The sequence below is a fragment of the Altericroceibacterium spongiae genome (assembly GCF_003610805.1).
Lineage (GTDB): Bacteria > Pseudomonadota > Alphaproteobacteria > Sphingomonadales > Sphingomonadaceae > Altericroceibacterium > Altericroceibacterium spongiae.
In genome coordinates this window covers 170,812-286,154 of sequence record NZ_RAPF01000006.1, presented here as the reverse complement: position 1 = coordinate 286,154, position 115,343 = coordinate 170,812, and the positions used below count along the sequence as shown (strand labels likewise).

The window sequence follows — 115,343 nt, the reverse complement described above, 5'->3', positions numbered from 1 at the left end:
AATGTCGGACAAACGCTGAGCGATATCGTGCCGCTTCTTCACCGTAGCGGCAATATTCGCCTGTCGCCGCTTCACATTCTCGGCCAGCGCACGTAACTTATTATAGGAAATAAACAGCCAGACCGCGATGGCGATCAAAAGTATAAGAAACAGCGTCATAACAGCTCCCGGATATTCAGGAGCCAGCTATAGCGTGGGAAATTTCATCAGAAAACCCGGCGACATACCGATTTCTTCACCAGAATAGTCAGCAACACTATATCGCTCTGTCAGAGCTCCATACTTCAAACATTTCCTGCCAGACTGGTATTTCTTCGAATATCCCAAACTGGTGCAAGGCCAGTTTGCAGGCAGCTCCACAAGACATGAAGCCGCCTGCAAATTTATATATATCAGCAACTTACTTGTTGTTGCGAGGGCTCTTGTCGTAGACGGGGAAGAAGTTTGCTTCGCCATAATCTTCGATCGGTGCGAAGTTTTTCAACACGTCCATATCCGAATCGCTGATCGTGAAGTCCACTGCAATATTGCTTTCCAGATGCTTCGGCGTAGCCGTTTTCGGCAAGGGCAGCAGGCCGAGCTGGAGACAATAACGGATGCACAATTGTGCAACACCGACCCCATATGTCTCGGCCATAGCCGAAAGATCTTTGTTCTTCAGAATTTCACCGTGACCGACCGGAGAATACGCTTCGACCAGAATATCCTTACTCTTGGTATAGTCGATCAGTTCGAAAGGCGTGTTGCTGACATGAGCGAGGATCTGATTGACCGCCGGCTTTACCGAGCCGTTATCGATAATATTATCGAGATCGATCTTTTCGAAGTTGGAAACGCCGATTGCACGGAGTTTCCCGGCCTTATGCGCCTCTTCCAGCGCGCGCCATGCTTCGAGATTGCCTTCGAAGAAGTGTTCACCTTCACGAAATTCCGTCCAGGGTTGCGGGCTGTGAATAATCATCATGTCGATAGTATCGAGGCCCAGTGTCTGCAATGAACCGTCAATCGCAGCCCTGGCGTCTGCGAAGTTCTTGATCCCTGCATCGAGCTTGGTTGTCAGGAACAACTCATCGCGGGCCACGCCACAATTGCGCAGGCCTTCGCCCACGCCGCGCTCATTCTCATAAGCCTGCGCCGTATCGAAATGACGGTAACCGAGTTTGACGGCTTCCTGCACCAGCTGTGCAACCTTGTCATCTTCAATCATCCATGTGCCGAGACCAAGCTTCGGAATTTTTACCCCGTTGGACAGAGTATAGGTTTCATCAGAAATCATGCGTTTCACCTTTCAAATCTGGATCTTTTCCGCGATACGGAGCGGATCGGTGCGCTACTGGTCGAGAAAACTATCTTATGCCCAACGATCCGGCAGATGATGTTTTCCCGACAAGAAACGATCAGTGCTGACGGTCGATTGGAAACCGCTATTCAAAAAGAATGCCCATCGACCTGTTTCTTCATACAAGTTCCCGATCCGGACCTGCGCTATACTCTATGTACGCTCTTGCGATCCGCAGGATAAGGCACCTCACAGGCAATAGAATGATGAGCTGCATTCAACAACCTTGGATTATCAAACCAGCCCCTGCACTTCAGCACCTTGGCCATATGAGGCCGATCTTTTTCGGACCGCCACATTGCTTGCGCCCTGCACTCCCGCCCGTGCAGCACACCACGGCCTCACTTCGCAGATTCACCTTCCGGACATGGCTTCGGTCTGCTCCGAATATCTTGCGCCTTGAACTGACAGTTTATCCGCAGCAGACGTAATCTCTTCCATGTCCGAAGCTGACAGTTGCAAATCGGCCGCGGCCAGATTTTCTGTCAGACGAGACAATTTTGTGGTGCCGGGAATTGGCACGATCCATGGTTTCTGCTGCAAAACCCAGGCCAGCGCCACCTGCCCCGGCGTGGCCTCCAGACGGGCCGCGACATGCTCAAGCAACATCACAAAAGTGTGATTGGCCTTGCGTGCTTCCGGTTGCATACGAGGAGTTGTGGTGCGCATGTCCCCTTCTTCGAACTGCGTGGTCTCATCGATTTTACCCGTGAGATAGCCTTTCCCAAGCGGACTATAAGCCACAAGGCCGATACCCAGCTCTTCGAGCAGCGGAAACAATTCATCTTCAGGCTTTCGGTACCAGACCGAATATTCATTCTGGATCGCAGCAAGCGGCTGAACTGCATGGGCTTTGCGGATTGATCCGATGCCGGCTTCGGACATCCCGAAATATTTAACCTTACCTTCCTCGATAAGGGCTTTAACTGTGCCGGCCACATCCTCGACCGGGACATCCGGATCGACGCGGTGCTGATAGAAAAGATCGATCCTGTCCGTTTTCAGACGGCGCAGAGATTGCTCGGCCACTTCACGAATGCGTTCGGGCCGGCTGTCCAGACCGTCACCCGGTCGCCCGTTTCGAAAACCGAACTTGGTTGCAATGACGACCTGATCGCGGATCGGGGCGAATGCTTCACCCAGCAATTCCTCATTGGTGAAAGGCCCGTAAGCCTCGGCCGTATCGAAGAATGTTTCGCCACGATCCACCGCATCGCGGAGCAGCCGGATCATATCGCTCTTTTCAGGGGGAGCGCCATAAGCGAAGCTCATTCCCATACAGCCAAGGCCAATCGAAGAAACCTCCAGTCCGCTCTTGCCAAGTCTACGCGTTTTCATGCTAAATTCTCTCTATAATGCCCGACAACGAACCGCCCCTCCGCCCTTAAAGGCGGTCAGGGCAGAAAAATCATTTTCGCTACATTACACCTCAAAGGAAGGCGCCGTTATCGACGGTGATGACCTGTCCCGTTACGGCTTTGCCCATTTCACTGGCAAGATAGAGGGCAGCATAGGCCTGATCGATCGGTTCGGTGGAAGCTACGCTGGTGTTGACGTATTTATCCGAAAATTCGAGCATCGTATCCCCGCCTTCCTGCTCTCCGGCAGCCCAGGCTCGGGCGGCATCGGTATCGGTAATGCCCGGCGCAATGGCATTGCAGCGTATGTTGGTACCTGACAACCGAATGGCGATGTTTTTAGTCATGATGTTCAGGCCGCCCTTGGTCGACGTGTAGGCCACACCACAAATCGGCAAAGTGCCATTTACCGACGAAATATTGATAATGCGCCCTTCATTGCGCGGCATGAAATGCTTCACAGCCTCGCGGCAGAAGCGAAAAGGCCCGACAAGGTTCAGTTCCATAATATCGGCGAAGTGCTCATCGCTTGCCTCTTCAATAGCGACCATATCGCCAGAGCCGGCATTATTGACCATAATATCGACCTGCCCGAAGGCTTCAATCGCCTCGGCGAAGACTTTTGCCGGTACCGCCGGATCGCTCGAATCCGCAATGATACCTCTGGCCACTCCACCTTCGCTAACAATAGTTTCGACAGCCTTATCGAGTGTCTCTTTACCTCGGGCCGTCATCACGACATTAGCGCCTTCCTCGGCAAATAATTGCGCTATCGCCAGACCGATACCTTTGCTGGCCCCGGTGACAATCGCGGTCTTACCTTCAAGCAATTTACGCATCGCATTCCCTTTCATCGCTAACAAAATTGAACCGCACAGAAACGGTGCGCTGCTGAAGAGCACCGTGGCTTTCTTCCTTCGCTTCAGCTTTACGAAACGCGCGGCAAAACCCTGACCGTGGCCGCACGGGCCCGCTTCGATATCATCGATCCAAGATAGTTGCTGGACGCATATTTCTCTCGATAGGCTTCATCGATACGATCATTGATATCGCCTTCCGCGCCCTCGAAAGACACTTCATAATTCTCGCCCGCCAGAAATATCCGCCCCGCCTTTTGAGAGAGGGCCGCCTGGTACCAGCTGGAATCGCGCCCATTATAGGCGCGCACATAGAGCGACCCCTCCGCCACGACAGACCAGATGAAAGTGGGCGTGCCGTAAGTTTCACAATCCTCTCGGAAAGGGGAAATGCGGCAATCATCCGCATCGGCAAACTGGCTGAGTTGCTCTGCTGTCCACATATTTCTGCACTCTCTCTTATTAGCCGAGGCGGGCGAGACCAGCCCCGCCCTTATTCACTCAGCCAAGGTAAGAGTTTCATGCAAAAGAATTACCCCCGGCACAGTCCACATTCCGGTGAGTGAAATTCACGGAACGAATGCGCGCTTCCAGCTCTGTATGGTAATGACACATCATTGGCATAATGTAAGATATCGTCGACTTTAGTCATAAGAACTGGACTTGTGACGGATTTGCGCCGGTGTAATGGGCTTTGAAACAGAGACCACTATTCAGCCGGTTTACGGTCTGATGATCGATGGCTCCCTGAGCTATATCGACTTCGAATATAAGAAAATTGCCGATGCTGCCGATGAACCCGCAGGTGTTCGCCTGAATGACGTTGCTCCCCTTTACCAGCAAATGGAAATGGAGCATCGGTGCTCAATATGAAGCCGAGCGCCCTGACGGTACCACTCTCACGCTGCGTATCGATGTTTCCTGCCTGTCTGGCTTCTGCACAGCGGCACGAAATGAACCGGCTAATTATGTCCCCTCTTATACATCGGCCAATGGCAATCGGACAAACCCGGCAGACCGCGTGAATGGGCCGTATTGGTCAGCAAGCGCTTCTGAATGCCTTCACTCACTTTACAGAAAACGAGCCGAGCTATTGGCGTGATCGGGGCAACAGATCAGGCCAGAGCCTTTTCCATATAAATAGCACTTTCGCCATAATTGGCCAGTTTGCGCTGCATCTCTTCGTCCATTTCCGGTTCGAAGCCCTGTCGCAACCAGAACGTGTCTGCATCGCCCACAGCCACCAGTGCCATACGGTGATAATGCGCTTTCACAGCCAGCTTTTCAGCTTCGCGGATTATATGTCCGGCCGCCCCATGCCCTCTTGCAGCTGGCGCAAGTGCGAGATCGTGAAGATAGAAAATATCCGGCTGTGCCGGTAACGCGCCGAGCTTGCGATTGAGCGGTGGCGGATTTTTCCGTAGCCAGGGATGGCTGATGAAATAACCCAGCGCTGTACCTGCATGGTCAAATATGAAACAGCCTGCGGGATAGAGCGTGAACTTTTCCGCAAAGACTTCTGCTTCTTCCGGATAATCGACATGAATGGCATCGGCCAGTTCGCTGACAGCAGGCAAATCGGCAGCGCTCATCGCACGCCAGCTTACTGGCCCGACATTATTCATTTCTATTCTCCACGCTTGTTCGCAGGCTTTGCCACATACATTAGCCTATCTTCATCATGGGCAAGGATTCGCTATATAAACAGGCGGGTCTCATACGTTGTCCGGTGTCTTTGTTACACCATGCACAGACGAGACAAAACGACCTGACTTCAGGTCGGTCCGCTTACCCGTTTTGCGTTTGCATCCAAAATGGTGCAGGATAATCGCTCCTCTCATTCTGGATCTTCCCTATATTCGATGGACAGTGAACCTTTCGGCCTCCTTCCCGATCGCAAGGCTATTCCACCATTTGCCGCTCTGCGCGCCTTCGATGCAGCGGCCCGCCTCGGCGGTGTTCGTAAAGCCGCACGCGCATTGCAACTCGATCATACCGTGGTGAGCCGCCATATCCGATCGCTGGAAAGCTGGACCAATCTTGTGCTTGTAGACCGGTCTCACTCGCGGCTGACACTAACCCGCGAAGGGCATGAATATCACCGGCGTATCGCACAGGGCATAGACATTCTCGCCGAAGCGACACTCGATCTCATGAAACAGCATGACAATCGGGAATTGACCATCTGGTGTACCCCCGGTTTTGCATCGAAATGGCTTTTGCCGCGGCTTGGCGATGTCGAAAACGCTTTACCCGGCCTGGCAGTGGACGTCCGGCCAGCCGACCAGCAGCCGGATTTCAATCGGCATGAAGGCGATATCGATATACGGTACTCTCCGACTTATGGCGAACCGCTGACTGTGCCCGCCAATGTACGCCATTTCGAATTTTCCTCCCCCGCCGTCATCCCGGTTGCATCGCCCGCCTATCTGGAACAGGCCCCTCCCATCCACAGGGCAAGCGACTTTGTCGATCATCCGCTCATCCATGAAGAAAGCTTCGAAAACTGGCAGACTTGGCTCGCCAGCCATGGAGCTGAAGAACTGGAGGTCAGCGGCCCGAAATTATGGCATGCTCATCTGACCATCGATGCCGCCATTCAGGGCCGCGGGATCGCGCTCGCCAATCATTTTCTGGCAGCCGATGCGCTGGCACAGGGTGATCTGGTTGAAATCAAGGGCAGCGATGAGGATTTTGAGCGTATCTCACTCGGCTCCTATCTGCTGATGGCCCGTTCGGATCGCTGGACCGCCTTGCCCATCGCCCGGTTTCGCGACTGGCTCAATGCAGCCGTTACGGCATCGCTCAATCGCAATATTTAGAAATGGTGGGGCCAGAACACCACCCAAGGCCCCGTTGGCATCTTATCGCAAGCGCCATAAGCTGAAAATGTCCCCCCTGTCATTCGTAAAAAGGGGGTACAATTGTCCCGGAATTCTGATCTCCAGTCCCGTCGTCTTGCTGCTGTCCCGCGCGGTGTCGCCAATGCGACCGATCGCTTTGTTCAAAAAGCGCGCAATGCGGAGATATGGGATGTGGAAGGACGACGCTATATCGACTTTGCAGCCGGTATTGCCGTGCTCAATACGGGCCATTGCCATCCGCGCATTATCGATGCGGTGAAGGAACAGCTGGATCGCTTCACCCACACGGCCTTTCAGGTCATGCCATATGAACCATATGTGGAACTGGCCGAAAAGCTGAACGCCATCGCGCCCTTTTCCGATTCGGCACAGACAATTTTCTTCTCCACTGGCGCCGAAGCTGTCGAAAACGCGGTCAAAATCGCCCGCCGTCACACCGGCCGTTCGGATGTAATCGCCTTTACCGGTGCCTTTCATGGTCGCACATTGCTGGCATCCACCCTGACCGGCAAAGTTACCCCCTATAAAGCCGGCTTCGGCAACCTGCCTGCGGGCGTTCATCACGTTCCCTTCCCTTCAGGCGATATCTCTGTGGAAGAGAGTCTGAGAGCCCTCGACCTGATGCTGACATCCAGTGTCGACCCGGCGCAGGTGGCAGCTATCATCATCGAGCCCGTTCAGGGAGAAGGCGGATTTTACCCAACACCGCACACCTTGCTGAAAGCCCTGCGTGACATCTGCGACCGGCACGGGATTATGTTGATCGTAGACGAAGTGCAGACAGGTTTTGCCCGTACCGGAACCATGTTCGCCATCGAACAAAGCGGTGTCGAGCCTGATATCGTTTCGGTTGCCAAAGCGCTGGGCGGCGGTTTTCCGATTGCCGGAGTCATCGCCCGTCAGCATATCGTGGATTCGGTACCGCCCGGCGGCCTGGGCACGACCTATGGCGGTTCTCCTCTTGCCTGCATCGCTGCGTTGCAGGTGCTCGATATCATAGAGGACGAAAAACTCGCCGAACGCGCAACGTTCATCGGTGCTAAACTGCAGGACGCAATCGGCGCCTTCGCAAAACGCAACGATCTTGTCCGTATTTCCGAACCGCGCGGCCTCGGCGCCATGGTGGCATTCGATGTGCTCGACTCCTCCGGTAATTTCAATCCAGCAGAAGCCAAGGCGGTTGTCGGCCGGGCGCTGGAGGAAGGGCTCTCCATACTTACCTGCGGTGCGATGGGCCAGGCCATCCGTATCCTCGTCCCGCTGACCATTCCCTACGAACAGCTCGATGAAGGAATTGCCATGCTGGAACGCGCTCTTAAGGGGGGCACAGCATGACCGGATTTACGGCCTTGGATCGAAGTGATCTTGTCCGTGAGGCGGCTTATATCGACGGGGTCTGGAAGCAGGCAGATGCCACTGTTGCGGTCAGCAATCCGGCCAATGGCGCGTTGCTTGGCACCGTCCCCGACATGGGAACCAGGGCTACGCAGGATGCAGTGGCCGCGGCCTATAAGGCGCTTCCCGCCTGGCAGGCAAAACCGCCCCGTGAACGCGGCGCCATTTTGCGCCGCTGGTCGGAACTGGTGCGTGACAATCAGGAAGATCTGGCCCGTATTCTGACTCAGGAACAGGGCAAGCCGCTGGCTGAAGCAAGAGGTGAAATAGGCTCCAGTGCGGCCTATCTCGAATGGTTTTCGGAAGAAGCGCGCCGCGCCTATGGTTCGATCATTCCGGCTAATCAGACGGATAAGCGCATGCTGGTGACGCGCCAGCCGGTCGGTGTCGTGGCGGCTATCACACCCTGGAATTTTCCTTCTTCGATGATACCACGCAAAGCAGGCCCGGCTCTGGCCGTGGGCTGCACCATGGTTCTCAAACCCTCTGAATTGACGCCCTATTCCGCTCTCGCCCTTGCCGCTCTGGCAGAAGAAGCCGGCATACCGGCAGGCGTTTTCAATGTCGTCACCGGCGCACCGGAACCGATTGGCGATGTGCTAGTGGAAGATGACCGTATCGCCAAATTCACCTTCACCGGTTCGACAGCGGTGGGCAAGGCTCTGGCGGCACGCTGCATGGGCACTGCGAAGCGGGTTTCGCTCGAACTGGGCGGAAACGCTCCTTTCATTGTCTTTGCCGACGCCGATATCGATGCAGCCGTCGAAGGCGCGCTTTTATCGAAGTTTCGCAATGCCGGGCAAACCTGCATTTGCACCAATCGTTTTCTGGTCGAAGATGCGATTTACAATGATTTCACTCTTCGTCTGGCTGAAAAAGCCAGAGCACTGCTCCCGGGCAATGGTCTTGAGCAAGGCGTGACGCAGGGGCCGCTTATCAATGCAGCCGCCCGGCAGAAAGTCGAACGCCATCTGGAAGATGCAATGGCGCGCGGAGCACGACTTCTGTCTGGCGGCCCTCCCGATGACAGTTCAGGAACTTTCTTTCCGGCCACTGTCCTTGCCGATGTGGATCGTGCCTCTCTTCTATGCCGTGAAGAAACCTTCGGGCCTCTGGCCGCTATCATCCGTTTCGATGGGGAAGATGACGCCATCGCTCTGGCCAATCACAATCGAGCCGGCCTCGCAGCCTATGCCTATACACGCGATCTTGCGCGAGCCCATCGGATGAGCGAGAAACTCGCATACGGGATGGTCGGCATCAATACAGGGCTTGTCAGTTCCGAAGTTTCCCCTTTTGGCGGTATCAAGGAATCAGGCTTTGGCCGGGAAGGCGGGCGTGAAGGGCTTAACGATTATCTCTCCACAAAACTCACCGTTCTCGATATTCCGGCATCATGAGCGACACCATACCCGCACCAACCCAATTTGCGCCCGAGGCATACCGCGCCGACAATCCGGCTGCGATTGTTCGTGCCTATCCCTTTGCGACGCTTACCACAGCGACCGAACAAGGCATTTACGCGACACAAACACCGATCTTCTTTGAACATGACCAGGATGAAACAACGCTGATCGGGCATCTGGCCAGACGCAATCCGCATGCCGCGGCTCTGACAGATGGCCAACATGCTCTCATACTATTCACCGGCCCGCATGCCTATGTTTCGGGCCGCTGGTATAAAGAGAAACCGCAGGTTCCGACCTGGGCTTATGTCTCTGCGCAGGCGCGCGGCACGCTCGAGGTAATAGATGACGAAGCCGACAAACTGACCGTGTTACGCCGGAGCACGGAAATGATGGAGCCGCAGGACGGCACAGGCTGGACACTTGAATCCGCTCCCGCCGGTCGGATCGAAACGCTGCTGCCCATGATCCGCGCCTTCCGTATCCGTCTCGACAAACTGGAAGGGGTGACCAAACTCACCCAGACTCACCCCCGCCCCTATCAGCTACGTGTGGCAGCTGAAATGGAAAAATGTCTGGAGACCCGCCCCATGGCTCGCATGATAAAAGACCTGCCGGATACGGTGTGAGGATTACTGTCCAACTGAAATAAAAAGGGCCCGGCCATTGCGACCGGGCCCTTTTTCATAATACCTATCGGCCATATGGGGATTGTCCCCTCCCTCCTGAGGGAGAGAGGAAGGGGACAATAGTTCAGTAACGATAGGCTGCGGTGATCCCGAAAGTTCGGGGCCGCAATGTCGAATTGGTCAGGAGCGGAGAACCGTAAAACAAGCGATATCGTCCCAGTCGCGGATGACTATCCGTCACATTGTTCACAAAGACCGACACATCTACCGGACCGTGCTTCACACCTGCCCGCAAATTGAGAACATTGGTTTCATCCGCATTGGTAATCATCGGATCGTAATCATAAGTGTTCGGATTGGGCTTGGGAGCTTTTGCTCCATATGAATAATCGAAGCGCGCATAGCCATCCCGATCCGGGCTCAGAAGCGGAAATGCATATTCACCCGATAAAGTGAAGGTCCAGCGTGGCCCGTTATAAACATATTGCCCGTCTTCCACGATGATCGTGTTGTCGCTGACGGTTATGTCCTGATCGAATTTGGCATCGACAAAACCAACCACGGCTCCAAGCGTCAGACCTTCCACCGGACGCCCTTGCAGGGACAGATCGAACCCATTGCTGCTTGCCTTGCCAGTATTGGCGATAAAGCTCGAACCGCAACTGGGGAGATATAGCGAGGTCTGGATGTCTTCCCATTTGATATGGAAGGCGCTGGCCTCCATCGTAAGCTTGTTGCCGAAAAGGGCACTTTTTGCACCGGCTTCATATGACCAGACACTGTCTGAGTCATACGTGTCGGGCGATTGGTCGTAACCCAGATTCTGGACATCCACATCGCATAGAGAGGGCACCTGTGTCTGCGCCCCGCCGGGACGGAAGCCCTTGGCGATCGTGGTGTAAAGCATTGTATCGGGTGCGGCCTGCCATTTGATTCCGAAACGCGGTGTCACAGCGGTTTCACTGGCGCTACCCTCTGTATCGATCACACCACCGCCGAAGGGGCCTTCCGCATATTGGTCATGTGTGACCTTGATGTCCGCCACTCGCACACCGGCCAGCACTGTCACATTATCGGTCAGCTCATAATTGATTTCACCGAAACCGGCGACCTGCCGGGTCCGGGTAAAGGTCGTGCTGTCATAGATATAATAATCGTCCAGATAACCGGTCCCGAAGAAGGTTTCGATGCCAAAACCATAAGCATTCTGGATCAGCGTATCGATATATTCATCGCGATTGCGCTGATAGGCCGTCTGGCGTTCAGTGCTGTAGAAACCGCCGATTACGACATTGAACGGGCCGCCATTGTCGAATTGTGCGCGCAATTCCTGCGTAAAATTGCGTTGACGATCACCAAAAAAGCCCGTCGCAATCTGTCCATCAAGCGTAGGATAGGGGTTGCCCGGAACCACCAGTTCGGCATCGAAATTGGTATAGTCCCGTGTCTCATCCTGATTTCGGTTGAACCAGGATGTCGTGGAGACGAGCTGCACCGGTCCGATGTCCCATTCGACATTCAATGAAGGCAGATAGAAACGGTCTTTCTGCGGCTGTGCCTGCCGGTAGCCATTACGGAATTCGCCACCCTCGCGATCGGTGAGCTCTTCCCAATAACCGCTCGTATCGTCGATTTCCTGCCTCTGATAAAATAGTGACGGTGTGATGCGCAAATTTTCGGCCGGTTCCCAGGCAAGTGCCGCGCGCAGCACGAGCGTATCCTGCGAATTGGCATTTTTATCGAGAATAGTGCCGCTATCGCGGTCCATCCTGTCTACCCAGCCGCCATCCTTGCGATACCATGCACTGGCCCGAAAACCGAGTTTGCCCCTGGCGATCGGCCCACCAAGCGCTGCACCAGCTTCGTAGCTCGTCGCACCGCCTCTTGTCGTGGCAATCTCGGATCGGCCATAAGCCGAATAATCCTCAAGGCCCGGCTGCGGTGTGATGAACCGCACAGCGCCGCCTTCAGCACCCGCTCCGAACAGAGTACCTTGCGGCCCGCGCAGCACCTCAACGCGTTCGAGATCGAACACTTTGGGGTAGGTGTTCGCCGAAGAAAAACCCACAGCGCGAGACTGGATCGGTACATCGTCGATATAGATCCCCGTCGTCGCGGCACCGTCGGTAGACTGAATGCCGCGGATCGAAATGTTCGTATTCGAGCCGGAAAACCGGCTCTCCCGTCGAAAATTCAATCCAGGTGTCAGACGGGTAATATCTTCCACCGAACGAACGCCCTGATCGTCCATCTTTTCCCGTGAATAGGCGGCAATACTGGCGGGAACGTCACTGACCCGTTCCGCCCGGCGCGTAGCGGTGACAACAATGGTGCCGTCCGCCGGTGCATTATCGGCTCCTGCCTGTCCGGCAGGAGTATCCTGTGCCTGGGCTGCCGCGCACCACCAAGGTGATGCAAGCATCGTCGCCGCTACGGCCGTCGCTTTAAATGTATCCCTAAACCGTTTCATCCTAGCCCCTTTGTCTGAAGGAAGGCCCGGCAGCCATCTGTGTCATGTGGCTGTATTTCTACTGCTTTATCCGAGCGATTATGGTTGCTCCTGCGAGACCGTGATGATCGGCAAAAATGCCTCATTCGTAAGTTGTCAACGACGCGGCAAATGGTGTTTTGCATACACCATCACAGCGATGTCACTCCCGCTTCCCGCAAAGCAGGTTCACAAGCATCAAGCGATTCCCGAACAATCATGGCGATCCGGTCAATTTCGTCATGCGTGATGACAAGGGGTGGACTCATAACCAGCGTGTCCTTGACCGCACGCAACATCAGCCCGCGTTCAATGCAGGCATCGCGGATCATCGCTCCGGCAAGGCCGGGTTTGTTTCCGAAGCGACTGGATGTTCCTTTCTCGGACACGATCTCGATTGCTCCAAGTAGACCCAAAGAACGCACTTCACCGACCAGCGGATGATCGGCGAGACTTTGCAACGCCTTCGCGAGATAAGGCCCGGTATCGTTCTTTGTACGGTCAACCAGCCCCTCACGCTCGATAATATCGATATTAGCAAGCGCGACTGCAGCCGATGTCGGATGACCCGAATAGGTATAACCATGCACGAAAGGGGCGTTGGCTTCGCGAATGGTTTCTACCACGTGATCTGCCATGGCAGTCGCAGAAATCGGCAGATAGCCCGAAGAAAGCCCCTTCGCCATCGAAACCAGATCCGGTTTTACACCGAAATGCTGAAAACCAAACCATTCACCCAGCCGGCCATAGCCGCAAATCACTTCATCGCAGCCCAGCAATACGCCATATTTGCGGGCGATTTCTTCAACCCGGGACCAATAGCCGCGCGGCGGGATAATAACGCCGCCTGCACCCTGCACCGGCTCGCCAAAAATCATCGCAACTCGTTCCGGGCCGACTTCGAGAAGCTTATCTTCAATCGCGCGTGCCGCGCGTTCGGCAAACATATCCTCATCTTCATCGGGGCGTTGTTCTTCAAAAGAATAAGGCTGCATCACATGCTCATGATCGGGCACCCACGGCCCGCCCTGATTATGCATGGAAACCATGCCCCCCATGCTCACACCACCGATAGTCGAACCGTGATAGCCGTTCTTACGCCCAATAATGACTGAACGCTGCGGTTCTCCGCGTGCCTGCCAGTAATAGCGGGCCGTGCGCACCAGCGTGTCCACCGCTTCGGACCCCGAATTGTTGAAAAACACATGCTGAAGCGATCCGCCAAGCAAACCCGCGATCCGGCTGGCGAGAGCGATGGTCGGCGGTGCAGCGGTGCGGAAAAAAGAATTATAGAACGGCAATTCGCTCATCTGGGCGAATGCAGCCTCAGCCATTTCGCGCCGGCCATAGCCAACCTGCACACACCACAGACCCGCCATGGCATCGAGAATGGCATTGCCTTCCGCATCCCAGATGGTCGAATCCTCACCTTTAACGATGATCCGGCTGCCGCCCGAATTCTTCTGTAAAGCCCAGTCCTGCTGTGGCGGAAGATGATGCGCCACATCGAGACGGCGCAGATCGGCATTATCGTAGGAAGGTGCAGAACGCATAATCGGTCCTTTCTTGAAAATCGGAAAAGTCAGGCTTGCGTCGCATTCAGCCCCATGGCTTTGCGCAGTGGCCTGTTGAGGAGGAAAATCGCCAGCCCGCCCATGCCGACAATGGCGGCATGAACTGCCCAAAATGTCTCAGGGGGAAGAACGGCATAGAACCGACCCATCCACCCGCTCGCAATCGAGCCGAAGAAAATGGCGATATAAAAAACCGACATCATCAGTGCGTTGATTGCTGCGGGTGCCACACGTGCGAACAGGGCAAGGCCGATCGGAACCACGAAGAGATAACCCGATGCACAGATGAAGTGGAAGGCAATCGGCCAGATAATCGGCACCTGTCCGCTACCAGCCATAAACTGGCCCAGAGCAAGCGCCAGGCAGGCACCACCGAACAGAAAACACCCAGTCATCAGCTTGCCGAGATCGCCCGGTTCACTGTCGCGCGCAGCTTGCCGGCGCCAGAGATACATAACCGCCGGAGCGAGCAGCAAAACCGCCAGCGCATCGATGGACTGAAACCAGGTGATCGGCACAGTAAGGCCAAATACGCTGCGATCGACATGATCTCTCACCCACAACGGATAGCTGTTCCAGACCTGTGTCTGCGCTGTCCAGAACAAGGTCAGGATGACCAGCATCACCAGAAGCGAAACTATCGCCTTACCATCGCCGGGCTGGAGCTGCGGGCGCTCATTTCCGTGACCTTTGGGCTCTGGAGGGAGTAAGTGCCGGCCGGATAAATAAGCGATCAGGCCCAGGGTCATACCGACACCGGCGGCCCCGAAACCATAATGCCAGCCATATAACTCGCCCAGCGTTCCACAGATCAGCGGGGCAATGAAAGCCCCGAGATTGACCCCGACATAATAGATCGAGAAAGCCCGGTCGCGGCGCTGATCGTCGGGCGCATAAAGCATTCCCACCTGTGCGGCGAGATTCCCTTTCAACAGACCACACCCCAGCACGATGCAGAACAGTGCCAGCAGAAAAGCGAATTCAAAAGCCATGAGGAAATGGCCGAGCACCATCACGCCCGCGCCAAGGCTGACAGAGCGCGTCCGGCCCAGCCAGCGGTCCCCCAGCAAACCTCCGAAAACGGGCATGAGATAGACGAGACCGCCATAGATTCCAAAAATCTGAGTAGCCAGCGCCTGAGTAGAAAGCGGCCCGAAAACCGCTTCGACAATGCTGCGAAACATCGCAAAGCCGGCAACATTTTCCACGGTGCCCGGATGGAGCAAATAACCGGTCATATACAGGACCAGCAGAGCCTGCATTCCGTAAAAGGAAAAACGCTCCCACGCCTCGGTAAACACGATATAGACAAGGCCGCGCGGATGGCCGAACAGGTCCTTGCCGGATACGGGCCGGTTGGCCGGATTGCCTGCGATTGCCGTCATTGCAGAACCTCCACCACAGCGTTGAAGAAATCGTCATCCGCAATGGCTTCGGCGCCCATGGCCTTGGACCTTGCGCTCCACACCGCAATCACGACGTTCCGGGCCGGATTGACGTAAAGATACTGGCCGAAGATACCGCCTGCGCGGAATGCACCGTCGCGATAACTTCCATCGGCATCAGCGACCGGCCACCACATATATCCATAATGGCCCCGCCCCGGTGCTTCGATGGCGCAACCGCCAGCCTCGCGTACCCAGCCTTCGGGCAACACACGCTGCCCGTCGATCATGCCGTCATTCGCCATGAACAACCCCAGCCTGCCATAGTCGCGCAAAGTGGCACTCAGCCCGCTGCCGGCCACTTCCAGCCCGCCCGGCGCTTCCAGCCACCATGTCGCATGGCTATCCATGCCGAGACGCGACCAGAGCGAAGCGGAACAATAATCCGACAGGAAGCGCCCGGTTGCAGCCTGCACCAGCGCACCGGCAATATGGGTTTCGCCTGTGCTGTAATTCCACTGGCTACCGGGTTCGGCCACACGGGGAAGCCCGGCCATATAACGCATGATTGCCCCCGGCTCCTGCGCCAGTTGCAAATCGAGCATGACCCGACGATCCGAAGCCGGATCGTTGTAATCCTCGCTCCAGCGTACGCCGGACGACATGCACAGCAACTGCCGGACGTTCACTCCGTCATAAGCACTGCCGCACAAATCGGGCAGATAATCGGTCAGCTTGTCTTCCAGACCGCCTATATGCCCATCCTGAATGGCGATCCCGGCAAGCGTGGATGTGAGAGATTTGGCCATGGACATGGACATCCAGCGGGAATGCATATCATGACCGAATTCGTGATTTTCAAAACGGATCTGTCCGTTCTTCAGGACCAGCAGTCCGACCCCGCGATTGCGCGAGATATAGTCGTAAATGTCGCATATTTTGTCGTTCGAGCGGAACTGGAAATAAGGCAGCTTTTCGCCAGACACCGGCAACGACAACGGCCTTTCACCACGGCGCACAATTCGCGTCGGAAAGGCGTGGCGTATATCCCGAAAAGCTTCGATCTGCTCACCCGGCAGCGTTCGCCCGCCATAGGTGGCATGGAGTCTTTCCGCACTAAAAGGGCGAGCCGGCTGTTCGTTCAGTGCCCCGATTCCGGCCAGCACCGCATCGGTATCCGCACCCAGATCAGGCGGCGGACGACGATAGCTGACCGGTGTTGCGGAAAACTCTATCGGGCAGGCTACACCAGGTAGTTCGCCATGTTTGCGCGAACAAAAGGTAATGGCTCGTCCACGCTCGCGGATCTGAGGTTCTTCAAATAATTCCCTGATCGAATTGACGGGGCCGCTGGGTATTCCGGCTTTGAGCAATTCCGTAAGCCAGTGCTCGGCCTGCCGCGTGACCAGCCGTTCAGTCAGTTTCTCCCGCAAGGTCCCGCGATTGGCCACACGCTGGCTATTGGTACGGAAGCGCTTGTCCCGTGCCAGTGCGGCGACACCCAGCACTTCGCACAAGCGGCCGAACTGGGCATCGTTACCGACGGCCAGAACGATATCACGTCCAGCCGTGGGGAAAACATCATATGGCGCAATGCTGGGATGCATATTACCCAGACGACGCGGATTTTCTCCCGATACCAGATAGGACAGGGCCTGATTGGCGAGAGATGCCGTCATCGTATCGAGCAGCGACACGGCAACACGCTGTCCTCGCCCGGATTTTTCCTTTTCGCGCAAGGCGGCCAGAATACCGTTGGCTGCATAGAGCCCGGTTAGTACGTCCACCAGCGCGACCCCGACTTTGACAGGACCTGCACCGCGCTCTCCATCCGGCTTTCCGGTAATGCTCATCAGGCCCGACATGCCCTGAATCAACAAGTCGTAGCCGGGCCTTTCGGCAGACGGGCCGTCCTGCCCAAAACCGGAAATAGAACAATAAACCAGACCGGGATTTTCCGCAGACAGCGCTTCATAATCGAGGCCATAGCGAGCGAGTCCACCCAGTTTGAAATTCTCCACCACCACATCTGCGGTGCGGGCAAGTGCTTTCACCTGTGCCACACCGGCCGGATCGGTGAAATCGATGCAGACCGATTTCTTGTTACGGTTGGCGCTCAGGAAATAGGCGGAAAGATCCTCCGTTCCTTTTGCTTTCGCCTTGGCGAAAGGTGGCCCCCAATGGCGCGTATCGTCGCCTTTGCCAGGCCGCTCTACCTTGATGATCTCGGCCCCCATATCGCCCAGCAACTGGGTCGCCCAGGGTCCGGCCAGAACGCGGCTGAGATCGAGGATGCGAATGCCCTGAAGCGGTCCACTCATGCGAAAGCTGCAATCCCCGTCTGCGCGCGGCCAAGGATCAGCGCATGAATATCATGCGTGCCTTCATAGGTGTTCACCGCTTCCAGATTGCACATATGGCGCATGACATGGAATTCATCGGCAATGCCGTTGCCTCCGTGCATGTCTCGCGCGACGCGGGCGATATCGAGCGCCTTGCCGGCTGAATTGCGCTTGAGCAGCGAGATCACTTCGGGCGCGCATGTGCCTTCATCGAGCAATCGACCTGCCCGCAGGCATCCTTGGAGACCCAGCGCGATCTCGACCTGCATATCCACCAGTTTGCGCTGAACAAGCTGATTGGCAGCCAGCGGACGGCCGAACTGCTTACGCTCCATCACATAGGTTCTTGCGCGGTGCCAGCAATCACGGGCGGCGCCGAGAGCTCCCCAGCTAATGCCGTAACGCGCTTTGTTGAGGCAACCGAACGGTCCGCCGAGACCCGATGCATGAGGCAACAGATTTTCCTCGGGAACGAGTACATTATCCATCACGATCTCACCCGTGGCAGAAGCACGCAAAGACAGTTTTCCATGCAGTTCGGGCGTGGAAAAACCTTCCATACCGCGTTCCACGATAAAGCCGCGGATCACCCCGTCGAGCTTGGCCCAGACCACCGCTATATCGGCGATGGGGGAATTGGTGATCCAGGTTTTCGTACCGTTGAGACGATAGCCGCCAGCGACCTTTTCGGCACGCGACGCCATACTGCCCGGATCGGAACCATGATCGGGTTCTGTCAGGCCGAAACAGCCGATCATTTCGCCCGTTGCGAGGCCGGGCAGCCAGCGCTCCTTTTGCTCGGGCGTGCCATAGGCATTGATCGGATGCATGACGAGTGAGGACTGGACGCTAAGTGCCGAGCGGTAACCGGAATCGACCGCTTCCACCTCATGCGCCACGAGACCATAGACCACATGCCCCGCATCGAGCCCGCCAAAATCGGCCGGAATGGTCACCCCCAACAGACCCAGCTCACCCATTTCGCGCATGATGGCCCGGTCGAACCGGCCTTCGCGATTGGCTGCGAGAATGCGCGGTGCAAGTTGTTTTTGCGCATAGGCCCGCGCCGTATCGCGCACCATCCGCTCTTCATCGCTCAGCATTTCGTCAAAATGTAGCGGATCTTCCCAATCAAAAGGCGTTCTGGCCATCATTCAGTTTCCTTGCGAAGCATTGCGCATGGCCCGCTGTTCCCAGGGGCCGGGATTGATTACGAGCGTTCCATCGGAGGCAAAAGTTAGCCGCATCGGATAGCGGCCCGGCACAACAAAGCCTCTGGCATCGGGCACCAGCTCCCGCTTTTCACCTGCCGGTATCGCGAAGATCGCGCGGCGGTCGGTGGCTTCGCCATATAACTTGCCCCCCTCCTCGCTGATCCGCAGGCTGGCGATGGGACTGAAGCGATATTCCCCTGCCAGCGCCTTGAGATCGGCGGTGGAAAGTTTGCGCGGTTTGCCTTCGACAGCCTGATTGAAAGGCTGTTCCGGGACCGAGCTGAGGATCGCATCCCACATGGCTTCTCCGGCAATGGTCGCAATATCGACCGATGCGAAACCGGGCTCCAGTGGATCGACTTCAGCAGTGGAAACGGCCCACAGAACATCGCCGTCAAACGCGGTGGAAAAGGGCTGAATTCCGCGGGCCATGGAGGTGTGAACCTGTACCGCCAGCCGTTTCAGTTCCGCCGGAGTCATCTTCACATTGGTCACAACAAGACTGACAGTGGTGTTCTTGCGCATGCCGTTCTTATCGACACCGGTCCATCCCGGCTTACGGCTGCCGGGAAGACCGTTGACGAGATCAGTCGCTTTGAGCGCTTCGGGCCAGCCCGAATCCTTGTTGCAGGCGACTACCTGGCCATCGCGGTCAACTACCACACCCAGCGCGTTAACGATTGTAAAAGCGGCAATTTTTACATCGCCCACCTGACGGAACGCCCCGCCCTGCCCCGAATGCGCGTTGCAGCCGAACAGGCCGCCAGTCTGGGCGGAACTGCCGGCACCATGCGGGCCAAGCGGGAAAAGACCCGGCTGCGCTGCGCGAACAGCGGCCTGTGCCAGTTTCTTATCGGGATAGATTTCATTCAGGCGACGATCGCCGAAATCGTAAATGATCGAGCCGACTGAAAGGCCGATATTGTTCCAGTATCCGCTCCGTTCCCCGTCATCCTTGAGGGCGCTGTCAACGGCCGTGACACTTTCGAGCCCGTACCAGGACCCGCCCGAAAGAACGACGGCATCGAGATCGGGTGTCTGATAGCCGAGATTGAGAAAATCGCTGTTTACCGTGCCTGGCGCGCCTCCGCGAACATCCACTGCACCGGCCACTTTGCGCCCGAAACGGAAGACGGTGACGCCGGTTGGCCCTTCCTCATATTCACCCGTACCGATTTTCAGCATGGGCCAGTCGAAATTCAGTTCCCGTTCGCCCTTCACATTGATCCGGGGAGTGAGAGTGGACTGGTCGATCGTGGGTTGCGGCGCCGGACTGGCACTTTCCTGTGCCTCGAGCGGGGCCATAAAAGCACCGAAGAGGGCCAGAGGAGCGGCGAAAGGGGCCACAGACGCTCTGAGAGTGAGCCGAATTTTCGCTGGCATTCAATTCTCCCTGTTTTGGAGACGGACCGTCAATTTTCGTACCATGCGGCAAGCTACCGACAGGAGGAAAGGAGACAATCATGTGATAATTGGTGTGTTGTATACACCATTCTGCCATTATGGCCCTCTCGGCAACATGCTACAATGTCGAGACAGGCGAGACGCAAAACGGCCCGCATCACGAAAGGATGCGGACCGTTCTCGCGCTCCGGTCGATACCGTTTTCCGGCTGAATTTTTTGCTGCTGTTTAAGAGGTGCCAGCCACCGCCAGAACCGCCAGCGTCAGCGCTTCGGTTCCCGCCTTGATCGAACCGCGCGGATCGGGTGCGAAAAGCGGCGAGTGATTGACCGGCAAAGCTTTGCCCTCTTCCTTATAGCGGGCAATCGTCTCCGGTGCATAACCGCCCACGCTCATGAAGACCGACGGCACGCCAGCCTCGACAAATTCGGAATAATCCTCGCTCGCCGGGCCGGGATCGGCATATTCGGGCTCCAGCACCGCCTGATCGCCCAGCGCCGGGCGGATCACCGCAGCGACCTTATCGGTCAGGGAAACATCGTTGCGCACCGCTGCCGTCCCATACATATAATCGATTTCCGGTTCGGGTGCCCCCGCCATCAGGGCCACGGCCCTGGCGGTTTTGTCCACGCCGTCGAGCAATTGCTGACGCACTGCGGGATCGTGCGAACGCAAAGTAAGCTGGAGCACCGAATCATCGGGAATGATGTTGGGTGCCGAACCGGCATGGAAACTGCCCACCGTAATCACCCCGAATTTGGTCGGATCGACTTCGCGGGCGCGGATCGTCTGAACATCGGAAACGAAATGGCTGCCCATCACGATGGGATCGATACTTTCAGCGGGCATGGAACCATGGGCACCCTTGCCATGGAAAGTGATCCGCAACTGATCCGAAGCGGAGGAAACCGTGCCTTCCTTCATCGTGACCTGCCCCAGAGGCCCGGGAAAGACATGGGCGGCAAAACCGTAATCGGGTTTGGGAAAACGTTCGAACAGACCATCGTCAAGCATGGCTCTGGCGCCGCCAACAGTCTCTTCGGCAGGCTGACCGATAAACATCAGCGTGCCGTGCCATTTGTCTTTCATCGCCAGCAGCGCATCGGCCGTGCCGACCCACCAGCCCATATGCACATCATGCCCGCAGGCATGCATAGTGGGCGTTACCTCGCCATCGATGTCCTGCGTATACTGGCTGGCATAAGGCAGCCCGGTTCTTTCGGCCATCGGCAAAGCGTCGAGTTCTGTGCGGACCATCACGGTCGGCCCTTCGCCATTATGATAGATCGCGACAATCCCGGTGCCGCCGACTTTCTCCGTCACCGTAAAACCGCGTTCGCGCATCTTTCCTGCCAGCAGCGCCGCTGTGCGCGTTTCATGAAAGCCGATTTCGGGATGTTCGTGAATATCCCGATACATCGCTTCGAGCTGTGGATAGTCCTGTTCGAACACTTTATCGATCGCGGCCAGATCGGCTGCGGGATCGGTCGCGGCGGAAGCCGGGCTTGCAGTCAGAGCGGAGGTCGCACAAAGGCAGGCCAGAAGCGGGGCGAGATAGGTTGTCTTGGTCATTGGCTGGTCCTCCCGTCACCATATGGAAACCAGCGCCCGATATCGGTCGTCCGGCCGATAGGGCAGGCGCAGGAACCATCATGCACGGACTTGGATATAAAGCGAAGCCCCTTCCCAAGGCTTTGTATCCAATCGCTTCAAAAAAGCGTTTCCTGCGCCCCCTTAAGAGTGGCATGTCGCACGCTTGCGTCAGGCCCTTATTCTTTGACCGGCCGCCGCGCGATGGCGGCAATCAGAACAGCGGCAAGCAGCACCGCCCCCAGATTATACAGCATTGCCCCGGAAAAAGCGGCAGCGTAACGCTCTGCCCGATCGATCCCTGCCGCATTTTCTCCATCCAGAATCGTCACAAAGAAAATGCCGACAATGGACACACCAAAGGCACCGCCCACCTGCTGCATCGTGGAAATGATCCCGGCGGCCATTCCGGCATGACGTTCTTCGACATAGCCGATCACCAGATTGAGCAGCGGTGTCATGGAGAGGCCCTGCCCGAATCCGAACAGGATCAGCGAGGGCAACAGGGCAAGCGCATCGGACCGGCCCGTCAGGCCCGCCGCTGTCCAGATCATCCAGCCGATTCCGGCAGCATAGACGAGCGCTCCGCCCGCTATACCGATCCGGCCCAGCCGCCTGACCAGACGCGGCGCCAGGAGAGAGGCAACCACGAAACCGACACTGGCAGGCGCGAAGAGCGTTCCCGCTTCGAACGGTGTAAGACCGAGGCCGGACTGCACCAGCAGCGCGAAACACAAGAATAGCGATGTCGCGGTGGAATAGATCAGCAGCACCACCAGCGCCCCTGCCGAAAAGCCGCTGCTGCGAAACAATGTAAGGTCTATTGCCGGATCGCCGCCGCGCTTCGCCACCGCGCGCTCCCACCGCATAAAGGCTAGCAGGCAAAGCGCAGAAGCGGCTATGCTTGCCCCGGTCCAGAGCGGCCATCCGGCATTCGGACCTTCGAGAAGCGGCAGCAAAAGCAGCAGCAACCCGGCTGTCGCCAGCCCTATTCCCGGCCAGTCGATATGAAGCGCAGCGGGGGACCGGGATTCGGGCATGATCCGCACCGCCATTGCGGCCAGCAGGCCGATGGGCAGATTGATCAGGAAAATCATGCGCCAGCCGGAGCCGAACAGGTCGCTCTCCACGACCAGCCCGCCCAATATCTGCCCGGCTATGGCGGCAAAACCCAGTGTCATGCCGAGCAGACCGAAAGCCCGGCTGCGCCCGGCTTCGTCATACAGCACCCGTAACAGCGCATAGACCTGCGGAAACAGGATTGCCGCTGCGGCACCCTGCACCAGCCGGGCGGCAATCAGGCTATGGGCATCAGGCGCGATACCGCACAAAAAAGATGAGACGGCAAATCCGGCCATGCCGAGCGCGAACAGCCGGCGGCGACCATGCCGGTCCCCCAGCCTGCCTCCCGCGATCAGCAATACACCGAAAGCCAGCTCATATCCGGCAATCACGAAGCCCATCTCGGCGAAACCGGCATTCAGGTCTTTCTGTATCGAAGGGATCGCGACATTGACGACGAACAGATCGAAAACGGTGATAAATCCGCCCAGCAGCAGAATGGCCAGTACCAGCGGTGAGGGGCGCGCGGGCGATTGTGCGGGCGATGCAGCAATCCGGTCAGGACATGCAGGCGATGGATGATGTGTCATGGCAGCTCCAATAATCTTGCCGCCGCCTCACACAGCTTCTACGCTGTTACTATGGAACAAATTATCCTGTTACTATGAGCGATAGCCCCGCAAGCCGTCTCGACCGCACCCGTAGCGAACTGGCCGATTTTCTGCGCCAGCGCCGGGAACGCCTCTCGCCGCTCGATGTCGGGCTTCCGTCGGGCAAAAGGCGCCGCACGCCCGGTCTGCGCCGGGAAGAAGTGGCCGCACTCGCCGGTGTGGGAATGACCTGGTACACCTGGCTCGAACAGGGCCGGGCAATCACCGTGTCTTCCGCCTTCCTCGACAATGTGGCGCGCGTGCTCAAACTCGATGAAGTCGAAAGGCGGCATCTGTTCCTGCTTGCCCATCAACGCCCGCCTGCGGTTGCCAGTCGCGCCTTTTGCGAATTGCCGCCGCTGGTCCGACGGCTGCTCGACGATCTGCCGCTGCGCCCCGCTTACGTGATGAATTTGCGCTGGGATGTCATCGGGTGGAACGCCGCTGCCCGGCAGCTTTTCGGTTTCGACCGGCGCGAGCCTGCGGAACGGAATATGCTGTGGATGCTGTTCGCCGATACCAGACTCAGCGCGAAGATCGCGGAGTGGGATCGTCAGGCCCCGCAAATTCTGGCCAGCTTCAGGCGCGATTATGCAAGAGCTCCGGACGATGCCGATATGCGCGCTCTGGTGGACACGCTGGAACGCACGTCCCCTGCCTTTGCGCAATTGTGGCACCGCCACGATGTCCATGGCCGCTGCGAAGGGCGGCGGTGCTTTCTGATTGACGGAATCGGCCCGGTCGATTTCGATCACTCCTCCTTCACGGTGGATGAAGAGAAACATCTCCGGCTGGTTTTCTATGCCGCAACGCCCGGACAGGCGGCAAGCGCATCTTTCGAACGGTCGCTTACCCCTGTCTGACAGACCGGTGCGGTATCCTGCGCCCTCCCCCCTATTCGCTTAACCAGCGGCACCGTCACAAACGGGTTTCCTGTTGGCTCTTGTCATTTTAGACCGCCGATCTATATTTAGACCACTGGTCTAAGGAGGACGATATGCGCTGGCGCGGTGTCAATCATGTGGAATTTTCAGTGCTTGATTACGAAAATTCGGTCGATTTCTATGACCGGATGTTCGGCTGGCTCGGCTATAAGAGCTTCTGGACGCTCGATCTCGGCTATCGCTCCACCTATTACATGGCGCGCTTTCCTTTTCCCCACAGCTATATCGGCATCCAGCCGGCAAAGAGCGGCGGCAAGCTCGATCATGCCGACCGTGCAACGGGCATTCACCATATTGCCCTATGGGCAAAGAATGCGCGCGAGGTGGATGATTTCCATCGTGAATTTCTTCTGGCCAACAATCTTTCCGTGTCCGATCCACCGGCCGAATATCCGATCTATGCGCCGGGCTATTACGGGGTGTTTTTCGAAGACCCGATCAATGGCATTCACTGGGAACTGGCGCATATTCCGCGCCTGCCCACACCGGCAGCCTGGATGCGTTTCCGCCGTGCCGCGAAACAGGCTGCGGCCGAGCATCCCGAATGGCATGGTTCCTTCATGGAAACCGCGATGCGTAGGCTCCCAGCACGCCATCGGAACAGCGCCGATGGCTAAACCCATTACGCCCACCAATGCACAACCGGCCAATCCCCGCCCGGCCAGCCCCCATCCGGACAGGCCTCATCCGGACAGCCCCCGCGCGCGGCTTTGGGCGCTGCCCGAAGAGCGCCGGGCGCAATTGCTCGATCCGGCCGAAACCGAATTTGCCGCACACGGCTTTGCCGCAGCGTCGCTCAACCGCATTCTGGCATCGGCAGGGATGAGCAAGGGTCAGGCTTATTATTACATTGCCGATAAGGCCGATCTTTATGGGGCGGTGATGGAACGGGCCTTTCAGCGCTTTGTCACCGCGCTCGATTTCACCTTCGGCGCGCCTGTAGATGCCCGGGCTTTCTGGAAGCGGGTGGAAGCGCTTTTCGTCCGCATTTCCACCGTTCTGATCGAACATCCCACGCTCGCTTGCCTCGCGCGCAGCTTTTACGAGAGCGAAACAAGCCGTCACTCTCTGCCGCAGAGCTTTATCCGCGACCGTTTCGATGGCCTCATCGCGCTTGGCCAGTCGCTCGGTGCAGTGCGTGAAGATATGCCCGCTTCCCTGCTCAAACCGGTGCTGTTCACCATGGCACTCGAAACCGATCGCTGGTTCGCCGAAAACTGGCAGGATCTCGATGAAAGCGAAGCAAGGCGGCTAAACGGCGCAGCCTTGCAGATGTTTCGCGCCATGGCTTCACCGCCACCATAACAGGTCCTGAGCCTAAAACCGGAACGAGGTACGGTCAGGCGCGGCACCGGCGAAGAAGGATTCGTCGAAAGCTTCTGCAACCGGCATCACTTCGGCCAGCTTTTCCCGTCCGGCTGGCGTGAGCGAGACCAGCTTGGCCCGCATATCCTCCACCGAAGGACTGCGGCAGAGCAGTCCGTCCCGCTCCAGCCGGCTGGCGATCTGCGAAATATGCATGCGATCCATATCGAGGAAATCGGCCATCGCCTGCTGCGTCACCTCCTGCCCGCCCCGCGTCAGCCAGCCGCATGTGGCCAGCACCGCAAATTGCGGCTGTGTGAGACCAAACGGTTTCAGCAAAGCGTTCAGATGACGCTGCCAGCGCATGAAACCATGCCACAAAACGAAGCCGGGACTGCTCTGAGGCCCGTCATAGCGGGACATCTCCCGCCATGGCAAAGAATCATCTCCCTTCACCTTCGTCATCGCGTTCCTTCGACAATTTTCCCTTCGCTCACTCGCTTCAACCCCAGCAGGGTCTCCGGCAGGCTTGCCCTGATACTCTTACTCATCAGCCTGCGGAACAGGAATGCAAGCGGTCCCAAAAATTGCACCCAATGGCTCGCCACAGTCCCTCTGGTGTCCGGCTGCAAATCATGGCCGAATTGCAGCCGGCAGAATGGCAGCCTGCTTTCCATGATAAAAGACCGGCCCGGCACCAGCTCCGCCACCCGGATTTTGACCCTGGGACCTCTGGGCGCTTTCAGCCAGCCGGTGGCTCCGCCTTTCAGTCCCCCGGGCAAATCTACCGCCTGCACGTCCCTGTCCCAGTCCGGCCAGCCGCCCACATCCTCGTAAAACGCGAAAACGATCCCGGCAGGAGCGTCAATATCAATCCGATGCACAAAACCCATCCAAAGCATCCTTTTTATAAATGCATTTACAAAATTGCAGCGGAGCGGATCGAAGGTCAATCGGAATTGCCCATATTGGGTTTTCTTCCCTATACCTCGTCAACTGCCACCTTGCCTCTTTGCAGCCGGGCAGATGGATCGGCCTGCAGATTGAAAACGCATTCCAGAGCAGTTAACGTGACGGTTCCGCATCTCGCAAAGAAGAGGTTATCTGGCCTTGCCGGGATTGATCAGATCGCTTCCAGTAACGGTCGGCATCTTGTTCGCTTCCGTCGTTTCGTCACCTGCTTGCGGGCGCGCATCGCCCGAGCCACCCCCTATCATCAAAGCACAGATGGCAAGGCCCGCTGACTTTGCCTGGTTACGCGGCGGTTTTGCCGAGGCCACTCCCGAAGAAAAACAGAACTATGCGGCAGCGCTGAAATGGCTTGACGCCTGTCGTGCAGCGAACCGACAACGCATTCTCGCCAAACTCGAAGCGATGGGAATTAGCGATCCCGAACGTGGGAATGGCTGGTCCGCTTCGGGAATATGCGGCGCAATGGCAGAAAGGCCGTCCATCGATATCTATTCCGACTATGCCGAGTTTTCGGCAACGGTCAAAAGCACCCGCGCGCCGTTCGACGCAATGCTCGCCGCAATCGATTTAGCAGAGAAATATTCCTCGCCTCATTCTGACTCGCTCGCTGATGCGCTATTGCACCGACCACTGGCCGAGCAGGTTCTGCGCAACGCCGTTGCCTGGATCGATGCCCCTCCGGATTCGCCCGGGGTTCCCGCACTCTCCGACAAGCAGAAGCCGATTTTTCGTGCTTTGCTTTTTGCTGAGATAGGGCGGCGTGATGAGACCAATACGACTTGGCTCAAACAAGTGGTGCAGCAGCAAGGCTGGCCGACAATTTCACGCGTAGGCAAGCAAGCGGCCGGAAATGCCTGGCTGCTGGCTCAACACGCCGACCGCGATCCGGCCTTTCAGCTTCAGGTTCTGCGACTGATGGAGCCGCTGATGGAAAACGGAGAAGTCTCTTCGCGCCACTATGCCTATCTTTACGATCGGGTCATGCTCAAGCTCACCGGAACCCAGACCTATGCAACACAGGTGACCTGCAAAGATGGCAAGTACATTCCCTTGCCGCTCAAGGATAAAGCAGCAATGCCCGATTTACGCCGCTCTGTGGGTCTTGAACCTTTCGAGACATATCTGGAGTACTTTTTCACCCCCTGCTCCTGAACACTCAGAACAGAATCGCTTTCCAGCCTTGTCGTTAGAGGGAGCGCTTGCCAGAGAATGCAGGCATTATGGCTCCGCGATACTGAAAGCCTCCCGGAAGGCCTTTTCTCCCCGGCGCGTAAAATGCACCGCTCGGGAATTTGCATCACGACTGGCCCAGCCGGCTTGTTCGAAACGCTCGAGCAATGCACGGCCGAGACTGCCCGCAAGATGCGTACGACGTTCGCTCCAGTCGAGACATTCGCGGCATAAAGCGGAGCGTTTCGCTCTGAGCGCGGCGAGATCGATACCCAGATGCTGCATCAGGGCTACACCGCTCTCCGAAAGGTCGATCCCCTTTTCATTGAGTTCGAGATGCCGCTGCGTCATCAAACTGTCGAACATACGCGTGCCCATATCGCCAGCGAGGTGATTGTAGCAGATGCGCGCCTTGCGCAAGGCGCCGTCTTTCGGCCCGGTCCGCATACGCAAATGACCGGCACTGACGGCCAGCCCCATCAGATTTTCCAGCACATGCGCCACATCGTCATGGGCCAGCGCGAAATATCTGTGCCGCCCCTGTTTGCGCAGACGCAGCAGTCCGCCATCGGTCAGCTTCGCTAGATGGCTCGACGCCGTTTGCAGGGTCACGCCGGCTTCCTGCGCCAGCTCGCTCGCCGTCAGCGCTTTGCCACTCATCAATGCAGTCAGCATATTCGCGCGGGCGGGATCGCCTATCAGCGAAGCGATACGGGCGATATCGGGGCCTTCTCTCATAGTTCGAGCGTGATCGAAGCATTACGCACTGTCAATTCTCTATCGCGCGGTGAGAGCAAAGGAGAAAACAGCCATGCTGACCTGTATTATTCAATATCAGATCGACCCGACCAAAAAGGCCCAGTTCGTCGAATATGCGCGCAATTGGGGGCAGGCCATTCCGCGTTGCGGTGCCGATCTGATCGGCTATTTTGCGCCGCATGAAGGCTCTTCGACACTGGCCTATGGCATCTACAATGTCGAAAATCTGGCCGAATACGAAGCCTATCGCGCGCGGCTGGAAGCCGATCCATTGGGGCGGGAAAACTATAATTTCGCTCAGGATGAAAAATTCATCCTCAAAGAAAGCCGGACATGGCTGAAACTGGCTTCCGCACCGCATGAGCGCCGCTCATGATCGCCGTGATCTTCGAAGTGCGCCCGGCCACCGGACGCAGCGATGACTATCTGGCTATCGCTGCCAAAATGCTGCCACTGGCCGAAAAGGTGGAAGGATTTCTCTCTGTCGAGCGCTTCCAGAGTCTGAGTGACCCCGGCAAAATTCTGTCGCTGTCCTTTTTCGAGGATGAAAGCGCAGTGCAGCGCTGGCGCATGCTCCATGCACACAGAGCGGCGCAATCCAGAGGTCGCGCCGAAATTTTCGAAGATTACCGGCTGCGCATTGCACAGGTGGCAAGGGATTACGGCAAGTTCGACCGCGCACAGGCCCCCGGGGATAGCCGGGCGGTGCACGATCCGTGACACTGACCTTATGCTGCCTGCCTGTTTTTCGGAACGAAGTGGAAAGAACCATGGGCCGGCTCCTCGCTCTTTCCGCTAGACCCGAAAAACCTTATTCTTCATAGAGTTTTAACTCTCTGGTGGCACTTCATCTGAGAGGGTGGATTATGAATGCTTGATAGCCTGTTCGGTTGGTTTCGAGAGATCGGTCGAGATCCTATACTGGCACAGGCGCAGATCGCTCAGATGCGGCGGCAGCTGCCGCTTCTTTACAGCCTGCTGCTCATCAACTCCATCTCGATCGCCTGGTCTCAGTCGCAAACCGCTCCCCTCCTGCTCACACTCAGCATTCCGGCAGTGTTGTTCAGTGCCACCTCCGTCCGGCTGATCTACTGGGTTCGCATCAGACGGAAACCGATCCCCGAACCAGAGGAAGCAAGGCGGCAGCTCCGTACGGTGACATGGCTGGCCGCAGCGTCTTCGACAGCTTATGTCATCTGGGCTTTATCATTCCTGCAATATGGAGGTCCGGTCGAGCAGGCTCAGATCGCCCTGTATATTTCAACGACCGTCGTCGCCTGCATTTTTTGCCTGTTCCATCTCCCGCAAGCCGCCCTGGTGGTTTCCGCATGCGTGCTCCCCGGTTTTCTGATCTCGCTGATTGCGCAGGGACGAATGACCTTCGCAGCACTGGCGGCTAATGTGCTGCTGGTGGTGCTGGTGCTTTTACGAGTGCTGTTCAACAGCTTCGAAAGTTTCCGCACCGAAGTTGCCGCACGCGAAAAGCTCGCGCGGCAACATGACGAAATGGTGCGCCTGAATGAAGAAAATCATACGCTCGCGCATACCGATACGTTAACCCAGCTCGCCAACCGGCGCCGATTTCTCGAAGACCTGTCGGAACTGACAGCCGATTCCACCCGCGTCGGCACGACGACGGTTGGCGTCATCGACCTCGACCGCTTCAAGCCCGTCAACGACACATTCGGCCATCACATCGGCGATCAGTTGCTGCAACAGATCTCTTATCGGCTTCGCAAGATCGTCGGTCCTTACGCAACCCTCTATCGTCTGGGCGGCGACGAATTCGGGATTCTGATCCACCTTCCATCCACCGAAGCCGAGAGACTGGGAGAGCGGCTGTGTCAGGGTGTGGCTGCACCGATATTTCTCGATGATCGGGAACTTTCAGTCGGTGTTTCGATCGGACTGGCGCCATTTGCGGAAGCCGAGTTGTCTGAACGGGAATTGTGGGAACGCGCGGATCAGGCATTGTATCACGCCAAACGGCACATGCCGGGATCGCTCGTAACATATACCAGGGATCTCGACACGCTCGTGCGTGCGGAGCAGAAGATCGAGGTGGAATTACGATCGTTAAACGTCGAGAACGATCTCTATGTATGCGTGCAGCCGATCTCCAAAAGCACCACGGGCGATATCGTCGGCGGCGAAGTGCTGGTGAGATGGACAAATGCAAGACTGGGCCCGGTTCCCCCCCATAAATTTATCGCGGTTGCAGAGCGCAGCTCAGTGATCCATCGGATCACGCTTTCGGTTATCGAAAGAGCGCTCAAAATTCTGAAACAGCTTCCGGAAAACTTCTCCGTTTCTGTGAACATCTCGGCATGCGACCTGAACTCTCCGGATACTATGGAACGCGTTCTTCTGGCAGTTCGTGAAAGCGGCCTCGATCCGGGGCGGATGTGGATCGAAGTGACGGAAACGGCAGTCATGCGCGATGTCGATTCCGCCGTCGATGCGCTGCGAAAGCTGCGGCGCGCCGGTATGAAGATTGCCCTCGATGACTTCGGTACAGGTTATTCGAGCCTCAGCAACCTGCATCGCCTGCCGCTGGATCGCGTAAAGATCGATCAGAGCTTCGCCAGCGAATTGCAGGACAGTTACAGCAATTCGATTGCCCTGGCCGTGGTCAGCCTGTGCCAGACATTACAACTCTCCTGCGTAGCCGAGGGAGTGGAAACAGGCGAGCAGGCAGCCTCTTTCCGGGCCATGGGATGCGAGCTTCTTCAGGGATATTACATTTCAAAACCACTGCCGGTGACCCAGTTCCTCGCTTTGGCATCATCCACCGGGGGACAAACCCCTGACGCAAAGCGACACGCCCATGGCGGCGGGCAGTGACACACGCGCTTTTAACGCCAGCTCTGGCGGAACGGCTGAACCACACCGCATCAATTGCAATCACATCGCAATATCATTAAAGACCTCGACTACACCTCTCTGAAGTCGGTATCCGGCAAGCTCGCGCAAGGAACGGCGCGGACTTGTCACCCGGTACGGAAGGGGGTCGCAGTCTGAGAAGCAGTGGTTAAGCGCGTTATCCGGTTCATGTATTATAGCGAATCCTCTCTCAGCCTTGCAGAACGACTATCCTCGCTGCTCCTCGCCATAGCGATCCCGGCCTTCGCGCTGTTCGCTTTTCTGTCGATCCAGATCATCAGCCGGACCGGCAGCAAGGCCAGCCAGACGCTTGTCAGCTTTGCCGTGCAAACGCCCCGGCAGGAAAGATCGGCCAGCCATGCTGACAAGGCGCCACCGTCGAAAAGCACCAATCGATCGAAACAGGCCGATACTCGCAACAGCAAAGCCTCCGCTTCGCGCCCGGCTGAAAACTCTCACATAGCGACAGCCAAGCCGAAAACCGCTCTTCCCTCGCCCGTCACCATCAGTGTGGATGCCACGCCACTGGCTTCTCCCGCCATGCCACGCCTCCCCGGAAAAGTCCCTGAGCCACGCACCATCGGTTCCGCGCCGCAGGGCAATGCAGACCAGAAAGCAAGCAGGAGCATCGCTTCGCGCAGCGGCCACAGCGACACTTATGGCCAGCTGGTCTATCGCAAGATCAGGAGGAAACAACGCTATGAGCATATTCTGCGCCGCCAGAATATCGCCGGCACCGTGGTGGTTGGTTTCACGGTCGATAGCCGCGGGCAATTACGTGCAGCGCATATCAGCAGGACATCGGGATATTCGGTGCTCGACAGGACCGGTTTACGGCATCTCGCAGCGGCGGCTCCCTTCCCTCACCCACCGCAGAGAATACCGCGCAATTTCGAGATTCCATTGACCTATAAGCAGCGCCCGTGACGCCACTTTTCCGGTTTGCACACTCATCTCCACAGCCAGGCCGAAAAGTTATTGATAATAACTTGCAGTAGCATAATCTCTCCCCTATGTGCGCCGGCTTCATAGTCATACCATAAGGGGCAAAAATGAGATTTTTCGGAAGTTCGCTGGCAAGCACAGCCGCCATCATCGCGCTGGCTCCCGCTGCCTATGCACAGGATGGAAACGCTTCCGAAATCCTCCCTGAAGCAGTGGCGGAAGGCGATAGAGTGGACGGAGCCTACGCGCCCGGCCACGGCAATGACAGCGGCGTATCGACAATCGATCGTCAGGAAATCGAAGCGCGCACGCCCGGATCGGGTGATGTCAATCAGTTGCTCAAGATCCTTCCGACGGTTCAGTTCGATCGCCATGAAGGGCTGGCCGAGCCGGAAACAATTCAGGATCTGCATCCGGCGAAAATCTCGATATCCGGCGGACGGACATATGATAATCTGATCACGATCGACGGAATCGATGCCAATAGCCGCTTCGACGTACACGAAGATAGCCCTGTCAGCATAAACGAAGTGGCGGGCAATTCCGCCCAGACCCTCTGGCTGGACAGCGAACTGATCGGTGCCGTCACTTTGCGCGATTCCAACATATCGGCCGAATATGGTCGGTTTACCGGCGGCGCTCTGGACATTCAGACAAGGGATTCCCGCCGCGAATGGGGAGCGAGTGCCCATGTCAGCTATACGTCTGACGAACTGGTCAATTACGTCGTATCCAACGGGACACAGGCTTCCTTCGATGCGAGCGGCGATCCCCTCCCCGAAGCGCCGGATTTTCGCAAATGGCGCTTCGGCGCAACCATGGATGTCCCGCTTTCCGACAAAGGCGGGCTGATCTTCGGCGTCAACCGGTCCCGCGCGGACGTGCTCTATTACCGCTCGGCTAATTATAATTATGAACCCGGATACCGCCACAGTATCAGCGATAATTTCATGCTAAGCGGCGATTACGACCTTCAGCCCGACCTCAAACTGAGCGGCAAGCTGACCTATTCTCCATATGAAAGCGAAGCGGCCCACCAAAATGGAATCAATAATCTGATCACCACCAAGGGCGGCGGACTCGCAGCCAGCCTCAAGCTGGCCGCGACCGGCAATCTGCGCTGGACTATCAAGGCCAGCTTTGCTCATAGCGACAGCAGCAGAGAGGCACCGCCGACCAATTACAACATCCCGTCCGACAGTTCGAACGGCAATTTCTGTTCCAACGCCTCCTGCACACAGGGCGGTTTCGGCGATCTCGACCAGAAGCAGGATACGTATAATCTGTCAGCCCGCATGGCGCATGATCTTGGCCCCGGCGAATTGCGGGGCGGCCTTGATTATCAGCATATAAACGCTCTGCGTGAGCGCCCGCAAACCTATAGGGCCTACCGTTCGGCTCTCGTTGAAGATGAAAATGAAAATCCGATCTATCCGGCCAGTATTGTCTGCGCCGATGGCGACAGCCTGACATGCGTTACGGGCGAATATGCGCTGGGGACTTATGGTGAATATCGCGCTTACACTGCGGATATAGACCTCGACAATGTCGCGGCCTGGATGGAATATAATGTCTATCTCGGCCCGGTCGATCTGCGCGCGGGTCTGCGCTACGATTATGAGAGCTTTCTCGGCAATCACAATATCGCGCCGCGCCTTGCTGCCACATGGAATGCCGCACCGGGCTGGACAGTCACACTGGGTGCGAACCGCTATTACGGCCGGTCCATGCTGGCTTACGCTATTCGCGAGCAATATCCCGATAATTTCAGCTATGAGCGACGGGGAACTTATGTGGGGGACCAATATGTCGTTTCCGACAGTGACTGGTATCTTTCGAAGACCAGCGTCCCGAGCGGCTATTCATCCAGCGAACTCGACACGCCCTATTCAGACGAACTGACCGCATCGCTTGGCGCTCCGCTGCTGGGCGGAACGGCCCGCATTAAAGGCATCTATCGCAAGACGAAAAAAGAATTCGCCAGATCGCTGCGCAAGCAGGAAGAATATGTGCTGGAAACCGGCGATATAACCACCCGGCGATTTTATGAAATGACCAATGACGGGCATAGCTCCTATCGCGGCCTCTCGCTGGAATGGCTGCGCCAGGTGGGTAAACACAGCTTTGCGATCAACACCAATTTCAGCAAAACCAAGTCCGACACCGAGAATTATCTCGAAACATCGTTCCTCCTGACGGAGCAGGATGTCGATGTCGTTTTCAACGGTGAAATCATCAGCCTTGTGGATCTGCTCAATCGCAATCAGCGGATGGAATTTGCGTCCCCCTTTATCGTCAATGCGAGCTGGAGCGCTCTGTGGCTGGATGACCGGCTGACCACCAATGTCAATCTGCGCTATCGCGACGGCTTCAGCCAGATAGAAGATATAAACATCAACGAGACAATCGATGGCAGACGTTACGATGTGTATGATGTCGTCAAATATCCCGACCGCATCAATGTCGATCTGAATGCCCGCTTCGACGTTCTGCGCAGCACTGCCGGCACTTTGACGGCCGATGTTCGGGTCAGCAATCTGTTCAATACTATTCCATCCAAGGATTCGGTGAGTATCAGCAATCCTTATCAGATGGGGCGCTCTTTCTGGCTCGGTCTGAAATACCGCTACTGAGGCGGTCTCATGCCACAAGCTGCACGCCTGCTATTCGCTTTTGCCTGTGCGCTTTTTCTGCTGGCCGCCGCCGGCAAGGAACACAATGACGCAGATATCGAATGGCTGCGTGCAGCCTATGGCGGACCGGTGGCAAGCTGGCCCGCTCCACAGCTTGAACCGGGAGCGGCATTTCAGGAATTCGGCCCGCTCCCTCGCCCCGGACAAGCCACGGGTCCGGATGCCAGACGGGTGGCGCTGGGTGAAAAGCTGTTCAAGGATCCACGCCTCTCCGCTTCCGGCCAGATCGCCTGCGAGAGCTGCCATAATCGCCGCCTTGGCTGGGGCGATGGATTGCCGGTTTCTTTCGGTCACAATCGCCAGACCGGAACGCGCAACGCGCAGTCCCTGTTCACCGCTGCTTATATGGAAGAGCTGTTCTGGGACGGGCGCAGCCCTTCGCTGGAAGATCAGGCCCATCTGCCGATTGCCAACCCGATAGAGATGGCCGCTCAGGCTGCGCTGGTGGAAGAGCGGATCAATGCCGATCCCGATTATCGCACAGCATTTGCCAGGGCCTATCGTGTAAGGACTGTCACCATGGCAGAAATTACCGCTGCCATCGCCGCCTTCGAACGCTCGATCCGACTGCCACGCAGCACATGGGACCGGGCTCTTTCGCAGGGAACGCAAGCGCTCGATGACGAAGAACTATGGGGTCTCCATCTGTTTCGCACCAAGGCGGGTTGCGCCAATTGTCATAGCGGGCCGTTATTCAGCGACCGGAAATATCATAATCTCGGCATCAGCTTTTATGGCCGCAAACGCGAAGATGTGGGTCGCTTTGCAGTCACCGGGAAACCGCTGGATGTCGGCCGCTTCCGCACGCCCTCGCTGCGCGGCGTCAGCCGTACCGGCCCCTACATGCATAATGGCATTTTCCCGCATCTGCGCGGATTGGTGAATCTCTATGCCGCCGGCGGCGGGAAAGACCGTTCCGCACAAAGCGAAACCACCAGGGCACCTCCACCTCTTCCCGACCCGCTTCTTCGTGAGCGGGAGCTCTCCCCCGATGAACGGGATGCCATCGTCGCATTTTTGAAGACGCTTTAGAACGGATCAAAACGCAGCCGCGTAGGAGCGACTCATCACCGAATACACCTTGAACCAGGAGTATCCGGTTCAGCGTGCCCGGTCAGCCGGGCAGGTGTTGCCCGCAAGCATCCCGAACCTGCGAACGACAGCTCAGCACCTCATTCGTCACCTGAGCGCTCAGGCGAATAAGCCGCAAACCATTGGTAACCAAACCAAAATATAACCTGCGGCATTCTTCGCCGACCATTCTCAAAGAAACTCTAATCGCTCACAAAACATTTCACTTTTGTTGCAGGATTACCACAAGCTTTCAGAATGTGTCCATTTGTTGTGTGAAACGTATTGAAAGACGAAAGGTGGCGCGCAACAAGTCCGCCATTCGAGCCCGGCTCCCCCCATATTCGAGGCTCTTCAACGGCAGGCCCGCACAGATGACAAATATGCCACTCTTGCGGGACTAAAAAATTAAGGACACTCACGTGAAGACATCCATCCGGAAGGCGACGCTTTGCTGCGCGACCAGCCTGACTGCCTTTGCCGCGCTAAGCGCCCCCGCTTATGCGCAGGATGAAGCAGCACAATCGGCTGACGATCAGGCTACCGAAAACGTCATCATCGTCACTGGCTCGATTACCCGCAACCCCGCTGCTGCAACCGCATCGCCGGTTGTTTCGGTTACTTCGGAAGATCTCGACAACCGTGGTATCAAGACCGTTTCAGAAGCTCTGCAAACGCTGACCGCGAATAATGCCGGGACCATTCCGGCCAGCTGGTCGGGCAATGGTTTCACCACCGGCGCCACGGCACCGTCGCTGCGCGGCTTCAACAATGCTTACACGCTGACCCTGTTCGACGGCATGCGTTCGGCTTACTACCCGCTTGCCGATGACGGCCAGCGCAACATTGTCGACATCAACTCCATGCCCGGCTCGATCACCGAGCGTGTCGACACACTGCTCGACGGTGCTTCGGCAACCTATGGTTCAGATGCCATCGCCGGTGTGGTCAACGTGATCACCAAGCGCGAAATTCAGGGCCTTCACCTCGACGCCTCTATGGGCCTTTCGCAGCGCGGCGAAGGCGACGAGCCGCGCCTCAATGCCACATATGGCTATGGCGATCTCGACGATCAGGGTTTCAATGTTTACGCCAATTTCGAATATCAGAAGAATTCGCCGGTAGACCTGCGTGACCGCAAAGGCCCGTGGGGCACAGCCGATCAGAGTTCGATCTGCGGCACAACCGAAGATGGCTGCCTGACCAACAATATTCGCAATGGCATTCAGGCGGACGGCAGCTATAACAGCTTCCAGTCGACCATCGTCAATTTCGTACAGCCCTTCGCAAATCCCAATAACGATCCGCTCGGGGATTTCGAACTGCTCAATCCCGCAGCAGGCTGTGGCCCGCTGGATTCCGTTACGCTGACCGACGCACAGCGCGGCGATACCGATGCCCCGTCGGTCGTCTGCCAGCAGGATCTCACGCACGATTACGAAGCCTATACGGCGCGCACCAAGCGTATCGGCGGAACATTGCGCGGTACAGCCCGCCTCGGTGACGACACCGAAGCCTACCTCATGTTCAACTATTACAATGTGACGACGGCCAACAGAAGTGCTCCCTATGGCTGGACCGGCCGCACGGCTGCCGGCGGAGACCGTGTCACCATCAGCCGTATCTATCTGCCGGCCTATGTCTGCAGTGAAGGTGTCGGCGTAATCGACGATTCGGGCAACCTGCTCGGCTCGGGCTGCGATGCCAGCAACGGCACGCGCAACCCCAACAATCCCTATGCCGCACGGGGCTATTCGGCTCGTCTGCTGGGCATGCCCGACCAGCCGCGCTGGACCTACACCAATGCCAAGACTTATCGTCTTTCGGGCGGGGTTAATGGCAGCTTCGGTGACAGCTGGGAATATTCGGTCGGAGCCACGGCTTCCGAAGTTACGCTCGACGTGACCAATACCGGTTATATTCTCGCCCAGGGTCTGATGGATGCCGTCGCACAGGGTACATATAACTTCGTCGATCCCTCGGCCAACTCTCAGGACGTGGTCGACAGCATATTCCCTGATCAGCATAAGCGTGCCACTTCCAAACTTGCGCAGGTCATCGGTACTCTGAGCAAGGATGTGTTCGAGCTTCCGGGCGGTTTCGTGAACGTTGCTGTGGCGGGCCAGTATCGCTACGAAAAGATCAACAATCCGAGTTCCAACGCACCGAATGCCGAAAACCCGGCGGATCGCTACTACAGCATCAATGCCATCGGTGTGCGCGGCCATCGCGATGTCTGGTCGGCTTCGTATGAAATCTCGGTGCCTGTGCTCGACGAGCTGCGCTTCAAGGCCGACGGTTCCTACGATCATTATTCAACCGGTCAGGAAAATTTCGCTCCGAAGTTCGAAGCCGAATTCTCCCCCATTGAACAGGTCAAGCTGCGCGGCACTTTCTCCAAGGGCTTCCGCGCACCGAACCTGAATGAATCGTTCCAGCTGCCTTCGACCGGCTACACCAGCGCCACGATCAACTGTAACACCGCAGCCTATGAGGCGTTCTGCGCGGCTCACGCCAGCAACCCCTCCTATTATGAAGGTGGTTACAGCCCGGGCGTCACATCTGCCGGGAACCCGGATCTGAAGTCCGAAAAATCGACATCCTACACGTTCGGTGTCGTAGTACAGCCGACGCGGCGTATCACGCTGACGCTCGACTACTGGCGGACCAAGATCAATAATCTCATCACGCCGGTCAACCTGTCGGACGAGATCTATGCCGCCTATTACGGCAATAACGGCGTCGTAAATATCCCGGGCATCGAAGTGACTCAGGGCGCTCCCGATCCGGAGAATCCCGGTGCATTGCCACTTCTCGGCGAAGTCAGCAGTTCGTTCCAGAATGCGGATTCGATGCTGGGTAAGGGTATCGACTTCTCGGCCAATGCCCTCTTCGACGTGACCAACACGGTTTCCTGGCGCACCAATGCCACGGCATCCTATCTGATCCGCCTCCAGCAGACGGTGGATGGCAGCGTTAACCGCTTCGACGGTTCGCTGGGTGGCTGTAACTGGACGTCTTGCTCGGGTGCTCCGCGCTTCCGTGCGGCATGGCAGAACACGCTCGACTTCAACGACCGGGCGAGCCTGACGCTGACGGCTTACTACACAAGCGGATATTCGAGCACGGCCAGCGATGCCGGCGGCACCTATAAGGATTGCGCGGCCAGCGCTGCAGCAGGCCAGCTGGTCACCTATCCCGACAGTGGCAACCCCGTGCAGTGCCATGGGCCGAGCACCTTCGATCTCGATGGCCACGGTGAAACCAAAGTTGGTGATAACTTCACCGTCTATTTCGACGTGCTGAACATCCTCGATGGCAAGCCTAAATACGATCCGAATGCGGCTTACGGGATCTACAACTTTAACGCTGCATGGCAGGACCGCCTGTTCATGGGCCGGTACTTCCGGATTGGCGCCAAGGTCGATTTCTGATCCATCGCCATTTCGCAATATTAAGGAAGGGGCGGTCTCGCAGGAGACCGCCCCTTTTTTATTTGGTGTTTTTGCAATGCGTCGTTGAACGCCGAATTTCTTCCAAATCACGCACAGACAGCTCTTTAAACCGTCTTACATTCCATCTTTCAGAGCGAACGTAAGCGAGTTACTCTGATGTCAATAAAAACATAAATGTCTGCGCGTCCCGCGAAATTCGCACAAAGAGGAGGAACACTGTGAAAGCTCTGGTATATCAAGGCCCTGGTAAAAAGGACTGGATCGAAAAATCGAAGCCGACTGTTCAAAAGCCAACCGATGTGATCGTGAGAATCACAAAGACCACGATCTGCGGCACCGACCTGCACATTCTCAAAGGCGATACGCCGGAAGTGCCCGAAGGGCTGACGCTCGGCCATGAGGGCATCGGCATTGTCGAAGAAGTCGGCGATGCAGTGAAGAACTTCAACAAGGGAGATCAGGTCCTTATTTCCTGTATCACTTCCTGCGGTGCCTGCCCCAATTGCAAACGTCAGCTATACGCCCATTGCAACGATGGCGGCTGGATACTCGGCCATCTGATAGACGGCACACAGGCGGAATATGTCCGCATTCCGCATGGCGATAACTCGCTTTACCCGATCCCCGAAGGGGCCGATGAAGAAGCGCTGGTTATGCTGTCCGATATCATGCCGACCGGCTTCGAAATCGGCGTGCAATACGGCCATGTGAAACCGGGTGACACCATCGCCATTGTTGGCGCCGGGCCGGTGGGCATGTCGGTTCTGCTCACCGCACAATTCTATTCACCCGGTCGCATCATTATGGTGGATATGGACGAAAACCGGCTGGCTGCCGCCACAAAGTTCGGTGCGACCCATACCTTGCAGGTCGGCAAAGACGATGTCGTGGGTGAAATTATGGCGCTGACTGACGGTCTTGGAGTCGACGTCGCGATCGAGGCGGTCGGTGTACCGGCCACTTTCGATACCTGCCAGAAGATCGTTTCTGCCGGAGGTTCCGTCGCCAATGTGGGGGTCCATGGCAAACCGGTCGAACTCCATATTGAAGACCTGTGGATCAAGAACATCAATATCTCGATGGGCCTTGTGAACACCAACACCACACCGATGCTGTTAAAGACTTTGCAATCGGGGAAGGTCGATCCGGCTCAACTGGTGACCCATCGTTTCAAGCTGGATGACATCCTTGATGCCTATGAGGTCTTTGCCAATGCAGCGCGTGAAAAAGCCATGAAAGTTGTGATCAGCGCGTAATCGAAGATATGCCGGTAATGGTGGGAAGCGACAGTTCCGGGATTTGACGCTTGCCGCCTCCCCCATTACCGCATCTGCCATGATTGCTCTTTTGTCTCCCGCCAAATCGCTCGACTTCGAACGCAGCCTGCCACCGCTAGACGTCTCGAAACCGTATTTTTCTGAGGAAGCGCATGAACTGGCCGGTTCTGCTGCGCATTTGACGCAGGAGGACCTGGCCCGGTTGATGCGTATATCGCCGCGTCTTGCCGAGCTGAATGCAGAGCGATTTCGGGATTTTCCGGAGCTGCCCGAACGGCAGGCGCTGTTCGCTTTTACGGGCGATGTCTATTCGGGTTTCGATGCTTGTTCGCTACATGAAGAAGGCATCGCTTTCGCGCAACGCCATCTTCGGATTCTGTCGGGCCTTTATGGCCTGCTCCGGCCGCTGGACGTGATCCGGCCTTACCGGCTGGAAATGGGCACACGCTGGGCTCCGGGTCATAAAAAACTGACCGACTGGTGGGGTGACAAAATCGCAGCACTTTTGCGTGAACAGCTCGCAGAAGAGGGATCGAATGTCGTGCTCAATCTCGCCAGTCAGGAATATTTCGCCGCCGTCAAAGGCAGGCTGGATAATGCGCGCGTCATCGATGTCGATTTCCGTGAGCCCGGCCCCGACGGTCCGCGTTTTGTCAGCTTTCATGCCAAACGTGCTCGCGGCATGATGGCGCGCTGGATGTGCGAAAATCACATTACCGATATCGAGGCTATGCGTGGCTTCGACACCGATGGGTATGCCTTCGATAAAGAAGGCAGCGAGCCCGATCGCTGGCTGTTCGTTCGCTCATGAACAGAAAGAGCAAAAGCTCTGCCGTCATTATCGGCGCGTCGGGCGGGATTGGTAGCGCGCTGGAAGCCACGCTGACCGAAGAAGATACCTTCGATATTGTATATGGTTTCGCCCGCTCGCGCAGTGGCGGACAGCATATCGACCTGCTGGACGAAGCGAGCATTGCAGCCGCAGCAAAACGCGTTGCCGGCGGGCCGCCGCCAAAGCTGGTCATCATCGCTTCGGGCCTGCTTCATACGGATAAGAAAGGACCCGAAAAAACCTTTCGCGATCTCAATCCTGAATGGCTTGCCAGAGTTTACGCGGTGAACGCTATCGGCCCGGCTCTGGTCGCAAAACACTTCCTTCCTCTAATGCCGAAAGGGGAGCGTTGCGTGTTCGCGGCCCTTTCGGCGCGGGTCGGTTCTATTTCGGATAATCGTCTGGGCGGCTGGTATGGCTATCGTGCCTCAAAAGCCGCGCTCAATATGCTGCTGCGCAATCTCGCAATCGAAGAGCAGCGCAAAAACAGTCGCTCAATTATTGTCGGGCTCCATCCCGGCACCGTCGATACGGCACTTTCGCATCCGTTTCAGGGCAATGTGCCGGAAGGCAAACTGTTCGATACGGACCGCGCTGCATTGCAACTGCTCGATGTAATCGAGGAGTTGAAAGTGCCGGATAGCGGCAAACTGTTTGATCACGAAGGCAAAGAAATCACCTTCTGACCGGCTGCCATGAAGGGCAGGATGGCAGTTTCTTTGCCTCCTGCCCTTCTCACTCGAAAGCTGCTGTCATACCCAAACATGCACACTCATCGATTATTGCCCCGGCAACGGCTCCGCCGTGCTTCCCTGCGGGCTCCTTGATGCCAGCGCTACGCAGGCCAGCGCCAGTATCGCCATAACCGCGCCCGCAAGTGGGACTGCCCGATAACCGAACCCGGCAGCGATCACGGCACCGCCTAGTGCTGCTCCCACGGCATTGCCCAGATTAAAAGCGCCGATATTAACCGCAGAGGCAAGGTTGGGCGCATCCTTCGCGGCTTCCATCACCCGCACTTGCAAAGGAGGCACTATAGCAAAGCTTGCCACGCCCCAGAGGAAGATCAGAAAGATGGCTGGAATAGTGAACGCCATCAACCATGCGAAAACGACCAGTACAATGGCCATACCGGCAAGCGCAGCCATCAGTGTACAATCGACCGACCGGTCCGCATAGCGCCCGCCCAGCCAGTTACCTACTGTCAGCCCCAGACCGTAGACAATGAGCATGGATGTCACAAAACCGATCGATGCACCGGCCCCCACTTCCAGAATGGGCGCGATATAGGTGTAGACCGCGAACATCGCGCTTGCTCCCAGCCCGGTAAGCGACAAGGCTGCCAGAACCTGTTTGCGCCCCAGCACTCTCAGTTCCGCCAGCGCTCCGCCATTTTCGGGCACAGGCCGGTCGGGTAAAGTCAGACGCAAGGCTGCCATCGTTACGAAACCCAGTAAGGAAATGCCCCAGAAAGCACTGCGCCAACCGAACTGTTCACCCGTCCAGGTCGCCAGAGGAACTCCAACGACATTGGCAATAGTCAGCCCCATGAACATTGCTGCCACTGCACTGGCTCCTCGTCCTGGCGGCACTACACTGGCGGCTACCACCGAGCCTACGCCGAAAAAGGCACCGTGATTGAGTGAGGTTACAACGCGCGCCATCATCAGCATATTGTAGTTTTCCGACAGTGCCGCCAGCACATTGCCGAAAGTGAATATCGCTGCGAGACCGATCAGCAGGCTTCGCCGCCTTATCCGTCCGGTGGTCAAAGTCATCAATGGCGCACCTGCCATCACGCCGATGGCATAAGCGCTGATAAGCAGTCCGGCAGCCGGTATCGAGACATCCAGATCGTCGGCTATCAGAGAGAGTAATCCCATAGGGGAAAATTCGGCCACACCGATACCGAAAGCACCGGTTGCCAGAGCGAGAAGAGGAAGATTGATCTTCATCACCATAGTCCCCGTGCTCAAATCATAGCCGGATTCAGGCGGGCAAATCCCGCCTGATAACGATAGGGAGCATGCGGATAGGACGGCAATTCATCGCTCGCAGCATCCAGTCGCGCCACCTGTTCTGCCGTAAGCGACCAGCCCACCGCTCCCAGATTGTCGCGAAGCTGTTCTTCATTACGCGCACCGATGATAACGGATGAAACTGTCGGCCTTCCGATGAGCCAGTTAAGGGCGATTTGCGGAATGCTTTTGCCAGTCTCTGCCGCGATCTCGTCAAGCGCATCCACGACACGATACAAGCGCTCCTCGCTGACCGGCGGTGCGAATTGTTCTGTGTCATGCAGGCGGCTTCCTTTGGGCAGAGACTGCCCGCGTCGGATTTTCCCGGTCAGCCGCCCCCAGCCCAGCGGGCTCCAGACCAGAGCACCAAGACCCTGATCGGCACCGAGCGGCATCAGATCGGCCTCATAGTCACGCCCGACAAGCGAGTAATAGACCTGATGAGCGACAAAGCGGGGCCAGCCATGGCGGTCGGCTACAGCCAGAGCCTTCATCACCTGCCAGCCGGGATAATTGGATATACCGACATGCCGAATCTTGCCTTCGCGCACGAGAATATCCAGCGTGGAAAGCAGTTCTTCCACCGGCGTCGAAGCATCGAAAGCGTGAAGCTGGAAAATGTCGATGCGGTCAGTGCCGAGCCTCTGCAGTGAAGCCTCCACCGCGCGGATAAGCCGGTCGCGCGAAACGCCCCAGTCGGCCGCCCCCTCCCCTGTGGGTAGTCCGGTTTTGGTCGAGATCAGCACCTTATCGCGCCGCCCCTTAATAGCCTCACCCAGAATTTGCTCTGAAACGCCATTGGAATAAACGTCGGCCGTGTCGAAAAGACTGACACCGGCTTCCAGACAGATATCGATCATTCGCCGCGCCTGCTCGGCATCGCTATCGCCCCAGGCGCTGAATAGCGGCCCCTGCCCGCCGAAAGTTCCGGCCCCGAAAGCCAGAACGGGTACACGCAAACCAGACCTGCCTAATTGCCGATATTCCATATCTCAAACCTTTCCTTAGCGTTAGACGCAAAGGTAGAAAGGATTATGATGCAGGACTAGGCGCCAGAATATCCAAGGACTTTTGATATGAATGCAAAGATACTGTCTCCTACTGACCGCACCCGGGCGCTCGAAGTTTTCGCAGCGGTAGCACAGGAAGGCAGCTTCTCGGCGGCTGGCCGGCAGTTCGGCCTCACCCCTTCAGCGATCAGCCGAACAATAGACCGGATTGAGCAGCGTCTGGGGGTGCGGCTGGTATTGCGCACCACACGCGCTCTTACTCTGACGGCTGAAGGTCAGGCCTATCTGGCCGCATCCCGGCGTATCCTCACAGACCTCAATGAGGCAGAACAGGCTATCGCCGATCAGGGGGCACCACGCGGCCGGTTACGGGTAAGCGCATCGCTGTCACATGGACGGCTTTGCGTGGTGCCGCTGCTCGGAGCCTTCGCTGCGCGTTATCCGCATATTCTGGTGGATATCAATCTGACCGATTCACTGGCCGATATCGCCGGGGGTGATGCCGATATCGGCATCCGCTTCGGACCGCTTGCCGATAGTACGCTGACCGCCAGAAAACTGGGAACGAGCCGACGGGTAATCGTCGCGGCTCCCGACTATCTGGAGAAAAACGGCATTCCGCAGGTGCCGCAGGACCTCCATGCGCATAATTGCCTCAATTTCAATTTCCGACGGGCAGAACCAACCTGGCCCTTTCGGGAAGGTGAGCACACTTATGCGTTAAGTGTCAGCGGTACGATAGAAGCCAATAATGGCGAAACGCTGGGCCAGCTCGCCGCTTCGGGTGTCGGCATTACTCGTGTGGGCGCTTTCAGCGTGGCGGAAGAAATTGCCGACGGGACGCTGATCCCTTTGCTCGAAGACTATAATCCCGGCGATATAGAAGAAATTCATGCCGTCTTTGCCGGCGGTGCCAGCCTGCCCGCCCGTACGCGGGCCTTTATCGATTTTCTGGCAGAAAAGCTGCGCTGAAAATACCAGAGGACCGCTAAACGGGAGACTGGCTTCCCTCTATCAACTCACGGAGACGACAAGTTTTCCGGTAACATGGCCTTCCCTGCTCAGTGTTTGCGCTTCACCGACCTGTGTCAGCGGGAAGGTCTTTTCGAGATGCAATTGAAACGATCCTTCCGAATAAAGCCGCGCCGTTTCGGCAAAGACCCGTTCCGGATGTGGCTGAGCGTCGGGCGAAAACTGTGCGCCATATTCGGATGCTGTGAAATCGGAGATGGAAAGAACCCGCGCCGCATCGCCAACAAGCTCGATCAATTCAGGAATAATTCCGGAACCTGCAAGATCGAGAGCAGCGTCCACACCTTGGGGGGCCAGTTCGCGCACCCGTTCTGCCAGACCGGCACCATAGACGGTCGGAATGGCGCCCAGTTTGCGCAGATAGTCGTGCTTTCCTTCGCTGGCCGTCCCGATCACTGTCATACCGCGATGACGAGCAAACTGAATTACGGCCGTCCCGACACCGCCCGCAGCGCCGCTTACAAGAAGAGTCTCGCCTGCTTTTGATCCGACCTGATCGAGAATGCGGGTAGCCGTTTCGACTACAACAGGGAGACCGGCAGCTATTTCGAAGGACATATCTTCAGGTTTATGCGCCCAGCTTGTGAGAATGGCATTTTCTGCCATCGTATTGCTGCCGATGCCGAAAACAGCATCTCCGACCGAAACGCCGGACACGCCCTCGCCGATTTCATCCACAATACCCGAGGCTTCGAACCCGACGCCCGAAGGGAAGGAAACAGGCATGAAATCGTGCATAATCCCGGATCGCAACTTCCAGTCCAGAGCATTGACTCCGGCAGCCTTGACCGCAACCCGCACCTGTCCCCTGCCGGGATGAGGTTCTTCAATATCGACCATTTTCAGGACATCCGGCTCACCATACTCACTAAACTGGATCGCTTTCATCACGTTCTCCTTCGATATTTGCTTCGCTCTTTGCGGGTTCGTTTCCCAGGGAAGGCGGAGATTTTTCAGCTATTGTGCAAGAGAGTATCGCGCTTTTCACTGCGGATAGACGCCCAGTCCTTGCAAAGTATCGCGCATCTGCGTCTTGTCCTGACTGGTATAATCCCGATCCGTTGCTCCCGGATCGGCAGCGATACCGAGCGTGACCAGACCGACTTCGTCGTTGGACACCCAGTCATCCTTGTACCGGCTTCGGGCACGGGTGATGACAGGTCCCAATATCTGCGCTGCAATCCGATGCTTTTCACCGGCTTCAAGCGACAGAACATGGCGCATCATCAGCAGTGCTGCCTGCTGCATATTGATGATCGAAGCACCGGCTATCGGTTCGACCGCACTGCCGCCGAGGATCAGCTGATAGCTCCCTTTTTGCGATAAACGCGGAACCCATGCGCGAGCAGTGGCTGCATGGGCCGTCGTCATATCGATAAAATAACGCTGCCAATCATCAGGTGAGATATCCCATAGGGACTTGCCTTGCCACCAGCCACCGATCGAAGCGATTACATCGGTGACTTCACCATATTCCTCACCGATATGTTCGGCCATTTCCTGTGCTTCGTCGAAGCCGGAATAACTGCCGACCACGAAATCGAGTTTTTCCAATTGCCCGAGATCGGACAGCACATCCCGAAAGGTCTCGACCTTGCTGTCACTGCGCGAAGGCACAATGACATGGGCTCCGGCCTTCAGCCATGCACGAACAATGCCTTCGCCGACATCGCCCGTTCCTCCGGCGATAACAACGCGCCGGTTACTGAGGTCGGGATAGTTCGCCTTGGAGAGATCGATAATATCGTTCATTTCACAGTCCTTCCTTGCGTACATATTCGCGAAGTGTGACCGGTTGGATCTGCGGGTAGCGATCATTGGCAATCGAATGCAGCTTGGCTTTCCCTGACAGCATCGCGCGCCAATACATCAGCGGCAACCAGGCGTACATATTCCCCGGTTCGGCCTGACGGCGTTGCTCAATTGCCTTGTCGAGATCGGCCAATGTTCCCAGATGGCTGACGCTGATGGATTTGCCCGAGGCATCTTCATACGCCTTGACCAGCTCATGAAAGTTCAGGGTTTCACCAGCAATTTCGAGGATGTTAGGCAGGACCGCATCGTCGGTCGCAACTTCTGCCGTGAACCGGGCTGTATCGTCATAAGTGGTAAAATCCATCGCCTCATTGCCGTCACCCCATAGAAATGCACACCCCTTTTCGAGATCGAAAGCGCCGAGGAACCCGAAAAGGACTCTGCGATCCAGAAAGGCACCGTTCTGGACTTGCACGACTTCCATATCGCCCTGCACTTCAAGCGCAGCACGCGCGAAAGCCCTGCGGTCGTCTGAATTGATGTTATCACCCTCAACGAGACCGAAAATATTATAGGAAAAATTCGACGGGATAAGCCTGCGCACACCGGCTTTACGGCATGTTTCAAGCAGGCGAAGTTGCGCATCGACGATAATATCAGGGCCGCCCTGTATTGCCGAGATCACGCAGAAAGCCCCATCAACGGCTTTTTCAAGAATTCCCGCCTGATCGATATCTTCAAGGTCGAATTCAACAATATCCACGCCCTGCTCTCGCAACGTTGCAAGCTTGTCGACACTTTGAGGGCGTACAAGGACACGCAATTGCACCTCCGGCTTTTCCAGCAGGGACTGCGCTATCAAAGACCCCAGATTACCGGTTGCACCCAGCAGCACGATAAGTTTGCTTTTTTCCGTCATATTGGTCCTTGTCTCGATTGGGTTGGTGAGCATGCCGCAGATGGCAGAGCGCCCTGTTATCGTCCGCCGGGGAAGGCGGTTTTCTTCGATATTTCGGTCCGGCAAGGGGGCGTTTTTGCATCGAAAGCCGGTTTCCCGAAGCAGATGATCGACATCGGCATTTGGGTCCTCTTTGTAACTCAGTATATATATGAGACCATCTCACGCCGTCACAAGACGGCACACCAATGATACCGAGGTTACATGGAAGGAACCGAACCACTTGTCCGCCACACGGCTGACTGCATGAAAGTCTCGCAGGTGCTCTCTCGCATTGCGGGAAAATGGAGCGTGCTCGTGATTATGCTTCTTCAGAAACAACCGCTTCGTTTCAGTGAGTTAAAACGCGGTGTTGATGGCATTTCGCAACGGATGCTCACACTGACCCTGCGCCATCTCGAACGCGATGGATTGGTGACGCGGGCTGTTACCACTTCAATTCCACCCAGAGTGGATTATGAGCTTACGGAGTTGGGACATTCTCTTGCCGGACCGATACAGACCGTCGGTGCATGGGCTTTCGATCATCTGCCGCAGATCGAAGAGGCTCAGGCATTATACGACACGAAGGTTTGAGAAGGCTCTGTCTGGCGCCCCCATATGGGGCGTGTCTTCATAGAAAAGGGCGCCAGATAGCATTGTATTTCAGCATCTTGCGACCGGTCATAAAGATGCACCGGCTATATTTGCTGCTTGCAGACAGATTGCCGCATGTGACAGGCCGCATTATGCTTTTCTCTTTCCAGCAGTGAGCCCTTCCTCGTGACCCCTTCCGAATCAGCCAGCCATTTCCAGAAGAACATCGTTCTTTACGGTGCCCTATTAGCCAATCTCGGCATTGCCATCGCAAAGTTCGTGGCATCGGCCATTACCGGCTCCTCCGCCATGTTGACCGAAGGTGTTCATTCCATGGTCGATAGCGGAAATCAGGTTTTGCTGCTTTATGGTCAGGCGCGTTCCAAACGTCCGGCCGATGCTATGCATCCCTTCGGTTATGGGCGGGAACTCTATTTCTGGGCCTTTGTCGTCGCCATTCTGATCTTTGCGCTCGGCGCGGGGGTCTCGATCTATGAAGGCATTCTGCATATCATCAATCCCGAACCACTGCACGATCCTACAGTTAATTATATTGTCCTTGGCATTGCCATTCTGCTGGAAGGAACATCCTGGGTTCTCGCGGTACGCGAATTCAACGAAACGCGTGGCAAGCGCAATTGGTGGCAATCGGTTCGTCGGTCCAAAGACCCGGCCAATTTCATCGTTCTGTTCGAAGATAGCGCTGCGCTTATCGGCCTGCTGGTCGCCGGAATCGGTGTCTGGACCAGCCATTATCTCGGTGATCCGCGTATCGACGGAGCTGCATCGGTCGTAATCGGGCTGGTGCTGGCCTGTGTCGCTATCCTGCTCTCGCGCGAAGCCAAGGGATTGCTGATCGGCGAAAGCGCGGATGCGGACATTGTCGAAGCCGTGTGGAAATTGCTGGAAGAATCTCCGCAAATCACGGCCGTCAATCATGTCAGGACAATCCACACCTCGCCCGACGCCGTTTTCGTAGCCATCAGCGCGGATTTTGCCGATGATGTTCCGATGGGTGATGGTGAAAACCTGATCGAAGACTTTGAAACGGCTATGAAGGCCAAAGTGCCACAACTCACTTCCATCTATATTCGACCCGAAAAGCGAGAGGTAGCACTGATTCAGGAACGCCCCGGCCAGACATTTTAGCTTCCGCTTCATTTCTCTGCATTTTTTCATTCTTCAAGCAGGGCTTGGCCTTCTGCCAGCGTGTGTATACGTTCGGCATGAAGAATCAGGAGGGGGAATCCTGTTCTGCGAAAGACGATAATATTAATTTATTATACATTATAGGCAGGTGAGGGATTTCGTATATTCTTCGTCTGCCAAATTGAGGGCCTTCTGAAAGCTGGACTTCTTAAATTTCAAGAGGCGGGCCAATTGCCTTGCCTGACGGCAGATCGGGTAGCGCGTGCATATACGTAATAGGCATATTCTCAGGGTCGGATGATGAAAGGGTGCAGCGTCAAGCAATGTCATTAAGGCTATCCAGTTTCTTGCTGCCTTTCACCCTTCTTATTGTCTCCTGTAGCGACGGTTCCCAGAACTCCACACAGGATGCTATCCCTATCGTTGCCCGCGATCTGGCCTTTCTGCCGGAAGAAAATGAAGTGGAAGCGGTCGGCACCGCACGGGCTATCACTTCTGCCCAGATCTTCCCCGAAACAGCAGGCCAGGTTCGCCGGGTACTCTTTTCCGCGGGCGATTATGTGCGCAAGGGCCAGCCGCTGGTCGAACTCGATTCACGGCGGGAAAAGCTGGCTGTGGAGCTTGCCAAGGTACGTGTTCAGGAAGCCGATCAATTACTGACCCGCTATCGCCGGATCGAGGATACGGGCGCGCTTTCCGCCAGTCAGATTGAAGCCGGTGAGACCGCTCTCGCATCGGCTAATGTTGAATTACAGCAAGCCCAGACCAATCTGGCCGACCGGACGATCAGAGCCCCCTTCTCCGGTCATATCGGCCTGACCGATATCGACCCGGGTGACAGGATCACCAACACGACAGCGATTGCCCAGCTTGACCAGCGCAGCACGCTGTACATCGATTTCGCAGCCCCTGAGGCGATCTTTGCCGAGTTGCAGCCGGGTGAAACCGTTTCTGTTACACCCTTCTCGGAACCGGACAGGACCATCTCAGCTCAGGTTATTGCCACTGACTCTGCGATTTCGCAGAGTCAGCGCACCTTCACCGTGCGAACCCGGATTGCCAATACAGATGACAGCCTGCGTCCTGGTATGAGCTTTCGTGTCCTGTTCAGAACGACCGGCAGCAAACGCCCTGCCGTGCCCGAACAGGCTATTATCTGGGGTGGTGAAGGTTCTTTCATCTGGGCCGTGCGCGAAGGCAAGGCTCATCGAATTCCTGTTTCTATCACCTCCCGGCGCGATGGTCTGGCCTTTCTCGATGCTCCTCTTGATGAAGAAGAGGTCATCGTGGTGGAAGGCGTGCAGAAATTGCGCGAAGGGCAGGAGGTTCGCATTCTGAAACCCTCAGCTCCTTCACGCCAGGATGCAGTTCTGCGTGAAACCGACGGTAACGCAGCAGGCAGCGATGGCGACTGAACGGTCCGATCTGCCCATGCTGGCGGTGAAGCGACCGCTGCTGATCTGGGTGCTTAATTTGCTGATCGTGATCGCCGGCATAGCGGCGCTGATCGGTATCGAAGTGCGTGAATTACCCGATGTAGACCGGCCCATCGTTTCGGTTACAGCCAACTTCCCCGGTGCCGCACCGGAGACGATGGACACCGAAGTGACATCGATCCTCGAAGATGCCGTCGCACGCGTATCCGGAATTCGGGAAATCCACTCGGCCAGCGAGGAGAACAATGCCCGCGTGCGGGTCGAATTCAACCCTGGTACCGACCTCGATACGGCAGCTTCCGATGTCCGTGAGGCGGTGAGCCGGGTCACAAGGCGTCTGCCCGACCGGATCGAACAGGTTACAGTGGTCAAGGCAGATGAGGATGCCAGTCCGATCATGACACTGGCCGTGTCGAGTAACCGTTACGATCAGGCAGCCCTGTCCAACATCGTCGAAAACGACGTGATTCCCGAGTTGCTGACAGCGGAAGGCGTGGCGAGCATTACGCAATTCGGCTCCCGCCCGCGCCAAATGCGCGTAACGGTTGATCCGGTACGCCTCAACCGGTTCGGCCTGACCATGTCGGACGTGGCAGCAGCCCTCAATCGCGCGCCCTATGACGTACCGATCGGCAGTTTCCGTTCGGATGCGCAGGAACTCGTGGTCCGGGCAGAAGCCAGTGCGACCAATCCGGACCTGATCCGCAATATTGTGATCGCAGGCGATACGAGGATAGGAGATGTCGCAGAAGCCAATTTTGCGCCTGCCAATGCCACGAATTTTGTCCGGGTGGATGGTCGTACGGTTATCGGCATGGGTGTTGTTCGGCAGGCAAGTTCGAACACGATCCAGATTTCAGATTCGATTCATGCTGCGGTGGAGCGCGTCAATGCGCGTTTTGACGATTTGCAGGTGCGCGTCATCTCAGACGACGCCGATTTCATCAAAGTGTCGGTACAGGAAGTACTGGTCACGCTGATTTTCACGATTTTCGTGGTGATCGCGACCATGCTGCTGTTCTTTCGCGCCGTGCCGCCAACCATTGTGCCAAGCACAACCATTCCTGTTGCGCTTGTCGGTGTGGTAGCCGGCATATGGTTGATGGGTTTTTCGATCAATCTGCTCACTTTGCTGGCACTTGTTCTGGCCACCGGCCTTATTGTCGACGACGCTATCGTCGTGCTGGAAAATGCACAACGCCTTCAAAATATGGGGCTTGGGAAAAGAGCCGCCGCCGTTATCGGCACCCGGCAGGTCTTCTTCGCTGTCATTGCCACAACTGCCGTCCTCGCTTCGGTTTTTATACCGATTTCCTTCCTGCCTTCCGAGGCCGGACGACTATTTCGCGAATTCGGCTTCGTGCTGGCCGTCGCGGTTATTCTGTCCTCCTTTGTCGCCCTCTCACTCGTCCCAGCTCTTTCCGCGCGTCTCAATCTGCGCACCGAAGGACATGAGCATAGTCGACTGACGCGGTGGGGGCGAAATATCGGCTCGACCTATGATCGCGGCCTGAAACGCTGCCTCGATCATCCTAAAATGACCATCGGCTTTTCTCTGGCGGCAGCTGCTTGCGCCGCCCTTCTCTATGGTTTGCTCGATAATGAACTGGTACCGGACGAGGATCGTGGTTCGATCGTCATCATGGCCAGCGGTCCGGACGGCGTGGGCATCCATTTCATGGATGAAGAACTGCATGAGATCGAGGATGCGCTCAAACCCTTTGTCGAAAGCGGCGAAGTGGAATCCGTGTTTTCGATTGTCGGGCGCTACGACCCCAATCGTATCCTGCTCCGGCTGGAACTGGCCGACTGGGGACAGCGCAACCGTACCCAGATGGAAATCGTACGGGCCATGGATGAAGCGCTGAGCGAAATCCCCGGTTCGCGCATCAATGTGTTCGGCCGCGGCACGCTAAGCTTCGGAGGCAGCGGCGAAACAGGGATCGAAGTGGCACTGGCAGGTGCCGAATATGACGATATTTTCCTTTCCGCCCAGGCATTGTCCGACGCGATTGACATGGATTCGGACATTCTTTCGAATGCCGATATATCCTATCAGCCCAATCAACCGCAGCTCTCGGTCCAGATAGACCGTCGTCATGCTGCCGATCTCGGAGTGGATCTGGACGACCTGTCCCTGACCCTCCAGGCCATGGTGGGCGGGCTGGAGCTGGCCGATCTCAATGTAGACGATCAGGCCGTACCGATCTTCCTCACATCCAGAACCCGCATGATTACCAACCCGTCCGACCTGCGCAATCTCTATGTGCGCGGGGCGAATGATGCGCTGATCCCGCTTTCCAGCGTGACCACCATTGATGAACGCGGTATTGCGGCCGAACTGGATCGGACCGAGCAGCGCCGTGCTATCGAAGTTTCTGCTAATGTTGCGCCCGGTGTGCCGCTGCAGGATGCCGTGGACGAGATCAACCGTCTCGCCGAAACAGCGGTGGCCGACAATATCGACCTTATCCTGCAGGGAGAAGCCGCTACTCTTGCGGAAACCTCGCATGAATTGCTGCTGACCTATGCCTTCGCGTTCATCATTGTCTTTCTGGTGCTGATCGCCCAGTTTGAAAGTCTGACCAGCGCACTGGTCGTTCTGCTGACGGTTCCCTTCGCCCTGGCCGCAGCGATTTTCTCTCTTTTCCTGTCCGGTGTATCGTTAAATATCTATTCGCAGATCGGGCTGGTCATGCTGATCGGGCTGATGGCCAAAAATGGTATTCTGATTGTCGAGTTTGCAGACCAGCTGCGTCATCAGGGGCGCTCTGTGCGCGAAGCGGTTGAGCAGGCGGCCTCGATCCGGCTGCGCCCGATCGCAATGACACTCATATCCACAGTAATCGGTGCATTCCCGCTGATAATTGCCAGCGGGGCCGGGGCCGAAGCACGACAAGCTATTGGTTGGGTCATTTTTGGTGGGCTTGGCATTGCGGGCATCTTCACCCTGTTCCTCACACCCGTAATCTATCTGGGTATAGCCCGTTATGGACAGCCGCGCAGTGTCGATCTCCAGCGCCTGCAGCAGGAAATCGCCGAGGTCGATAAGGAAAAGACCATGGAAGGCGCGACGACATGAAACGCCGCGTCGCTCTCTTTTCCACGATTGGCATCATAGCAACTCTCTCCGCCTGCACCGCTACCGCGCCACCGGCACGCGGCCCGCAAAACATCGAAACGCCGGGCGATTTCAGCGCCACATACCGGCCCCCGCCGGGAACCAGCGAAGTGTGGTGGGAAGGATTTGAAGACTCGCAGCTCAACCAGCTTGTCAGCGAAGCACTGATTGACAATCTCGATATTGCAGCAGCACAGGCCCGCTTGCGTGCTGCATCCGCTTTGCTGAAAGCCGAAAAGTCCGATCTCATGCCCTCGCTCGATGCCAGCGGCAGTATAACGGCTGAGATCAATGACAGCGGCGATACGGGTGACAGTGGATCGATCGGGTTATTCGGCGAGTTCACGCCAGACATTTCAGGTCGGCTCAATGCGGAAATCCGAGCTTCTGCGGCTAATCTTGCCGCTGCGGAATATTTGCTGGCCGACCAGCGCCGGCTGATAGCCGCAGCCGTTGCCAGCCAGTATATCGAACTGCGTCGCACCGATGCCCGTCTTGCTCTGCTCGACGAATCGACCGAATTGCAGCAGCAGACATTGCGCATTGTGACTTTGCGTTTCGAGGCCGGTCTGTCCGCCAATCTCGATGTACGTCGTGCCGCTGCGGACCTTGCCCGCACACGCGCGCAGCGCGGCACACTGGAATTGTCACGCGCCAGAGCCAGTCATGCCCTCGCCATATTAGTAGGTGACGCGCCGGGTGGCATGCCCCCTTATATTGAAAGCACGGACAGCGTGCCTGAATTTCAGAATGGCCCGCCCAGAGGCACCCCGGCCGACCTCCTGAGGCGCAGACCCGATCTGCTCGTCGCCGAGGCCGGACTGGTCGAAGCTGCTGCAAATATCGGCATTGAACGCTCAGACCTTTTGCCGTCCCTCACTATTCCGGGAGAAATCACTGCAGGAGATGGGCGGGTAGACGGCCTCTTTTCCAGCTTTATCGCATCAATCGGCGCGGCGATCGACCTGCCGCTTTTCGATGGCGGACGTCGGCGAGCCGAAATCACTGCGGCCGAAGCGGAAGCCGATGCCCGGTTTGCCGAATACAGACAGGCTTTTCTCACCGCACTGTCAGAAGTGGAGGATGCTCTGGTCGGTATCGATGCCTATTCCCAGCGCAATGCCGAATTACGGGCTGCGATTGAGGAAAGCGATGCTGCATTCATGCAATCGAATGCCCTTTATCGGGAAGGTCTGGCATCGCTGTTCGATGTACTCGATGCACAGCGCCAGCTTATTTCCAGCCGTGAATCGCTGATTGACAGCGAGGCAAGCCTCGCATCTTCCATTGTCGCGCTGTATGCTGCCACAGGATATCCGGCTGAGCAGGTACCAGGCGAAACCAGCCCGCCATTATCCTGATTATTTTCTCGGTACACATCCACATTAACATATTTTACTCTATTCGGCCTTAACCTGCGAGGTATGAAGCTCGCTACGATTACCAATTGGGCCTATGGCACAACTGTCGCACTGACGCTCCTTTCCGGCACCACAATGCTGCTGGCATCCCATGCTCAGGAAGTCGAAGAGCAAGCCGTTGAACAACGCTACCTGCTGACCAAGGCAACATCGCGCCTCGGCAACGATATTTTCGAACTGACCGAGCACGCCCGCCAGTATCTCGATACCGGACAAGCCAACTACAAGATTGCCTATCAGCACGATTTTGAAGATCTCGAAGCGGTCGAAAAACGGGCGGAAGCGGTCGCCACGGCCGGCGCCTCGCGTAATGAAGTCGCGATGTTACAAGATGCTATGAACTGGGCCGATACGCTGCATGACGAGCAGGCAGCAGCGATAACGGCTTTCGATAGCGGCAATGAGCAACAGGCCCGGCAATTGCTGTTCGGTGCCGAATATGAGCGCGAACTCGATCGGGTAGAGAATCTCCTCGGCCGGTTTCAGGATCGCCTCGATCAGCGCATCGACAGCCAGATAGAAGATGCCACACAAATATCCGATATCTGGAAGACCATGTCGGAAATCACTCTGGTCCTCACAGCATTGATGTTCCTGTGCGTGCTGTATTTCGTCTTCAAGAGACGGGTTCTGAGTCCGGTGGTTAAGCTTAGCGATGTGGTGAATCGGCTGGCGGCACAAGATTTTGCCGTTCAGCCGCCGGAAATCGACCAGATCGACGAAATTGGAGATATGGCACAGGCCATCCGCATCTTTCGCGAGAACGGGCTCGAACGGCAGAGACTGGAAGCCGAACGCAATGCTGACAGTCAGACGCGCAATCTGATCTCGCGCATGACGCAAAGAATGCAAGGCTGCGATTCACTCAGTGACCTTACCGAAGTGGTGCAGCGTTTTCTGCCTGAAATCGCTCCTAACCGCGCGGGCCGTTTGTATATTCTCGATCAGACCCGCAATGCAGTCACTGAGGTGTGCAACTGGTCTTCGCCCACCATGTCACAACCCGAATTCGCTCCGGCTTCCTGCTGGGCCTTACGACGGGCCATGCCGCATCGCCCGTCCGGCACGCATATCGATGTCCCCTGCCCGCATTTGGACATCGCCAGCCATCCGGAGGACATTCCCGACACGATCTGTATGCCTCTCTCATCGCAGCGGGAAATGATCGGTCTGCTCTATTTCGAACCGCTTGAAGGCGAAGAAGACAATGCCGCCAATGCCCGCCACGATGTTTATCTGCGCATGGTCGCTGAAAATATCGCTCTGGCTATCGGCAATCTCCGCCTGCGTGAAAAATTGCGCGAAATGGCCATGATGGATCCGCTCACCGGACTGGCCAATCGTCGCCGGCTCGATGCAGTGCTGGAAGTAGAACTCGCACGAGCCGCCCGGCTGGATGAACCGATTTCCTGCCTGATGACCGATATCGACCATTTCAAACACTTCAACGATACGTTCGGTCATGAAGCCGGCGATCACGTGTTGCAGGAAGTCGGGAAATTATTGCAGCACGCCACGCGCGATCCGGAAATGGCGTTCCGCTATGGCGGTGAAGAATTCCTGCTGCTGCTGCCCGGCTTCGACAGTGCGATGGCTCTGGAACGAGCCGAAGAAATTCGCCGCAAAGTCAGCGAGCTGCATGTAATTCATTCAGGTCAGGAGCTTGGATCGGTGACGATTTCCATAGGGCTGGCCACAGCGCCTGAACAATGCGGTTTTAATCTGATCCTGCGCAGCGCAGACAATGCCCTGATGGATGCCAAGAATAATGGCCGTGATCGCGTGGAAGTGGCCCTGCCTTACGATCAGCGTAACATCGGCCAGAGAGCCTGATCGCCTTACCCCCTTGATGGACGGTCCTTTCCGGTTACCTTTTCTGCCGCAACAGACAGGGACAGGAAATGCCGGATAGCACAAGCCAGCCAATACCATCATCCGGATCAGCGAGCGCGAAAAGAAAGGCAGCCGCTCTTCCGGCAAGGCTCGATCGCCTGCCCTGGAGCCGCTTCCACTGGCTGGTGGTCATTGCCCTTGGCATCACATGGATCCTGGACGGGCTGGAAGTCACTATCGCTGGCTCAATAGCCGGCGCATTGCGGGAAAGCCCCGTATTGCGTTTCTCTGCAGCCGATGTCGGCTTCGCAAACTCCGCCTATCTGGTGGGCGCGGTGTCCGGTGCATTATTCTTCGGCTGGCTGACGGATCGCTGGGGGCGCAAAAAGCTCTTTTCGCTCACGCTGGGGCTCTATCTCATTGCCACCGCAGGTACGGCCTTCAGTTGGGATCTCACCAGTTTCACGCTGATGCGCTTCCTCACAGGAGCAGGTATTGGCGGAGAATATTCAGCCATTAACTCGGCTATTCAGGAACTGATCCCGGCACGACGGCGCGGCTGGACCGATCTGGTCATCAATGGCAGCTTCTGGGTCGGGGCGGCCCTCGCCAGCGGGGCTTCTATCCTGCTGCTCGATCCGCGGATCATCGATCCGGAATGGGGCTGGCGGCTGGCCTTTTTCGGCGGCGCGATCATTGGCCTCACGATACTTCTGCTGCGGCGTTACCTGCCGGAAAGCCCGCGCTGGCTGGCTACACATGGCCATGAGGAAGAGGCCGAAAGTGTGATTGACGGTATCGAAGCGCGTATTCGTGCGGAAGGGCATCACCTCCCCGATGTTCCGCCTGCCGAACATCATGTTCGTCCGCGCCGTTCCACACCGATGCGGGAGGTTTTCTCCACCTTGTTCCGAACCTATCCGAAGAGGACTTTTTACTGTCTGGTACTGATGGCAGCGCAGGCGTTCTTCTACAACGCCATCTTCTTTACCTATGCCATGATGCTGACCGATTTCTATGGGGTTCCCAGCGGTAAGGTCGGCTATTATATTCTTCCTTTCGCGGCTGGAAATGTCCTCGGGCCGCTGCTGCTGGGGCGACTGTTCGACAGTTGGGGGCGCCGGCCAATGATTATTCTGACTTATGGCATTTCAGGCATTCTGCTCGCGGGCACCGGTTTCGCCTTTCAGGCGGGCCACCTGACAGCGACCACACAGACCCTGTGCTGGAGTGTCACTTTCTTTTTCGCTTCCGCCGCAGCATCGGCCGCCTATCTCACGGCAGCGGAAAACTTCCCGCTTGAAATGCGCGCCCTGGCCATTGCGATCTTTTATGCCTTGGGCACATTATTCGGGGCCATTGCACCATGGGTCTTCGGCCTGCTGATCGAAAGCGGCTCGCGCGATCAGGTGCTTATCGGATATCTGTTCGGAGCCGGACTCATGGGTCTGGCTGCTCTGGCCACGCTATTCTACGGTGTTGCTGCGGAACGAAAACCGCTGGAGCATGTCGCCAAACCGCTAAGCTGGCACCAACCCGCAGAGGAATAAAAAGGGGGCCTGAAGCCCCCTTTCTCTTTTATTTCGCAGCACCGTGACAATGCTTATATTTGTTTCCTGATCCACAGGGGCACGGCGCGTTGCGGCTGATATTCTGATCCGCATAAGGGTTTTCTACATCACTGCCACCCGGTCCGACAGCCGCACGCGGACTACCTGCCAGTGACCCGAGAATCGCTTCCGAGCCTGTTGCTCGCGACGAGCTGTCTGCATCATCGGTGCCGAATAGAGGGTCGATATGCCCTGTCAGGAAGTCCGGCAGTTCAGGGAGATCGACCGGCGGTGGCGGCGGCGCCATGCGAAGCTGATGCGTCATAAGGATACGCGTCACATCTTCGCGGATCGTATCGAGCATCACACTGAACAAACCGAAAGCTTCCTGTTTATATTCGTTGATCGGTGTTTTCTGAGCATAGGCCCGCAAGAACACCACCTGACGCAGCGCATCGAGTGTAGCGAGATGTTCTTTCCAGTGATGGTCGAGCCGCCCCAGCAGCACGCTTTTCTGCACCTGATGCCAGATTTCCGGTTCAGTCTCGGATATTTTGTCTTCCATCACCTTATCGGCGAGCTGCACAAGACGCTCTTCGATCATTTCGGGATCAAGCGCATCTTCTTCCATCCAGTCATCGATTGGCGGCTGAAGACCGAGAATGTCGCTGACCCCGTCTTTCAGTCCGGCGACATCCCATTTCTCAGGATAGGAGCCCGGAGGGCAGGCTGCGGTGACAATCGCATTGATGGCATCATGGCGCATATCGACGACGACATCATCCACCGTCTCGCTATCCATGATTTCTGCGCGCTGCTCATAAATGACCTTGCGCTGGTCATTCATCACATCGTCATACTCCACGACCTGCTTACGCATATCGTAGTTGCGCGCTTCGACTTTCTTCTGAGCAGTCTCGATCGCCTTGGACAACCATTTGGAACCGATTGCCTCACCATCGGCAAGATTCGAATTCATCATCTTGGCGAACATCGTATCGGGACCGAAAATACGCAGCAGATCGTCTTCCAGGCAGAGATAGAAGCGGGAAAGCCCCGGATCGCCCTGACGTCCGGAACGGCCGCGAAGCTGATTATCGATCCGGCGGCTTTCATGACGCTCAGTGCCCAGCACGAACAAACCGCCTGCCTGCAGCACGCGTTCACGCTCCTCGGCCACTTCCTGCTTGATCCGCTCCAAAGCGGCATCGCGTTCCGGCCCCTCTTCCATATCGCGTAATTCGTCTTCCATCCGGAATTCGATGTTGCCGCCAAGCTGAATATCGGTACCGCGCCCCGCCATATTAGTAGCAATCGTAACCGCGCCGAACCGGCCGGCCTGCGCCACGATATGCGCTTCCATTTCATGAAAACGGGCATTGAGCACATTGTGCTTCACGCCTTCCTTGCGCAGAAATTCCGACAGCAATTCCGATTTTTCAATCGAGACAGTGCCGACCAGCACCGGCTGGCCGATCTCATGCTTTTCCCGGATGGCTTTGGCGATAGCCTGAAACTTATCGGTCGTATTCTTGTAGAACTCATCCTGCTCGTCGATCCGCTGGACGGGCACATTGGTCGGGATGGTGACCACGTTCATCTTGTAAATATCCCAGAACTCGGCAGCTTCGGTTGCCGCCGTCCCGGTCATGCCGGAAAGCTTGGGATACATCCGGAAGTAATTCTGGAAAGTGATCGATGCCAGCGTCTGATTTTCCGGCTCGATTTTTACGCCTTCCTTGGCTTCCACCGCCTGATGCAGACCATTCGACCAGCGGCGGCCATCCATCATACGGCCGGTAAATTCATCGATGATAACGACCTTGTCGTCCTTCACGATGTAATCCGTATCGCGCTTGAACATGATACAGGCCTTCATGGCCTGATCGAGATGATGCACAACTTGCGTGTTCTCGACATCGTAGAGATTTTCGGTTTCGAGCAGCCCTTCTGCATAAAGCAGCTTCTCGATTTCCTCCACGCCGTCTTCGGTCAGCGTGACATTCTTGCTCTTCTCATCGCTTTCATACCATTCCGGGTCGAGATTTTTCACGACCTTGTCGATAGCGACGTAAAGTTCCGATTTATCCTCGGTCGGTCCTGAAATGATGAGCGGCGTGCGCGCTTCGTCGATCAGAATCGAATCGACTTCGTCGACAATCGCGAAGTTGAAAGGCCGGTGAACCATCTGACCGCGCTCATGCTTCATATTATCGCGCAGATAATCGAAGCCGAACTCATTATTCGTACCGTAGGTAATATCGGCCGCATAGGCTGCACGGCGCTCATGCTCCGACAGATTGGGCACAATCACCCCGACCGTAAGGCCAAGGAAGTTATATAAGCGGCCCATCGTTTCAGCGTCACGAGCGGCGAGATAATCATTCACCGTGACGACATGCACACCCTTGCCTTCAATGGCATTGAGATAGACCGCCAGCGTGGCGACCAGGGTCTTACCCTCACCGGTGCGCATTTCGGCAATTTCACCGCGATGAAGGACAATACCCCCAACCATCTGCACATCGAAATGGCGCATGCCGAGGACACGCCGCGAGGCTTCACGAACCGTTGCGAAGGCTTCGGGAAGAATATCGTCAAGCGAGCTTCCACCTTCGAGCATCTGACGGAATTTGTCGGTCTGAGCGGTCAGTTCTTCATCGCTGAAGGCTTCAAGCTGAGATTCCAGCGCATTGATCTGATCGACGACTTTATTGAGCGATTTGACGTATCGTTCATTGGCGGAACCGAAAAGGGATTTGGCGAGCGCACCGAACATTGGGCGTTTCCTGATTTATAAATGAGATATGCGACCACGGCCCTGCGGACGCGGCAATTGGGAAATCGGCGAGGGAAAACCCAACCTATTCGTGAGCGCGATCGACCCCTGGAATCACGCCTGGCAAGGCAACCATCTGCCATGTCCGACTGCCATTTTCCCGGTTTTCCGGCTGTCTTTCGAGATACCGTGCCAATTGTGCGGCGAGTGGGCTGCAACGCTCTATGCAGCTTTGCGGCGTTTCGCTAGCGTAAGCGAGGCGTACATTTTCCACGCCGGAAATACGCGCATGGGCAGGCTCTCCGGCAGCCGCAAGGCCGGTAAAAAGAGCTAAAAGCGTGAGTAGCTGACGCAGCATCGTGCTGACGAGATAGGAAGTCTGCGCGCTCACGTCCAGCAAGAAAGCGCGTTTACGAGACCTGCAAGGCTGCTTAAAGAGCGCTCCATGGATACTGAACGCTCGCCCCTCGCTCGCTCCTTTCCGGAAATGCCGCCAGTCGCAGGTGTAACGCTGCGCATCGCCCGCGCCCGTTATAAAGACTGGGATCGCTGCGATCTGACCTTCGCCGAACTCACCGAAGGTACAACGATTGCCGGTGTGTTCACCCGCAATGTGTGCTGTTCATCCGAAGTTGAACTGGGGCGCGAGAATGTGAAACGCGGCACAGCGCGGGCATTGATCGTCAATGCCGGCAATTCCAATGCGTTCACCGGCTATCGCGGACGGGAAGCAGTGGAACAGATCATGGATCAGGTTTCTGACCATCTGGCTTGCGACAGAAAAGAAGTGTTCGTCTCCTCCACCGGCGTTATCGGCGTACCTCTGCCCAAGGATAAAGTCAGAGCCGGTGTGGAAGCCGTGCTGACCACTGAGCCCTGCAACTGGGAAGATGCCGCCCTCACCATCGGGACAACCGATACATTCACCAAGGGTGCTCATGCCTCCGCCATGATTGGCGATAAGCGCGTGGAATTATGCGGGATTATCAAGGGTAGCGGTATGATCGCTCCCGATATGGCCACTATGCTGGGCTATATTTTCACCGATGCCGCGATCGATTCGGCGCTTCTTCAGGATATGCTGAACGAGGCAACGAAAGACAGTTTCAACGCCATTACGGTCGATAGCGATACTTCGACCAGTGATACGGTGCTGACCTTTGCTACCGGCAAGGCGGGTCATGCCCCGCTTCGGTCTTACGACGCCCCCGGGGCGGATGCTTTTGCAGCGGCCTTGCGCGATGTTTGTCAGCAGCTTGCCCATCTTGTCGTGCGCGATGGCGAAGGTGCGCGCAAATTCATCGAAGTGCGGGTTTCCGGCGCGATTTCGGACGAAAGTGCGCATCGGATCGGGCTCGCTATTGCCAATTCGCCGCTGGTGAAAACGGCAATTGCCGGGGAAGATGCCAATTGGGGCCGTGTTGTGATGGCGGTCGGCAAGGCCGGGGAGCCGGCGGACCGGGACCGGCTTTCGATCGGTTTCGGCGGACACTGGGCGGCGAAAAACGGGCAGCCGCTGGCCGATTATGACGAAGCGCCGGTCGCAGAGCATTTGCGCGGGCAGGATGTGCTGCTCGAAGTGGATATAGGTCTGGGCGATGGTCGGGCGACAGTGTGGACCTGCGATCTGACTCATGGCTATATTGCGATCAATGCGGATTACCGTTCATGAATACGCTCGATAAACAGGTTCTGGAGCTGCTTCGCAAAACGGCACGCAGCGTGGTTATGCCGCGTTATCGCAATCTTGCACCGGACGAAGTCATTGAAAAAGCTGAAGATGATCCGGTAACCATTGCCGATCGGGAATCCGAGGCGATGCTCTCCGAAGGGCTTTCAGCGCTCATGCCGGAAGCTGCAATCGTCGGTGAAGAAGCCGCCTTTGCCGACCCTTCGGTGCTCGATGGGCTGGACCGGCTATGCTGGATCATCGATCCGATTGACGGGACCAAGAATTTCGCCAGCGGTGAAGGACCTTTCGCGCTGATGGTGGCGCTGGCCGATAGCGGTCTGGCGCAGGGAAGCTGGATTTACGATCCGGTGCGCGACCGGCTGTGCCATGCCCGCAAAGGCGCCGGGGCCTTTGTCGATGGAGAGCGTGTCACTGCCGCTGAAACCGGTACAAAACCGCCGGTTCTGGCTGCGATGACAGCCTATATGGCACAAAGCCAGCGGGACCTTTTCAACACGGCCATCGCCCCACATTATACCGAGGCGAAGGCACCGCGTTGCGCGGCGGAGCAATATCCGCTGGTCGCTTTCGGAAATCACGATCTGGCGCTTTATCAGCGCACGCTGTCATGGGACCATGCCGCGGGATCGCTGTTCCTCAATGAAGCGGGCGGCGTGTCCGCAAGGCTCGACGGATCGCCCTATCGCGTTGATTCAAAAGAGAAAGGTATGATCGGCGCAGCCAGCCAGGCCTTGTTCGACGAGCTGGCAAAGCGGCTCGACAATGCCGGATACAGCACGGCCTCCTGAGCGTCTTTTACAAGGGGGGCAGAACGCGCCTGATCGGGGCCATAAACGCCTCTAACGGAGCCAGTACTCCGTTTCGCAGGGCCATAGCCGCGCCCCACCGCTGCCGCCGGGCCGATAAACGCAGCCATACGATAAAAACGGCGCGCCACCTGCCAGAAGCAGGAGCGCGCCGATCCTTTGAAAAGCCGTCCTTTGAAAAGCGATTCTTTGAAAAGCCGCTATGCGAACGGTCAGGCCTTACGAGGCGGCCGATAAATTACAGCTCGCTTTCGATCCACTGCTTGAGCTGACTCTTGGGCGCAGCACCCAGCTTCTGCGAAACCGGCTTGCCATCCTTGAACAGCACCATGAACGGAATGGACTGCACGCCCATCTGCCCCGGCACATCGGGATTTTCCATAATATCCATCTTCGCGATGGTCATCTGACCGGACAGTTCCTCGCTGATTTCTTCCAGCGCAGGCGCGATCATCTTGCAGGGGCCGCACCAGTCCGCCCAGAAATCGACCAGAACCGGCTTGTCGGAATCGAGCACATCCGCCTGGAAGCTCGCATCGGTAACATTCTTGGTGGCCATAATCTCTTCACTCCTGTGTCGGATTGTCAATCTAGTCGCCCGGCCGGACGAAACAACTCTCAAAGGCCCAAGCTTTCCTGCGCACCGGACAAGCCCGGTTTGTGGCGCGCCAGAATATCGCCGGGAATCGCAATCAGTTGCGGCGTCTGTGTGTAAAGCACCGCCGCTTCGATGCGCCGCCCCGGATAGATCGCCTGCAAGGCTGCGGCATAAGCGCCCATCTGCCGCAATGTCGCCTGCGGCACACCGTCCAGCGACCTGGGCGGGCGGCGCGCGGTCTTGAAATCGGCAATCAGCACCCGGTCTTCTTCCACCAGCAGGCGGTCGGCGATCCCGGCAATCACCTGCCCCTCCACCGTCGCAGCGAGCCGAATTTCGGCAAGAGCGGCAGGTGAGAACAATTCGGCCCATTGCGGCTCGGCCAGAACGCGGAGCGCGGCATCGAGCATGTCCTGCCGCGCGTCTTCCGGCACATCGCCCGCCTGCCGCGCGAGCCAGATCCGCCCGGCCTCCGCACGCTCTTCCGCAGAAAGTTCGGGCAAACGTTCGAGCAGCTTGTGAATCAGAATCCCGCGCCGGGCCGCCAGCCCCGCCTGATCGGCAGGTAAAGGCGGATCGGCGGCCTGATCCTCGCCCGCCGATGAGGGCGCGAGCGGACGGGGCGGGCGCGGCTCCGGCCCGATCGGCTGGACCGCCCAGCCCGGCAGATCCACTGTCTGTGTCGCGGCAGCCGGAGGTTGCCGGCGCGCGTCGGGTAAATCGCCCGGCGCGCCCCATTCATGGCGCTCCCCCCAGACCGGATCGCTGACCGCTTCACTGGGAAAAAGCGGGGCAAGCTGAGCATACCAGCTATCCTTATGCGGTTCGGTTTCCCGCAAGCCCAGCGCGCCGCCGATAAACAGCGCTTCCTCGGCCCTTGTCATGGCAACATAAAGCAGCCGCCAATGCTCTTCCAGTTCGGCAGCGCTCATGCTCTCGGCGGCCTCGGCCACCGGCCCTGCCCGGTCGTCCTTGCGGATAGAAGGCAGCGGCAATGTCCGCCGGTCGAACCAGTCGCCTTCCCCCAGCCGTTCTTCCAGTTGCAGCGCAGAGCCTCTGGCATCGTTCGGATTGCCCGCCGCATCGGCCAGTATCACGATAGGCGCCTGCAAGCCCTTGGAGCCATGGACTGTCATCACCCGGACCAGCCCTTCCCCCGCACCGGCTTCGCGTTTCAGCTCGCCATCGCCCGCATCGAACCAGCGGATGAAGCCCTGCAAGCTCACGGCATGGGCGCTGCTATAAGCATGGGCGGCATTGAGCAATTCGTCGATCGGATCATTGGCTTCATGGCCCAGCCGCCGGACCAGCGCCTGCCGCCCGCGCCACGGGCCGGTGAGTATCCAGCTAAGCAGCCCCTGCGGCGGTTCGAAATCGGCCAGTCGCAACAGATCGGTCAGTTTCGCCAGCGTCGCGCGAACATGCGGATCAGTGGAAGCGCGCAAATGATCCCATAACCGCCTGCCGCTTTCCCGCCAGCCATGATCGAGCAATTCCTGCTGCGTCCAGCCGACCAGCGGGGAAACCAGCAGAGCGGCGAGATTGAGATCGTCGAGCGGCTGCGCGGCAAAGCGGATCGCCGCCATCAGATCCTGCACCGCGAGCGGCGCCCCGAGACGCAGCCGGTCTACCCCGGCCACCGGCACACCGCGCGCATGGAGCCGCGCCACGATCAGCCCGGCAAGATCGCGCCTTTTACGCACCAGCACCATTACATCGCCCGGCCCGGCCCGGCGCGCACCGCCTTTGACCAGCGGAAAGCCTTCTTCCATCCAGCGCGCAACCTGTGCCGCGATCCGGTCCGCCATCATCCGGTCGGGTTTGGACAGCCAGCCTTCCTCCCCTTCATCGCCGCTCGTTCCTTCTTCGGAATGGGCGCTGACGGGAGGCCACAGAGCGACCAGACCGGGGCGATCTTCCCCGACATGGCGGTCCGCCCCGCCTGTCAGACCGAACCGTTCCGGCGTAATTCGTTCAATCGCCGCATCGACGAAATCGAGCACCGGCTGCGCGGTGCGGAAACTGCGGTCCAGCCCCAGCTCCTGCAAATCACGCAGCCCCTCTCCGGCCCGGTTCAATCGGCGCGCATTGCGGGCGGATTCGGAAATCTCTTTCTGGAAGCGTGCCCGCGCGGCTTCGAAATTATCCGGGCTGGTGCCCTGAAAACCGAAAATCGCCTGTTTGTAATCGCCGACCACGAAAATGGTCCGCAATTTATCGGCATGCTGGCCGAGCCCGGTAAAGAAATCGCCGGTCAGTGCACGGACGATATCCCATTGCGCTTCATTGGTATCCTGCGCCTCGTCGATCAGAATATGATCGAAGCGCCGGTCGAGCTTATAGCGGATCCAGTCGGAGAGATCCGAGCGGGACAGCAATTGCGCCGCCCGGCGGATCTGATCGTCGAAATCGATCAGCCCTTCGCGTTTCTTGGCCTCGTCCCATGCCAGAGCGAATTGCCGCCCGACAGTCAGCGCCGGAGCGAGCCATTCTGCCAGCGAAAGGAGCAACTGCACCTGCCGCACTGTGTCGAGACTCTGCTTCACCTGCCCGGCCAGCCCTTCATAGGCCGGTTCGATCTTGAGCAGCGATTTAAGCGAACGCGGCTCCCCCTTCTGGGTGAAAAGCGCCTTTTCCAGATCGTCCAGTCGCTCGACCCGGGCCTGTGGGGACGCAGCCAGCCAGCCAGCTATCGCATCGGCGCTCGCCAGCCCGGTCTTCGTGCCCCATTCGGCATTGGCCCGCGCGCAGTCGCGCAAGGATGCGATGGCGAAATCCTCATCCGCGCAAAGCGCCGCCAGCATGGCCTCATCGGCCTCTTCCTCCAGCCCGAGCAGCCGTTTCACCCGCGGCATCAGCGGCGGGGCCCATGCACCGGGGCCGAACCAGGCTTCGCGCGCCTGCGCACAGCGCATCAGCCAGCCCTGCACCGCATCGGGGCCAAGCCGGAGGCTGAGCATGGCGAGCTGGCTGAGCGTGGTATTATCGCCCTGCCTTTCAGCATCGAGCAGCATTTCGGACAGCACTTCGCGCGCCAGCAATTCGCGGTCGCGATCCTCCATCGCCTGTGTGCCGGGCGTCAGTTCGGCTTCTTCCGGAAAGGCCGATAGCAGCCATTGCGAAAAAGCGTGGATCGTGTCGATCCGCAGCCCGCCACCGGGGCAATCGAGCACGCTGGCAAACAGCGTTCGCGCATGAGCGCGCGCTTCAGGGCCGCTCGGCGCGCCGATATAGCCAAGTTCGGTCGCCAGTTCGGTTTCGGGCAGGCGCACCCAGCGGGCAAGCACTTCATTGATCCGCACTGCCATTTCCGCTGCGCCGGCTTTAGTGAAGGTGAGGCACAATATCTGCGCAGGCGTGACATCGCTCTGCATCAGCAGACGCAGCACGCGGGCGGAAAGAACCTGCGTTTTGCCGGTGCCCGCCGATGCCGAAAGCCAGACCGAATCCGCCGGATTGACCGCCAGTTTCTGCGCACCGTGAAGCGGATAGACTGCGCCGCTCATGCCTCGCCCTCTCCATTCGCCGGTTCCTGCCCCGCCAGCACGCGGGAAAACCATTCATCGAGCCGCATCAGCTGATCGTAATCGGTATAGACCGGCACATCGGGATTGAGCCTGGCGGTGAAAGCCTCATTGCCTTTGATCCAGCGGCCGATCGCATCGTGGAGATAGCGACGCGTTTCGGGCAGAAATTCCTCGGGCAGCGGGCCGCTTTTCTTGCGTCCTTCGCGCAGCGGGGTTTCGATAAAGCCGAAACGGTCCTCTCCGCCGACTTTCGCCAGAGACCAGTATTCGAACCGGCTCGCCTCGCCTTCCAGCCCTTCGAACCCGCCCGCTTCGGCCATCAGCGCGATCAGACCCAGTTGCAGAGCAAAACCCTGTTCGACCATTTTGGACGATGGCGGCTTGCCGGTCTTGTAATCGACAATGGCGAGCGTGCCGTCTTCCAGCCGGTCGATCCGGTCCGCACGGCCCTTGATCGTCACCCCGTCCATCCTGAAGCTGCCGGGCTTTTCCCACAGCACCGGCTGGCGGCCCTGCACGCGCTGGCTGGCAACGGTCTGTTCCACCCATTCGAGCGCGGCAAGCAGGCGCGGGCGCCACAATCCGCGCATCAGCGGATGAGCGTTCATACTGTCGAGCACCCTTTCGGCAATCGCCTGCATGTCACCGCCATGGCTGTCATGCCAGTCTTCCAGGATCGCATGCGCCGCCGTGCCTTTCCAGGCGGCGGACGGCTCTTCATCCAGCCCGTCGAGCCGTTTGAGACCGAGAATGGCATCGGCATAGAACTGATAGGGATCGCTGCGCAGCCGGTCGAGCGCGGTGACACGGATTTCGACATCGCGCTGCCGGGCCGAAGGTCTGGGTGCGGGGCGCGGATAGGCCGGTGCCGGTTCCATCGGCAGATCGAGCCGCCGGGCCAGCGCCGGAATGGCCGTTTCACGATGATCCTCGACCAGCCCGCTGCCGAGCAGCGCCTCCACCCGCAGCAGAAAGCGCGAGGGAATGGCCGGGCCGGACATATCGCGCTGCGCGCGGCTCAGCACCACTTCGGGCGCGCCCAGTGCCCCGGCCAGATCATGCGCGGCAAGGCCGATGCGGAAATCGCCGCCCGGCACACCCAGCGCGCGCAGAACCGGCGGCGCGATCAGCGTATCGATAGCGGGAGAGCGGGGCCAGGTCCCTTCATTGAGCCCGGCGCAAACAACCAGATCGGCGCGCGTCATCCGGCTTTCGAGCAGGCCGTAAATCGCCACGCGCGGATGGCCGCCATATGGCGGGCGCACGGCAACCGTCTCCATCGCATCGCGCAGCGCGGCAGGCAGATCGCGCAGCGCCATGGTCGTGCCGACATCGCGCGCATGAAGGCGCAATTCCTCGATAAACTGGCTGAGCGCGCGGCCATCTTCGCGGGCCCAGAGCATATCGCCGCATAATCGCTCCCCCGCTTCGGCCAGCGCATCGAGCATGGCGGCCAGCGGAACGGCCTGAATGTCCCCATGCCCCCTTTCGCCCTCTTGCGCCGCTTCACCCAGCGCCAGCACAGGGGTAAGCGTGGCTTCGACGCCCTGCCACCACTGTGCGATGGCGGGTTTGCGCAGAGCAATGCGGGCGATCCGGGCGCGCAGGGGCGCCAGGCCGGGTTCGGGGCGCGGCCCGCGCAGATCGCGTTCGAGCAGCCGCGCCTGTTCGAGCCAGAACGCCCGGCCGCTCCCCGCCGCGCTTTCACCGGCCTGCCCTTCGCCCGCCAGCGGGTGCTGGATAAGGCCCATCAGCGGCACCGGCGCCAGATCCTCAGCGGCGCTTTCGGCCAGCAACAGAATCAGCCGTCCGGCCGCGGTCTGCGATAAGGCGCGTCCGGCAGAATCGTCGGCGGCAATATTCCAGCGTCGCAAATGGCCCGCTACCCTTTCGGCAAGCGCGCGGTCGGGCGTGACCAGCGCTGCGCGCTGCTCCGGCTCTTCGAGCTTGCGACGGATCAGCAGCGCAATAGCCTGCGCTTCTTCCTCGGGATTGGCGGTTTCCATCAGCCTGACACCCGACAGGCGGCGCTTTTCGGCCGGCAGATCGACCCAGCGTCTGCTCGCCTGCGGGGGCAGAAAGAGACTGGAAATGGCATAGGAACGCTCGGGCGGCCCCTTGGACATGCCCGCCCGGTGCCATTGCTGCACTTCATCGCGGGCGATGCCCATCCGGTTGAGCAGCAGCTTCAGATGATATTGCGGATGCGTCACCGCATCATGCGCCCCAAACGGCGCTCCGCCCGGCTCCTCGCTCGCTCCGGCGCGGCCCAGTTCCTGCCATATCTCAGGATCGAGCGAGAGATCGCAATCGGGCAGCACCACCGCGCCGCCCGGCATTTCGGAAATCACCCGCAGCAGGCCCGCCAGAGCCGGTGCCGCACTGGTAACACCGGCCGCAACGACCGGCGATTGCGGCGGATCGGCCTTCCAGAGCTGTGCAGCGCGTGCGAACAACGCATTGCGCCGACTCGCCGCATCCACTTCACCGCGCGCTTCCAGCTCAGCCAGCCAGCGAAGCTGGACTTTGGCGAACAGGCGCAGACTATCTTTCCAGTGCTCGGACAGATCCCCCAGCAGATCGAGCACCCGGTCGGACAGGAGATCCTCTGGCGCGATCTCTTCTGCCAGCAGCCGGTCCATCGCCTGAGCGAGTTCACGCGCCAGACGCAGCAGCGCGCCGCCTTTAGGGGCCTGCTCCCCGCGTTCCTCGCGGATAAACTCGGCCAGCCGCAACCAGCGGCGCGTGGGATCGGCCGCCGGCGGAATCGCCTCGCCCGCCCCCAGCGGATCGAGCAACGGGCCGAGCGTTTCGTCGAGATCGAGATCGCCCACCGCCACCATCCGCGGCATTAGCAGCCCTTCGCCGCTATGCCGGATAAACGCCTCGCTGACGGTGCGGATCGCGCGGGTACTGGGCAGGATCAGCGTCAGCCGTGCGAGCCCGACATGCGGCTGCGCATAACGCGGCATCAGCCCGGCCACCAGCGCATCGGCAAAACCGCGATGCGCGGCGATAGAGAAGATCTGCGGCCCGGTGCGCTGCGTCATTGCGCGCGCCCTCAATCGCCCCGAAGCGCGGCTTCGGTCGGCGCGATGGCCTGCGGACTGCCCACTTCGAACCATTCCCCCGCAAAGAGCAGCCCGTAAAGTCGCTGCTCTTCCATCGCCCGGTCCCACAGGCTGTTGGTCGAGAATGCTCCCTCGGGCGCATCGCACAGCAGCCGGTGCGAAACGAGCTGAATGCCCGAATAAATAAAGGGCGCAATCCGGCCCGAACGGCGGCGCGAAATCCGCCCTTCCGTATCCATATGGAAATCGCCCTTGCCATCGAAATTGCGCGCGCCGGTATGCGGCACCAGCAGCAGCAGCGCATCCATGCTATCCGGGTTCCAGGCTTCGCTCAGTTCGCGGAAAGCGTGATAGGGTCCGTCGAGCCAGATATTGTCGCTATTGACGCAAAAGAACGGATCGGGAAGCAGCCCGGCGCGCTGCGCCTTCACCATACCGCCGCCGGTTTCGAGAAGCCGGTCACGCTCGTCCGAGATAGCGACTTTGGGCAAATCGCGATCCAGCACATGCGCTTCGAGCGCATCGGCGAGATAATGGACATTGACTACCGCTTTGGCGACTCCGGCTGCAGCCAGCTTGTCCAGCGCGTAATCGATCAGCGGCTTGCCTGCCACACGCACCAGCGGTTTGGGCTGCGTCGCCGTCAGCGGACGCATCCGTTTGCCCAGACCCGCCGCCATCACCATGGCCGTGTCGGACGCAAGAGTGTTCACATCAATTCTCCACCGCGTGTATCGCGGATTTGCTGAGGGATATTGTCATTGAACCAGCGCGCCACGGGGGCGAGCGCGGGATGAGCCAGATCGCGTTCGAGCGCTTCCCATACGCGCGGGATAAACGCCAGATAGCGCGGCTTGCCATCCCGCTTCCACAGCCGGGCGAAAATGCCGACGATCTTGGCGTTACGCTGCGCGCCGAGCCGCGCATAATCGGCCGAAAAATCCGGCCCCGTATCGACGCGCGAACGATAATGATCGAGCATGGCCCGCTCCAGCTCCGGCGAAACCTCGCGCCGCGCATCCTGCAACAGCGAAACCAGATCGTATGCCGGATGACCGACCAGCGCATCCTGAAAGTCGATCAGCCCCTGCTCGCCCCCCTGATCGCCATGCGGATCGAGCAGCATGATATTTTCGGCATGGTAATCGCGCAGCACGGTGACGCCTGGCTTTTGCCGGTCGAGCAGCGGCGCGAGCACTTCGCGCCATGCGGCATGATAGCCCTCCTCATCCACAGAAAGGCCCATGGCAGGGCAATACCATTCGGTGAACAGCGCCGTTTCACGCGCATAGGTTGGCATATCGTAAGGCGCAAAAGGCCCCGGCTCACTGGCATGAAGCTTTACCAGCGCATCGATGGCCGCGCGATAGGTCTCCAGTTCGGCATCGGGATGATCGTCGAGCCAGTCGCGCATCCGGTCATCGCCGAAATCTTCCAGCAGGACATAGCCTTCATCGCGCAGTTCGGCATGGACTGCCGGGGCGCGATGACCATGCTCCGTCAGCCAGTGCGCAACATCGAGAAACGGGCCGGGATCTTCTTCAGGCGGCGGGGCATACATCAGCATGGCGCCCCTTTCGCCATCGCGAATCCGAAAATAGCGCCGGAAACTGGCATCGCCTGCCAGCGGCTCCACCGCCGCACCATTCCAGCCTGCCTGTTGCAGGAACCTGTCGAGCCCCTCGGGCCTGTCATTTGTCATGGCAGGCGGGTTAGCCAATCAGGACCCGGTTCGACAACGGCCAAACGCCCTTCATCCGCAATTTCGAGATGGATCGACAAACAGGCCGGCTCCTGCGCAAAGCCACCGGCGTGATCGGGCCATTCAGCGATCATCGCCGCGCCGTAGCGATAATCGTCCAGTCCCAGCTCTTCAGCTTCGGCGGGATCGTTTAGCCGGTAGAAGTCGGCATGGACCAGCGGCAGACTGATGGCCGGCGGGTCGTAGGTTTCGATAATGGTGAAAGTGGGCGACGGCACTTCATGCGTATAGCCCAGTGCAGCGATGATCGCGCGGGCCAGTGTGGTCTTGCCCGCCCCCAGCCCGCCGGTCAGTGCCACCACATCGCCCGGCCGCAGCTTCTCCGCAATGCGCTGGCCATAGCTTTCCATGGCAGCGAGATCGGGCAGTTGCGTTTTCATATCCTTGCCTCTCAGGTGACGGGCAGCGTAATGGTTGCAGTGGTGCCGGCGCCGGGTTCGGAAATCATTTCCAGCCGTCCGCCATGTGCTTCGATCAACTGACGTGCCAGCGGCAGACCCAGCCCGGTGCGGCGCTTTTCGGGTTGCCCATCGGCATCGAGCTGATAGCCATCGAGCGCACGTGCCAGTTCCCCCGGCCGCATTCCGCAACCATTATCGGACACGACGATCCGCACCGCGCCTTTCTGCCGTTTCATGGATACGAGAATCCGGCCGTTTTCGGGTGTGGCAGCAAGCGCATTATTGAGTAGATTGCTCATGGCCCGGTTGAGCCGGCGCTTATCCACCTTAATTGTTCCGGCGCTGCGATCGGCGCGCAGATCCAGCGCAATATGCTTTTCCTCCAGCGCGTCAGCATAATGATGCACCAGTTCGGTGAGAAAAGGCAAAAGCTCGCAATCTTCGGTAGCGATCGGCAGCAGCCCTGCCTCGCTCTGGGTGAGATCGAGCACGCTTTCGATCTGGCCGGAAAGCCGCTCCACCGATGTCAGAATCGCTTCGACATATTCCTTTGCCTGATCCGACAGCTCACCTGCCATGCCGCTTTGGAGCAATTCGGCAAAGCCGCTGATCGAGGTCAGTGGTGTGCGGAATTCATAGGACATATTGGCGAGGAAACGGGTCTTCACCGCGTCGGCTTCTTCCAGAGCCGCATTGCGTTCACGCAAAGCATCTTCCGCCTTGCGGCTGTCGGTCACATCGAGAATGGTCAGCAAGCCATTGCCGTCGGGCAGTGGCACGCCGGCAAATTCGAGCGTTCGCCCATCGGTCAGCCGCACCTGCCCGCCGCGCTGGCGGCGATCCAGCGTGGCTGCGCGAACCGCTTCGCCGATGGCCTGCCCATGCGCAGGGCGGACAAGTTGCGACCCGATCTGTTCGAGCAGCGCCTCGATCCGCGGATGGTCGTCCATAAGCCCCTCCGGCAACCCCCAGATCGCCGCGAAACGCCTGTTCCACAATTGCAGGCGTCCATCCGGGGCAAAAACCGCAAGAGATTCGAACAGACTGTCGAATGTAGCGGTGCGGGTCCGCAACAAAGTGTCACGGGTGGCCGAAAGCGCCAGTTGTTCGGACTGATCTTCCGCAATCATCACCAGCCCGCCATCGGGCATGGGCTGGGCAATGATCCGCAGATGCGTGCCGTCATTCAGCGTCCAGGCATCTTCCTGCGGTGCGCCCGAGGTAAACCATGTGCCCATCTCCCGCCGCCATTGCGGGAAATCGCGTGTTTCGGGAAGCCGGCCCTTATCGCGTGCCATATCGAGGAACCGGTCGAATTCAAGCACATCGGAATGGCGCGCAGCGGGCAATTCGAACAGGCGCTGGAAAGGCTGGTTGGCAAAGGTCAGTTGCCGCTGGCTGTCAAACTGCGCCACACCGACCGAAAGCTGATCGAGCAGCGAGACCTGGGCTTCGCGGAACGCACGGAAGATGCGGTTCTGCTCTTCCATATCCTCGATATCGACCGCATATCCTGCCACGCCTTCATGCCCCAGCGGCAAATCGCTGACCCGCATGGTCCGGCGCTGATTATGCAGCGTGGCGCTCACGATCCGCTCGATCGACTGTCTTGTTTCCTGCGCCTGACGGGCGATCTGCGCGGCGCTGATTCCTTCTATCGGCTCGATCAGTTCGATCTGCTCTGCCACTACCTGTTCCGCATCGCGGGCACCGACCGCTTCGACATAGGCGCTGTTCACCAGTTGCAGCCGGGCATCGGAGCGGCGGAACCACATCGGCATGGGTGCCGCTTCGATCAGCCCGACCAGCGCAGCGAAATCACCCCTTGCCCGTGCAGTTTCGGCCCGCAGGCTGGCCAGTTCCTCGTGGCTTTCGGAAAAGTCGAACCACCACAGCAAGGCCGCATTGCCCGAGGCAATCGCGGCATCGGCAAGCTGGCCGCGCACGGCGAGATTGCGGCGCGAATAGCGCGGGGTGAAGACAAGCTGAAAGGGCGTCCCGGTGCGATGGGTCCGCCGCACGGCATCGCTCAGACGCTTGAGATCGCCGGCCGAAAGACCCGTATCCTGCCCGTCCAGCTCGCTGAGAAATCCGGGCACCGAATCAAGCCCGAGCCAGGCGGCCAGCCGTTCGGGCGCCTCGATGCGGCCATCGGGGCGAACCAGCAGCGGAACCGCCGGGCATTCGTCCAGAATACGGGAAAAACGGCGCGTGCTGCGACGGGCCGAATCCACCTTGCCCGACAGCATTCGGGCACGCAGCGCCAAAAAAGCCGCGCCGATCGTCCAGGCAGCCAGAAAAAGACCCAGCAGGACCAGTGCGGTGGGTGAGAATTCCATCCTGTGTGAGCTATGCCGCCCCGGCCCGCGATGCAAGTGAGCCCGTTACATATCCGCAATTTGGCGCGGCGGATCGTCGCGCCCAAAGGCTCGCCCGATCACCTCAGGAACGGCCCGGCAAAGCCGGATATATGACAAACAAAACCCCTCCCGGCACAGGGCCGGAAGGGGGCATGTCGCTTTCGCTACGATCTGAACAATCAGTAGCGGTAATGTTCCGGCTTGAACGGACCCTTCTGCGGCACACCGATATAATCGGCCTGCTGCTGGCTCAGCTCGGTCAGCTTGGCGCCCAGCTTTTCAAGGTGAAGCGCGGCCACCTTTTCGTCGAGATGCTTGGGCAGCACATAGACATCGTTCTTATACTGATCGCCCTTCGTATAGAGTTCGATCTGCGCCAGCACCTGATTGGTGAAAGAGCAGCTCATGACGAAGCTGGGATGGCCGGTGGCGCAACCCAGATTGACCAGACGGCCGCGGGCCAGAACGAGAATCTGGTTGCCATCGTCGAACGTCACCAGATCGGTACCCGGCTTGATTTCGTTCCAGTCGTAATTATCGAGCGCGCCGATCTGAATTTCGGAGTCGAAATGGCCGATATTGCAGACGATGCTCATCGGTTTCATCGCCTTCATATGTTCGGCGGTGATGACATCTTCATTGCCGGTCGCGGTGACGAAAATATCGGCCCGCTTGATGGCTTCGTCCATGGTGACGACTTCATAGCCTTCCATGACCGCCTGAAGCGCGCAGATCGGATCAATCTCGGTCACCAGCACGCGCGCGCCGCCATTGCGCAGCGACGCTGCCGATCCCTTGCCGACATCGCCGTAACCGGCGACACAGGCAACCTTGCCGGCCAGCATCACATCGGTGGCGCGGCGGATCGCATCGACCAGCGATTCCTTACAGCCATAGAGATTGTCGAATTTCGACTTGGTGACCGAATCGTTCACATTGATCGCCGGGAAAGGCAGCTTGCCGCCTTTGGCGAGGTGATAGAGACGGTGCACGCCGGTGGTGGTTTCTTCCGAAACGCCATGCAGCGCCTTCACGGTCTTGGTCAGATAGCCCGGCTTGCGCTTGAGGAATTCCTTCAGCGAGCGCTGCATTTCGATTTCTTCGGCATTGCCCGGCGCAGGCATTTCCTCGCCCGCTTCGATCCGCGCGCCCCACAAAGCGAAAGCGGTGGCATCGCCGCCATCATCGAGGATCAGATTGGCGGTGCAATCGGGATCGTCTTCGCTCGCCCAGTCGAAAATCCTGCCTACATAGTCCCAGTAATCGGCCAGGCTTTCGCCCTTCACGGCAAATACCGGAATGCCCTGATCGGCAATGGCGGCGGCGGCGTGATCCTGCGTCGAGAAGATGTTGCAGGTCGCCCAGCGTACTTCGGCGCCCAGTTCGACCAGCGTTTCGATCAGAACCGCAGTCTGGATCGTCATGTGCAGCGAGCCCGTGATCCGTGCGCCCTTCAGCGGCTTGGATGCACCATATTCTTCGCGCAGGGACATGAGACCCGGCATTTCGGTTTCAGCGATGGCAATCTCGTCCCGGCCATATTTGGCCAGGCTGATGTCCTTGATGATGAAATCTTTCTCGGCAACTGCTTCAGCCACTCGGCATTCTCCTCGCGGTTGTCTAGTGGATGGCGACAGCAGAGGGCTGCGCCTTGATGGGGCAGGCCATAGACCCTTAGAGGTAGAGGGTAAAGCTTAGTGGAAGACGCGGTTTGCCCCGTTTCCGCCTTTTTGCGACATTTATTCCCAACCCGTTGCACCACGACAGGAAAGCCTTATCTCAAGCCCGGATGCGACCAGAAAGGACGATCATTTATGACTATTTCCGTAGGCGACAAACTTCCCGACACCAAGCTGGTCAAGGCGACCGATAACGGCCCCGAAGCTGTGCAATCGGCCGATTATTTCGCAGGCAAGAAAGTCGCGCTGTTTTCCGTACCGGGCGCTTTTACTCCCACCTGCTCGGCCAAGCACCTTCCCGGATTTGTCGAAAAAGCCGATGATCTCAAAGCCAAGGGCGTGGACGAGATCGCCTGCACCGCCGTTAATGACGCTTTCGTGATGAATGCCTGGAACAAGGATGCCGGATCGTCGGACATCACCATGCTGGCAGACGGCAATGCCGATTTCGTGAAAGCGCTCGGCCTCACCATGGACGGTTCCGGCTTCGGTATGGGCACACGCGGCCAGCGCTTTTCGATGATCGTCGATGACGGCACCGTCACCGAACTCAATGTCGAAGAAGGCGGTGATTTCAAAGTGTCCAGCGCCGATTACATGCTCGGCCAGCTCTGAGCCTGTTCCAACCGACAAAAAGGCCGGCCTTCCAGCGGAAGAGCCGGCCTTTTTCGTTAGTGGAGTCCTGATCGCGTCAATAGCCCATCAGGCCCAGCACTTCCTTGCGGCTGCGGTCATCCTTGCGGAAGGTGCCCATCACACGGCTTGTCACCATCCCGACGCCGGGAGTCCGCACACCGCGCGCAGTCATGCAGGCATGGCTCGCTTCGATCACCACGGCCACACCCTTGGGCTGGAGATTATCCCAGATACATTGCGCCACTTCGGCGGTCAGGCGTTCCTGAATCTGCAACCGGCGCGCATAGCCGTGCAGCACACGGGCAAGCTTGGAAATGCCCACCACATGATCGGTCGGCAGATAGGCAATCGCCGCTTTACCGATGATCGGCGCCATATGATGTTCACAATGCGACTGGAAGGGAATATCCTTCAGCAGCACGATTTCATCATAGCCGCCCACTTCTTCGAACACACGCGACAGATGGACGGCCGGATCTTCCTCATAACCGACGCAATATTCCTTCCAGGCCCGCGCCACACGCTTGGGCGTATCCTGCAGGCCTTCTCTTTCGGGATCGTCTCCGGTCCAGCGGATCAGGGTCCGGATGGCTTCCTGCACATCCTCTGGCACGGGCGGTTTGCCGCGCGGGTCGTCTTCATCGGGTCCGACTAGGCTGCTCATTGTCTTCTTTCTCGCCTGCTCTTCAAACGTCTTCTCGCCCGGTCCAATAGGCTTCCTGTGCGGAAAAGGCCACGCCCCTGCACAAAAGGTTCGAAGAATTCTTCGGGCTCTTCGGGATCGAGAGCAGTATTATCGGCCAGCGTTTTTTCCACTCCGTTCAGCTTTTCGGGCTGAAAAGGGCGCAAGCTGCAACCATTTTTACTATCGGCTGCCGCGATCATCGCAGCCATGGAACCGTGTCGCTCGATCAGAGGGCCGACCTCTTCAATATCCACGCCGCAATGCTCGCTCAGCAGAGAATAGCGGATGCGCCTGATCTGCTCGCCGCATCCGCGATTAACCGGACGGTCGCAATCGATGAAAACATCGCATTCGCTGTCCAGCCCCATGGAACGATTGTTGAAATTGGCCGAACCGATCCGGAGGATTTCATCGTCCACGATCATCAGTTTGGCATGGCAATAAATCGGCGTCCGGCCCGTATAGGGTGAATAAAGGTGAAACCGCCGTTTGTGATCCAGCTCTTCCAGCATGGCGACCAGACGCGACCGTGTATGATCCATTGCCTGCTGTTCCAGCCAGCCATCGGCATTGCGGGCATGGACAATCACAAATTCGGGTGGATTCTCTTCACGCAACCTTTCGGCTATAGTTTCGGCAATTCGTCTGGAAGCGAAATACTGGCTTTCGGCATAGATAAAACGTCTGGCTCTTTTGATATGGGCGACAAACAGATCCTCGATCTCATTGACCGCCGGCGATCCCTTATATTCGGCCCGCGTCCGGGCAATACCGATTTCGACATCGGTAAAATCTGCTGAGAGATCATCGGGCCAGGCACTTTGGGCTGCTTCCGGCACGGGCTTGAGGGGCTTGCCCCCGGCGCGGCGCCAGCGATCACGGCCCAGTGCACCGAGTGCTTCGGCCGCTTCGCCCTCGACCATCATGGTCAGATCGTGCCAGGGGCCATGTTCGGCCCCGCGCGGCCGTTTACGCCGTGGATCGTGCTCCAGATGCTCGCGCGTGTCCCAGCGATTGGTGGTCATGTCGATCCCGCCGCACACCGCCAGCCGGTCATCGATCACCACGATTTTCTGGTGATGACTGCACCCGACCGGATGGGCCGTATCGAATTTGAAATCGATCCGCCTGTGCGGTGCCCAACGAATCAGATCGAGCAGCATCGATCCGCGCGCGGCAAATTTGAAAATGCCGTAACTCCATTTGAGAATACGGATTTCCAGCCCACGATTATGCCGTGACAACCATAATATGAAACTGCCGAGGCGCGAGGGGCATTCGCGGCGCCAGGCTTTCTGCCACCATCTCCGCCCATGGGCGAGATGGATGCGGGTATCGAAATCCCAGCCGATCAGAAGCAGGCGATGCCGCGCTTTGGTCATCGCCTGCTGCATCAGCAGAAAATAATTCTCCGCATCGATAATGACACTGGCCCGCTCGGCGCGTGCATAGCGCCAGACACCGGGCTCGACTGAGGAATCGTCGAAACCTTCCTCAGCCGTTTCAGTCTCGCTCAAGATCCGTTTATTCCTTCGCCTCATCCCTGGATTCAGGTGTTACTTCGGCGTCCTCTTCCTCGGCATCTTTGCGCCGTTCGAAGACATGCTCCATATGCTCGACATCTTCTTCATCCAGATAGCGGGCGAAATCGGGGAAGTGATCGTCTTCTTCTTCATCGATATGGTGGAGATAATCGTGCTTCAACTGTTTGAATTTCGTCAGCCAGGCAGAAGAGGACATATCGGTCGCGGCAATATCGTTGAGCGCTTCCTCGATTTCGTGATGTTCGGCGACCGAATGGCGCGTTTCACCGGTCGTCGGCGGTTTGCGCATCATAGTCGAGTAAAGCGCCTGCTCCTCCGCCGCGGCATGGCTTTTCGCATCGACGGTGAACTGTTCGAACAGCCGGGCGCGTTCTTCGCTTTCGCCATGCGTCTGCTCGATCTTTTCGAGCAGCGTGCGCTGGCGTTCATGATCCTGTTTGAGACGCTCAAAAATCGTGGTGGCATCGGCCATTATGTCGGCTCCTGTTGCAAAATCCTGTCTTTCCAGATGAACCGGTCAAAGCCTTCCGGGTTCCGCATGGAAAGCAAGTGCCCCACCGCCAAATAACTGATCCTTAAACAGGAAGTGCGGAATCCGATTTAATGTCCGACAGAGCCACGGTGGAATTGATTTCCTGAATCCCCGGCAAACTCGACAGGCGGTCGAAGAAGAATTTTTCGTAAGCCTCGATATCGGCCGCCACGATCCGCAACAGAAAATCCACCGGCCCCATCAGCACGTAACATTCCAGCACCTCGGGGAACCCCTGAATGGCACGGGAAAATTCGTCGAGATTGGCGCGGCCATGCGCATTGAGCTTCACCTGCGCGAAGACATGCGCGTTCAGCCCCACTTTCTTGCGGTCCACCACGGCAATACGCTTCTTGATGAAACCGTCTTTTTCCAGCCGATCTATTCGCCGCCAGCAGGGCGATGCCGACAGGCCGACCTTCTCAGCGATCACCGCTACCGAAAGACTTGCATCTTCCTGCAGCAGATTCAGGATGGCTTTTTCATATTTATCCAGAGAGTGCAAAAATTCACCTCAACTTGAGCATATTACCGGTTAAATATACCTGAAAATGCCTTCATTCAATGTCAAATAGGCAAGAAGGACCTCTCCGCCACCGCTATATGCTTCCTCCAGACAAGGAGATGAATGGCATGAACAACACCCTTTATAGCCCCGAACTGGAACGTCTGGTCCGGCTCGAAGACAGCAAAAGCGGGCTGTCGGGCTATATTGCCATTCATTCCTCGGTGGCCGGCCCGGCAGCGGGCGGATGCCGCTTTCTTTCCTATGCTTGCGATGAAGACGCCCGGCGCGACGCCGCAAGGCTTGCCGAAGGCATGTCATACAAGAATGTGATGGCAGGCCTGCCGCTCGGCGGCGGAAAGGCGGTGATCCGTCTGCCCGATCGCCCGTTCGATCGCGAACAGCTTTTCCGCGCTTTCGGGCAGGCGGTGGAACGGCTCGGCGGAGCCTATGTAACAGCCGAAGATGTCGGAACCTCGGTCGAAGATATGGATGTGGTGGCGAAGACCACACGCCATGTCGCCGGCCTCTCACCGCGCAATGGCAAACCGGGCGGCGATCCCTCGCTCTGGACCGCTCTCGGCGTCAAAACAGCTATGGAAAGCGCTGCCCAGCTACGTTTCGGCAAAAACCTCTCGGAACTGACCGTGGCAGTGCAGGGGCTCGGCCATGTCGGCTTCGAATTATGCCGCCTGCTCTATGAAGCCGGGGCAAAGCTGATCGTTGCCGAACCGCGTGCCGATCTCGCCGCGCGAGCTGCGGTCGCTTTCGATGCGCAGATCGCCAATTGCCGTTCGATCCTCGATGCAAAAGCCGATATTTTCGCGCCCTGCGCTCTGGGCGGCGTGCTGACGCGCGACACAGCCTTGCATATGCGGGCCAGGCTGGTTTGCGGTGCAGCGAATAATCAGCTTGCCTCGCCCGAAGTGGGAACATTGCTGGCCGAACGCGGCATTCTTTATGCGCCCGATTATGTCGTGAATGCCGGCGGTATCGTCAATGTCGCAGCGGAGTATCTCGGCTGGAGCACGCAGGATGTGCGCGACAAGGTCGAAACCACGGGCGAACGCCTGCTGGACGTGCTCCATTTAGCCGAAAAAGCTGCGATCCCCACCAATCGTGCGGCGGACAGTCTGGCGCGTGAGGCGCTACTGACGGCCCGCTCCGCTCCCCATACCGAACTTGCCGTAACTGCCTGACGGCCAACACCAAAGGATTTTGCCGTGAAAGTTTCATTCGACGAACGTGTGGTGCTGTGCCCTGCCGATCCTGACATGATGCAGGATAATGCGGATATGCAGGATAACGATGCCGATCGTGCCGAAAAGGGGCCTGCGCTTCAACGCGGCATGATTGCCCTTCGCGGCGCCTATCATCCGGAAACCCTGCCCCGCGTGCTGGCGCTGTTCGCCCAGCGCAGCCTCGTCCCCACACAACTGAACGCCCGGCGGACCGAAGAACATCTGGTGATCGATATCGAATTCGAACATAGCGATGAGGCCCTGGTGGACACACTGCTCGGCAAGCTGCGCGCGCTGTTTCTGGTCGAACGGGCCATGCAGGTGGAAGGCCTGCTCACCGACTGACGACCTGCCGCAGAGGAAAAACGAAGAACGCTGAGCCGGGAGCGGGGATCATCCGTTTCCGGCTTTTTGCCATGCGCCATCGCCATCCGCGCGAAAACCGGCTTCGCTCGCGCGAGGGCGTGTGTGCCGGGCCGACGAAAAACAGGTTTCAATATGTAAGGAAAAATGGCGCGCCCTAAAGGATTCGAACCTCTGACCCCCAGATTCGTAGTCTGGTGCTCTATCCAGCTGAGCTAAGGGCGCGCTGTGTGGAGGGGCATCTAGGAGCGATTGGCCGGCTTGGCAATCCCCAATTGCAAAAGAGTTTTCAACAAGTCTTTATCCATCGGTGGTTTTGCAAGATTTTCAGCCTCTTGCATGGTTACCCAGCACCATTTCTGCCCTTCCCGACCCTCCGGAACACCCTTCCACACACAACTCTTATAAAGCAGCAGCAGGATCGAAGGCGCTGAATCGCCGCTATCCGAGCGGGCGAAACCTGCCGGGCGGAGCGAAGCGGCATCGAGCGACAGCCCCAGCTCTTCCTCTATCTCGCGCAGAAGTGCTGCTTCGGGCGTTTCCCCCGGATCCACCTTGCCGCCGGGAAATTCCCACAAGCCGCCATGATGCTTGTTCAACGGGCGCTGCTGCATCAGAATATGCCCTTCCCCATCGGTAATCGCCGCGGCAACGACACAGATCCAGTTCGATCGGTCAGACAAATTCTGCGCCTCCAAAGAAAATATTAAAGCTCCGATGCCATGCCTGCAAAGCTCTCTGGAAAAGGCAATGATGAAATCCGTCGGACATATAGTGAAAACCCTCCGCGCCGGTGAAGCGGGCGCCACAGCGATGGAATATGCGCTGATTCTGGGGCTGGTTTCGCTGGTCATCGTCAGCGGTATCGGCCTGTTCGGAGATGAGAAAGCCGGAAACTGGAGCGCTATCGCCAGCACGATGAAAGCGGCACAGGATTGAGCTGTAAAAACGCAGACCGTTTAGTCTTTTTCAATAATTTCAGCATATTCAGACTGTGCTTGATCGCTCCGCTTCAGGAGCCAAGACGGGTCAAATATTTTAAGGACTGGAGATAATAATGGCATTTTTCCGTAAGCTTCGTCGTGACGAAACTGGCGCAACGGCAATCGAATACGGCCTGATCGCCGCTCTGATCGCCGTGGCTGCTGTGACCGCGATGAGCACGATCGGCACCAATGTGAGCACCAAATTCCAGAAGGCTGCCGACGATTCCGACGGTACGGTTGGGTAATTCACCAAACCAAGCTTACACATTCAAAGGCGGCAGGAACTCCTGCCGCCTTTTCTGTATCCGCTGCTCAGTTCTGCCGGACCACCAGCTTATATTGCTGGCCGGGCATGAGCTGATCGTTTGCCGACAGGCCATTCAGCACGCGGAACCGCTGTTCCCTGGCATTATCGAAGGCCATACGGCTGGAAATGGTCTGCACCGTGTCGCCGCGCTGTGCGGTGAAGACGTCAATCCGCCGCGGTGTAACGCTGCCCGCTTCCTGCGCGCCGATCCGGTGCATAGACTGGAACATGGACTGGAAAACCGATGACCGGCCAGCCGGAGTGATCGTCGCGAAATGGAAGGCCTTTCCATTGCCGAAATCATAGGCGAAGACCGTGACATCGACATTCTGCTGTCCGCTATTGGCCCGCGCCATGCCATAGGCTGCCGGAAGGCCGTTCACAGTGGTGCGCTGCAGAGTCTGCGGGGCAAGCTGCGTCTGATCGCCGCCAATGGCACTGAAAACATTGCGGATATAGGTTTCGAGATTGCCGTTGAATTGCGCGGTGCTGAGCTGCCCCTGCCCGCTATCGCCGCTGATCGAGACGGCCGTGGTGCCGTTGACCATGTAAAAGCCCTGCGGGGCGGTGAATTCGAAACGCAGAACCGGGTGAATGAAGGTGCGGCCTTCGATCACGCCCTGTTTCGGATCGTCCCCATACATCAGCCCGTCAATGTGATTGAGGAACTGGTTGCGATTGGTCGCCCCGGTCATATTGCCGGCGAGCTGCAGTGCCGTGCTGACACGGCTGGCGGGATCGGGGTGAGTCGAAGCCCATTCGGGCATGGTGCTTTCCTGCCCTTTCAGCGAAGCATCGAGCGCGTTTTGCGCAGCGAGGCTTTCCAGCACCGTGGCCATCGCATGCGGATCGTATCCGGCGCTGGCGAGATATTCGACACCCAGCTCGTCAGCCTGCAATTCCTGCCCGCGCGAATATTTAAGCGTGGCGAGCTGCGGTACGGTGGAGGAAATTTCCTGCCCCAGACGGCCCAGCGCACTATCGCCCAGCACGACGCTGGAGAGCACCTGTCCGAGCACACCAAGTAACTGATTTTGCTGCGCTGCCTGCTGGCGCCTTGCGGAATGGCGCGCGGCGACATGGCCGACTTCATGACCCAGAACCCCGGCCAGTTCGGCTTCATTGTTCATCAGGCCGACAAGCTGACGAGTGACATAGACATAGCCGCCCGGCACCGCAAAAGCGTTGTTGACCGAACTGTTGAGCAAGGTCACTTCGAATGCCGAAGAGGAATTGGCGAGACCCGATTGCACGGCGATTTTCTGTCCGACCGATTCGACATAGGTCGCCTGCGGTCCTTCCACCTTACCGCCGAATTCGGACACGAATTGCGGGTGATACTGAGCGCCCTGCTGCGCTTCAGCCTGCGTAATCGGCGAGCCCGCCGGGACCGAGGAACCGGGCATGGTGGCACAACCGGAAAGCGCCGTGCCGGCGAGTCCCAGAACGACGAGACTCTTTAATTTCTTCGATAGTGTTCGGTGCATTGTCACTCCTCCAGAGACGATCCGGCATGTTTCCGCCGCTATTCATCTATTTGAAAGGAACCCGCTTTTTGGCGCGATGTTCCCGTCAATCGGCTGCTATCATAAGGGGCGCTGAACGAAACGGAACAGAGCCATAACGGTCCCTAACAGGGCCAGACACGGGTCAGGCTGCGCCAATGTGCATATCCGATGCACATGACAATGCCCGCCCATGCTGCCACGGGCGGGCATTGTCAGCAAAAACCTGCAAAACCGTCTTCGAACGGCAGGGCAGGAGAATCCTACAGCCGGCCGATCGCCAGAAAGCGTTCCTCACGCAATTGCTTGAGCTGGCCAGGATCCATTTGCGAGAGCGAATCGAGTTCTTCGCAAATCGCATTGGACAAATTCTCCGCCGTGCTGCGCGGATCGCGATGTGCCCCGCCAACCGGCTCTTTCACGATTCGGTCGATAACATTGAGCGATGCGAGATCCTGTGCGGTCACTTTCATCGCTTCAGCGGCTTGCGGTGCCTTTTCACCGGTCCGCCAGAGAATCGACGCGCAGCCTTCGGGCGAAATGACCGAATAAACCGCATGTTCGAGCATCAGCACACGCTCGGCACTGGCCAGCGCCACTGCGCCGCCCGAACCGCCTTCACCCACGATCGTCGCGACCATCGGCACCGGCAGACCGAGACACGCTTCGGTGGAGCGGGCGATGGCTTCGGCCTGTCCGCGCTCTTCCGCCTCGATGCCGGGGAAAGCGCCCGACGTATCGACCAGCGTCACTACCGGCAGACCGAAACGGCCGGCCAGTTCCATCAGGCGAATCGCCTTACGATAGCCTTCGGGTTTGCCCATGCCGAAATTATGGCGCAGGCGACTTTGCGTATCGTTGCCTTTTTCATGGCCGATCAGCATCACCTTGCGGCCTTGCAGTGTGGCGAAACCGCCCATGATCGCTTCATCATTGCCATAGAGACGATCTCCGCCCAGCGGCATGAAATCGTCGAACATTTCGGCCACATAATCGCGAAAATGCGGGCGTTGCGGATGCCGGGCGACCTGCGTCTTCTGCCAGGGCGTGAGCGAGGCATAGCTGCTTTCCAGCATTTCGGCGCTTTTGCGTTCCAGCCGGGCAAGCTCCTGCGCGATATCGACATCGTCGCTTTCCGCAAGAGCGCGCAATTCGGCAATGCGCGTTTCCAGCGCGGCGACGGGCTTTTCGAATTCGAGATAGGAAATCATGTTTCCTGCGCTACTGCGCGGAACGCTTCTCGGCAAGAGGATGCCGTTCATTCACCAACGCCACCAGCCGCGCCGAATCGACATGCGTATAGATCTGCGTGGTCGCAATATCGGCGTGGCCGAGCAGTGTTTGCAGCACGCGCAGATCGGCACCGCCTTCCAGAAGATGGGTGGCAAAAGCGTGGCGCAGCACATGAGGACTGACCCGCGCCGGATCGATTCCCGCCCGCGCTGCGAGATCGCGCAGGAGCTGAAACAGGCGGATTCGCGTGAGATGTTTCCCGCGCGAGGGGAACAGGAATTTCCCGTCATCGGGGCGCACGGCCTGCCAGCGTGCCAGCACCTGCACCGCGCGGTTGGAAACCGGCACCATGCGTTGCTGCCCGCCCTTGCCCCGGATAGTCAGAAAAGGCGCATCGCGCGGCACAGCTTCGAGCGGCAGCGAAACCAGTTCGCTGGCGCGCAGCCCCGAACCATAGAGCAGTTCGAGCAAAGCGAGCATTCGCACCGTTGCCGGCTTGCCGCTCAGCGCTTCTTCTTCGGCGCGCGCGAACAGCGCCTCCACCTGCGTATGATCGAGAATACGCGGCAGGCTGCGGCGCGCAGAAGGGCGCGGAAGAGCCGGAGACGGATCGTCGCTGCGCAGCCCCTCATCCACACAGAAGCCGAAAAACTGCCGCAGGGCCGAGCTTTTGCGCGCCACTGTGGTCTCGGCCAGATTGCGCCAGGCATCGCCCAGAGCAGCGACATCTTCGCGGCTGACCGAAGCCAGATCGCCTATCGCATCCTCGCTGCCTTCCAGATCGCGGCGATAGGCCGCCAGCGTATTTTCCGCCGCCCCGCGCTCCGCAGCAAGCATGGCGATGAAGGATTCGACCGCCGCGCTGATCGGCCTATCCTCTGGCGACCGCCTCAGCGGCAATCATGCGCGCTTCGGCATTGAGACCGGCCTTGTCGAGCGAACGCACGATCAGATAAAGCTGGCGTGCCGTCATCTTGTCCCAGCCATCGCCCTGCATACCCAGCCCGGCCAGAATCGCGACCAGCGCGGCATTGCGATAGTCGGCTGCCTGCGTGATCGTGCGGCTCCACGGGCTTTCGCGATTGAAATCGATGCCGAGATTCTCCCCGAAACCGGCCATATCATCATTGTCGAGCCGGCCCAGTCCGGCCAGCCCGGCCACCAGAAAGCGCGATTTGCGCTGTCCGGCAGAACTGTCCTCATCGATGAAACTGTCCACCGCTCCGCTCGACACGGTGCCCGAACGTTCGGGCTGCGCGACGGCCAGCAGACCCCAGGCCTCGCTCCCTTCGCTCACTGTGCCGCCCCAGCGCATCGCGTTACGGTCGAGCCCGGCAGCCAGCATGGAAGCGATCAGATCGGCCGGGTCGTCAGCCAGATCCTCATCCACGGGCAAACGTGCTGCCGCATAGGCGGTGAGCACAAGCTTGCCGTAATCGGGCGTTCCATTGCCCCATAATTCACGCATGGCAGCGAGACGCTCAGCCGGACCGGTGGCGACATAGGCGTTGCGCAGCCGGTTCGTATCTTCGCTCAGCGCGCCGTCATTTTCGGCGCTGGCATGAAGCTGCGAATAAAGATCGACCATCGCCGCCGAAGACAGAATCCCGTCCATCCCCGCGCGATCTGCCGCTTCGGCACGCATTGCCAGCGGCAAAGCCGGGATCAGCACGGCGGAACGCTGATAATAGGGCCCGGCATCGTCAAGCAGACTCTCCGGCATATCCACACCCAGCGCCGCCGACAGGGCAAAGCGCCAGGGGGTCATTTCATTCACATCGTCCCATTCGATATTTACCGCCCGGCGGCCTTCCCCGGCCGCTCCGGCGAAACGCTGGGCCAGCAGCACATCGACCCGCGGCGCAAGGCCCTGTGCCAGCGCACGATTGAGCTGGCGCTCCGAACTGCGCGTATTACCGGCAAAGGCAGCGCAGATCGAACGGGTCATTTCCCACTGCGGATCGGAGCGCAGATCGTCCTTGAGCCGGGCCACCGGGCACATGCCGATCAGATCGCCGGTCTGGAGATAGGCATCGAAAGCCGCATCGGCGAGCGCGAGATTATAATTGGCCGAATCGACATCCTGCACCAAAGTCCGCGCAACCTGCCCTTCGCCCATGCGATTGAGCAGCGCCGCCCGCAAAGCAGCGAATTCCACAGGATTCATACCCTCGGGCGCATCCATCCGGCTGGCCAGAGCGCGGCGCAGAAGAATATGGCCCCAGCGCGACACGAGCGGCCCCTGCGTTCCCTTGAGCGCGGCACGAATAAGCGAGGCTGGTTGCTTTGCCAGTGAACCGGCCGGAAAGCCCCCCTCTTCGGCGGAAATCACCCCGACCTGTTCCACAGCGCGCCGCGCCGCGGGAGGAACGTCGAATTTCGGCTTGAGACCGAACAATTCGTTCACCTCATCGGTTTCCATGTCCTCGATCTCGGCGAGGCTGGGCAGTTTGGCCAGCGCATCGCCATCGGCTCCGCCGCTTGCGCCGGGCTGAGATGCAGGGTTTTGCGATGCCGCCTGAGAAGCCGGCGCAGCGCCGGGCCGCTCGGCAGGCACAGGCGTAGCGCTCCGGCGCGGCGGCGGGGCTGGCGTCGCCGGCTTTGGAGTGGGCGTAGGAGTCGGTGTCGGATTGTCGAAACCGGGGGGCAAAAGCGATTCCGGCGAGGCCCAGGCCAGAGAGGAGCTGACAGCCAGGGCGACCCCGGTCAGCAGGACGACACGCTTCATTCTTTATTCTCCTGGGCGCCCGTAAATTCGCCACCCGTCGCGGAAAGGGCCACAGGCTGCTCGATCATACGCGGTTCCTGCCTGCCACCATCGATCCAGGCGACAACCAGAAATGCAAGGATGATAACGCCAAGCCCGATCCAGATTTTCTTTCGGCCCATTTCCACCAATCGCAAAAATTTCGTGGCGCCTGCCAAACTGCACCGCCACGCTTGCGCTGCGGACTAGCGCAATTATAGCCCTTGCGGCAATGACCAAGGATGATCCCCTCCCCTCACCGGCTGAAGTGAGCGCGCTCCGGGCGCGGATAGACCGCCCGGTCGTGCTGGTGGGCATGATGGGCGTTGGCAAGTCCAGCGTCGGGCGCAAGCTCGCGACGCTGCTCGATCTGCCCTTTGCCGATGCCGACGATGAAATTGAAAATGCAGCGCAAATGTCGATCCCCGAAATATTCGACCAGTTCGGCGAAGGCTATTTCCGCGATGGTGAACGGCGGGTGATCGCCCGGATGATCGAATCGGGTCCGGGCATTCTGGCCACTGGCGGCGGTGCTTTCGTGCAGGATGAGACTCGCGAGCTGATTCTCGACAAGGCCATCGCCCTGTGGCTCGATGCCGATACCGACACATTGGTGGAGCGGGTGGGCCGCAAGCCCGGCCGGCCACTGCTGCGCAATGGCGATCCGCGCGAAATCCTCACGCGCCTCAAGGCCGAACGCCGCCCCTTTTACGAACAGGCCCCGCTCCATGTCGTCAGCGAAGCCGGGCCGCATCAGCAAACCGTTCTGCGAATCATGAAAGCACTCGACCAATGGCTGTGATCCCCATCGACCTTGCCGGACGCTCTTATCAGGTGCGCACGGGCAGCGGACTGCTCAAGGAACTGCCCGATCAGTGCGGCGCGCTGCTGCGCAAGAAAGCCGTGCCCGTCATCACCGACACCAACGTCGCCGAATACTGGCGCGGCGCGGTGGAAACGACGCTGGCCGAAGCGGGTTTCGAACCGCACTGGCATATCGTCGATGCCGGAGAAGCGAGCAAAAGCTGGTCTGTGCTCGAAGAGCTGGTGGACTGGCTGCTGGCCGAAGAAGTCGAACGCGGCGATCATATTATCGCGCTCGGCGGCGGAGTGATCGGCGATCTCACCGGCTTTGCCGCCGCAATTCTCAAACGCGGCTGCGGCTTCATTCAGGTGCCCACCACTCTGCTGGCGCAGGTCGATTCCTCGGTCGGCGGCAAGACCGCGATCAACACGCGCGCGGGCAAGAATCTGGTCGGTGCGTTTCATCAGCCCGGCCTGGTGCTGGCCGATCTCGACACGCTGGGTACGCTGCCGATCCGCGAAATGCGCGCCGGTTATGCCGAAGTCATCAAATACGGCATTCTGGGCAACCGTGCATTTTTCGACTGGTGCGAGGAAAATGGCGCGAAAGTCGTCGCCGGAGACCGCGCGGCGCAGGAATATGCCGTGTGCCGGAGCGTGGAAGCCAAGGCGGCCATCGTTGCCGAAGATGAGCGCGAAACCAAAGGTGCGCGCGCTCTGCTCAATCTGGGCCATACATTCGGCCATGCGCTCGAAGCCGAAACCGGCTTTTCCGACCGGCTGCTGCATGGCGAAGCGGTGGCGCTGGGCATGGTGCTGGCCGCCCGCTATTCGGCGCGCAAGAGGCTGATTTCCGATACGGATGCGCAGCGGGTAAGCGCCGCCATCGGCGCCGCCGGTCTCGCCACGGAAATTTCAGCGCTGGGGCTCGACTGCAACGGCACCAAGCTTGCCGCGCACATGCTGCATGACAAGAAGATGGATGCCGGCACGCTGCCTTTCATTTTGTTGAATAGCATCGGGGAGGCTTTCCTCGACCGCGACGTTTCGATGGAAGATATCGCCGCCTTTATGGAAGAGCAGCTCGAAAAAGGGGTTTAAAGCGCCTTCTCATCGTGTTCGAGCACAGAGCGCAGTGCCGTGCAGTCGGCAGCTTTGCCCTCGCAAATTACGCTGAGCGATCCATCGGCTTCCAGAACCACGGCAGAAACATCTTCGATTTTGCCGTGGCCGTGGCGGCGGATGGCCGCTTCCACCTCGTCACGCCTGATATGTTCGTAACGCAGCGCATCCTCGTAAAACCGGCCATCGCGCAGCAGAATGCGCGGCTCCGATCGTAACGCATAGGCAAAGAAGCTGAAGCGATTGGTCAGCCAGCTCATGCTCAGTTGCAGCAGGGTCAGCGCTGCCAGCGCCGCCAGCCCTTCCGACAGGCTGACATCTTCGAGCAGAATAGTGCTGGCCAGAATGGACCCCAGCGCAATGGTGACGATGAAATCGAACGCATTGAATTTGGAAAGCAGGCGCTTACCGCCAAGCCGCATCAGGACAATCGTTGCCAGATATCCACTGGCAACAATGATGCAAACGCGGGCTATATCGGGCCAGTTATCGAAAAACATGCTTCCGATACGCATGAAAACCGCTCATGGTTTCGGAATAACTTCCGGCTCCAGATCAACCTGTTCGCAATCGCTCAGCAACTGGCGGACGAGAATATTGCGATGGCATTCGCAGGCGCGGCGTTCATAGCAAAGCAGCGCCACCCGCTTATCCCGTGCCAGCATGCGCAATTCGGCCTGCTGGGCCAGACTTTCGGGCAATTCGAGCTGGCCGGCATAGATCCGTTCCAGCTCAGGCAGATCGCCGCGCCTTGCTGCCGCGCGACCATCGGCGGGGGTGCCGAGCTGCCTGAAATGGCGGTAAGTCAGCCCCGCTTCCTCCACCGCCGCGGCGAGCGAGCGTTTCGAAAAGCCGGGGCGACGCGACAGGGGCAGATAGCGAATATCCGCCAGCACTTCGACACGCGCTTCCACCAGAGCGGTTATCAAAGCGGCCTGTGTCGCCTGTTCGTAACCGATGGTGAAAATCGCGTGCGAAGCCATAAACGGGCCTATTTCAGGAGCACCAGCTCTTCGGCCATGGAAGGGTGAACCGCCACGGTCGCATCGAAATCCTTCTTGGTCAGTCCCGCTTTCACCGCCACGGCGGCGGCCTGAAGAATTTCGGGCGATTCGGGGCCGATCATATGGATGCCCAGCACCTTATCCGTATCCGCATCGCAGACCATCTTATAAAGGCCGCGCTCCTGCGTTTCGGCAAAGATGTTCTTCATCGGACGGAAATCGGATGTGTAGACTTTCACACTGCCGAATTTGTCACGCGCTTCACCTTCGGTAAGGCCGACACCGCCCATCGGCGGCTGCGAGAATACCGCACTCGGAATGCAGTCATAATCCACTGTGCCCGGTTTGTCGCCGAACACCGTATCGGCAAAATTCTGCCCTTCGCGGATGGCGACCGGCGTTAGCTGCACACGGTTGGTAACATCGCCCACCGCATAGATGCTCTCGCAGCTCGTCCGGTTATGTTCGTCCACCTCGATTTCGCCTTTCGTGCCCATGGCCACTCCGGCGCTTTCGAGGCCCAGCCCTTCGGTCTTGGGCACACGGCCGGTGGCGATCAGGATGCAATCGGTATCGATCCGCTGTTCCTTGCCGGCAATATCGGCACAAAGCGTCCCGTCTTCCATTTTCTCCACGCCATTGAGACGCGAATCCATATGGAATTCGATACCGCGTGCCGAAGCGAGCCGCAGCAAACGGTCGGTAATGCCTTCATCATAGCCGCGCAAAATTGTCTGCGTGCGGTTCACCACATCGACATGGCTGCCCAGCGCATTGAAAATTCCGGCAAATTCCATCGCGATATAGCCTGCGCCCACCACCATGACGCGCTTAGGCAGATCTTCCAGATGGAACACCTCGTTGGAGCTGATGCAATGTTCGACGCCGGGAATATCGGGCATATAGGGCCAGGCCCCCACGGCCACGAGGATATATTTCGCCGTAATCTCCCGCCCGCTGGCCAGTTTCACGCTATGCGGGCCGGTCACCGTGGCGCGTTCGAGAATCTGCTCCACACCATGATTGTCGAGCGTGTTGGTATAGAGGCCGTTGAGCCGGTCCACATCGCCATTCACATGATCGCGCAGACGCTGCCAGTTGAAGCTCTTCTCCCCCAGATCCCAGCCCATCGGGCCGGCATGGTCGAGTTCCTCAGCGAACATGGAAGCGTAAACCAGCAATTTCTTGGGCACGCAGCCGCGAATGACGCAGGTTCCGCCGATGCGGTGTTCTTCGGCCACGGCGACCTTGGCCCCATGGCTCGCCGCCACGCGGGACGCACGCACGCCCCCCGAACCGGCACCGATGACGAACAGGTCGTACTCATAGTCTGACATGAAAGGCTCCTCTGGCGCGCCCGCGCATATTTGCTGAACACAGGTTTGGCGGGGATATGGCGAGGCCGGAGGACTAAATCAATCTTAGCGTATCTCCGGGCTCACCATAGCGGGCGAGAGCGGGCGAAAAAGCCTGTCATGTTCCCCCGCTGCGCAAGAGGCCGCGTCAGGCCGCCCGGGCTTCGCTGCCGATAGCCAGCCGTCCCTTCACCGTCGCCTTGCCGAGATCGAGACCGTATAGTTTCGCCGCATTGCCGCCGACCAGCTTGCGCACCAGATCCGGTTCCATATGGCCCATCGTCTCACCGATGGTCCTCTCACTATGGGGCCAGATCGAATCGGGATGCGGATAATCGCTCGCCCACAGGAGATTATCCGGCCCCCAGAATTCGGTGAGCCGCATGGCGGTGGGGCTTTGCTGGAAAGTACCGTAAACCTGATTACGAAACACTTCGGAGGGTTTCTTCTTATGCGGGATACCGCCCTTATCGTCCCAGAAATCGGCGCATTCCCACAAGCGCCAGTGGCGATAATCCAGCTCTTCGACCACCCATGGCACCCAGCCCACACCGCTTTCCGCAATCACGATTTTGAGATCGGGATGCCTTTCCAGAATTCCCCATGCGAACAGATCGACAAAGGGATCGAGAAACTGCTCGATAAACATTTTGGCATGCAGGAAGGTCGCACCCGGAGAGCCCTTATATTTATCGAACGCTTTAGTGGCTGAGGGAAACACGGTAACATGGAAGGAAAGCACGATGCCGCTTTCTTCCAGCAAATCGAAAAGCGGCTCCCACCGTTCATCTTCCAGCCGCGGTTCGCATACGGCAATTTGCAGATTGGCCTGCTTCACCCCGCCCCGCTTCGCCAGCCGTTTCAATTCGTCGATCGCCGGTTCGGGATGGGGCGGCAGCATGGCGACGCCGATCAGACGCTCGGGCGCCACCGCACAGAAATCTTCATAGAGCCAGTCATTATAGGCCGCATAGCAGGCACGCATAAGCTGCTCATTATCGGTTCTGATCGATGTCACCGGGCCGAACACCAGATGGCCCCACACACCGTCGCGATCCATATCCTGCAAACGCAGTGCCGGATTGCCCGCGCGCAATTCGCTCAGATCCTCGATCCCGCCGCGGTCATAGGCTGTGTGGATCGGCTTGGGCCCCGAAAAGCCGAGCGGCTTGCCCGCCCAGCTTCCCCAGCGCTGATCCCCGCAAACCCATTGCGCCGAACCGTTTTCCAGCTCCTCTATATGCGGGGCCAGATCGCCCCATTTCGCAGCGAGCCGCCCGGTCCAGACATCGGCCGGCAGCATATTGAGATCGAGATGGTCATCACAGGACACAAGCGGCGCTTCGATCACGGTCATTCTCCCATTTGTTTGCCGGATTTTGTCAAACTCGGGGGAGAAGCGCAAGTTCGATAGCTTGCTATTTTTTAAAAGCTCGATGGCCACAAGGCGTTGCTCACGGAAAAGCCGCCCTGCCTCCGGGGAAGCAAGGCGGCTTTTGTCAGTCTCCGCGACAGAGACGGCTTACAGCGCTGCGATCTGCTCTTTCGCCGCAGCGATGGAAGCAGCGCGGATATCGGGACCGAAACCGGTCTTGTTCGCGCGCACGAAGATTGGATCGTCAATGCCGATAAAGCCGAAGAAATCCTTCAGATATTGTTCCTGATGCTCCATCACCCCGCCTTGTTCATATTCACCGCCCTGCGAGGAAACGATCACCACTTTACGACCACCGGCGAGCCCCTGCGGCCCGGCTTCGGAATAAGAGAAAGTCACGCCCGGCACGCCGAGACGGTCGAGCCATGATTTAAGCTGGCTGGGAATGGTGAAATTATACATCGGCGCACCGATCACCACGATATCGCTGGACAGAAATTCGTCCAGCACAGCCCGTTCGGTTGGAAAGGCCGCTTTCATATTGTCGTCCTGCGCATCGGCGGGCAGACGGATCGCGCCTGTAGTGGTCGGTGTAAGATGCGCCAGCGGCTCCACACCGAGATCGCGATAGACGACTTCGGCATCGGGATAGAGTTCCTTGAAATGCGCCGTAGCGGCGGCACTGACTTCGCGGCTGACCGAAGCGGCACCGGTCGTGGCGCTGTCGATATGCAGAATTTTCATGTGACTTCTCCGGTAACAAAGGATAACCGGGGCGCATATGGATACTGTCAGCACATCTCCGCAAGAAGGCACATTTTTGTCCGATAGGCACATCGATGTCCCTTTTGAGCCCGAGACTTTCGGCGCCTGCCCAGCCGTGACCGAAGTCCTGTCCCGCGTCGGTGACAAATGGTCGATGCAGGTGGTGATCCGGCTCGGCTCCGGACCACGCCGTTTCAATGAGTTAAAGCGTCTGGTCACCGGTATTTCACAGCGTATGCTCACCCGCACATTACGCGGCCTGGAACGCGACGGGCTTATCAGCCGCACCGTCACGCCCAGCGTACCGCCACGGGTCGATTACGAACTGACCCCGCTCGGCCATTCGCTGTGGAGCCCGGTGGCGCTGCTTAGCAGTTGGGCAGTAACGAATCGTGAGGAGATTCATCAGGCGCGCGACCGCTACGATGCCGGGGAACGGGAAAACAATTTCTGAACGGGGGGCTTTGTCCGGCACCGGCAAACTGGCAATGATGGGCCGAGATTCGAAGGAGAAAAACGGCGCATGAGCGGCCAGACAGACGCAGCAGTGTTTTACGACCTCCATGCCCATGGCTTCGTGCGGGTCGCTTCCAGCGCGCCGCGCGTGCGCACGGCCGATGTCGCTTTCAACCGCGACGCGATCCTTGCCGAAGCGCGCCGCGCGCATGAGGCGCATGTCGATTTGCTGGTCTATCCCGAATTATGCGTTTCCTCTTATGCACTCGACGATCTGCACCTGCAATCGGCCCTGCTGGATGCGGTGGAAGAGGCGGTGGCGGAAATTGTCGCCGCGAGTGCCGACCTCTCCCCCGTCCTCCTTATTGGCGCGCCTTTGCGCCATAACGGGCGGCTCTATAATTGCGCGCTGGCTATTGCGGCAGGCCGGCTTATCGGCGTAACGCCCAAAAGCTTCCTGCCCAATTATCGCGAATTTTACGAAAAACGCTGGTTCGCCCATGGCCGCAATATAGCAGGGATGACCATCCGCATCGGCGAGCTGGAAGCTCCCTTCGGCAGCGATCTGATCTTTGCCAGCGAACAGCTGGCCGGTTTCGTGTTCCATATGGAAATCTGCGAGGATCTTTGGGTTGCCACCCCGCCCTCCTCGCAAGGCGCGCTGGCCGGGGCGACGATCCTGACCAATCTTTCCGCTTCCAATATCACGATCGGTAAATCGGATGAGCGGCATTTGCTGTGCCGCGCCCAAAGCGCACGGGCGGCGGCGGCCTATATTTATGCCGCGGCGGGCCATGGGGAAAGCACCACCGATCTTTCCTGGGACGGTCAGGGCGTGATTTACGAGCTGGGCGACAGGCTGGCGGAATCCGAAAGATTCAGCCTCCATCCCGAATTATGTATCGCCGATATCGATTGCGACCGGATCTTGCAGGACCGGATGCAGATGCAGAGCTTCAACGATGCCGCCGAAGCCAGCGGCCATCCCGAACAGCGCTTCCGCACCATCCGTTTCAGCCACAATCCTGCCAAAGGCGATATCGGGCTGATCCGCCCTGTGCGGCGTTTTCCCTTCGTGCCCAACCGCCAGCACCGGCTGGACGAAGATTGCTACGAAGCTTTCAATATTCAGGTCGATGCACTGATGCGGCGGTTCGAAGCGACACGCCCCGAAAGCATGGTAATCGGCATTTCCGGCGGGCTCGATTCGACCCATGCGCTGATCGTGGCAGCCAAGGCCTGTGATCGTTTGCGCATTCCACGCTCGACCATTCGCGGCTATACGATGCCCGGCTTCGGCACATCCGACGAAACGAAAGACAATGCCTGGAAGCTGATGTGGGCGCTCGGCATTCAGGGTGAGGAAATCGATATCCGCCCGGCCGCCACACGGATGCTCGAAGATATCGGCCATCCCTTTGCCGATGGCGAACCGGCTTATGACGTGACTTTCGAGAATGTGCAGGCGGGCCTGCGGACCGATTATCTGTTCCGTCTGGCCGGCCATTATAAGGGTTTCGTCATAGGAACAGGCGATCTCAGCGAACTGGCGCTCGGCTGGTGCACCTATGGCGTGGGCGATCAGATGAGTCATTATGCGGTGAATGCCGGGGTCCCCAAAACGCTGATCCAGTATCTGATTCGCTGGACCACCACGACAGGACAATTCGATCCCGAGACCGATGCGATCCTCCACGCCATTCTGGAAACCGAGATCTCGCCCGAACTCGTGCCCGCCGATCACACCGGCGCCATCCAGAGCACCGAGGCGAAAATCGGCCCTTACGAACTGAACGATTTCTTCCTGCATCATATTGTCCGCTTCGGGCAGCGACCGTCCAAAGTGGCCTTTCTGGCCTGGCATGCCTGGCGCGATGCCGCCGCAGGGCAATGGCCTGCCGGTTTCCCCGAAGCGAAGAAAAATGCCTATGAGCTTGCGACCATTCGCGAATGGCTGGAAAAATTCCTCCGCCGTTTCTTCGCTTTCAGCCAGTTCAAACGCTCGGCCATTCCGAACGGGCCCAAAGTCTCCTCAGGCGGCGCACTTTCGCCGCGCGGTGACTGGCGTGCGCCGTCCGATGCCGTCGCCGATACATGGCTCGCCGAGCTGGAAAAGCGGGTGCCCAAAGCCTGAAAGGCCGGAGAGGAAAGATAGCATGCCAACTGCCCTCTTTCTTCCTTCGCCTGGCTGTGCTCCATTGGCGTCATGACACAAAGCAATGCGCCATCTTCATCCGGCAATGATCGCCCCGCTGTGCTCATTACCGGGGCGGGCAAACGGATCGGCGCTGCTATCGCCCGGCATTTCGGAGAGAATGGCTGGCATGTCGTGATCCACTGCCACCACTCGCACGGCGCGGCCGAGACACTCGCCGGCGCCCTGCCCTCCGCCGAAACCGTGCGCTGCGACCTGGCGCAATCGGGCGCCGGCGTGAAAATGATCGAAGAACTGGCAACGCGACTGCCCGACTGGCGCGTGCTCATCAATTCGGCGAGTATTTTCCCGCCCGACGACGTGACCGGCCTTTCATCGAAGGTCTTCGCCGAAACCATGCAGGTCAATGCTAAAGCCCCGGTGCGCATGGCTCAGGCTTTCCTGCGCTGCGCCAGAGCCGCAACCGGCCGCCGGGTGATCCAGATCACCGACCAGAAAGTCGCCAATCCCAATCCCGATTTTTTCAGCTATACGATGAGCAAACACGCACTGGCCGCCACCGTCCCGATGATGGGCATGGCGGCCGGGAGTGACGACCGGGTCTATGCCATCGCCCCCGGCGCCATTCTGCCAAGCCATGATCAGACAGCGGACGAAGCGGAAAGCTCGCACCGGATGAATCTGCTCCATCGCCGCACTGCGCCGCAAGAGATCGCCGATACGGCGCTGTTTCTTGCCAGCGGTGTGCTGGATAGCGGGCAGACGGTTTTTGTCGATTCCGGTCAGCATCTCGTGCCGCAGCCGCGTGACGTGCTCTATCTGGCAAGAGAAGACTCCGCATGACGCAGCGTCCCCGGCACAGCCTTACCACCCGGATATGGCACTGGCTCAATCTGGCCTGTCTGGCGGTACTGTTCATGTCGGGGCTGAATATCTCCAACGCCCATCCCCGGCTTTACTGGGGGCAAGCCGGATTCGCTCCTTCGCAAGCATGGGCGTTTCTCCCGCGCTTTCCCGGCTGGGCGACAATCCCCGGCTATTACAGCCTTTCCGCCGCGCGCGACTGGCACTTCCTGTTTGCCTGGATTTTCGCGCTCGCCCTGCTGCTTTTCATGCTGATATCGCTGGTCAACGGGCATTTCCGAAAGGATATCGCAACACGTCTGGCAGAATGGCGCGGGCAGGCGATATGGGCGGATATCCGTGCGCATCTCCGGTTCGATTTCCATCGTGGCGCAGGGCAGTATAATTTTCTTCAGAAAGCGGCTTACGGGCTGGTTATCTTCATCATGCTGCCGCTGATGATCTTTACCGGCATGGCGATGAGTCCGGGCATGGATGCGGCATGGCCCTGGTTACTCGATCTTTTCGGTGGGCGGCAAAGCGCCCGTTCGCTCCACTTTCTGTGCGCCTGGGGCTTATTCGCCTTTCTGCTGCTGCATGTCGCGCTGGTGCTGCTTTCCGGCCCGCTGGGCCAGCTCAAAGCCATGGTAACGGGAGGGAAACGCGATGAAACGCCGTAATCTTCTGGCTGCCATGATGGCCGGCATGGCGGCTGGCTGTTCCAAACTTGCTGACACTCAGCCCATAGCCACCCTGCTCGATCGCGCCGAAGACTGGCATCGCAGCGCCCATCGCGCGCTTGCTTCGCGGCAGGCACTGGCCCGCGAATTCGACAGGCAGGATATCTCGCCATCTTTTCGTGGAAACGGCACGCTCGATCCTGCTACACCGGCCTATCGCGCTGCAGCGCAGAACGGTTTTGCCGACTGGCGGCTCGCCGTACACGGGCTGGTCGGCCAGCCGCTGTCGCTCTCGCTGGAAGAAATCCGCACCCTGCCCCAGCGCACCCAGATTACCCGCCATGACTGCGTGGAAGGGTGGAGCGCCATCGGCCAGTGGACCGGGCCGCAACTGGGCATCATTCTCGATCTCGCGCAACTGTCCGAAGAGGCGAACTATATCGTCTTTCACTGTGCCGATCATCTGAACGGGGCAGCTTATTACGAAAGCATCGATCTGGTCGATGCCTATCACCCGCAAACCATCATCGCCCACAGACTCAACGATGCTCCGCTACCGGTCCGCAACGGTGCACCCTTGCGCCTGAGAGTCGAACGACAATTAGGCTATAAGCACGCAAAATATCTGACTGCTATCGAAGCGGTAAAAGATCTTTCCGGAATCGGCCAAGGTAAAGGCGGCTATTGGGAAGACCGCGCCAATTACCAATGGTATGCGGGAATTTAATATTACACAGCAATCGGTTACTCTGACTGTACCTGATGATAATCTTTCTGTGTGATGAACACCCTTGTCATGATGCTCTGCATGGATAAGTTATGTCCTCAAGATGACTACTCACTCCGGTACTTTGCCAGCTTTCCCGATTAAAAGTCATACGAAGCGGGCGCTCAGGGCACCGGGCCGGGTGACGTTGACGCATGGCATTCAGGCGGAAAACACGCCGATCAGCTATGTCAGGGGAAAAAATGAAGATATTGGACCGTTTCGTGTCGGGCCTCATTCAGCACGGCACTCTGACTATTTCGGCACCCGGAGGATGGCACAGGACCTATGGCCGGGCTGAACAGGGCTATCCCGATCTTGCAATAAAGCTGACCGATGAAAAGGTCGTCAATGATGTGATTGCCGATCCCTGGCTTGCTTCGGCCGAAGCCTATATGGATGGCCGGATCATCATCGAGAAAGGCGATATTTTCGAGCTTCTTGCCCTTTTCAGGGCCAATCACCCCTGGGATGGCGGTGAAACCCTGCCGCTGGCGAAAGGGTTCCGCTGGCTGCAACAGCAGATTGCTGGCAAACTCAGCCAGTTCAATCCGCGCGGCCGCTCGCGCCGGAACGTGTCGCATCATTACGATCTGGGCAATGCGTTCTACAAGCTGTTCCTCGATGAGAACATGCAATATAGCTGCGCCTACTGGCACCCCGACACAGAAAATCTCGATCAGGCCCAACAGGACAAACTCGCCCATATCGCGGCGAAACTGAAGCTGAAACCGGGCCAGCGCGTGCTCGATATCGGTTGCGGCTGGGGCGGCATGGCGCTCTATCTGGCGCGCCATTACAATGTCGAAGTGCTTGGTGTGACGCTTAGCACCGAACAACTCGCGCTGGCGCGTGAGAAAGCCAAACAGGAAGGGCTCGACAACAGCGTTCGCTTCGAACTGCTCGATTATCGCGATCTTGCCAAAGAGGGGGCGACTTTCGACCGGATCGTGTCGGTGGGCATGTTCGAACATGTCGGCAAACCGCAATATCGCACATTTTTCCGCTCCTGCCGCAATCTGCTGAGCTATGACGGGCTCATGGTGCTCCATACGATCGGCCGTATGGGCGATCCCGAACCGACCGACGCCTTTACGCTGAAATATATCTTCCCCGGCGGCTATATGCCTGCGCTCAGCGAAATCGCCGAGGCGAGCCAGCATTATCATCTGCTTGCCGCCGATGTGGAAATGCTGCGGGTCCATTACGCCAAAACCCTGCGCGCCTGGTATGAACGGACGCTGGAACAGCGCGAAGCGATCGAAGCGATGTACGATCCGCGCTTTTTCCGTATGTGGACCTATTATCTGGCCGGGGCTTCGGTCGGCTTCGAATATGGCAATCTCTGCGTCTATCAGATTGTGTATTCGCGCAACCGCCATGCCCTGCCATTGACACGACCCTATTTTGAACCCGACAAAAGATCTGTACCATTATCCGACTGACCAGCCGGAATGGCCAGAAAAGGGGTATCGATGCGAACCGTTCTGATTTTCAGCAAAACCATGTCCCGGTTCTGGCTTTCCGTTACCATTCTCATTCTCGCTCTCATGGCAATGCCTGCCCAGGCGGCGGTGACGGTATCGTTTCACAGTTTCAACGGATCGCTGTTCGGGCGTTATCCTCATACTTTCGTGGTCTTTGACGGCTCTCTGGACAGTACCGGAGAAGCTGTACACTCCAATTACGGTTTCACCGCCACCAGCGTCGGGCCCAATGTCCTACTCGGCGAAACAAAAGCGGAAATCTATGTCGAGAAAGAAAAGTATATCCGCAAGACGAACGATCATTTCACTATCACGGTGAGTGATGAAACCTATCGCCGGATGATGGATGAAGTGGAAGCCTGGCGGCACAAAACCTACGATCTCGAAACCCGCAACTGCATTCATTTCGTTGGTGCCATTGCCAGAATTGCCGGCCTGACAGTCGATTATCCGGACAAAATGCTGCGCAAACCCCGCTCATGGCTCAACCATATTTCCGATCTCAATCCGCAGCTCGACGCAACAAAGTTCTAAATTTGGCTGGAACCTGCTGCAAATCGGTGCTTTGCCGCCATCATAGCCATTGAATCGCACGGGCCTGCCTGATAGGCGCGGCCTCGCTTTCTATTTCCGCAAAGGCCTCCGTAAATGTCAGACACCGATAGCTCCAGGATCAAACGCGTTGTGCTCGCCTATTCGGGCGGACTCGATACGAGCGTGATCGCCAAATGGCTGCAGGTGACCTATAATTGCGAAGTGGTGACCTTCACGGCCGATCTCGGCCAGGGCGAGGAAATCGAACCGGCCCGTGCCAAGGCCCGCAATATGGGCATTCCCGATGAGCATATCTATATCGAAGATGTGCGCGAGGAATTTGTGCGCGACTTCGTTTTCCCGATGTTCCGCGCCAATGCCCGCTATGAAGGCGATTACCTGCTCGGCACATCGATCGCCCGCCCGCTGATCTCCAAGCGCCTGATCGAGATCGCCCGCGAAACCGGCGCCGATGCAATTGCCCATGGCGCCACCGGCAAAGGCAACGATCAGGTCCGTTTCGAACTTTCCGCCTATGCGCTCGATCCCGATATCAAGGTCATCGCGCCATGGCGTGAATGGGATCTCGGCTCACGCAGCGCGCTGATCGACTGGGCCGAGAAGCATCAGATTCAGGTCCCCAGGGATAAGCGCGGCGAAAGCCCCTTCTCCACCGACGCTAATCTCCTGCACACTTCATCCGAAGGCAAAGTGCTCGAAGATCCGTGGGAAGAAACCCCGGATTACGTCTATTCGCGGACGGTGAATCCGGAAGATGCACCCGACGCACCCGAATATATCACCGTGGATTTCGACAAGGGCGACGGCGTTGCACTCAATGGCGAGGCGATGAGCCCGGCCACTTTGCTCACCGCGCTGAACGAACTGGGTCGCAAGCACGGCATCGGCCGGCTTGATCTGGTGGAAAACCGCTTTGTCGGCATGAAGAGCCGCGGCATGTATGAAACGCCGGGCGGCACGATCTATGCCGTCGCCCATCGCGGGATCGAGCAAATCACACTCGATCGCGGCGCAGCGCATCTCAAGGATGAGCTGATGCCGAAATATGCCGAACTGATTTATAATGGCTTCTGGTTCAGCCCCGAGCGTGAAATGCTTCAGGCGGCAATCGATCTCAGCCAGCAGAAGGTCAACGGCACGGTACGCCTTAAACTCTATAAAGGCGGCGTCCACCTTGTTGGCCGCAAGAGCGCCGACAGCCTCTATTCGGAACGCCATGTAACCTTCGAAGACGATGCCGGCGCTTACGACCAGAAGGATGCCGAAGGCTTCATCAAACTCAACGCCTTGCGTCTGCGACTCCTCGCTAAACGCGATATGTAGTTTATCTTAGGCCGGAGGCGCTTCACCGCAGGAGCCTTCGGCCACACATTCAGACTACGACGAATCGAGCCCGAAACGGGACCGGATGCCCTTATGTGGGTAGTATGACACGCCCCCGGCGCGTATTGCCCCCGTCACTCATGGATGACGGGAGTTGCTTTCATTATGAAAGTATCTGGCATTTCGAAGCGTTATACAGCACTGGGCGGCCTCGGCCTGATGGGCCTGGCTCTGGCTATCGCGCCCGGTCATGCAGAACAATCCCCGGCGCCGGAAATCGTTCCGGTATCGGGTACGCTGAGCGGACTCGAAACGAATCTGCCGCGCTTCGAACCCTCGGAAACCGATGATGGTACCGATGCCAATCCTGCCATCGATCTCGATGACAGCGACGCTCCACTCGCCGCTGCGAATGCTATCGGCATGGCTGAGGAAATCGGCGCCGGCGAAGCAAGCTGGTACGGGCCGAAATTCCGCGGCCGCCGGACAGCGAATGGTGAAACATTCGATCCGACACAGCTCACCGCCGCGCATCGTACCCTGCCCTTCGGCAGCAAAGTGAAAGTCACCTATGGCCGCACGGGTAAGTCGGTCGTGGTTCGCATCAATGATCGCGGCCCCTATGCGCATAACCGTGTGATCGATCTTTCTGAAGCCGCTGCGCGCCAAATCGGTATTCGCGGCGCCGGTCGCGGCCATGTCACTCTGGCCCTGATGGAAAGCTGAGCCCGGTTACGCCTGACGCGTCAGGCCAGTTTGTTACGCGCCTTCCCGCTAAAAGCAGGCCTCGCCCATAGGAAGCGTGGCCCGTCCCATATGTATCGCTCACGCCATCGACGCATCGGCCACGGAATCGCGTTCGATCAGCTCATAGCCGATCTGCCGTGTCACTATATCCCGATCCGCCCAGTCGAGCAGCATCCGCACGCCCGTTTCGGCCATTTCAGCAATCGGCTGACGAATTGTCGTGAGATAGGGCCAGACGGTCATGGCGATGATCCCGTCATCATAGCCGCAGACCGATACATCTTCGGGTACATTGAGGCCGCGTTGCTGGGCCGCATTGAGAACCCCCGCCGCCATATCGTCGCTCGTCACGAAAATGGCTGTCGGGCGCGGTTTACGTGCAAGTAAGCGTTTGCCCGCTTCGATACCGCTGAAAAAGGTAAAATCGCCCATCTCCTCCATCACGGAAATATCGGGCTGGAGCCGCTGGAAAGTCTCGATAAAGCCCTGCCGGCGACATTCGCTTCGCCCATGGGCGAGAGGGCCGTTAATAATCGCAACATGGCGACGATGCCCATGTGCATAAAACAATCGAGCCACATCGCCCGCCGCAGCATAATCGTCCATATCCGCTGCCTTGGAGCGGCCCGGATCGGCAGTCGGCGCAATCCGTACATAGGGCAGCCCTGCCTTTTCGATCAGATCGAGCACTCGCGGATCATCGGCCAGCGGTGGCGTAAGAACCAGCCCGTCACTCTGGCGCTGATGCAGGACAGGCAGCAATTGTTTTTCCAGCGCATCCCATGTCTCCGCCGGACGGATTTCTTCGATCCGCAATTGATAACCCGCTTCCCAACATGCCTTGTAGCACCCCGTCTGAATCTTCATCTTGTAATTCGGGGAAGGATTGTCGAACAGCAGACAGATTGTGAAGGAACGGTTCCCGGCGAGCGAACGGGCAGCCATATGCGGCACATAGCCCAGTTGGGCGACGGCATGTTCTACCTTTTCACGCAAGCTGGCGGAGACATGCGCTTCCCCGTTCACCACGCGCGAAACACTTTTCAATGACACGCCCGCTTCCCTGGCAACATCCGCCATGGTGACACGCATATCGACAAATCGGTTCATAGCTGCAGCCCCTCTTGGCCGTAAACTTGTCTTGCTGCGCATAAGGGCGTCAATCCCTATCTGACAGCGCAAGGCATTTTCTCCCCTTCTTTCATATATATGCTGCAGCAAAAACAGCCATTACGCAGGAAATCCGCGCCATTCTTATGGCAGACCTTTTGCAAGCCGTGCCATATCTCTATGAAGGCTGTGAGAGGTTACAGATAAGAGAGCGTATTATGAGTGCCCAGACCATTGCCGATCCCAGTCCGTCAAAACCCGCAAAAGACGAGGGCATGCGCTTCATTGAAGGCGGCACTTTCCTCATGGGGTCCGAAACATTCTATCCTGAGGAAACCCCGCAACGCAAAGTGAAGGTCGATTCCTTCTGGATTGACGAAGCACCTGTAACCAATGCCGAATTTGCCCGCTTCGTCGAGGCGACCGGTCATGTGACCACTGCAGAAATCGCACCCGATCCGGCAGATTATCCCGGCATGCCTCTGGAAATGGCCAGAGCCGGATCGCTCGTCTTCCGGCGCACCGCAGGCCCGGTCGATCTGCGCGATTTCTCTCAATGGTGGGAATTTTGCTTCGGAGCGGACTGGCGCCACCCTACCGGACCCGACAGTTCGATCGAAGGGCTGGACGATCATCCGGTGGTGCATGTGACCTATGAGGATGCCAAGGCCTATGCGCAATGGGCCGGCAAGAGCCTCGCCAGCGAAGCCGAATGGGAATATGCCGCATGGGGCGGACAGGAAGGCTCCGAATATGCCTGGGGTGACGAACTGGCCCCCGATGGCAAGATGATGGCCAATTACTGGCAGGGCGCCTTTCCCCATGAAAACAGCCTCGAAGATGGCTGGGAACGCACATCCCCGATCCGCTCTTTTCCCGAGAATGGCTACGGCCTTTACGACATGATCGGCAATGTCTGGGAATGGACCGCAGACTGGTATGCCATGCCCAAAGCGATGGAAAAGAAAAAGCCGGGCGCCTGCTGCATCCCGTCCAATCCGCGCGGCGCAGCCAAGCGCGAGAGCTTCGATCCCTGCACACCAGAAATCAAGATCGGCCGCCGCGTCTTAAAAGGCGGATCGCATCTGTGTGCCGAGAATTACTGCCGCCGCTATCGCCCGGCGGCCCGACATGCACAGCCGATCGATACATCGACCAGCCATGTGGGTTTCCGCTGCATCATTCGCGAAAAGGATCGCAAGCCGCAACGCAAGAAGCGTTAGGCAGGAAACGAAAAGCGGGCCGCCTCGCATGAAACGGCCCGCTCTTTTTATCCGGTGGAACCGGCCTTATCAGCCAGCGGAAGACACATGGCTTTCAGCCAGTGTCGGATAGTCGGTATAGCCTTCGGCACCGCCGCCATAATTCAGCTCTGCGCGCACCTCGTTATAGGGCCCGTCCTGCGCTATCCGCTCCACCAGATCGGGATTGGCTATAAAGGCGCGGCCAAAGGCCACCGCATCGATCAGACCGCGCGAAATCAGATCCTCGGCCTTTTGTGCGGTATAGCCTCCTGCGCCGATAATCACTCCGGGGAATCGCTTGCGCGCCTCTTCGCGAAAACTATCGCTCAGCGGCTTCGCACCGGTCCAGTCCGGTTCCGAAATGTGCAAATAGGCCAGATTGCGCTGGCCAAGCTGCTCGATCAGATAGAGCGCATCGGCCTCATCATCCGGCAGCACCTCAAGGCCATTGGCTTCACCATATGGAAACACACGGATGCCAATGCGGTTGGCGCTCCAGGCTGCAATTGCCTTGTCGACCACTTCCAGCCCGAAACGCGCCCGGTTTTCAACCGGCCCGCCATAGGCGTCCTGCCGGTGATTGGAGCTGGGTGAAAGGAATTGCTGGATCAGATAGCCATGCGCTCCGTGCAGTTCGACAAGATCGAAACCCGCTTCACGTGCATGGGCGGTAGCGCTTCCGAAATCCTCCACAATCCGTTGAATGTCAGGCACTGTCAGCGCGCGCGGCGGAGTAGTCGGCACGCGATAGGCTTTGCCGTTTTCATCGCGTAACGAGGTCCGGGTTTCTCCGGTAACCGCACTGGGAGCACCCGGCGCCCTGTGATCGGGCTGAACCGATTCATGCGAAATCCGCCCGGTATGCCAGAGTTGCACGGCCATATGACCGCCGGCATCGTGAACACCCTGCGTGATCGGTTGCCAGGCCGCGATCTGCTCCGGCGTGTGCAGCCCCGGCGCCCCTGCATAGCCCTTCGCCTCGAAGGAAATCTGCGTCGCTTCACTGATAATCAGCCCCGCACCGGCGCGCTGGCGATAATATTCACCCATTAACGGGGTTGGAACATCGCCCGGCTCAATACTGCGAAGCCGGGTCAGAGGAGCCATGATAATCCGGTTCGGCAGTGTGACCGCACCGACCTGAAGCGGTTTGAAAAGATGATCGTACACGAGAGCTGTTCCCTCATAAGTTTGACATACGAACAGCCATATGGGGTGCCTCGCCGCGATTGCTTTTGCCGCGCCGCAACAATTTCATGCTCCGTCAAAACATATGGTTTGACGGGACAGAAGTATTGTCTCCATGCCGTTGTTTTTGCACCTGCACATTGGATTACCGGAGAGAGCTTTCGGCCAGCTTTTCCACCCGCGCCCGGCTCAGGCCGACCGCGTGCGGAACCGGGCAATCGCTCCAGCTCCGATCCAGCGCCGCTTCGGGAGAGAAAATATCAGCCGATCCCAGAGCAGCCAGTTCGCTCCAGGCCACCGGCACCGCAACGGGCGCATTCTCCCTCGCTCGCAGGGAGAATGGGGCAATGGCAGTTGCCCCGCGTTCATTGCGCAGCCAGTCGATAAAGATGCGCCCTTTGCGCTTGCTTTTGGCCATCTGCGCAGTGAACCGCTCGGGTGCTTCCTCCGCCAGCATTGTGGCGAAAGTCCGGGCATAATGCGTCACGGTTTCCCATTCGGCAATTCGCCGCAGGGGCACCACCACATGTACGCCCTTCCCGCCTGTGACCATAGGCCATGCGGGCAGATCAAACGCTTCCAGCCGGTCTCGCAGAGATAGGGCAGCGCGGGCTACATGCTCCCACCTTATCGCTTCATCGGGATCGAGATCGAACACCATGCGGTCAGGCCGTTCGAGCCTGTCCCGCGTCGCGCCCCAAATGTGAAATTCCAGCGTGCCCATCTGCGCGGCTGCCACAAGCCCTGCTGCTTTGTCGACATACATGTAAGACCCGCGAGTAGTGCCATCGCTTTGCCGAATAGACATGCGTCCGATATCCTCAGGAAATCCCCGCTGAGCATGTTTCTGAAAAAAACGTTCTCCCGCCAGTCCTTCGGGCAGACGCAGCAGCGAAAGCGGCCGGTTCTTACAGCTTTGCAGCATTCGTCCGGCGGCGGCCTCATAATATTGCGCGACCTGTCCTTTGGTCATCCCGATAGCAGGATAGACCACCCGATCCGGATGGCTGATCTCGATCCCTGCCATATTTATGCGCTTACCCATCACCACCTGCTTTTGCCGCGATGTCGATCAGCCCTGCCAGAATAGGCGCCTCATCGCCCTTCCGCCATGCCAGACCGGTTTCAAGCATGGGGGCATCGCCCGCAATAGCAATATAACGTACACCGGTCCGCGCCAGATGGCGCAGGGAAGCAGGCACCAGCGCCATACCCAGCCCCGCCGAAACGAGGCTGATAATCGTCTGCATCTGGATGGCTTCCTGACGGATCATCGGCTGGAAACCCTGCGTATGATAGAAACCCGTCACCAGGGCGTGAAAATCGGGTGACACGCGGCGCGGAAAAATAATCAGCGGCTGCGCCATCCACGCATCGCCCTGTAATTCTCCGTCCACCAGATCGAGCGCCCCGCCCCTGCACCAGCTTTCCGGCACCGCCGCCACCAGCGGTTCGGTAAGCAAGGGACGGTAATCGAGCGCGGAGGGCAATGCGGACCGCTCGGAAATGAGGATGCCCGCATTGATCCGCCCTTCGAGCAAGGCTTCGATCTGAACATCGCTTGTCGCCTCGATCAGATCCAGTTCGACATCCGGGAAAGAGGAGGAGTAATGCTGCACCAGATCGGGCAACACGCTGTAATCCGCCGTACTGACGAAAGCGAGCGAGAGGCGCCCTGCCTTACCGGTCCGCAGCCTTTCGGCAATAGGCCCAAGATCGTCGACCGCCTCGACCGCGGGCCGCACATGATCGAGCCATTGGCGCCCGAAATCGGTGAGCATGACACTGCGTTTAGAGCGAAGAAACAAGTCCGCCCCCAATTCACGCTCCAGCGCCATGATCGACTGGCTGAGCGGTGGCTGGGTCATCCCGAGACGCTGTGCGGCATGGCCGAAATGCAGTGTCTCGGCGACGGCCATAAAATGACGAAGCTGGCGTAGATCCATGCCTGTCAATATACACAACGACCTTATAAAGCTTCAATAATATATTTCTCAACTTTCCATGCGAATGGTAGAGGACGTATCGGAACAGGACATTTTTCAAGGGATCGGCATTTATGCCCCATTATCGTTCACGCACCAGCACTCATGGCCGCAATATGGCGGGTGCGCGCGGTCTCTGGCGCGCCACCGGCATGAAGGATGAGGATTTCGGCAAACCGATTATCGCGATTGCCAACAGCTTCACCCAGTTCGTGCCCGGCCATGTCCATCTCAAGGATCTCGGCCAGCTCGTGGCCGAAGAAATCGAAGCGGCAGGCGGCGTGGCCAAGGAATTCAATACGATTGCCGTCGATGACGGGATCGCAATGGGGCATGGCGGCATGCTTTATTCGCTGCCCAGCCGCGATCTGATTGCAGACAGCGTCGAATATATGGCCAACGCCCATTGCGCCGATGCTCTGATCTGCATTTCCAATTGCGATAAGATCACGCCGGGCATGCTGATGGCCTCCATGCGACTCAACATCCCGACCATCTTCGTGTCTGGCGGCCCCATGGAAGCGGGCAAGGCCGATATTCACGGCGAAACCATCGCACTCGATCTGGTGGATGCCATGGTCGCGGCGGCCGACGAGCATTATTCTGATGAAGATGTCACCACGATCGAACGTTCGGCCTGCCCGACCTGCGGCAGTTGCTCGGGAATGTTCACTGCCAACAGCATGAACTGCCTGACCGAAGCGCTGGGCCTTTCGCTGCCGGGCAACGGTTCGATGCTCGCCACCCATGCAGATCGCGAAAAATTGTTCCGCGAGGCGGGCCGCACCGTCGTTGATCTTGCGAAGCGCTGGTACGAACAGGACGACGCCTCCGCCCTGCCGCGCAATATTGCCACTCATGCAGCTTTCGAAAATGCCATGAGCCTCGATATTGCGATGGGCGGATCGACCAATACTGTGCTTCACCTTCTTGCCGCGGCGCATGAAGGCGAAGTGGAATTTTCCATGGCCGATATCGACCGCCTTTCGCGTCGTGTGCCCTGCCTGTGCAAGGTCGCGCCGGCCAAGCAGGATGTCCATATGGAAGATGTCCATCGCGCAGGCGGGATTATGGCCATTCTCGGCCAGCTCGAACGGGCCGGCCTGATCGACGCCTCGTTGCCTACTGTGCATGCCAGAAGCATGGATGAAGCGATCAATCGCTGGGATGTCAGCCGCTCCAATTCGGAAAGCGTGCAGGAATTTTACAAGGCAGCGCCGGGCGGTGTGCGCACTACTCAGGCCTTCAGCCAGGGCAATCGCTGGAAAGATCTCGATCTCGATCGTGAAAAGGGTGTGATCCGCGATGCCGAGCACCCGTTTTCAAAGGATGGTGGCCTGGCGGTGCTCTATGGCAATCTCGCCCCGGAAGGCTGTATCGTGAAGACTGCCGGTGTCGACGATTCCATCCTGACCTTCCACGGCACGGCGCGGGTCTATGAAAGCCAGGACGCGGCAGTGGTCGGCATCCTTGGCAATGAAGTAAAGGAAGGCGACGTCGTCGTCATCCGCTATGAAGGCCCCAAAGGCGGCCCGGGTATGCAGGAAATGCTGTATCCGACCAGCTATCTGAAGTCGAAAGGGCTCGGGAAAGCCTGTGCCCTTATCACGGATGGCCGCTTTTCAGGTGGTACATCGGGCCTTTCCATCGGCCACGTATCTCCGGAAGCGGCCGAAGGCGGACTCATCGCACTGGTGCAGACCGGCGACCCTGTCGTGATCGACATCCCCAATCGCGGGATCACGCTAAATATCGACGATGCGGAACTGGCTGCACGGCATGAAGAAATGGTTGCCCGCGGAGACAAAGCCTGGAGGCCTTATGGCCGCAAGCGCGAAGTTTCGCCGGCTCTGCGCGCCTATGCTGCGATGACCACCAATGCCGCACGCGGCGCTGTGCGCGATGTCAGCCAGGTCGAAAGAGGCTGAAACAATATCGAGTCCTGCAGTCACCCGGCCCGATCAACCGGGTGACTGCAGAATCTCACAGCCTGAAACCGGAGCTGAACGTCAAAAGGCATAAATTCGCACGCTTTTGTTCTATCATGGTACAGACCTGCCAAGGGCGTGATGGGTTGCTTGTCAAAAGCGCATCCAGCCCCCATCCCACGCAATATAAATTTCCCCTCAACGTGGTGGGTGCATAAAACAATGGCAGAACTGGACAGGCTGGATCTCAAGATCCTCGAACGCCTGCAAATTGACGCATCGGAATCGTCGAGTGAAATCGCCGAACGCGTCGGGCTGTCGCAATCTCCCTGCTGGCGCCGGATTCAACGATTGCGGGACGAAGGATATATTACCGGGCAAGTGGCCCTTCTCGACCGCGAGAAACTCGGCGAAAGCATTTATATTTTTGCGCAGCTCAAAATGACCCGCCTCAGCGATGAAGCGCGGGACCGTTTTGTCCGCGCCATCGACGATATTCCTGAAATTACTGAAGCCTATACGCTGTTCGGCGAAATGGACATCATGATTAAAGTCCTCGCGCCGTCGATCGGCTGGTATCAGGATTTCACCCTGCGAACGCTTTTGCGTCTGCCCGGTGTCGAAGATGTCCGCTCCACCGCCACATTGTCGGAAATGAAGAATACACATCGCTTGCCATTGCCGCATGCCTGATAGCCAACAACCCGCAGATACGCCTTCGTGCATCTCAGCAAAACAGTATGCAGCGCAGCAACGGCAGGCAGCGGTGCAGTCAGCTCCACAGGGAGAGGCTGGCACCTCCTTGCTTGTAAAAGCGCAGCGGTAACGTCACCGGTTCTGCATCTTCTTTTATAGCGACAACTAAAATGCACAGATCAATGTGCTGCTTATATAAATAAGCCAATTATAAGTATTTTTACCTTATATAGTTCTGCAATAATTTACCTAAAGTATATGCTAGAAGCATATTGGTCAGGATATTCCATTCTTAACCATTATATGCAGAGTGTATTTTCAATGCCTGACATAGACGGACATCAAGACCACACAAAAGACAGGCGGCATTATTTCCGGTGGGTGCGAACCTGCCGTTGGCAATGATGACGGAGAAGAGTGATGCATGTCACCATTCTTCTTCATGCCGGGTGTGACCATAAAAGCTCACAACGACGCATTCTGCACTATGTCCCCTTGCTCGAACAACAGGGCATTCATTGCGATCTTCTTCCTTTTTACGGCCCGCCGCCCCGCGCATTCCGGCATTGTGGGCAGACAGGCGGCAATTCGCTGGCCAGCGGGATCAGTACCCGGATAAAATCGCTCCGCCAGCTCACCGGGCAAACCGATCTTCTGTGGATCGAACAGGAAGCTTTGCCTCATCTACCCTGGATGGCTGAAAATCTTCTGCTTCCTTCCGATATGCCAATTGTCACCGATCTGGGCGACACGCCATTTTCCAACGATTCACGACATAGCAAGACCGGCCAGATTATCCGCCATTCCACACTCGTCATGGTCGGCAACAGCCATATCGGCACACAGGCCCATGAAGCCGGTGCCTCTTGGGTCGAAGTCATGCCGCCTCCCGTTCCATTGAGCGATTTCACTCCGACAGAGCGGAGTTACGCTGATCGTAAGTTGCGTGTGGGCTGGATCGGCACAACGGATCTGTGGACGAGCCATGCGGAAAAACACTTCAAATCGCTGGAAGCCTTTCTTGGGGCACACAATGCCGTCGCTCGTATCATTGGTGCACGTGCCGGGCGCTCGC

Annotated in this window: 101 protein-coding genes and 1 tRNA gene (2 of these 102 only partly in view); 50 read left to right on the top strand and 52 right to left on the bottom strand. The window is 58.1% G+C overall.

The genetic code is table 11. From position 1 onward, the window contains the following. The 5 genes from D6851_RS13165 to D6851_RS13145 all read right to left on the bottom strand — a co-directional run. Positions 1 to 159, bottom strand: the 5' end (the start) of a protein-coding gene (locus tag D6851_RS13165; protein ID WP_120325330.1) for a LemA family protein. 579 nt of this gene lie to the left of the window's left edge; only the first 159 of its 738 coding nucleotides appear in the window; the start codon lies at positions 157 to 159; the stop codon falls past the left edge of the window. 241 nt (positions 160 to 400) lie between these two features. After that, positions 401 to 1,276 carry an aldo/keto reductase gene (locus D6851_RS13160; RefSeq protein ID WP_120325329.1) on the bottom strand — a complete coding sequence of 292 codons (876 nt, stop codon included), beginning with the start codon at positions 1,274 to 1,276 and terminating at the stop codon, positions 401 to 403. A 417-nt stretch (positions 1,277 to 1,693) separates the two neighbouring features. After that, positions 1,694 to 2,677 carry an aldo/keto reductase gene (locus D6851_RS13155; RefSeq protein ID WP_120325328.1) on the bottom strand — a complete coding sequence of 328 codons (984 nt, stop codon included), beginning with the start codon at positions 2,675 to 2,677 and terminating at the stop codon, positions 1,694 to 1,696. Positions 2,678 to 2,768: 91 nt separating this feature from the next. After that, entirely contained in the window at positions 2,769 to 3,536 is a 768-nt protein-coding gene (locus D6851_RS13150) for an SDR family NAD(P)-dependent oxidoreductase (protein WP_120325327.1), read from the bottom strand. Between the two features lie 89 nt (positions 3,537 to 3,625). Next, on the bottom strand, positions 3,626 to 3,997 hold the full coding sequence (locus D6851_RS13145) for a DUF2255 family protein (protein ID WP_120325326.1): 372 nt from the start codon (positions 3,995 to 3,997) through the stop codon (positions 3,626 to 3,628). Positions 3,998 to 4,241: 244 nt separating this feature from the next. Here D6851_RS13145 and D6851_RS13140 point away from each other — a divergent pair, with 244 nt between their 5' ends. Continuing rightward, on the top strand, positions 4,242 to 4,427 hold the full coding sequence (locus tag D6851_RS13140; RefSeq protein WP_120325325.1) for a hypothetical protein: 186 nt from the start codon (positions 4,242 to 4,244) through the stop codon (positions 4,425 to 4,427). Between the two features lie 242 nt (positions 4,428 to 4,669). Here the strand turns inward: D6851_RS13140 and D6851_RS13135 are convergent, their stop codons facing one another. Further along, a complete protein-coding gene (locus D6851_RS13135; RefSeq protein WP_120325324.1) occupies positions 4,670 to 5,179 on the bottom strand; it encodes a GNAT family N-acetyltransferase in 510 nt (169 codons plus the stop codon). 237 nt (positions 5,180 to 5,416) lie between these two features. Here D6851_RS13135 and D6851_RS13130 point away from each other — a divergent pair, with 237 nt between their 5' ends. From D6851_RS13130 to D6851_RS13115, 4 genes are all read left to right on the top strand, one after another. After that, positions 5,417 to 6,376 (top strand): LysR substrate-binding domain-containing protein, encoded by a 960-nt coding sequence (locus D6851_RS13130; RefSeq protein ID WP_120325323.1) that lies wholly within the window; start codon positions 5,417 to 5,419, stop codon positions 6,374 to 6,376. A 102-nt stretch (positions 6,377 to 6,478) separates the two neighbouring features. After that, entirely contained in the window at positions 6,479 to 7,753 is a 1,275-nt protein-coding gene (gene gabT, locus D6851_RS13125) for a 4-aminobutyrate--2-oxoglutarate transaminase (RefSeq protein WP_120325322.1), read from the top strand. After that, positions 7,750 to 9,213: an NAD-dependent succinate-semialdehyde dehydrogenase gene (locus tag D6851_RS13120; RefSeq protein ID WP_120325321.1), complete on the top strand. Its 1,464-nt coding sequence runs from the start codon at positions 7,750 to 7,752 to the stop codon at positions 9,211 to 9,213. Before gabT ends, D6851_RS13120 begins: the two co-directional genes overlap by 4 nt. Then, a complete protein-coding gene (locus tag D6851_RS13115) occupies positions 9,210 to 9,848 on the top strand; it encodes an FMN-binding negative transcriptional regulator (RefSeq protein WP_120325320.1) in 639 nt (212 codons plus the stop codon). Before D6851_RS13120 ends, D6851_RS13115 begins: the two co-directional genes overlap by 4 nt. Positions 9,849 to 9,972: 124 nt before the next feature. Here D6851_RS13115 and D6851_RS13110 read toward each other — a convergent pair whose 3' ends face one another. The 8 genes from D6851_RS13110 to D6851_RS13075 all read right to left on the bottom strand — a co-directional run bounded on the left by D6851_RS13110 (position 9,973) and on the right by D6851_RS13075 (position 23,496). Beyond that, positions 9,973 to 12,318 carry a TonB-dependent receptor gene (locus D6851_RS13110; RefSeq protein ID WP_120325319.1) on the bottom strand — a complete coding sequence of 782 codons (2,346 nt, stop codon included), beginning with the start codon at positions 12,316 to 12,318 and terminating at the stop codon, positions 9,973 to 9,975. A gap of 170 nt (positions 12,319 to 12,488) precedes the next feature. Further along, entirely contained in the window at positions 12,489 to 13,889 is a 1,401-nt protein-coding gene (locus D6851_RS13105; protein ID WP_120325318.1) for an aminotransferase, read from the bottom strand. Between the two features lie 29 nt (positions 13,890 to 13,918). Further along, positions 13,919 to 15,295 (bottom strand): peptide MFS transporter, encoded by a 1,377-nt coding sequence (locus tag D6851_RS13100; protein ID WP_120325317.1) that lies wholly within the window; start codon positions 15,293 to 15,295, stop codon positions 13,919 to 13,921. Then, entirely contained in the window at positions 15,292 to 17,616 is a 2,325-nt protein-coding gene (locus D6851_RS17795) for a CoA transferase (RefSeq protein WP_183030093.1), read from the bottom strand. Before D6851_RS17795 ends, D6851_RS13100 begins: the two co-directional genes overlap by 4 nt. Next, positions 17,613 to 18,791: an acyl-CoA dehydrogenase gene (locus D6851_RS13090; RefSeq protein WP_238474093.1), complete on the bottom strand. Its 1,179-nt coding sequence runs from the start codon at positions 18,789 to 18,791 to the stop codon at positions 17,613 to 17,615. The genes D6851_RS17795 and D6851_RS13090 overlap by 4 nt, the downstream gene beginning before the upstream one ends. After that, the gene (locus tag D6851_RS13085) at positions 18,792 to 20,234 is read right to left on the bottom strand and encodes a P1 family peptidase (RefSeq protein WP_210210352.1); all 1,443 of its coding nucleotides are present in this window, start codon (positions 20,232 to 20,234) and stop codon (positions 18,792 to 18,794) included. 248 nt (positions 20,235 to 20,482) lie between these two features. Continuing rightward, a complete protein-coding gene (locus D6851_RS13080; protein WP_120325316.1) occupies positions 20,483 to 21,826 on the bottom strand; it encodes an amidohydrolase in 1,344 nt (447 codons plus the stop codon). Between the two features lie 197 nt (positions 21,827 to 22,023). Beyond that, positions 22,024 to 23,496 carry an MFS transporter gene (locus D6851_RS13075; protein WP_120325315.1) on the bottom strand — a complete coding sequence of 491 codons (1,473 nt, stop codon included), beginning with the start codon at positions 23,494 to 23,496 and terminating at the stop codon, positions 22,024 to 22,026. A gap of 74 nt (positions 23,497 to 23,570) precedes the next feature. Here D6851_RS13075 and D6851_RS13070 point away from each other — a divergent pair, with 74 nt between their 5' ends. From D6851_RS13070 to D6851_RS13060, 3 genes are all read left to right on the top strand, one after another. Then, positions 23,571 to 24,419, top strand: a complete 849-nt coding sequence (locus D6851_RS13070) for a helix-turn-helix transcriptional regulator (protein WP_120325314.1) — start codon at positions 23,571 to 23,573, stop codon at positions 24,417 to 24,419. A gap of 134 nt (positions 24,420 to 24,553) precedes the next feature. After that, entirely contained in the window at positions 24,554 to 25,117 is a 564-nt protein-coding gene (locus tag D6851_RS13065) for a VOC family protein (protein WP_120325313.1), read from the top strand. Next, the gene (locus tag D6851_RS13060) at positions 25,110 to 25,805 is read left to right on the top strand and encodes a TetR/AcrR family transcriptional regulator (RefSeq protein ID WP_183030092.1); all 696 of its coding nucleotides are present in this window, start codon (positions 25,110 to 25,112) and stop codon (positions 25,803 to 25,805) included. The genes D6851_RS13065 and D6851_RS13060 overlap by 8 nt, the downstream gene beginning before the upstream one ends. 12 nt (positions 25,806 to 25,817) lie before the next feature. On the opposite strand, the gene D6851_RS13055 is transcribed toward D6851_RS13060, so the two are convergent. Together D6851_RS13055 and D6851_RS13050 are read right to left on the bottom strand one after the other, a co-directional pair. Continuing rightward, positions 25,818 to 26,270, bottom strand: a complete 453-nt coding sequence (locus D6851_RS13055) for a MarR family winged helix-turn-helix transcriptional regulator (RefSeq protein WP_120325311.1) — start codon at positions 26,268 to 26,270, stop codon at positions 25,818 to 25,820. Next, positions 26,267 to 26,698 carry an SRPBCC family protein gene (locus D6851_RS13050; protein WP_120325391.1) on the bottom strand — a complete coding sequence of 144 codons (432 nt, stop codon included), beginning with the start codon at positions 26,696 to 26,698 and terminating at the stop codon, positions 26,267 to 26,269. The genes D6851_RS13055 and D6851_RS13050 overlap by 4 nt, the downstream gene beginning before the upstream one ends. On the opposite strand from D6851_RS13050, the gene D6851_RS17565 reads away from it, so the two are divergent. Both D6851_RS17565 and D6851_RS13045 read left to right on the top strand, forming a co-directional pair. Beyond that, complete coding sequence (locus D6851_RS17565; protein WP_147395482.1) at positions 26,684 to 27,049, top strand: hypothetical protein; 366 nt, start codon at positions 26,684 to 26,686, stop codon at positions 27,047 to 27,049. The two genes, D6851_RS13050 and D6851_RS17565, sit on opposite strands and share 15 nt — an antisense overlap. Beyond that, the gene (locus tag D6851_RS13045; RefSeq protein ID WP_120325310.1) at positions 27,033 to 27,929 is read left to right on the top strand and encodes a DUF6624 domain-containing protein; all 897 of its coding nucleotides are present in this window, start codon (positions 27,033 to 27,035) and stop codon (positions 27,927 to 27,929) included. Before D6851_RS17565 ends, D6851_RS13045 begins: the two co-directional genes overlap by 17 nt. Before the next feature lie 66 nt (positions 27,930 to 27,995). Here the strand turns inward: D6851_RS13045 and D6851_RS13040 are convergent, their stop codons facing one another. After that, positions 27,996 to 28,685, bottom strand: coding sequence for an ArsR/SmtB family transcription factor (locus tag D6851_RS13040; protein WP_120325309.1), 690 nt, complete (start codon positions 28,683 to 28,685; stop codon positions 27,996 to 27,998). A gap of 73 nt (positions 28,686 to 28,758) precedes the next feature. Here D6851_RS13040 and D6851_RS13035 point away from each other — a divergent pair, with 73 nt between their 5' ends. The 10 genes from D6851_RS13035 to D6851_RS12990 all read left to right on the top strand — a co-directional run bounded on the left by D6851_RS13035 (position 28,759) and on the right by D6851_RS12990 (position 42,548). Next, positions 28,759 to 29,082: an NIPSNAP family protein gene (locus D6851_RS13035; RefSeq protein ID WP_120325308.1), complete on the top strand. Its 324-nt coding sequence runs from the start codon at positions 28,759 to 28,761 to the stop codon at positions 29,080 to 29,082. Next, complete coding sequence (locus tag D6851_RS13030) at positions 29,079 to 29,426, top strand: antibiotic biosynthesis monooxygenase family protein (RefSeq protein WP_120325307.1); 348 nt, start codon at positions 29,079 to 29,081, stop codon at positions 29,424 to 29,426. Before D6851_RS13035 ends, D6851_RS13030 begins: the two co-directional genes overlap by 4 nt. A 150-nt stretch (positions 29,427 to 29,576) precedes the next feature. Then, complete coding sequence (locus D6851_RS13025) at positions 29,577 to 31,550, top strand: putative bifunctional diguanylate cyclase/phosphodiesterase (RefSeq protein WP_120325306.1); 1,974 nt, start codon at positions 29,577 to 29,579, stop codon at positions 31,548 to 31,550. Between the two features lie 183 nt (positions 31,551 to 31,733). Further along, positions 31,734 to 32,516 carry an energy transducer TonB gene (locus D6851_RS13020; RefSeq protein WP_147395481.1) on the top strand — a complete coding sequence of 261 codons (783 nt, stop codon included), beginning with the start codon at positions 31,734 to 31,736 and terminating at the stop codon, positions 32,514 to 32,516. A gap of 125 nt (positions 32,517 to 32,641) precedes the next feature. After that, positions 32,642 to 35,167, top strand: a complete 2,526-nt coding sequence (locus D6851_RS13015) for a TonB-dependent receptor plug domain-containing protein (protein ID WP_120325304.1) — start codon at positions 32,642 to 32,644, stop codon at positions 35,165 to 35,167. A gap of 9 nt (positions 35,168 to 35,176) precedes the next feature. After that, positions 35,177 to 36,259, top strand: coding sequence for a cytochrome-c peroxidase (locus D6851_RS13010; protein ID WP_120325303.1), 1,083 nt, complete (start codon positions 35,177 to 35,179; stop codon positions 36,257 to 36,259). A 461-nt stretch (positions 36,260 to 36,720) separates the two neighbouring features. Continuing rightward, on the top strand, positions 36,721 to 39,732 hold the full coding sequence (locus tag D6851_RS13005; protein WP_120325302.1) for a TonB-dependent receptor plug domain-containing protein: 3,012 nt from the start codon (positions 36,721 to 36,723) through the stop codon (positions 39,730 to 39,732). Between the two features lie 239 nt (positions 39,733 to 39,971). After that, positions 39,972 to 41,009: a zinc-dependent alcohol dehydrogenase family protein gene (locus D6851_RS13000; protein ID WP_120325301.1), complete on the top strand. Its 1,038-nt coding sequence runs from the start codon at positions 39,972 to 39,974 to the stop codon at positions 41,007 to 41,009. Positions 41,010 to 41,088: 79 nt separating this feature from the next. Continuing rightward, complete coding sequence (gene yaaA, locus D6851_RS12995; RefSeq protein WP_120325300.1) at positions 41,089 to 41,841, top strand: peroxide stress protein YaaA; 753 nt, start codon at positions 41,089 to 41,091, stop codon at positions 41,839 to 41,841. Then, positions 41,838 to 42,548, top strand: coding sequence for an SDR family NAD(P)-dependent oxidoreductase (locus D6851_RS12990; protein WP_120325299.1), 711 nt, complete (start codon positions 41,838 to 41,840; stop codon positions 42,546 to 42,548). Before yaaA ends, D6851_RS12990 begins: the two co-directional genes overlap by 4 nt. A 93-nt stretch (positions 42,549 to 42,641) precedes the next feature. Here the strand turns inward: D6851_RS12990 and D6851_RS12985 are convergent, their stop codons facing one another. Both D6851_RS12985 and D6851_RS12980 read right to left on the bottom strand, forming a co-directional pair. Beyond that, positions 42,642 to 43,817, bottom strand: a complete 1,176-nt coding sequence (locus tag D6851_RS12985) for an MFS transporter (protein WP_120325390.1) — start codon at positions 43,815 to 43,817, stop codon at positions 42,642 to 42,644. Between the two features lie 17 nt (positions 43,818 to 43,834). Beyond that, positions 43,835 to 44,869 carry an aldo/keto reductase gene (locus tag D6851_RS12980; protein WP_120325298.1) on the bottom strand — a complete coding sequence of 345 codons (1,035 nt, stop codon included), beginning with the start codon at positions 44,867 to 44,869 and terminating at the stop codon, positions 43,835 to 43,837. An 87-nt stretch (positions 44,870 to 44,956) separates the two neighbouring features. On the opposite strand from D6851_RS12980, the gene D6851_RS12975 reads away from it, so the two are divergent. Next, positions 44,957 to 45,862: a LysR family transcriptional regulator gene (locus D6851_RS12975; protein WP_120325297.1), complete on the top strand. Its 906-nt coding sequence runs from the start codon at positions 44,957 to 44,959 to the stop codon at positions 45,860 to 45,862. Between the two features lie 42 nt (positions 45,863 to 45,904). Here D6851_RS12975 and D6851_RS12970 read toward each other — a convergent pair whose 3' ends face one another. The 3 genes from D6851_RS12970 to D6851_RS12960 form a co-directional block, all read right to left on the bottom strand. Then, entirely contained in the window at positions 45,905 to 46,810 is a 906-nt protein-coding gene (locus tag D6851_RS12970; protein ID WP_120325296.1) for an NADP-dependent oxidoreductase, read from the bottom strand. A 96-nt stretch (positions 46,811 to 46,906) separates the two neighbouring features. Further along, positions 46,907 to 47,674: an SDR family oxidoreductase gene (locus D6851_RS12965; RefSeq protein ID WP_183030091.1), complete on the bottom strand. Its 768-nt coding sequence runs from the start codon at positions 47,672 to 47,674 to the stop codon at positions 46,907 to 46,909. Position 47,675: 1 nt separating this feature from the next. Beyond that, positions 47,676 to 48,596, bottom strand: coding sequence for an NmrA family NAD(P)-binding protein (locus D6851_RS12960; RefSeq protein ID WP_183030090.1), 921 nt, complete (start codon positions 48,594 to 48,596; stop codon positions 47,676 to 47,678). Between the two features lie 243 nt (positions 48,597 to 48,839). Here D6851_RS12960 and D6851_RS12955 point away from each other — a divergent pair, with 243 nt between their 5' ends. The 7 genes from D6851_RS12955 to D6851_RS12925 all read left to right on the top strand — a co-directional run bounded on the left by D6851_RS12955 (position 48,840) and on the right by D6851_RS12925 (position 59,721). After that, positions 48,840 to 49,211 carry a winged helix-turn-helix transcriptional regulator gene (locus tag D6851_RS12955; protein ID WP_120325293.1) on the top strand — a complete coding sequence of 124 codons (372 nt, stop codon included), beginning with the start codon at positions 48,840 to 48,842 and terminating at the stop codon, positions 49,209 to 49,211. Between the two features lie 186 nt (positions 49,212 to 49,397). Next, positions 49,398 to 50,360: a cation diffusion facilitator family transporter gene (locus tag D6851_RS12950; RefSeq protein WP_120325292.1), complete on the top strand. Its 963-nt coding sequence runs from the start codon at positions 49,398 to 49,400 to the stop codon at positions 50,358 to 50,360. A 347-nt stretch (positions 50,361 to 50,707) separates the two neighbouring features. After that, positions 50,708 to 51,775: an efflux RND transporter periplasmic adaptor subunit gene (locus D6851_RS12945; RefSeq protein ID WP_238474092.1), complete on the top strand. Its 1,068-nt coding sequence runs from the start codon at positions 50,708 to 50,710 to the stop codon at positions 51,773 to 51,775. Then, on the top strand, positions 51,735 to 54,878 hold the full coding sequence (locus D6851_RS12940; protein WP_238474091.1) for an efflux RND transporter permease subunit: 3,144 nt from the start codon (positions 51,735 to 51,737) through the stop codon (positions 54,876 to 54,878). The genes D6851_RS12945 and D6851_RS12940 overlap by 41 nt, the downstream gene beginning before the upstream one ends. Further along, positions 54,875 to 56,278, top strand: coding sequence for a TolC family protein (locus D6851_RS12935; protein WP_120325290.1), 1,404 nt, complete (start codon positions 54,875 to 54,877; stop codon positions 56,276 to 56,278). Before D6851_RS12940 ends, D6851_RS12935 begins: the two co-directional genes overlap by 4 nt. A 63-nt stretch (positions 56,279 to 56,341) precedes the next feature. After that, positions 56,342 to 58,171 carry a diguanylate cyclase gene (locus tag D6851_RS12930; protein ID WP_120325289.1) on the top strand — a complete coding sequence of 610 codons (1,830 nt, stop codon included), beginning with the start codon at positions 56,342 to 56,344 and terminating at the stop codon, positions 58,169 to 58,171. Between the two features lie 68 nt (positions 58,172 to 58,239). After that, entirely contained in the window at positions 58,240 to 59,721 is a 1,482-nt protein-coding gene (locus D6851_RS12925; RefSeq protein WP_120325288.1) for an MFS transporter, read from the top strand. A gap of 28 nt (positions 59,722 to 59,749) precedes the next feature. Here the strand turns inward: D6851_RS12925 and secA are convergent, their stop codons facing one another. Beyond that, complete coding sequence (secA, locus tag D6851_RS12920) at positions 59,750 to 62,500, bottom strand: preprotein translocase subunit SecA (RefSeq protein WP_120325287.1); 2,751 nt, start codon at positions 62,498 to 62,500, stop codon at positions 59,750 to 59,752. 85 nt (positions 62,501 to 62,585) lie between these two features. Beyond that, a complete protein-coding gene (locus D6851_RS12915; protein ID WP_147395479.1) occupies positions 62,586 to 62,891 on the bottom strand; it encodes a hypothetical protein in 306 nt (101 codons plus the stop codon). 54 nt (positions 62,892 to 62,945) lie between these two features. On the opposite strand from D6851_RS12915, the gene argJ reads away from it, so the two are divergent. After that, positions 62,946 to 64,172: a bifunctional glutamate N-acetyltransferase/amino-acid acetyltransferase ArgJ gene (gene argJ, locus D6851_RS12910; protein WP_120325285.1), complete on the top strand. Its 1,227-nt coding sequence runs from the start codon at positions 62,946 to 62,948 to the stop codon at positions 64,170 to 64,172. Beyond that, positions 64,169 to 64,981 carry an inositol monophosphatase family protein gene (locus tag D6851_RS12905; protein ID WP_120325284.1) on the top strand — a complete coding sequence of 271 codons (813 nt, stop codon included), beginning with the start codon at positions 64,169 to 64,171 and terminating at the stop codon, positions 64,979 to 64,981. Before argJ ends, D6851_RS12905 begins: the two co-directional genes overlap by 4 nt. A 256-nt stretch (positions 64,982 to 65,237) precedes the next feature. On the opposite strand, the gene trxA is transcribed toward D6851_RS12905, so the two are convergent. The 8 genes from trxA to ahcY all read right to left on the bottom strand — a co-directional run bounded on the left by trxA (position 65,238) and on the right by ahcY (position 78,316). Continuing rightward, complete coding sequence (gene trxA, locus D6851_RS12900) at positions 65,238 to 65,558, bottom strand: thioredoxin (protein WP_120325283.1); 321 nt, start codon at positions 65,556 to 65,558, stop codon at positions 65,238 to 65,240. A gap of 59 nt (positions 65,559 to 65,617) precedes the next feature. After that, the gene (addA, locus tag D6851_RS12895) at positions 65,618 to 69,103 is read right to left on the bottom strand and encodes a double-strand break repair helicase AddA (protein ID WP_120325282.1); all 3,486 of its coding nucleotides are present in this window, start codon (positions 69,101 to 69,103) and stop codon (positions 65,618 to 65,620) included. Continuing rightward, positions 69,100 to 72,174 carry a double-strand break repair protein AddB gene (gene addB / locus D6851_RS12890; RefSeq protein WP_120325281.1) on the bottom strand — a complete coding sequence of 1,025 codons (3,075 nt, stop codon included), beginning with the start codon at positions 72,172 to 72,174 and terminating at the stop codon, positions 69,100 to 69,102. The genes addA and addB overlap by 4 nt, the downstream gene beginning before the upstream one ends. 11 nt (positions 72,175 to 72,185) lie before the next feature. Next, positions 72,186 to 72,908 carry a nucleotidyltransferase family protein gene (locus D6851_RS12885; protein WP_238474090.1) on the bottom strand — a complete coding sequence of 241 codons (723 nt, stop codon included), beginning with the start codon at positions 72,906 to 72,908 and terminating at the stop codon, positions 72,186 to 72,188. After that, positions 72,905 to 73,897: an aminoglycoside phosphotransferase family protein gene (locus tag D6851_RS12880; protein WP_120325280.1), complete on the bottom strand. Its 993-nt coding sequence runs from the start codon at positions 73,895 to 73,897 to the stop codon at positions 72,905 to 72,907. Before D6851_RS12880 ends, D6851_RS12885 begins: the two co-directional genes overlap by 4 nt. Beyond that, positions 73,894 to 74,337, bottom strand: coding sequence for a tRNA (adenosine(37)-N6)-threonylcarbamoyltransferase complex ATPase subunit type 1 TsaE (tsaE, locus tag D6851_RS12875; protein WP_120325279.1), 444 nt, complete (start codon positions 74,335 to 74,337; stop codon positions 73,894 to 73,896). Before tsaE ends, D6851_RS12880 begins: the two co-directional genes overlap by 4 nt. A gap of 11 nt (positions 74,338 to 74,348) precedes the next feature. Then, entirely contained in the window at positions 74,349 to 76,697 is a 2,349-nt protein-coding gene (locus tag D6851_RS12870; protein ID WP_120325278.1) for a PAS domain-containing sensor histidine kinase, read from the bottom strand. Positions 76,698 to 76,897: 200 nt separating this feature from the next. After that, positions 76,898 to 78,316, bottom strand: a complete 1,419-nt coding sequence (gene ahcY / locus D6851_RS12865) for an adenosylhomocysteinase (protein ID WP_120325277.1) — start codon at positions 78,314 to 78,316, stop codon at positions 76,898 to 76,900. Positions 78,317 to 78,532: 216 nt separating this feature from the next. Between ahcY and D6851_RS12860 the strand changes: the two genes are divergently transcribed. After that, positions 78,533 to 79,012 (top strand): peroxiredoxin, encoded by a 480-nt coding sequence (locus D6851_RS12860; RefSeq protein WP_120325276.1) that lies wholly within the window; start codon positions 78,533 to 78,535, stop codon positions 79,010 to 79,012. A 76-nt stretch (positions 79,013 to 79,088) separates the two neighbouring features. On the opposite strand, the gene folE is transcribed toward D6851_RS12860, so the two are convergent. The 4 genes from folE to D6851_RS12840 all read right to left on the bottom strand — a co-directional run bounded on the left by folE (position 79,089) and on the right by D6851_RS12840 (position 82,299). Continuing rightward, the gene (gene folE / locus D6851_RS12855; protein ID WP_120325275.1) at positions 79,089 to 79,697 is read right to left on the bottom strand and encodes a GTP cyclohydrolase I FolE; all 609 of its coding nucleotides are present in this window, start codon (positions 79,695 to 79,697) and stop codon (positions 79,089 to 79,091) included. Beyond that, a complete protein-coding gene (locus D6851_RS12850; protein ID WP_238474089.1) occupies positions 79,694 to 81,235 on the bottom strand; it encodes a phospholipase D-like domain-containing protein in 1,542 nt (513 codons plus the stop codon). Before D6851_RS12850 ends, folE begins: the two co-directional genes overlap by 4 nt. Before the next feature lie 7 nt (positions 81,236 to 81,242). Beyond that, the gene (locus D6851_RS12845) at positions 81,243 to 81,734 is read right to left on the bottom strand and encodes a hemerythrin domain-containing protein (RefSeq protein ID WP_120325273.1); all 492 of its coding nucleotides are present in this window, start codon (positions 81,732 to 81,734) and stop codon (positions 81,243 to 81,245) included. A 103-nt stretch (positions 81,735 to 81,837) separates the two neighbouring features. Further along, a complete protein-coding gene (locus D6851_RS12840) occupies positions 81,838 to 82,299 on the bottom strand; it encodes an Lrp/AsnC family transcriptional regulator (protein WP_120325272.1) in 462 nt (153 codons plus the stop codon). 128 nt (positions 82,300 to 82,427) lie between these two features. On the opposite strand from D6851_RS12840, the gene D6851_RS12835 reads away from it, so the two are divergent. Continuing rightward, on the top strand, positions 82,428 to 83,498 hold the full coding sequence (locus tag D6851_RS12835; protein WP_120325387.1) for a Glu/Leu/Phe/Val family dehydrogenase: 1,071 nt from the start codon (positions 82,428 to 82,430) through the stop codon (positions 83,496 to 83,498). Between the two features lie 24 nt (positions 83,499 to 83,522). Beyond that, on the top strand, positions 83,523 to 83,885 hold the full coding sequence (locus tag D6851_RS12830; RefSeq protein ID WP_120325271.1) for a hypothetical protein: 363 nt from the start codon (positions 83,523 to 83,525) through the stop codon (positions 83,883 to 83,885). A 166-nt stretch (positions 83,886 to 84,051) separates the two neighbouring features. Here the strand turns inward: D6851_RS12830 and D6851_RS12825 are convergent. Next, positions 84,052 to 84,128: transfer RNA gene (locus D6851_RS12825), tRNA-Arg, on the bottom strand. A 17-nt stretch (positions 84,129 to 84,145) separates the two neighbouring features. Further along, complete coding sequence (locus D6851_RS18070; RefSeq protein ID WP_183030097.1) at positions 84,146 to 84,586, bottom strand: (deoxy)nucleoside triphosphate pyrophosphohydrolase; 441 nt, start codon at positions 84,584 to 84,586, stop codon at positions 84,146 to 84,148. A 67-nt stretch (positions 84,587 to 84,653) separates the two neighbouring features. Between D6851_RS18070 and D6851_RS12815 the strand changes: the two genes are divergently transcribed. Together D6851_RS12815 and D6851_RS12810 are read left to right on the top strand one after the other, a co-directional pair. Next, entirely contained in the window at positions 84,654 to 84,842 is a 189-nt protein-coding gene (locus D6851_RS12815) for a Flp family type IVb pilin (protein ID WP_120325270.1), read from the top strand. Positions 84,843 to 84,960: 118 nt separating this feature from the next. Beyond that, positions 84,961 to 85,134 carry a Flp family type IVb pilin gene (locus D6851_RS12810; protein WP_120325269.1) on the top strand — a complete coding sequence of 58 codons (174 nt, stop codon included), beginning with the start codon at positions 84,961 to 84,963 and terminating at the stop codon, positions 85,132 to 85,134. A 67-nt stretch (positions 85,135 to 85,201) separates the two neighbouring features. On the opposite strand, the gene D6851_RS12805 is transcribed toward D6851_RS12810, so the two are convergent. The 5 genes from D6851_RS12805 to D6851_RS17560 form a co-directional block, all read right to left on the bottom strand. Further along, the gene (locus D6851_RS12805; protein WP_120325268.1) at positions 85,202 to 86,683 is read right to left on the bottom strand and encodes a M48 family metalloprotease; all 1,482 of its coding nucleotides are present in this window, start codon (positions 86,681 to 86,683) and stop codon (positions 85,202 to 85,204) included. A 281-nt stretch (positions 86,684 to 86,964) separates the two neighbouring features. Further along, entirely contained in the window at positions 86,965 to 87,912 is a 948-nt protein-coding gene (locus D6851_RS12800; protein WP_120325267.1) for an acetyl-CoA carboxylase carboxyltransferase subunit alpha, read from the bottom strand. Between the two features lie 10 nt (positions 87,913 to 87,922). Continuing rightward, positions 87,923 to 88,834: a tyrosine recombinase gene (locus D6851_RS12795; RefSeq protein ID WP_274379057.1), complete on the bottom strand. Its 912-nt coding sequence runs from the start codon at positions 88,832 to 88,834 to the stop codon at positions 87,923 to 87,925. Then, positions 88,806 to 90,662 carry a hypothetical protein gene (locus D6851_RS12790; protein ID WP_120325266.1) on the bottom strand — a complete coding sequence of 619 codons (1,857 nt, stop codon included), beginning with the start codon at positions 90,660 to 90,662 and terminating at the stop codon, positions 88,806 to 88,808. The genes D6851_RS12795 and D6851_RS12790 overlap by 29 nt, the downstream gene beginning before the upstream one ends. Beyond that, complete coding sequence (locus tag D6851_RS17560) at positions 90,659 to 90,859, bottom strand: hypothetical protein (RefSeq protein WP_147395477.1); 201 nt, start codon at positions 90,857 to 90,859, stop codon at positions 90,659 to 90,661. Before D6851_RS17560 ends, D6851_RS12790 begins: the two co-directional genes overlap by 4 nt. 53 nt (positions 90,860 to 90,912) lie before the next feature. Here D6851_RS17560 and D6851_RS12785 point away from each other — a divergent pair, with 53 nt between their 5' ends. Next, complete coding sequence (locus D6851_RS12785; protein ID WP_120325265.1) at positions 90,913 to 91,482, top strand: shikimate kinase; 570 nt, start codon at positions 90,913 to 90,915, stop codon at positions 91,480 to 91,482. Then, positions 91,473 to 92,585: a 3-dehydroquinate synthase gene (gene aroB / locus D6851_RS12780; protein ID WP_120325264.1), complete on the top strand. Its 1,113-nt coding sequence runs from the start codon at positions 91,473 to 91,475 to the stop codon at positions 92,583 to 92,585. Before D6851_RS12785 ends, aroB begins: the two co-directional genes overlap by 10 nt. On the opposite strand, the gene D6851_RS12775 is transcribed toward aroB, so the two are convergent. The 5 genes from D6851_RS12775 to D6851_RS12755 all read right to left on the bottom strand — a co-directional run bounded on the left by D6851_RS12775 (position 92,582) and on the right by D6851_RS12755 (position 97,084). Further along, entirely contained in the window at positions 92,582 to 93,121 is a 540-nt protein-coding gene (locus D6851_RS12775) for a DUF421 domain-containing protein (RefSeq protein WP_238474088.1), read from the bottom strand. The two genes, aroB and D6851_RS12775, sit on opposite strands and share 4 nt — an antisense overlap. A gap of 9 nt (positions 93,122 to 93,130) precedes the next feature. Continuing rightward, positions 93,131 to 93,589 carry a DUF488 domain-containing protein gene (locus tag D6851_RS12770; RefSeq protein ID WP_120325263.1) on the bottom strand — a complete coding sequence of 153 codons (459 nt, stop codon included), beginning with the start codon at positions 93,587 to 93,589 and terminating at the stop codon, positions 93,131 to 93,133. A gap of 8 nt (positions 93,590 to 93,597) precedes the next feature. Further along, positions 93,598 to 94,947: a glutathione-disulfide reductase gene (gene gorA / locus D6851_RS12765; protein WP_120325262.1), complete on the bottom strand. Its 1,350-nt coding sequence runs from the start codon at positions 94,945 to 94,947 to the stop codon at positions 93,598 to 93,600. Positions 94,948 to 95,113: 166 nt separating this feature from the next. Further along, entirely contained in the window at positions 95,114 to 96,316 is a 1,203-nt protein-coding gene (locus D6851_RS12760) for an amidohydrolase family protein (RefSeq protein WP_238474087.1), read from the bottom strand. A gap of 171 nt (positions 96,317 to 96,487) precedes the next feature. Continuing rightward, positions 96,488 to 97,084, bottom strand: coding sequence for an FMN-dependent NADH-azoreductase (locus tag D6851_RS12755; RefSeq protein ID WP_120325261.1), 597 nt, complete (start codon positions 97,082 to 97,084; stop codon positions 96,488 to 96,490). Between the two features lie 76 nt (positions 97,085 to 97,160). On the opposite strand from D6851_RS12755, the gene D6851_RS12750 reads away from it, so the two are divergent. The 9 genes from D6851_RS12750 (at position 97,161) to D6851_RS18215 (ending at position 106,096) form a co-directional block, all read left to right on the top strand. Further along, positions 97,161 to 97,559, top strand: coding sequence for a winged helix-turn-helix transcriptional regulator (locus tag D6851_RS12750; RefSeq protein WP_238474086.1), 399 nt, complete (start codon positions 97,161 to 97,163; stop codon positions 97,557 to 97,559). Positions 97,560 to 97,628: 69 nt separating this feature from the next. Next, complete coding sequence (locus D6851_RS12745) at positions 97,629 to 99,695, top strand: NAD(+) synthase (protein ID WP_120325259.1); 2,067 nt, start codon at positions 97,629 to 97,631, stop codon at positions 99,693 to 99,695. A gap of 72 nt (positions 99,696 to 99,767) precedes the next feature. Further along, positions 99,768 to 100,559 carry an SDR family oxidoreductase gene (locus D6851_RS12740; RefSeq protein WP_120325258.1) on the top strand — a complete coding sequence of 264 codons (792 nt, stop codon included), beginning with the start codon at positions 99,768 to 99,770 and terminating at the stop codon, positions 100,557 to 100,559. Next, positions 100,556 to 101,239 carry a cytochrome b/b6 domain-containing protein gene (locus tag D6851_RS12735; RefSeq protein ID WP_120325257.1) on the top strand — a complete coding sequence of 228 codons (684 nt, stop codon included), beginning with the start codon at positions 100,556 to 100,558 and terminating at the stop codon, positions 101,237 to 101,239. Before D6851_RS12740 ends, D6851_RS12735 begins: the two co-directional genes overlap by 4 nt. After that, positions 101,226 to 101,966 (top strand): molybdopterin-binding protein, encoded by a 741-nt coding sequence (locus tag D6851_RS12730; protein ID WP_120325256.1) that lies wholly within the window; start codon positions 101,226 to 101,228, stop codon positions 101,964 to 101,966. The genes D6851_RS12735 and D6851_RS12730 overlap by 14 nt, the downstream gene beginning before the upstream one ends. Positions 101,967 to 102,208: 242 nt before the next feature. Continuing rightward, positions 102,209 to 103,450: an SAM-dependent methyltransferase gene (locus tag D6851_RS12725; protein WP_120325382.1), complete on the top strand. Its 1,242-nt coding sequence runs from the start codon at positions 102,209 to 102,211 to the stop codon at positions 103,448 to 103,450. A gap of 30 nt (positions 103,451 to 103,480) precedes the next feature. Next, complete coding sequence (locus tag D6851_RS12720) at positions 103,481 to 104,026, top strand: hypothetical protein (protein WP_238474085.1); 546 nt, start codon at positions 103,481 to 103,483, stop codon at positions 104,024 to 104,026. 114 nt (positions 104,027 to 104,140) lie between these two features. Beyond that, entirely contained in the window at positions 104,141 to 105,370 is a 1,230-nt protein-coding gene (locus D6851_RS12715) for an argininosuccinate synthase (protein ID WP_120325255.1), read from the top strand. Positions 105,371 to 105,535: 165 nt separating this feature from the next. Then, the gene (locus D6851_RS18215; protein WP_274379056.1) at positions 105,536 to 106,096 is read left to right on the top strand and encodes a septal ring lytic transglycosylase RlpA family protein; all 561 of its coding nucleotides are present in this window, start codon (positions 105,536 to 105,538) and stop codon (positions 106,094 to 106,096) included. Positions 106,097 to 106,195: 99 nt separating this feature from the next. Here D6851_RS18215 and D6851_RS12705 read toward each other — a convergent pair whose 3' ends face one another. After that, positions 106,196 to 107,227: a LacI family DNA-binding transcriptional regulator gene (locus D6851_RS12705; RefSeq protein ID WP_183030089.1), complete on the bottom strand. Its 1,032-nt coding sequence runs from the start codon at positions 107,225 to 107,227 to the stop codon at positions 106,196 to 106,198. Positions 107,228 to 107,502: 275 nt separating this feature from the next. Here D6851_RS12705 and D6851_RS12700 point away from each other — a divergent pair, with 275 nt between their 5' ends. Next, complete coding sequence (locus D6851_RS12700; protein WP_120325380.1) at positions 107,503 to 108,450, top strand: formylglycine-generating enzyme family protein; 948 nt, start codon at positions 107,503 to 107,505, stop codon at positions 108,448 to 108,450. A gap of 69 nt (positions 108,451 to 108,519) precedes the next feature. Here the strand turns inward: D6851_RS12700 and nemA are convergent, their stop codons facing one another. The 3 genes from nemA to D6851_RS12685 form a co-directional block, all read right to left on the bottom strand. After that, a complete protein-coding gene (gene nemA, locus D6851_RS12695; protein ID WP_120325252.1) occupies positions 108,520 to 109,641 on the bottom strand; it encodes an alkene reductase in 1,122 nt (373 codons plus the stop codon). 163 nt (positions 109,642 to 109,804) lie between these two features. Further along, complete coding sequence (ligD, locus tag D6851_RS12690; protein WP_120325251.1) at positions 109,805 to 110,704, bottom strand: non-homologous end-joining DNA ligase; 900 nt, start codon at positions 110,702 to 110,704, stop codon at positions 109,805 to 109,807. Beyond that, positions 110,697 to 111,605: a LysR family transcriptional regulator gene (locus D6851_RS12685; protein ID WP_120325250.1), complete on the bottom strand. Its 909-nt coding sequence runs from the start codon at positions 111,603 to 111,605 to the stop codon at positions 110,697 to 110,699. The genes ligD and D6851_RS12685 overlap by 8 nt, the downstream gene beginning before the upstream one ends. Positions 111,606 to 111,718: 113 nt before the next feature. Between D6851_RS12685 and ilvD the strand changes: the two genes are divergently transcribed. The 3 genes from ilvD to D6851_RS12670 form a co-directional block, all read left to right on the top strand. Beyond that, positions 111,719 to 113,572 (top strand): dihydroxy-acid dehydratase, encoded by a 1,854-nt coding sequence (ilvD, locus tag D6851_RS12680; protein WP_120325249.1) that lies wholly within the window; start codon positions 111,719 to 111,721, stop codon positions 113,570 to 113,572. Positions 113,573 to 113,794: 222 nt separating this feature from the next. Further along, a complete protein-coding gene (locus D6851_RS12675) occupies positions 113,795 to 114,265 on the top strand; it encodes an Lrp/AsnC family transcriptional regulator (protein WP_120325248.1) in 471 nt (156 codons plus the stop codon). A gap of 423 nt (positions 114,266 to 114,688) precedes the next feature. Next, on the top strand, positions 114,689 to 115,343 hold the 5' portion of the coding sequence (locus tag D6851_RS12670) for a glycosyltransferase family 4 protein (RefSeq protein WP_120325247.1). It continues 443 nt past the right edge of the window; only the first 655 of its 1,098 coding nucleotides appear in the window; it begins with the start codon at positions 114,689 to 114,691; its stop codon lies off the right edge, out of view.

Bases quoted from the DNA above. Each gene is read 5' to 3' on its own strand.
- folE (WP_120325275.1), bottom strand. From the start codon at position 79,697: ATGAGCAGCCTAGTCGGACCCGATGAAGACGACCCGCGCGGCAAACCG.
- D6851_RS12810 (WP_120325269.1), top strand. From the start codon at position 84,961: ATGGCATTTTTCCGTAAGCTTCGTCGTGACGAAACTGGCGCAACGGCA.
- D6851_RS13100 (WP_120325317.1), bottom strand. From the start codon at position 15,295: ATGACGGCAATCGCAGGCAATCCGGCCAACCGGCCCGTATCCGGCAAG.
- D6851_RS12805 (WP_120325268.1), bottom strand. From the start codon at position 86,683: ATGCACCGAACACTATCGAAGAAATTAAAGAGTCTCGTCGTTCTGGGA.
- D6851_RS12770 (WP_120325263.1), bottom strand. From the start codon at position 93,589: ATGGCTTCGCACGCGATTTTCACCATCGGTTACGAACAGGCGACACAG.
- secA (WP_120325287.1), bottom strand. From the start codon at position 62,500: ATGTTCGGTGCGCTCGCCAAATCCCTTTTCGGTTCCGCCAATGAACGA.
- D6851_RS12975 (WP_120325297.1), top strand. From the start codon at position 44,957: ATGAATGCAAAGATACTGTCTCCTACTGACCGCACCCGGGCGCTCGAA.
- D6851_RS12965 (WP_183030091.1), bottom strand. From the start codon at position 47,674: ATGAACGATATTATCGATCTCTCCAAGGCGAACTATCCCGACCTCAGT.
- D6851_RS13145 (WP_120325326.1), bottom strand. From the start codon at position 3,997: ATGTGGACAGCAGAGCAACTCAGCCAGTTTGCCGATGCGGATGATTGC.
- D6851_RS12845 (WP_120325273.1), bottom strand. From the start codon at position 81,734: ATGGCCGATGCCACCACGATTTTTGAGCGTCTCAAACAGGATCATGAA.
- D6851_RS12720 (WP_238474085.1), top strand. From the start codon at position 103,481: ATGCGAACCGTTCTGATTTTCAGCAAAACCATGTCCCGGTTCTGGCTT.
- D6851_RS13030 (WP_120325307.1), top strand. From the start codon at position 29,079: ATGATCGCCGTGATCTTCGAAGTGCGCCCGGCCACCGGACGCAGCGAT.
- trxA (WP_120325283.1), bottom strand. From the start codon at position 65,558: ATGGCCACCAAGAATGTTACCGATGCGAGCTTCCAGGCGGATGTGCTC.
- D6851_RS13155 (WP_120325328.1), bottom strand. From the start codon at position 2,677: ATGAAAACGCGTAGACTTGGCAAGAGCGGACTGGAGGTTTCTTCGATT.
- D6851_RS12935 (WP_120325290.1), top strand. From the start codon at position 54,875: ATGAAACGCCGCGTCGCTCTCTTTTCCACGATTGGCATCATAGCAACT.
- D6851_RS18215 (WP_274379056.1), top strand. From the start codon at position 105,536: ATGAAAGTATCTGGCATTTCGAAGCGTTATACAGCACTGGGCGGCCTC.
- D6851_RS12960 (WP_183030090.1), bottom strand. From the start codon at position 48,596: ATGACGGAAAAAAGCAAACTTATCGTGCTGCTGGGTGCAACCGGTAAT.
- D6851_RS13160 (WP_120325329.1), bottom strand. From the start codon at position 1,276: ATGATTTCTGATGAAACCTATACTCTGTCCAACGGGGTAAAAATTCCG.
- D6851_RS12740 (WP_120325258.1), top strand. From the start codon at position 99,768: ATGACACAAAGCAATGCGCCATCTTCATCCGGCAATGATCGCCCCGCT.
- D6851_RS13015 (WP_120325304.1), top strand. From the start codon at position 32,642: ATGAGATTTTTCGGAAGTTCGCTGGCAAGCACAGCCGCCATCATCGCG.
- D6851_RS13140 (WP_120325325.1), top strand. From the start codon at position 4,242: ATGGGCTTTGAAACAGAGACCACTATTCAGCCGGTTTACGGTCTGATG.
- D6851_RS12705 (WP_183030089.1), bottom strand. From the start codon at position 107,227: ATGAACCGATTTGTCGATATGCGTGTCACCATGGCGGATGTTGCCAGG.
- argJ (WP_120325285.1), top strand. From the start codon at position 62,946: ATGGATACTGAACGCTCGCCCCTCGCTCGCTCCTTTCCGGAAATGCCG.
- D6851_RS12790 (WP_120325266.1), bottom strand. From the start codon at position 90,662: ATGAAGCGTGTCGTCCTGCTGACCGGGGTCGCCCTGGCTGTCAGCTCC.
- D6851_RS13080 (WP_120325316.1), bottom strand. From the start codon at position 21,826: ATGACCAAGACAACCTATCTCGCCCCGCTTCTGGCCTGCCTTTGTGCG.
- D6851_RS17795 (WP_183030093.1), bottom strand. From the start codon at position 17,616: ATGAGTGGACCGCTTCAGGGCATTCGCATCCTCGATCTCAGCCGCGTT.
- D6851_RS12870 (WP_120325278.1), bottom strand. From the start codon at position 76,697: ATGGAATTCTCACCCACCGCACTGGTCCTGCTGGGTCTTTTTCTGGCT.
- D6851_RS12985 (WP_120325390.1), bottom strand. From the start codon at position 43,817: ATGAAGATCAATCTTCCTCTTCTCGCTCTGGCAACCGGTGCTTTCGGT.
- D6851_RS13060 (WP_183030092.1), top strand. From the start codon at position 25,110: ATGGCTAAACCCATTACGCCCACCAATGCACAACCGGCCAATCCCCGC.
- D6851_RS13105 (WP_120325318.1), bottom strand. From the start codon at position 13,889: ATGCGTTCTGCACCTTCCTACGATAATGCCGATCTGCGCCGTCTCGAT.
- D6851_RS12860 (WP_120325276.1), top strand. From the start codon at position 78,533: ATGACTATTTCCGTAGGCGACAAACTTCCCGACACCAAGCTGGTCAAG.
- aroB (WP_120325264.1), top strand. From the start codon at position 91,473: ATGGCTGTGATCCCCATCGACCTTGCCGGACGCTCTTATCAGGTGCGC.
- D6851_RS13130 (WP_120325323.1), top strand. From the start codon at position 5,417: ATGGACAGTGAACCTTTCGGCCTCCTTCCCGATCGCAAGGCTATTCCA.
- D6851_RS12905 (WP_120325284.1), top strand. From the start codon at position 64,169: ATGAATACGCTCGATAAACAGGTTCTGGAGCTGCTTCGCAAAACGGCA.
- D6851_RS12700 (WP_120325380.1), top strand. From the start codon at position 107,503: ATGCGCTTCATTGAAGGCGGCACTTTCCTCATGGGGTCCGAAACATTC.
- D6851_RS12925 (WP_120325288.1), top strand. From the start codon at position 58,240: ATGCCGGATAGCACAAGCCAGCCAATACCATCATCCGGATCAGCGAGC.
- yaaA (WP_120325300.1), top strand. From the start codon at position 41,089: ATGATTGCTCTTTTGTCTCCCGCCAAATCGCTCGACTTCGAACGCAGC.
- D6851_RS12735 (WP_120325257.1), top strand. From the start codon at position 100,556: ATGACGCAGCGTCCCCGGCACAGCCTTACCACCCGGATATGGCACTGG.
- D6851_RS12775 (WP_238474088.1), bottom strand. From the start codon at position 93,121: ATGCGTATCGGAAGCATGTTTTTCGATAACTGGCCCGATATAGCCCGC.
- D6851_RS12745 (WP_120325259.1), top strand. From the start codon at position 97,629: ATGAGCGGCCAGACAGACGCAGCAGTGTTTTACGACCTCCATGCCCAT.
- D6851_RS12990 (WP_120325299.1), top strand. From the start codon at position 41,838: ATGAACAGAAAGAGCAAAAGCTCTGCCGTCATTATCGGCGCGTCGGGC.
- D6851_RS13035 (WP_120325308.1), top strand. From the start codon at position 28,759: ATGCTGACCTGTATTATTCAATATCAGATCGACCCGACCAAAAAGGCC.
- D6851_RS13110 (WP_120325319.1), bottom strand. From the start codon at position 12,318: ATGAAACGGTTTAGGGATACATTTAAAGCGACGGCCGTAGCGGCGACG.
- D6851_RS13135 (WP_120325324.1), bottom strand. From the start codon at position 5,179: ATGAATAATGTCGGGCCAGTAAGCTGGCGTGCGATGAGCGCTGCCGAT.
- D6851_RS12835 (WP_120325387.1), top strand. From the start codon at position 82,428: ATGAACAACACCCTTTATAGCCCCGAACTGGAACGTCTGGTCCGGCTC.
- D6851_RS12725 (WP_120325382.1), top strand. From the start codon at position 102,209: ATGAAGATATTGGACCGTTTCGTGTCGGGCCTCATTCAGCACGGCACT.
- D6851_RS12815 (WP_120325270.1), top strand. From the start codon at position 84,654: ATGATGAAATCCGTCGGACATATAGTGAAAACCCTCCGCGCCGGTGAA.
- D6851_RS13010 (WP_120325303.1), top strand. From the start codon at position 35,177: ATGCCACAAGCTGCACGCCTGCTATTCGCTTTTGCCTGTGCGCTTTTT.
- D6851_RS13050 (WP_120325391.1), bottom strand. From the start codon at position 26,698: ATGGGTTTTGTGCATCGGATTGATATTGACGCTCCTGCCGGGATCGTT.
- D6851_RS13040 (WP_120325309.1), bottom strand. From the start codon at position 28,685: ATGAGAGAAGGCCCCGATATCGCCCGTATCGCTTCGCTGATAGGCGAT.
- D6851_RS13090 (WP_238474093.1), bottom strand. From the start codon at position 18,791: ATGATGGCCAGAACGCCTTTTGATTGGGAAGATCCGCTACATTTTGAC.
- D6851_RS12685 (WP_120325250.1), bottom strand. From the start codon at position 111,605: ATGGATCTACGCCAGCTTCGTCATTTTATGGCCGTCGCCGAGACACTG.
- D6851_RS12930 (WP_120325289.1), top strand. From the start codon at position 56,342: ATGAAGCTCGCTACGATTACCAATTGGGCCTATGGCACAACTGTCGCA.
- D6851_RS12880 (WP_120325280.1), bottom strand. From the start codon at position 73,897: ATGACAAATGACAGGCCCGAGGGGCTCGACAGGTTCCTGCAACAGGCA.
- addB (WP_120325281.1), bottom strand. From the start codon at position 72,174: ATGACGCAGCGCACCGGGCCGCAGATCTTCTCTATCGCCGCGCATCGC.
- D6851_RS12730 (WP_120325256.1), top strand. From the start codon at position 101,226: ATGAAACGCCGTAATCTTCTGGCTGCCATGATGGCCGGCATGGCGGCT.
- D6851_RS12955 (WP_120325293.1), top strand. From the start codon at position 48,840: ATGGAAGGAACCGAACCACTTGTCCGCCACACGGCTGACTGCATGAAA.
- D6851_RS13070 (WP_120325314.1), top strand. From the start codon at position 23,571: ATGAGCGATAGCCCCGCAAGCCGTCTCGACCGCACCCGTAGCGAACTG.
- tsaE (WP_120325279.1), bottom strand. From the start codon at position 74,337: ATGAAAACGCAACTGCCCGATCTCGCTGCCATGGAAAGCTATGGCCAG.
- D6851_RS12800 (WP_120325267.1), bottom strand. From the start codon at position 87,912: ATGATTTCCTATCTCGAATTCGAAAAGCCCGTCGCCGCGCTGGAAACG.
- ligD (WP_120325251.1), bottom strand. From the start codon at position 110,704: ATGGGTAAGCGCATAAATATGGCAGGGATCGAGATCAGCCATCCGGAT.
- D6851_RS12715 (WP_120325255.1), top strand. From the start codon at position 104,141: ATGTCAGACACCGATAGCTCCAGGATCAAACGCGTTGTGCTCGCCTAT.
- addA (WP_120325282.1), bottom strand. From the start codon at position 69,103: ATGAGCGGCGCAGTCTATCCGCTTCACGGTGCGCAGAAACTGGCGGTC.
- D6851_RS12785 (WP_120325265.1), top strand. From the start codon at position 90,913: ATGACCAAGGATGATCCCCTCCCCTCACCGGCTGAAGTGAGCGCGCTC.
- D6851_RS13045 (WP_120325310.1), top strand. From the start codon at position 27,033: ATGGCAAGGCCCGCTGACTTTGCCTGGTTACGCGGCGGTTTTGCCGAG.
- D6851_RS13065 (WP_120325313.1), top strand. From the start codon at position 24,554: ATGCGCTGGCGCGGTGTCAATCATGTGGAATTTTCAGTGCTTGATTAC.
- D6851_RS12675 (WP_120325248.1), top strand. From the start codon at position 113,795: ATGGCAGAACTGGACAGGCTGGATCTCAAGATCCTCGAACGCCTGCAA.
- D6851_RS13085 (WP_210210352.1), bottom strand. From the start codon at position 20,234: ATGCCAGCGAAAATTCGGCTCACTCTCAGAGCGTCTGTGGCCCCTTTC.
- D6851_RS13150 (WP_120325327.1), bottom strand. From the start codon at position 3,536: ATGCGTAAATTGCTTGAAGGTAAGACCGCGATTGTCACCGGGGCCAGC.
- D6851_RS12755 (WP_120325261.1), bottom strand. From the start codon at position 97,084: ATGAAAATTCTGCATATCGACAGCGCCACGACCGGTGCCGCTTCGGTC.
- D6851_RS12970 (WP_120325296.1), bottom strand. From the start codon at position 46,810: ATGAAAGCGATCCAGTTTAGTGAGTATGGTGAGCCGGATGTCCTGAAA.
- ilvD (WP_120325249.1), top strand. From the start codon at position 111,719: ATGCCCCATTATCGTTCACGCACCAGCACTCATGGCCGCAATATGGCG.
- D6851_RS13055 (WP_120325311.1), bottom strand. From the start codon at position 26,270: ATGACGAAGGTGAAGGGAGATGATTCTTTGCCATGGCGGGAGATGTCC.
- D6851_RS12980 (WP_120325298.1), bottom strand. From the start codon at position 44,869: ATGGAATATCGGCAATTAGGCAGGTCTGGTTTGCGTGTACCCGTTCTG.
- gorA (WP_120325262.1), bottom strand. From the start codon at position 94,947: ATGTCAGACTATGAGTACGACCTGTTCGTCATCGGTGCCGGTTCGGGG.
- D6851_RS13075 (WP_120325315.1), bottom strand. From the start codon at position 23,496: ATGACACATCATCCATCGCCTGCATGTCCTGACCGGATTGCTGCATCG.
- D6851_RS13115 (WP_120325320.1), top strand. From the start codon at position 9,210: ATGAGCGACACCATACCCGCACCAACCCAATTTGCGCCCGAGGCATAC.
- D6851_RS13120 (WP_120325321.1), top strand. From the start codon at position 7,750: ATGACCGGATTTACGGCCTTGGATCGAAGTGATCTTGTCCGTGAGGCG.
- D6851_RS13025 (WP_120325306.1), top strand. From the start codon at position 29,577: ATGCTTGATAGCCTGTTCGGTTGGTTTCGAGAGATCGGTCGAGATCCT.
- D6851_RS17565 (WP_147395482.1), top strand. From the start codon at position 26,684: ATGCACAAAACCCATCCAAAGCATCCTTTTTATAAATGCATTTACAAA.